We start from the raw sequence: 113835 nt of genomic DNA on the forward strand, positions 1-113835 counted from the left end.
ATCGACCCGCGCAAAGCGGCCGTTGAAGCGGCTATCGCCCGCGCGAAGGCCCGCAAGGCCGGGCAGCAAGAGATGACCCAGTCAACCGCCAACGACGATCCGCGCAAAGCCGCGGTCGCCGAAGCAATCGCCCGCGTTCAGGCCAGGAAAGCATCCCGGCAGGCAGTTAACGAGGAATAAATGGTTTTCAGAATCGCAAGCTCTCCTTATACCCACAACCAGCGTCAGACCTCACGGATTATGCTGCTGGTTCTGCTCGCAGCCGTACCCGGCATCGCGGTTCAGACCTGGTTTTTTGGCTGGGGAACCGTGGTGCAGCTCGTCCTCGCCTCCCTCACGGCCTGGGCGACAGAAGCCGCCATCCTCAGGTTGCGGAAACAGAATATTGCCGCCACGCTTGCCGATAACTCCGCGCTGCTGACCGGTCTGCTGCTGGCCATTAGTATTCCGCCGCTGGCTCCCTGGTGGCTGGTCGTTTTGGGTACCGCCTTTGCCGTTATTATTGCCAAGCAGCTGTACGGGGGGCTGGGCCACAACCCGTTTAACCCGGCGATGATTGGCTATGTTGTGCTGCTGATCTCATTCCCGGTGCAGATGACTTCCTGGCTGCCGCCGCATGAAATTGCGGCCACCGTTCCGGGCTTCACCGACGCCCTGCAGGTTATTTTTAGCGGCCACACCGCCAGCGGCAACGATATGAACGCCCTGCGGCTGGGGATCGATGGCATCAGCCAGGCTACGCCGCTGGATACGTTTAAAACGTCACTGCATGCCGGTCATGCGGTGAAGGAGATCCTGCAGTACCCGATCTACGGCGGCACGCTGGCCGGTCTTGGCTGGCAGTGGGTCAATATCGCCTATCTGGTCGGCGGTCTGTTTTTACTCTGGCAGAAGACTATTCGCTGGCATATCCCGCTGAGCTTCCTGCTTAGCCTGACCCTCTGCGCCACCCTGGGCTGGCTGTTTTCACCGCAGAGCTTCGCGGCCCCGCAGATTCATCTGCTTTCCGGCGCGACCATGCTCGGCGCATTCTTTATTTTAACGGATCCGGTTACCGCCTCCACCACCAACCGCGGCCGCCTGATATTCGGCGCCCTCGCGGGTCTGCTGGTGTGGCTCATCCGCAGCTTTGGCGGTTATCCTGACGGAGTGGCTTTTGCCGTGCTGCTGGCGAACATTACCGTTCCGTTAATCGACTACTACACGCGCCCGCGCGTCTATGGCCACCGCTGAGGACCGATGATGTTAAAAAGCATGCGCAAACACGGCATTACGCTGGCGCTCTTTGCCGCCGGCTCTACCGGGTTAACCGCGGCCATCAATGAGCTGACAAAATCGACGATTGCTGAGCAGGCGGCGACCCAGCAAAAAGCGCTGTTCAATCAGGTTTTGCCTGCGGACCGCTATAATAACGATTTGCTGCAGAGCTGCTATCTGGTCACCGCGCCACCGCTCGGTAAAGGTCAGCATAAGATCTGGATTGCCAAAAATAACGATGCTCCGGTCGGAGTGGTGATGGAAGCGACCGCCCCCGATGGTTACTCCGGTGCGATTCAGCTGCTGGTTGCCGCCGACTTCAAAGGCACCGTTCTTGGCACCCGCGTAACGGAGCATCATGAGACGCCCGGCCTTGGCGACAAAATTGAACTCCGTCTGTCGGACTGGATAACCCACTTTGCGGGCAAAGTCATTCACGGTTCCGGCGACAGCCACTTTGCCGTGAAAAAAGACGGCGGTGATTTCGATCAGTTCACCGGCGCCACTATTACCCCACGCGCGGTAGTCAACGCCGTTAAGCGTGCCGGCCTGTACGCGCAAACGCTGCCCGCACAGATTCCCGAACTCACGTCCTGTGGAGAGTAAGCCATGAGCGAAGTCAAAGACGTTATTGTTCAGGGGTTGTGGAAAAACAACTCCGCGCTGGTCCAACTGTTAGGCATGTGCCCCCTGCTCGCCGTGACCTCTACCGCCACCAATGCGTTAGGGCTGGGACTGGCGACAACCCTGGTGCTGACGCTGACCAACCTGACAATCTCCAGCCTGCGCCGCTGGACACCGGCTGAAATTCGTATACCGATTTATGTCATGATCATCGCTTCGGTCGTGAGCGTCGTACAGATGCTGATTAACGCCTATGCATTTGGTCTGTATCAGTCTCTGGGAATTTTTATTCCGCTGATTGTAACCAACTGCATCGTGGTCGGTCGTGCCGAAGCGTTCGCTGCCAAAAAAGGGCCGGCACTGTCGGCGCTGGATGGTTTCTCCATTGGTATGGGGGCGACCTGCGCGATGTTTGTGCTCGGTTCGCTGCGGGAAATCCTCGGCAACGGGACGCTGTTTGATGGGGCCGATAGCCTGCTGGGTAGCTGGGCGAAAGTGCTGCGTATCGAAGTATTCCACACCGATACGCCGTTCCTGCTGGCGATGCTGCCGCCGGGCGCCTTTATCGGTTTAGGGATTATGCTGGCGGTGAAATACCTGATTGACGAACGAACTAAGCAACGTAAAGCGAAAGCAGCTGAAGCGAGTCAAGCCACGCCAGTTGATGCGCACAGGGAAAGTCTGGGATGAATAAGAGCAAACGTCTGGAAATACTGACCCGACTGCGGGATAACGACCCGCACCCCACAACGGAACTGAATTTCAGCTCCCCGTTCGAATTACTGATAGCCGTACTACTCTCGGCGCAGGCGACCGACGTCAGCGTGAATAAAGCCACGGCAAAGCTCTATCCGGTGGCGAATACGCCGGCAGCCATGCTGGCGCTGGGTGTTGATGGCGTCAAAGCGTATATCAAAACTATCGGGTTATTTAACAGCAAAGCTGAAAATGTGATTAAAACCTGCCGGATTCTGCTTGAGCAGCACAATGGCGAGGTTCCCGAGGACAGGGCGGCGCTGGAAGCCCTTCCCGGCGTAGGACGCAAAACCGCCAACGTGGTACTGAATACCGCGTTCGGCTGGCCGACGATTGCCGTGGATACGCATATTTTTCGCGTTTGCAATCGGACACAATTTGCCCCTGGGAAGAACGTTGAACAGGTGGAGGAAAAGCTGCTAAAGGTCGTTCCCGCCGAATTTAAAGTCGACTGCCACCACTGGCTTATTCTCCACGGCCGCTATACCTGTATTGCGCGCAAACCTCGCTGCGGCTCCTGCCTGATTGAAGATCTGTGCGAGTTTAAAGAAAAAGTCTACGCATAACATTCTGGCAGAACCATTACCCTTCTTGTGGTAATGGTTCTGTTCTTCCCGCCATTCCCTTAGCTTTAACGCCACTATTTCTGCGCTCTACAGGACAATTAACCGTCTATATAACGTTCATCCAGGTTAATCATTTTTTGTGGTGAAAAAATTTCTATACATTTGTGATCCAGATCATCCACGCAACTTAATGTTAAATTATTGTTGCCACAATGATAAAGAAAGCCAGTGTTTCCAATACCAGAGCACCACTCACCAGGACAATACCCCATCATTTTTTAGGATTATGGGCTATATCACTATGTTCAAGGCTTATCAGCAGAATATATCGCCATTATCCGATTCCATTCCGGTCTCGACAGATAAAAATATCACCAATGTGTAAAAGGTGAAATTTAACTCTGCATAACATTTGAATGACTGGCGTATTATAACGCCTAAGATATATGTAACAGAGTATTACAAAACGCTTGCCTGAACGGCCAGGATAGTGAACATTACTTCCCGTTTTCCCTCCAGAATAACTATAAAGGCGGCGGTCTTATCAGATTGCGCCCCGAACACCCCCCGTTAATATGGGATGTAAAAAAAGAGGTATATGTGTCAACTGCAAACAATAAACCAGCAGAAAGCGTGAGTCTGAACGCTTTCAAACAACCGAAATCGTTCTATCTGATCTTCTCGATCGAATTATGGGAGCGTTTTGGTTATTACGGCCTGCAAGGGATCATGGCCGTTTACCTGGTCAAACAGCTGGGTATGTCAGAAGCGGATTCTATTACTCTCTTCTCCTCCTTCAGCGCGCTGGTTTATGGCCTCGTGGCTATCGGCGGCTGGCTGGGCGATAAAGTGCTCGGTACTAAGCGCGTGATTATGCTGGGGACTATCGTCCTCGCTATCGGCTACGCCCTGGTGGCGTATTCCGGACATGACGCGGCTATCGTTTATATGGGTATGGCGACCATCGCCGTCGGTAACGGCCTGTTTAAGGCTAACCCGTCTTCCCTGCTCTCGACCTGCTATGAGAAAGATGACCCGCGTCTTGATGGCGCATTTACGATGTACTACATGTCCATCAACATCGGTTCTTTCTTCTCGATGCTGGCTACCCCGTGGCTGGCGGCGAAATTCGGCTGGAGCATCGCCTTCTCTCTGAGCTTCGTCGGGATGCTGATTACCCTGGTGAACTTCATGTTCTGCAAAAAATGGGTAAAAAACTACGGTTCGAAGCCTGACTTTGCCCCGGTACACTTCGGTAAACTGCTGGCGACCATCGTCGGCGTGGTCGTGCTGGTGGTGATTGCGACCTGGCTGCTGCACAACCAGGGCATTGCCCGCATGGTGCTAGGCGTGGTGGCTCTGGGCATCGTGATTATTTTTGCTAAAGAAGCGATTGCGATGAAAGGTGCTGCGCGTCGTAAGATGATTGTGGCCTTCATTCTGATGGTTCAGGCGATCGTCTTCTTCGTCCTCTACAGCCAGATGCCGACGTCACTGAACTTCTTTGCTATCCGCAACGTTGAGCACGCCATTCTGGGCATTAGCTTCCAGCCTGAACAGTTCCAGGCGCTGAACCCGTTCTGGATTATGATCGGCAGCCCGATTCTGGCCGCTATCTATAACAAGATGGGCGACCGTCTGCCGATGCCGCACAAATTTGCGATTGGCATGGTGCTCTGCTCGCTGGCCTTCCTCGTCCTGCCGCTGGGCGCCAAATTTGCAACCGACGCCGGTATCGTCTCCGTTAACTGGCTGATTCTGAGCTACGCGCTGCAGAGTATCGGTGAGCTGATGATTTCCGGTCTGGGTCTGGCGATGGTGGCACAGCTGGTACCACAGCGCCTGATGGGCTTTATCATGGGCAGCTGGTTCCTGACTACCGCAGGTGCCGCTATCATCGCCGGTAAAGTCGCCAACCTGATGGCGGTACCGGAGAACGTGACCGACCCGCTGCAGTCTCTTGCCGTCTATGGCCATGTCTTCCTGCAGATTGGTATTGCTACCGCAGTTATCGCCGTGCTGATGTTTGCTATCGCGCCGAAACTGAACCGCATGACCCAGGATGACGACTCACTGAGCAAAGCTCGCGATACGGCAACCGCTTAAGCGCTTCGGGAAAACCAATAAATTTAGGCCGCTAACGTTTTGTTAGCGGCTTTTTTTTTACCCCTGGGCTAACATACAGAAAACTGCAGCCACGAGGAGTTACTGATGAAACTGTTCTACAAACCCGGCGCCTGTTCCCTTGCATCACATATCGCCCTGCGCGAAAGCGGACTGGACTTCACCTTACAAGGCGTCGACCTGCAGAAGAAGCGCCTGGAAAACGGGGAGGATTATCTGCGGATCAACCCGAAGGGACAGGTTCCGGCGCTGCTACTTGACGACGAGATCCTGCTTACAGAAGGCGTCGCCATCATGCAATACATTGCCGATCGGGTGCCGGATCGCCAGCTGCTGGCGCCGGTGGGCACCATTGCGCGCTATCAGACACTGGAGTGGCTAAACTACGTCGCGACGGAGCTGCATAAAGGCTTTACGCCGCTATTCCGCCCGGACACGCCGGAAGATTACAAACCGATCGCGCGCGCTCAGCTGGAGAAGAAGCTGCATTACATTGATGAGTCGCTGAAGGAGAAGCAGTGGCTGAGCGGGCATCGTTTCACCATCGCTGATGGCTACCTGTTTACCGTACTGCGCTGGGCGTGGGCCGTGAAGCTGGATATGACCGGTTACAGCAATATCGAGGCCTGGATGAAACACGTGGCCGCTCGTCCATCGGTAGCCGCGGCGCTGGCGGCGGAAGGAGTTTAATCCCCTGACATCCTCTGCCCGGCTGCGAGGCCGGGCAGTTCTTCGGTTACAGCTGCGTGGCGCTGAAGTAGTGCTCCGGCTGGGCAATACGATCCTGGGCGGCCACCACCTGCAGCTCGTACTCCTGCATATTTTTCGTGGCCAGCATAATTTCATACACCGCGGCGGTCACATGTTCCAGCGCATCGCGAAGCCGGGCCCCCTGCAGCAGTTTAACCAGCAGCAGTCCGCTGGTAACATCGCCGACGCCAACCGGCTGACGCAGACCAAAGTCCACCAGCGGGCGACTGATATGCCAGGCTTCATCAGCCGTCACCAGCAGCATTTCGAACCGGTCCATACTCAGCCCGGCGCGGGCAAGATGCTTAACCAGCACAATCTGCGGGCCCTGCGCAATCAGCTCGCGCGCGGCTAAGACGGCTTGCGCAACGTTCGCCACCGGATGACCGCAGAGGATTTCCAGCTCAATCAGGTTGGGGGCAATGATGTCGCTCGCCGGCAGCGCATGGCGGACGTGAAACTCCGCCACGCCGGGTGCGACGATGCAGCCTTTTTCAGGGTGTCCCATCACCGGGTCGCAGAAATATTTCGCCGCCGGATTGGCCGCCTTGACCTGACGCACGATACCGAGAATATGCTCTCCCTGTTCGGCGGAGCCCAGATAGCCACTCAGTACCGCATCACAGCGCTGCAGCTGATTAATATCAGCAATCCCCTGAACGATCTCGGTCAGATGCGCAGGCGGCATCACGCAACCGGTCCATTTCCCGTACTGCGTATGGTTGGAGAACTGAACGGTGTTAAGGGGCCAGACGTTTGCGCCAAGGCGGCGCATCGGAAACTCTGCGGCACTGTTGCCGGCGTGACCAAATACAACGTGGGACTGGATGGCGAGGATGTTCTTCATCTTGGATACCTGACAGCAAAAAATAAGGGGCGTGGTTTCCCACGCCCCTGCCTTTACGCAATTACTTCCAGCAGACCAGACAGTAATTTTTCTTACCGCGACGCAGTAAGGTGTAGCGACCAAACAGACGATCGCCGTCATTAAATACATATTCCGGGTCAGACTGTTTTTCACCGTTGATGGTGACGGCGTTGGAGGCGATTGTCTTACGCGCCTGGCCACGCGATGGCTGCAGCTCAGAATCCACCAGCGCCTGCATCAGGTCGGCGTCTTTTTCCAGTTCAATCATCGGCACGCCATCCTGCGCCAGCTGTTCGAAGTCGGCTTCGCTCAGGTCGCTCAGATTGCCGTTAAACAGGCTTTCGGTAATGCGTTTTGCTGCCACCAGCCCTTCTTCACCATGTACCAGACGAGTGACCTGTTCGGCCAGCACGTACTGCGCGCGCGGGGCTTTACCGCTGTTTTTATCTTCCTCTTCCAGCGCATTGATCTCGGCAATGTCCATAAAGGTGAAGAACTTCAGGAAGCGATAAACATCAGCATCCGCGGTGTTGATCCAGAACTGGTAGAATTTGTACGGGCTGGTCTTTTTCGGATCCAGCCATACCGCGCCGCCTTCGGTCTTACCAAATTTGGTGCCATCGGCTTTGGTGATCAGCGGAACGGTCAGACCAAACACCTGGTTCTGGTGCAGACGACGGGTCAGGTCGATGCCGGAGGTGATATTGCCCCACTGATCGGAACCGCCAATCTGCAGCGCCACGCCATGCAGCTTGTTCAGACACGCGAAGTCGTAACCCTGCAGCAGGTTATAGGAGAACTCGGTAAATGAGATGCCCTGATCGTCGCGGTTCAGACGCTGCTTAACCGCTTCTTTGTTGATCATCTGGTTTACGGAGAAGTGCTTGCCGATATCACGCAGGAAGGTCAGCACGTTCATGCTGCCAAACCAGTCGTAGTTATTCGCGGCAATGGCCGAGTTGTCACCGCAATCAAAGTCGAGGAACGGCGCGACCTGTTTGCGAATTTTATCGACCCACTCCTGCACGGTATCTTCGGTGTTCAGTTTACGCTCGGCGGCTTTAAAGCTCGGGTCACCAATCAGACCGGTTGCTCCCCCCACCAGCGCCACAGGCTTATGGCCTGCCTGCTGAAAGCGTTTCAGGCATAACAATGGAACAAGATGCCCCAAATGCAAGCTGTCAGCGGTTGGATCGAAGCCGCAATAGAGCGCGATCGGGCCTTGCGCCAGTCGCTCTGCTAACGCTTCCTCGTCCGTCACCTGGGCTACCAGCCCCCGCTCTTGCAATTGTTTAATCAAGTTACTGCTTGCCATCAAATTCTCCATGTATAAACGACTGCACCTTTGCCGGTACACGACTTTTCGCCAGACGCGAAAAAAAACATCTATGCAAAATCATTCAAGTTGCCTCAAGGCGGCAAGTACGGAGACTTACGCAAGCAAACGACCGGAATAAGCCGGCACAGCCAACAAAGACGCAGCTTGAAAAATGAAGTCTATAGAATAAAGCGCCAGCCCATCCAGCACCAGCGCTTAACACAACAAATTTCAGGGATTACGGGGCCAGACGATCGATTTTCCATGCGCTGTTGTCGCGCTGGTATAAAAAACGATCGTGCAGACGGTGTTCACCGCCCTGCCAGAACTCCATCTGCTCAATATTCACGCGGAATCCGCCCCAGAAGCTCGGCAGCGGTACTTCGCCTTGCTGGAATTTCTGTTTCAGCTCCAGGAACTTACTTTCCAGGATGCCGCGGGCTGAGATGCGGGTTGACTGTTGCGAGACCCACGCGCCGATCTGGCTGTCGCGCGGGCGGCTGTGGAAATACTTCACCACTTCCAGCGTTGACAGGCGCTCCGCCTTGCCAGTCACCATCACCTGACGCTCCAGCATGTGCCACGGAAAAAGCAGACTCACGCGAGGATTGTTTTCGATCTGGTGGGCTTTGCGGCTTCCGAGGTTGGTATAAAACACCAGCCCTTTTTCGTCATAGTGCTTGAGCAGAACAATTCGCTGGTAAGGCTGACCGTTTTCGTCAACGGTCGCGACGACCATTGCCGTCGGGTCGGCCAGCCGGGCGTCGCAGGCTTGTCTGAGCCAACGCTCAAATAAAGTCAGCGGTTCAGCGGGAAGATCGCGGCGGCGAAGGCCGCCACGGGTATACTCTCGGCGCAGATGCGCGATTTGCTGCAATTCGTCGTTATCAGACATGGCAATGGAGAAAATAGTCATCGGGTGGCGTCATTGTGCGCCCCCGGGGCGGAAATCTCAACGTTTGGGCGTCTGCAGCTGACAGTTTTCCAGCACAACGCGATCGCGCTTGTAAACGGTGGCGCTGTCGCCTTTCGACCAGAAGACATACACGCCGTCGGTGTAACGCGCCCCTGATGCCGAAAGCCCCTGCGCCAGATTCAACTGCTGGTTGTCATAGATAAAGCTGGCAATCTGACGGGTATTGTTGATGTGCACGGTCAGCGGTTTCTGATCGCACTGATACTCCAGGGTATCCGTCTGCATCCGCTCCACAAACTGGTTATAGTAGCTACAGCCTGCGAGCATAAAGGGTACTACCGCGATAAGGATTTTTTTCATTCGTTTGCCTTCGACTTTCCCGGTCCAGGAGGGCAAATCGCCCCCCGTTAACTTCATCCAGTTTACCGGTTAATAAAAAATAGGTGTTTCAGTTAACTCTGATTCTGCGGTCGGTTTGCGGGGAAGATGGCCCCGAGCACAGTGGCTTCACAAGCGCCGGTGACCGACGGGAGATTACCGGGGAGGCCGGACATCGTCCGCCATGCCAGCCAGGCAAACGCCAGCGCTTCCATATCATCGCCGCTGATGCCAGCCGCATCGGTTGTGGAGACCTCCGTTCCCGGCAGCAGCGCTGCCAGCCGCGCCATCAGCAGCGGATTACGCGCGCCGCCGCCGCACACCAGCAGACGTTCACAGCCGCCGCTCAGCAGCACCTGTTCCGCGATGGTCACCGCCGTCAGTTCTGCCAGCGTCGCCTGCACATCCTGCGGACGCAGCCCCTGGAAACGAGCCAGATGGCGCTCCAGCCAGCCGTAGTTGAAATATTCACGTCCGGTGCTTTTCGGCGCCGGGAGCGCAAACCACGGGTCGCTGAGCATATTTTGTAGCAGCGGTAGCAGCACCTTGCCCTCGCTGGCCCACTGCGCGTCTTTATCGTAGGGTTTACCACACTGACGCCAGATCCACGCATCCATCAGCATATTACCCGGCCCGGTGTCATAGCCGCGGACCGGCACGCCCGGTGCCAACAGCGACAGGTTGGCAATCCCGCCGATATTGAGCACCATCCGCCGTTCTACGGGATGCGCCAACAGCGCATGGTGGAAAGCAGGAACCAGCGGTGCTCCCTGACCGCCTAGCGCCATATCACGACGCCGAAAATCCCCTACCACCGTCACGCCGGTATGGGCCGCTATCTGGTTGTTATCCCCGATTTGCAGCGTATTCGGCGCTTCGCCAGTGGGTTCATGCCATACCGTTTGCCCATGACAACCGATAGCGACAATATCCGTCGGCTGCACATTCTCCTGGCGCATAAGGGCCAGCACGGCATCGGCAAATAAGCGCCCCAGACGCGTATCCAGCTGACCGAGCTGGGATAACGTCAGCGTTTGTCCCTGGCAGATAGCCAGAATATCCTCTTTTATTGCCACCGGAATGGGGTACGACAGACTGGCCTGCTGCGCCACTACGCTTTCGTTGATTGCCGCCAGAACCACATCAATGCCATCAAGGCTGGTTCCGGACATTACGCCGATAAAGTGACCTGATTTCATACGTCTTCCTTCATTCCATGACTCTCGTATACCTCACACTCCATCATAAAGAAGAGGGCAATGCTACGGCGCACTAACGTTTATTAACACTAAAGCGCGAAAGATTGCGCATTACGTAAAGAACTTATGTTTATGTTAAGTTGAAGAGGAACGGATTATTATTTTTTGTATAGTCCATGCCGGAGGTATGCCAGCCGACGATGAAATGCCATATAATTGAACGCATGGACGTTCAACAGAACACTATTCGGTGAAGGAGATTCATAAATGATTTTACGTGTTTTGGCTGTCTCGATGATTGGTTTATCGCTTGCAGGTTGCGTGAGCAGCAGCGGCCTCTCCGGAGACGTTTACTCCGCATCGGAAGCCAAACAGGTGCAAAGCGTCACCTACGGGACCATTGTTCATACCCGTGCAGTTCAGATCCAGAGCGGTGATGACAGCAATGCTATCGGTGCTATCGGTGGTGCGGTACTGGGGGGGTTCCTCGGTAATACCATCGGCGGCGGTACTGGCCGCTCTCTGGCAACCGCAGCAGGCGCAGTCGCCGGCGGCGTAGCCGGCCAGGGCGTACAGGGCGCAATGAACAAAACTCAGGGCGTTGAGCTGGAAATCCGTAAGGATGACGGCAATACCATCCTGGTCGTGCAGAAACAGGGTACCACGCCGTTCTCTGTCGGTCAGCGCGTGGCGATTGCCGGCAGCGGCAGCCAGGTTACCGTTTCCCCACGTTAAGTTTGAACCTCTCAGTGCGGTCTTTATGGCCGCCCTGCTTTTCCCTGTTGTTAATATAGCTACTCTCACCTGATAGTATGGTGCCCGGCATCGTTTTTAGAATCATCCAGTCATTTTCTAATAACCATTCAACATTTGCTTTCGCTCAACATTTATTATTTACCATATCGTATTATCGGTATGTCGCCCTGCCACAGTACCGCAGAATGGAAAAATATTTTTTGCAAGGATGTAATGCATGCTTATTAATAGAAAACGCTTAGTACTGCGAGTTTTTATCTATCTGAGTATCTGCGCTCTTATGATGGGGGCCATACATTTATTCTCCGCCTCAGCAATTAATCGTATACCTGCGTTTAATCCCTTACTCTTCCCCGTATTAACTATTTTATTATTAATACTCCACATCACAATTGCATGTTTTATGGTAATGAAATACTGGTGTGACAGAAAACGCTTGTACCTGATCGCTATCGCCTGCGCCTTCGCCGGTTCCTCTTCGTTGATGTTTGGGACACTCAGTAGCTATCCGGGCTGGTTCCTTTGTGACTCGGGACTTTATGCCAATGCAAACGATGCGCTGATCTTCTATACTTTCCGCAATATGATGATGATGGTACTGTTTATCACCGCGACCATTTTGTACGCCTTTCGTCATAGCGAGAAGCTCACCCGAAAAGCACATGTGCTTATTCTGACATTTTGCATTGGTTTCACCATAATTGTTATTACTCTGTCATGGTTGTATTCAAGTCATCATTCATTACTGACGGCAGCTTTAATTGACAATGACACGCTTATTCATTCCGAACTATGGCGAAATATCGTCGGCTGCCTGTTAGCCATTGGATGGTTAATAACACTGGTATTACTAATTTTCATCACTCAGCTGCGCAATATATTTTGGTTCAGCGGTTCCTTTTTTTGCAGTGCATATATCTTTACATTGCTTTTTCTGCTGCTTGCAAACGGCAGTTCAGAAAATGCGTGGTATCACGCTCGTTTCTTTGAAGTACTCAGTACGTTATTCATGTTCTTTATATTGTTGTACGATGTGTTTAGCCTTTATCGGGAATCCGAGGATAAATACGTGAACTCTTATCAAAATTCGATCCGTGATTCGCTGACCCGGTTGTACAATCGCAGCCACTTTTACGATACCCTCACCGCCCTGCTGCCGACGGTATCAGTCAGACAGCCGCTTTCCGTGGTCGTCTGCGACCTCGACTTTTTTAAACGCATTAACGATAACTACGGGCATATACAGGGTGATAGAGTCATCCAGTTTGCGGCGAATGCTTTACAGCAAAATATTCGTACGCAGGATACGGCTGCCCGAATCGGCGGCGAAGAGTTCGCTCTGCTGTTGGTCAATACGGGGCAGCAAGAGGCCCTGACAATAGCAGAACGTATCCGTCTTGCGATAAATGAACAGCAAGATGATCTTCCGGAAAGAATGACCATCAGCGCCGGGGTATTCACCACCACCGACGGGACGCTCAGTGCCGAGGAGTATGTGAAGCGAGCCGATGCCGCCATGTATCATGCCAAGAACAGTGGGCGCAATCAGGTGGTTGTCTGGCAGGAGTGAATAAATGGACAATCAAAAGCAATAAAAAAGGGCCTTGAATGCTCAGGGCCCTGAATAAATTAATCTTTTGCCTGAAGATCGAGGATATTTTGTTCCAGTTTACGGATTAAATTGAGCAGCGTAGCGACCTCTTCTGCCGACACACCAGACAGAATCTCATCTCGCGTCTTGCCGATCACTTCTTCCATTTCGTTGATCAGCGGCTCGGCTTTTTCCGTTAACCTGATTCGTTTCGCGCGCCGGTCGTTTGCACAAGTCTGGCGAGAAATAAGCCCTTTCTCTTCCAGCTGATCCAGCGTACGCACCAGTGAGGGTTGCTCGATACCAATAGCTTTCGCCAGTTGAATCTGCGACTGCTCAGGAGGCAGCTGATGAATATTGTGCAACGTGACCCAATGGGTCTGCGTTAACTCCAGAGGTTTCAGGCGATGGTCGATCAGCGCGCGCCAGACGCGCACTAAACGTGCCAGATCAGAACCCAGTGGCGATTCCAATTTCATCTCCTTATAATTAGCTTGCTAAGTTATTATACTGATTTTAGAATAGTGTGCAGCATTTGAATAATCAAAACAAATGAATTACCTGATACACCAAATTCAAAACAATGATTTACAATGTGTAATAGTAGCATGCTCTGAACATTCTCCCTGCAATGGCAAAGGATTTTTGCTTGTGAAACTGAGTCTTAACACTTCCGGATTGGCGCTCCAGGACCTGGTATTCGGTGCGTCAATTTACTTTCCCCCCTTGTTTAAAGCCGTATTGCTGGGATTTTTTATCTGGCTGGTTATTCACCGCCAGCTGCGAGACTGGATGTATGCCGGCGATATCTGGCATCCCTTGCTGATGGATCTGTCCCTGTTTGCACTCTCTGTGTGTCTGGCTCTGGTTTTACTGACTGCCTGGTAATGTTCACGACATGAAAAAACTCAAATACCTCTCGACCTTGTTGGTCGCCGCACTCGCTATCATTGCCGCCTGGCTGGTCTGGAACTATTACACGCAATCGCCGTGGACCCGGGATGGCAAAGTCCGCGCCGAACAGGTCAGCATTACGCCGCAGGTCTCTGGCAGCATCCTCCAGCTGAACGTGCGCGATAACCAGCTGGTCAAAGCCGGCGACGTTCTGTTCAGGATCGATGACACCCCCTATCGTATTGCCGCTCTCAACGCCGAAGCGCAGCTCGCGAAAGCGCAAGCGGAAATGGCTAAAGCCAAAGCGGAGCAAACGAAAGCGGCCAGTGATGCCCGTCGTCGTCGTCATCTTTCGCAAGAGGCCATCTCCGCCGAAGATCTGGAAAGCGCCAATACCGCGCTGGACACCGCCACCACCAACCTTGAGGCCGCCAAAGCGGTGGTCGGCGTGGCGCAGGCCAGTCTGGAGCACGCGCAATGGCAGCTTGGCCAGACGGCCGTGAAATCGCCGGTAGATGGCTGGGTGACAAACTTAACGACCCGCGTGGGCGACTACGCCTCGGCAGGCCACCCGGTTTTCGCCCTTGTCGATAGCAATTCGTTTTATGTCATTGGTTATTTTGAAGAAACTAAGCTGCGCCATATTCGCTCTGGCGATAATGCGCAGATAGTGTTGTACAGCAGTAAACAAACGTTACAGGGTCACGTATCCAGTATCGGTCGCGCCATCGTCGACCAAAGCGTCGAAGGCGGGAACAGCCTGGTTGCCAATATTAAACCGAATATCCCGTGGGTTCGTCTGGCCCAGCGCGTACCGGTGCGCATCGAACTCAACAGTTTGCCTGCGGATACGACGCTGGTTTCCGGGACCACCTGCACCGTCTCAATTGGCGAACCCTGATGAAACTGCAGGTCTCGTCATGGCGTGCTCTTCCCTGGGTTAAAGCCAGCCGTCCGCAATGGCGCTATGCCCTGCGTAACGGCATTGCGATGTGTCTCGCGCTGAGTATTGCCTACTGGCTGGATCTTGATGAGCCTTACTGGGCGATGACCTCTGCCGCCGTCGTCAGCTTCCCGACGGTGGGTGGCGTGATCAGTAAGTGCTTCGGGCGTATTGCCGGAAGCCTGCTCGGCGCCTGCGCCGCGCTACTGCTCGCCGGACATACGCTAAACGACCCCTGGCTATTTTTATTCAGCATTTCGGCGTGGATTGCGCTCTGCACCTGGGCCTGCGCGATGTATACCAACAACGTAGCCTACGCCTTCCAGCTCGCCGGCTATACCTGCGCCATTATCGCCTTTCCGGTTATCAACATTACCGACGCCAACGAGCTGTGGACTATCGCGCAGTCGCGAGTGTGCGAGGTTATCGTCGGTATCCTGTGCGGCGGGCTGATGATGATGATCATGCCCAGTACCTCGGATGGCACTGCGCTGCTGACGGCATTGAAAAATATGCATGCTCGTCTGCTTGAGCACGCCAGTCTGCTGTGGGTGCCGGAAACCACCGATGCCATTCGTACCGCCCACGAAAGCGTGATCGGGCAAATCCTGACCATGAACCTGCTGCGAATTCAGGCCTTCTGGAGTCATTACCGTTTTCGCCGTCAGAATCCGCTGCTGAACTATTTACTCCACCAGCAGCTGCGGCTGACCAGCGTAATCTCCAGCCTGCGCCGGATGTTAGTGAACTGGCCGGCCGCGCCGGCGCAGACCCGCGAAGTGCTGGAAACGCTGCTTACCGCGCTGGCTAATCCACGGGCCGATTTTTACGCTGTCGCACGGATAATCGCCCCGCTGGCGCCTCCCGCCGATGCCGACTATCGCCATCTCGCGTTCTGGAAGCGCCTGCGCTATTTCTGCCGCCTGTATCTGGACAGCAGTCGCTGGCTCCGCCGCGTGGAAAACGCCTCGGTAATCGCCGAATTTAATGTTCCTTCCGCCCCGGCGTTAGCGCGTCATACCGATCAGGCCGAAGCGTTGTGGAACGGTATCAGAACCTTCTGTGCGCTGGTTGCGGTGGGTGCCTGGGGTATCAGCACCCAATGGCAGTCCTGCGCCGCCGCGCTCACCCTGGCGGCGATTTGCTGCGTGCTTTATTCAGTCTCACCTTCGCCGTTCAAATCGCTGAGCCTGCTGATGCGTACGCTGATATTGCTGTCGCTATTCAGCTTCGGGGTGAAGTTCGGTCTGATGGTGCAGATAACCGACCTGTGGCAGTTCCTGCTGTTCCTTTTCCCGCTGCTCACCACCATGCAATTGCTCAAACTGCAGATGCCAAAGCTGGCGGGTCTCTGGGGACAATTGATTGTGTTCATGGGGTCGTTTATTTCGGTGACCAACCCGCCGGTCTACGACTTTGCCTCGTTTCTCAACGACAATCTTGGAAAAATCATTGGCGTTGGCTTTGCCTGGCTTGCTTTTGCGGTGATCAGTCCCGGTTCCGATGCGCGCAAGAGCCGCCGGCACATAAAGGCGTTACGCCGTCACTTTGTCGACCAGCTGAGCCGCCGCCCTCAGCATAGCGAGCACGAGTTTGAATCGCTGGTCTACCATCACATCAGTCAGTTAAGTAACAGCCAGGATGCTCTCGCGCGCCGCTGGCTGCTGCGCTGGGGCGTGGTGCTGCTTAACTGTTCGCACGTGGTCTGGCAGCTTCGCGAGTGGGAAACCCGCTCTGACCCGCTCTCGCAGGTGCGGGATTTATGCATCAGTCTGCTCCGGGATGTCATGAGCGAGCGCGGCGTCCAGCAGCGTCCTCTGGCCTCAACCTTGCAGGAGCTACAGCGAATTTGCGATACCCTGAACCACCATCACCAGCCGGCAGCAAAAGAGCTGGCCGCCGTGATCTGGCGGCTGTATTGCGCCCTGTCTCAACTTGAGCAGGCACCTGAGGTCGGGACGATAACCGAAAGAGCTACTTAATCACCCCGCAGGCAAAACGTTCGCCGCCTCCGCCAAGGGGCTGCGGACTGTCGGACATATTGTCGCCACCAATGTGGACCATCAGGGCTTTTCCCCGTACCTCATCCAGCGTTTTAAGCCGCGGCGCCACCATCGGCCGGGTGGCTTTCCCGTCGCTGTTGACTACCAGTACCGGCAGGTCGCCCAGATGCCCGCGCCCCTCGGGCCCTTCATGTTTCCCGGTCTGTTGCGGGTCGTAATGTCCGCCGGCGGCACCGGCAGCGACGGCTTTACCCTCTTTTATCGCCGGCTGGCAGCTACCGTTAGCATGAATGTGAAAACCATGTCGACCCGGCGGTAGCGCTTTGAGATCTGGGGTAAATTCCAGCCCCTTTGCGGTCTCGCTGATTTTAACGCTGCCAATGGCCTGGCCCACGCTTTGGCGGGTAACAAGATTGAGATCCACGTTTTCGCTGGCCGCCTGCGCGCCCGCTGAGATCGCTAAAGTCAATATGGCGAGGATACATCGTTGCATAACACCTCCAGAATGGCTCTGTCCCTGATAAGGGTAAACCAGAGACGGCCATTGCGGAGGCGGTGGGAGGATTATGGTACGTCGTAGCCCAACGCGGCTTTGCGGATGCGGAACCACTGCTGACGAGACATATTCAGTTTTTCGGCCACCACGGCAGAGCGCACACGCTCAATTTTACCGGAGCCGATAATCGGCAACGGCTGCGACGGCAGACGCAGGATCCACGCATAAACCACCTGCTCAATGCTCTCAGCATTCAGCTCCTGAGCCACTTGCGCCAGCTCATCACGCAGCGGCTGGAAGCTTTCATCATTAAACAAGCGCCCGCCGCCGAGACAAGACCAGGCCATTGGCCGGATACGCAGCTGCTGCAGCTGATCCAGCGTACCATCCAGCAGCAGCGGCTGGTGTACCGGGGAGATTTCAACCTGGTTGGTGGCCAGCGTAAACGGCAGACGCGATTGCAGCAGCGTAAACTGCGCCGGCGTAAAGTTGGAGACGCCAAAGTGGCGAACTTTGCCGCTGTGATGCAGTGCGAGAAAGGCCTCCGCCACCTCATCCGCATTCATTAACGGATCCGGGCGGTGAATCAGCAGCAAATCAAGATGGTCGGTCGCCAGATTGCGCAAGGACTGCTCGGCACTTAAAACGATATGATCGCGGTCGGTGATATAGTGGCCGATGGTGTTTTCGGCGCGGGCTTTAGTGGCAATCCCACACTTGCTGACGATTTCCATGCGGCTACGCAGATGCGGAGCCTGCTTCAGCGCCTCGCCAAAGGCCGCTTCGCACTGATAATCACCGTAAATATCTGCGTGATCAACCGTAGTCACGCCCAGATCCAGGTGCTGCTCAATAAAGCTGACCCGCTCGTTCACGGACATATTCCAGTCCATCAAACGCCAGTAGCCCATCACAAAACGCGAGAATTCCGGCCCCTGTGGGGCCATAGCAATACGCTGAACCATAACAACGTCCTCAACAAAAAAGTGTGTTGAGTATACGCAATTTTGCCATTAAAACAGTGAAGGCTGCTGTGGTTCTTCCTCGGCCTGCGGTTTATTCGCGCGTAATTTGCGCAACAGACGCTGCCGGCACAGGCGCAGCACGTCTTGCTTCTGGACATCACTCATTGTTTGCCAGTGAAAACGCTCTTCGCGACTACGAAAGCAACCGCGACAAAATCCACGTTCGTCCGACTGACAAATTCCCCGGCATGGACTCTGTACCGGGAAAAACTCCAGCTGCTCTGCCACTCCACGCCTCCGGCGACTTCTCTGTGTCTTTTATTGAAGACGTTTCAACTCTGCTTCGCAACTTTTGTTGTTCAGCCTCTGCCCCAGGCGACATTTTTTTGCTTGCATTAGACCAATCGGTCTATTACAGTGAGCGCCATGAACAAACATTGTGAATACGATACCCGCGAACATATTCTGCTGACCGGTGAACAGCTGTGCATGCACCGCGGTTTTACCGGAATGGGCCTGAGCGAGCTGCTGAAAATAGCGGAAGTGCCGAAAGGCTCTTTCTACCACTATTTTCGCTCTAAAGAAGCTTACGGCGTCGCGCTGCTTGAATATCACTATGCTGGCTATATCCGCCGCCTGGTTGACCATTTTGCTCACGGCGAAGGAACCTATCGCGACCGCCTGCTGGCTTACTACCAGCACACCCTGACGCAGTTTTGCCAGCAGGGTATTATCAGCGGTTGCCTGACGGTCAAGCTCTCCGCTGAAGTGTGCGATTTGTCTGAATCCATGCGTGAAGAGATGAACAAAGGCGCCAGCCAGATTATTACTTTACTGGGCGAAGCGCTGGAAAAGGGTCGCCAGGAAGGGAGTCTGACATTTGACGGCGATGCCTTTACCCTCTCCCAGGTGCTTTACTCCCTGTGGCTGGGAGCCAATTTGCAGGCCAAGATTACCCGCAGCGCAATGCCGCTGGAAAGCGCCCTTGCCCATGCCAAACAGATTATTGCAGCGCCTGGCGTTTAACAGGCGTTTTTATTTAACGAATTACAAGACGACCGGTCTACTCAGGAGTCATTATGTCCGAATCAAAACTGTTTTCTCCACTGAAAGTCGGTGCAATAACTGTACCTAACCGTGTATTTATGGCTCCGCTGACGCGTCTGCGCAGTATCGAACCCGGCGATATCCCGACGCCGTTAATGGCAGAGTACTATCGTCAACGTGCCAGCTCCGGACTGATCATCTCCGAAGCCACGCAGATTTCCGCCCAGGCGAAAGGCTACGCCGGCGCGCCTGGTCTGCACAGCCCGGAACAGATCGCGGCATGGCAGAAAATTACCGCCGGGGTTCACGCTGAACATGGCCGTATCGCCGTGCAGCTGTGGCATACCGGTCGTATTTCCCACAACTCCCTGCAGCCCGGCGGCGAAGCGCCGGTTGCGCCTTCTGCTATCAGCGCGGGCACCCGAACCTCCCTGCGCGATGAGCATGGCCACGCTATTCGCGTCGACACCTCCATGCCGCGTGCGCTGGAGCTCGATGAAATCCCGGGGATCGTCGATGATTTCCGCCAGGCGGTCGGCAATGCCCGCGATGCCGGCTTTGACCTTGTAGAGCTGCACTCTGCGCATGGCTACCTGCTGCATCAGTTCCTGTCTCCTTCTTCCAACCACCGTACCGATCAATACGGCGGCAGCGTTGAAAACCGCGCGCGTCTGGTACTGGAAGTTGTCGATGCCGTCAGCAAAGAGTGGAGCGCCGATCGTATCGGGATCCGCGTGTCGCCAATCGGCAGTTTCCAGAATGTCGATAATGGCCCGAACGAAGAAGCCGATGCGCTGTATCTGATTGAAGAACTCGCCAAACGCGGCATTGCCTATCTGCACATGTCCGAGCCGGACTGGGCCGGCGGCCAGCCGTACAGCGACGCATTCCGCCAAAAAGTGCGCGATCGCTTCCCGGGGGCGATTATCGGCGCCGGCGCCTATACGGTAGAAAAAGCCAACGATCTGATCGGCAAAGGCTTAATTGATGCGGTCGCCTTCGGTCGTGACTATATTGCCAACCCCGATCTGGTCGCACGTCTGCAGCACAAGGCCGCGCTGAACCCGCAGCGCCCTGAAAGCTTCTACGGCGGCGGTGCGGAAGGCTATACCGACTACCCGACGTTATAATCCGGCCGGGTATGGCGACGTTTAGCCGCTATACTCGTATTCTGTCGCATCTGACTGCACGTCCTGGACGCACTCACGCCGTCCGCGGATGCGATAAGAAAGATCGGCGTAAGGGCCGCCTGAAATGGCGGCCTTTTTACGATATAGTGCTCAGGGGTATGAAACGCCTTGTCCGTTTTGTTACGCTATTCAGACAATTGCACATACGGTCTCTGCTAAGGGGCTGTAAACAAGGAGTATAAAAACTATGCGCTTACTTCACACCATGCTGCGCGTTGGCGACCTGCAACGTTCTATCGAGTTTTACACCAACGTGCTGGGCATGAAGCTGCTGCGCACCAGCGAAAATACCGAGTACAAATACTCGCTGGCCTTCGTCGGCTACGGCGAGGAGAGCGATACGGCGGTTATCGAGCTGACTTACAACTGGGGCGTTGACAAATACGACCTCGGCAGCGCTTACGGTCATATCGCGCTGAGCGTGGATAACGCCGCCGAAGCCTGCGAGCGTATTCGCCAGAACGGCGGCAACGTCACCCGCGAAGCCGGTCCGGTGAAAGGCGGCACCACGGTGATCGCTTTCGTTGAAGATCCGGACGGTTACAAAATCGAGCTGATTGAAGAGAAAGATGCCGGCAAAGGTCTTGGCAACTAACCTGCTCCGGGCGCTTATCGGCGCCCGCTGTTTTTCCCCTTCCTGCTGCAAGGCGCGGCAAAATTTGCCATAATGCGCGCTACTTTTTTCCAGTTAAGAGAATCAGATGTCCGAGAACGTTCAACTTAATGGTCTGTGCGACCGTTTTCGTGGTTTCTACCCCGTGGTAATTGATGTAGAAACCGCCGGGTTTAATGCTAAAACCGACGCCCTGCTTGAGATCGCCGCCATTACGTTGAAAATGGATGAGCAAGGCTGGTTAATGCCGGACGAGACATTGCATTTTCATGTTGAACCTTTCGAAGGCGCCAATCTGCAGCCTGAAGCGCTGGCCTTTAACGGCATCAATCCGAACGACCCCGAGCGCGGCGCGGTGCGCGAATACGACGCCCTGCACGCCATTTTTAAAATGGTCCGCAAGGGCATTAAGGAGCACGATTGTAATCGTGCCATCATGGTGGCGCACAACGCGACCTTCGATCTCACCTTTACGATGGCCGCCGCCGAACGCGCCGGACTCAAGCGTAATCCGTTTCACCCGTTCGTGACGTTTGATACCGCGGCGCTGAGTGGACTGGCCCTCGGTCAGACGGTGCTGTCCAAAGCCTGCCTGGCCGCCGGTATGGCGTTTGATGGCACCAAGGCGCACTCTGCGCTGTACGACACCGAGCAGACGGCGCAGCTGTTTTGCGAAATCGTCAACCGCTGGAAACGTCTTGGCGGCTGGCCGTTACCGCTTGCCGGACAAGAGTAAGAGACAAAAAAAAGCGACTTCACAGGAAGTCGCTTTTTTACTGGCAGCAGACTTATTCAGCTTTCGGCTCGTCGGTCTTGTACTTTGCCGCCGTTTCTTTGATCAGCTGCTGCAGTTCGCCGCGCTGATACATTTCAATCACGATGTCGCAACCGCCAACCAGCTCGCCATCAACCCACAGCTGCGGGAAGGTCGGCCAGTTCGCATATTTCGGCAGTTCCGCGCGGATATCCGGGTTCTGCAGGATGTCAACGTAGGCAAAACGCTCGCCGCATGCAGACAGCGCCTGCACAGCCTGAGCGGAAAAACCGCAGCTTGGCAGTTTCGGAGACCCTTTCATGTACAGCAGGATCGGGTTTTCAGCGATTTGACGTTGGATTTTTTCTACAGTCGTGCTCATTGTCATGCTTCCTTAACTTCTATACGGCAGTAATTTGTCATTGTAGCGTCCTGAACGCAGGACAGATAATAACATTTTTTTCACTCATTATATTTTATCTTCTGTGGTCAGAAGTTGCCTTAAAAATATCATTTTGGCCACCTAAAAGCGGTATCGCTGTACATTTCGCGTACAAGGTGGTTAATGTCTGAGATAATTTTTTGCAATTGTTAATCAAACGACACTTTAGATACAAAAGAGTATTAACTTTCCGGGTTTTTATGCTTTAGAATCGTTGGGTTTTGTCATTCACCGTCAGGTATGGGTACATATCTGTCATTAATCAGGGGATTGCTCAGTGGCGCGGCTAAACAAAATCGCGATTTCGCTCTGTGCATTACTGTTTACATCTATCTCATTTACACCACTGGCGCATGCTTCAGGGCATACGCACACCTCCGCCACGCCAAAAGCGCACGCGGCGAAAGGCACAACAGAACGTAAGAAAAAAGCCACCGCTCAGAAAACGAAGTCCACAACCAAAACCGCCAGCAAGAAAGCCTCAACGGCCACCCGCACCAGACACCCCACTCGCACCACCGCATCCAGCCAGACGGCGCTGAACCGTCAGGCCGCCGGCAGCAAAAAATGCGTTTTGCGTAAAGGGTATAAAAAGCAGTGTGCGAAAACGATCGCGCCGGCCGCCGAACCGGCTCCGGTCATGGCCAGCATGCAGAGCAAATGCGTCGTCCGTAAAGGCTATAAAAAACGTTGTAAAACAATCGCGGAAGAACCGCCGCTGACGCTGGCGGATGCACACAAAGCCCGCGTGCAGAGAGCGCAAAGCACCGCGATGTCGAAGTTAATGGATCAGATTGGCAAACCGTATCGCTGGGGCGGAACCTCGCCGCGTACTGGTTTTGACTGCAGTGGGCTGGTCTACTACGCCTATAAGGATCTGGTAAAAATCCGCATTCCGCGCACCGCCAATGAGATGTATCACCTGCGCGATGCCCGTCCGGTCGATCGCGGCGAGCTGCAGAGCGGCGATCTGGTCTTCTTCCGCACCCGTGGGCGCGGCACCGCCGATCACGTCGGCGTTTACGTTGGCAACGGCAAGTTTATTCAGTCGCCGCGTACCGGCCGCGATATTCAGATCACCTCATTAAGCGAAGATTACTGGATTCGCCACTATGTCGGCGCACGCCGGGTGATGACCCCCAAAACCATTCGCTGAACCTGACCTGCCGCACCTGCGGCAGGTCAATTCCCCGGCTATAACGCCATGCTCATCTCATGCCAGGACATCCCGCCATGATCCGAGGCCGAAGGCCGCTCGTAGCGAAAGCCAAACCGCTCATACAGGGCCACGTGTCGGTCTTTGCACATCAGGTGAATGGCGCTCTTCTGCGCCTGTGCCATCTGCCGGATAAATCGCTCCATCAGGGCGGTCGAATACCCTTTTCCCTGGTGTTCAGGCGCAATGACTACAGACATAATCACTACATTCGGCGCGCGGGGATCGTGCCCGACCAGCTCCTTGAAGGCTTCATCCGACATAACGACTTCCCACGCGCACCCTGAGTTAATAAAGCCAATAACCTCTCCTTGCCGTTCCATGCAAAGAAATCCTTCCGGGTACTGCTGGATTCGGGTGGCAATCTTTTCACGGGTAGCCGCCTCATCCCCTTCATACGCGCTCGTTTCAATTTCAAAACAGCGTTCGACGTCGGCCAGGGTCGCCTGGCGATAGACTATGTTAGACAAAACAGACCTCTGCAAAATGGATTTTTCAGTAATCACTTTATATTTCAACAGCAACAGCGATCAACCGGCTCTGCTGAAATGCGCTGCCTTGCGCTCCGGCGAAGGCTTAACCAGGTACATTTGTTAAATATACCCTTTATCATTGCAAGGCTTTTAACTCCCTTCTGCAAGTGTTAGCATTCCGATCACAATAAAAACCTGTTGCACTCGCCCCGGCGAGGGACAGTACATGCTGTTGTGGATGGTCAAACATCCTTTGAATGTGAGCTAGAAAACAAGAAGTTATAAGGAGAGTAACAATGTCGTTTGAATTACCTGCATTACCGTATGCAAAAGACGCCCTGGCGCCGCACATTTCCGCAGAAACCCTGGAATACCACTACGGCAAACATCACCAGGCCTATGTCACCAACCTCAACAACCTGATCAAAGGCACCGCGTTTGAAGGTCAATCTTTAGAAGCGATCGTCCGCTCTTCTGAAGGCGGCATCTTTAACAATGCGGCCCAGGTCTGGAACCATACTTTCTACTGGAACTGCCTCGCGCCGAATGCGGGCGGCGAGCCGGAAGGTGAGCTGGCAGCCGCCATCAATCAATCCTTCGGCAGCTTCGCAGAGTTCAAAGCGAAGTTTACCGACGCGGCAGCGAAGAACTTTGGTGCAGGCTGGACATGGCTGGTTAAAAATAGCGATGGCAGCCTGAGCATTGTCTCCACCAGCAACGCTGGCACGCCGCTGACCGGCGACGCCAAACCGCTGCTGACCGTGGATGTCTGGGAACATGCCTATTACATCGACTACCGCAACGCCCGTCCTGACTATCTGGCGCACTTCTGGGCGCTGGTAAACTGGAAGTTTGTGGCGGCCAACCTGGCGGCCTAAAACGCTAACGCAGAAGGGGAAACCCTTCTGCGAATACACCGACTACTGTCCGACCAACGCCTCTTCCGGCTGCGAACGCCCGCCGAACAGCACCAGCAGCAGCGCCACACCGGCAATTATCGCCCCCATCACCGGCACAAAGGCATAGCCCAGTCCGCCGGAAATCACCGCGCCACCGGCTGCCGCCCCCAGCGCATTGCCGAGGTTAAAGGCCCCGATATTGACCGACGAAGAGAGCCCCGGCGCTTCATGAGCCACCCGCATCACCCGCATTTGCAGCGGTGGAACCACGGCGAAGGTCGCCGCCCCCCAGACCACCATACTGATTGCAGCCCCCAGCTGCGTCTGCGCCAGCAGCGGAATCGCCAGCATGATGACCATCAGCAGCAGCAGAAACCCTTTCAGCGTCCCGGAGACGGAACGGTCGGCGAATTTACCGCCGAGGTAGTTACCCAGCGAAAAGCCGACGCCAATCAACACCAGCATGGCGGTGACGAACAGCGGCGAGGCGTGCGTAATGGTGTGCAGCACCGGTGAAATATAGGTATAGAGGGTAAACATCGCGCCGGCCCCCAGCACGGTGGTCAGCAATGCGGAGAGCACCTGCGGACGAACCAGCACGGAGAGCTCCTGCTTTACGTTCGGACGCTCGCCAGCGCTGCCTTTGGGCAACGAAAACCACAGGCTGACCATCGCCACCAGCCCCAGACCTGCCGTCGCGAGGAACGACATCCGCCAGCCGATGGTCTCGCCAAGCCATGTCGCCGCCGGAACGCCGCCAATGTTAGCGATGGTTAACCCCATGAACATGGTCGCCACCGCACTGGCCTGTTTGTGTTTTTGCACCACGCTCGCCGCCACCACCGAACCGAGGCCGAAGAAAGCGCCGTGGTTAAGGCTGGTGATAATGCGCGAAATCAGCAGCGTGGTGTAATCCGGCGCCATTGAGGAGAGGACGTTACCCAGCGTAAAGATCGCCATCAGAAAAATCAGCGCATTTCTGCGCGCGCGATGAGAGAGCAGCAAAGTCATCAGCGGCGCCCCGACCATCACGCCGATCGCATAAGCGCTGATCAGCATTCCCGCCGCCGGAATTGACACGTCGACGCCTTTGGCAATTACCGGCAGCAGCCCCATCGGGGAAAACTCCGTGGTGCCAATACCAAACGCGCCTATCGCCAGCGCTAACAAGGGAAAGTTGATTTTCATTCAATGACTCCAGCAGACCGCCATCGGCGACGGTATCTCATCAGAAGTCAAAAGCATGACATCAATCACAAAAAAACAAAAGTAAACGAAATGGCAAAAGATTTTTGCGAAATTGATAATAATGGCGGGATGTCGGGGGAAAGAGGCCTCTCCCCCGGATAAATCAGTGCAGCACCGCTGTCAGGCCGGCGGCCACGATGAGACCCAGGACAATAATCGTTGTCGTCAGCGAAAACTTTAAATCTGTATCCATCAATTTTTCCCCCCAGTTATCCCCACATGAAAAGTGAGCTTGCTCATTTTTGCACAATATAGCGCAAAAATCTTCCATGTTTTAGGGTGATGCACATTTTTGCTCTTCCCCTTTGCCGCAAGATCGGACAAAATCCCACGCTAATTTGAAAGCGTATCGGCCATTGACCCCTTCCTGTCGTTCTGTGTCGTTTTCCCGACGTGATGCAATGTTGAAAATTGTATTCAGGGTGTGTATAGGCAAACGTTTACGTATCGATAATCAGACGATCAGGTCAAGGTCTGGAGTGAGAAGTAATGGCAACAATTAAAGATGTAGCGAAGCGCGCAAACGTTTCCACTACAACAGTGTCACATGTAATTAACAAAACCCGTTTCGTGGCGGAAGAAACCCGCAACGCCGTGTGGGCGGCGATCAAAGAGCTGCACTACTCCCCCAGTGCCGTTGCTCGCAGCCTGAAGGTTAATCACACCAAATCGATTGGCCTGCTGGCCACCAGCAGCGAAGCGGCCTATTTCGCTGAGATTATTGAAGCCGTAGAAAAGAGCTGTTTCCAGAAAGGCTATACCCTGATTCTGGGCAATGCGTGGAACGATCTCGAAAAACAGCAGGCCTACCTGTCGATGATGGCGCAAAAGCGCGTCGACGGCCTGCTGGTTATGTGTTCTGAATATCCGGAATCGGTGCTCAGCATGCTGGAAGAGTACCGCCATATTCCGATGGTGGTAATGGACTGGGGTGAATCCAAAGCCGACTTCACCGATTCGGTCATCGATAACGCCTTCGAAGGCGGCTATATGGCCGGTCGCTATCTGGTGGAACGCGGCCACCGTGAAATCGGCGTGATCCCGGGTCCGCTGGAGCGTAATACCGGCGCCGGCCGCCTGGCGGGCTTTATGAAAGCCATGGAAGAAGCGCAGATCGCCGTTCCGGAAAGCTGGATTGTTCAGGGCGACTTCGAGCCTGAATCCGGCTACCGCGCCATGCAGCAGATCCTCAGCCAGCAGCATCGCCCGACGGCGGTCTTCTGCGGCGGCGACATCATGGCGATGGGCGCAATCTGTGCTGCGGATGAGATGGGACTGCGCGTGCCGCAGGACATTTCGCTGATCGGGTATGATAACGTGCGTAACGCCCGCTATTTCAGCCCGGCGCTGACCACCATCCACCAGCCGAAAGATTCGCTGGGGGAAGCGGCCTTCAATATGCTGATGGATCGTATCGTCAACAAGCGTGAAGAGTCGCAATCTATTGAGGTTCACCCGCGGCTGGTAGAGCGTCGCTCCGTCGTAGACGGCCCGTTCGTCGATTATCGTCGCTAATCGCCCGTGCGGCGCCGGTTACTCCGGCGCCCGCAGCCACTCCCGGTTCAACGTTTCGCTGTCCCCCAGATAATCCAACAGCCACGACAGCGCCGGTGACGTGTCGCTCTGCTGCCAGGTCAGGCAGCACGCGGCGTCCGGGAACGGGTTTTCCAGCGCCAGCGCGGTCCATTCACCGCGGTCAATCCAGGGGCGGGCAAAATGGCTCGGCACCATTCCTACGCACAATCCCGCCGAGAGGCAGGTAGCTGATGACTCCCAGTCCGGCACCACTACCCTTTTCTGGTTGTCCAGTAGCCAGGTCGTGCGTTTCGGTAACGAACGGGAAGTGTCCTCCCGGACCAGCGACGGCCAGTTGCGCAACACATCATCGCTCAGTGGCCCGTTCATCTGCGCCAGCGGGTGATGGCTGGCCACTACGCAATGCCAGCTCAGCATCCCCATATCGCGAAAGGCGTAGCGCCCCCCGACCGGAATCGAACGCGTTGCCCCGATAGCCAGTTCCACGCGCCCGTCGGCCAGCGCGTCCCAGACGCCGTTGAAGACCTCCTGAAAAACAATCAGCTCGACATCGGGAAAGTGACGATAAAAATCGACAATCATCTGACGCATACGGGCCGGTTTAACAATGTCGTCTACGGCTATCGACAGCTGGCCGCGCCAGCCGTTGGCTATCTGCTGACACTGCTGGCGAGTGATCTGCATTTTTTTGATAACAGATCGTCCTTCCTGTAAAAACCAGAGCCCGGCGGGGGTCAATTCGACATCGCGATGGCGGCGTTCAAAAAGCGGTACTGCCAGCCACTCCTCCAGCTGACGTACGGTATAACTGACCGCCGAAGGTACGCGGTGCAGCTCCTGAGCCGCTGCGCTAAAGCTGCCGTTGCGGGCGACAGCATCAACAACTTCGAGTGAGTATTCGGACCACATATTCTGCCTGCAAAAATTTTGAATGCATGTAGCAAATATTAGCGTTTCACAAGCCAGAATGCACTCCCTACACTCTGCGGCATCATACCTGCACCTATAAGAGAATGTTATGCAACAACCCGGGAAAGGATTTTTAGTGTGGCTGGCGGGACTCAGCGTGCTGGGTTTCCTCGCCACCGACATGTATCTGCCGGCCTTTTCGGCCATCCAGCAAGATCTCAATACGTCTGCGGCGTCGGTCAGCGCCAGTCTGAGCCTGTTCCTCGCCGGCTTCGCCATCGGACAGCTGTTCTGGGGCCCGCTCTCGGACCGCTACGGACGTAAACCGATTCTGCTGACCGGGCTGGCGATCTTCGCTATCAGCTGTCTGGGAATGCTGTGGGTGCGGGATGCCACCCTGATGCTGGTGCTGCGCTTTATTCAGGCGATCGGCGTCTGCGCGGCGGCGGTGACCTGGCAGGCGATGGTCACGGATTATTATCCAGCCCAGCGCACTAACCGTATTTTCGCCACCATCATGCCGCTGGTGGGTCTATCGCCGGCTCTGGCGCCGTTGCTCGGCAGCTGGCTGCTTGCCCATCTGGAATGGCAGGCCATTTTTGCCACCCTGTTTGCCATCGCCCTGCTGCTGATGGTACCCGCCCTACGCCTGAAGCCGGTCGTCAGGCCGCAGGGTGATGTCCGCGAGAAGTTGACCTTTATGACGCTGCTGCGTTCGCGCGAATACAGCGGCAACGTGCTGATTTACGCCGCCTGCTCCGCCAGCTTTTTTGCCTGGTTGACCGGGTCGCCGTTTATTCTCCATGAGATGGGCTACAGCCCGACCGCTATCGGTCTTAGCTATGTTCCGCAGACAATCGCCTTTTTAGTCGGTGGCTATGGATGCCGCGCGGCGCTGCAGAAATGGCAGGGCCAACAGCTGCTGCCCTGGCTGCTGGTGATTTTCGCCGTCAGCGTGGCTGCAACCTGGATGGTTGGTCGGGTTGAAGATGTCTCAATCATTGCGGTGATGATTCCCTTCTGCGTGATGGCCGTTGTCAATGGCGGGATTTACCCGATTGTTGTCGCCCAGGCGCTGAAGCCGTTCCCGCAGGCGACCGGCCGTGCCGCCGCGCTGCAGAATACGCTGCAGCTTGGTCTGTGCTTCCTGACCAGTCTGCTGGTCTCCGCGCTGATTGCCACACCGCTGCTCGCCACCACCAGCGTGATGCTGGTCTCGATCGTGCTGGCCGGGCTGGGTTATTTTATGCAGCGTCACAGCGCCTGCCTGACTACCGAATCGTCGCATGCATAAACGCGTTTCGGCGATGTTAAGGCTCAGTAATTAGCCTGCTAATATATTTTTATTGAAAGCCGGATTTCAGCGGCCTATACTGAACCGGCTTCACATAAATAAAATATTTTTTACGATTAACGGCAGCAGGATGCGTCCCGTTTCACCATGGAAGGCCTTTCGGCAAGGGTTATCGCCCTTCCTCTGTTCTACGTCGGATAGCAGCTTCACGGATATTCCGTGAGATTTCTCACAAAGCCAAAAAAGCGTCTACGCTGTTTTAAGGTTCTGATCACTTGGGCGTGATGGAGAAGCTATGAGTTCATCGTGTATAGAAGAAGTAAGCGTACCAAACGACGACTGGTACCGAATTGCAACCGAATTGCTCGGTCGCGCGGGCATTGAGGTCAATGGCCCCGCCCCCTCCGATCTGCGGATTAACAATCCGCTCTTTTTTAAACGCGTTCTACAGGAAGGCTCGCTGGGGTTAGGCGAAAGCTATATGGACGGCTGGTGGGATTGTGAACGGCTGGATATATTCTTCCATAAAGTACTGCGCGCCGGGCTGGAAAATCAGCTCCCGCATCATCTCAAAGATACGTTGCGCATCGCAGGTGCTCGCCTGTTTAATCTACAAAGTAAAAAGCGCTCCTGGATTGTCGGAAAAGAACATTACGACCTCGGCAACGATCTTTTCAGCCGTATGCTCGACCCCTATATGCAATATTCCTGCGCCTACTGGAAAGAGGCGCAATCGCTGGAAGAGGCGCAGGTGGCAAAATTAGATCTTATTTGTCGCAAGCTGCAGCTGGAACCGGGGATGCGGGTGCTGGACATTGGCTGCGGCTGGGGTGGTCTGGCTTACTATATGGCCAAAAATTATCACGTTAGCGTAGTCGGCGTGACCATTTCTGCCGAGCAGCAAAAAATGGCCCAGCAAAGATGCGAGGGGTTAGACGTCACCATTTTGCTGCAGGACTATCGCGATCTGCATGACCACTTTGATCGCATTGTTTCCGTCGGGATGTTTGAACACGTGGGACCTAAAAATTACGCCACCTATTTTGAAGTGGTGGATCGTAATTTGAAACCTGACGGCCGTTTTTTATTGCACACCATTGGCTCCAAAAAAACGGACCACAGCGTCGATCCGTGGATCAATAAATATATTTTCCCCAACGGTTGTCTGCCTTCGGTTCGTCATATCGCGCAAGCCAGCGAATCCCATTTTGTGATGGAAGACTGGCACAATATCGGCGCCGATTACGATACTACGCTGATGGCCTGGTACGAACGTTTCCTGGCCAGCTGGCCCGATATCGCCGATAACTATTCGGAACGGTTTAAACGTATGTTTAGTTATTATCTGAACGCCTGCGCGGGGGCTTTTCGCGCGCGCGATATTCAGCTCTGGCAGGTGGTCTTTTCTCGCGGTGTTGAAAACGGCCTTCGCGTCGCCCGCTAAAAATATCCCCCGCTAAAACGGGGGATATTCTTTTCTTTTATGCTTCATCCGGCGGCGGCGCCCGATCATTCATCGCTCAGGTGTTGTGCCGCTTCTTTGGCCGCCAGCACACGTTCCACGGTATCCACTACCGCCTGCGTTTGCGGGTCGATCTCAATATTCACCCGATCGCCGAGTTTTTTAATGCCAAGCGTGGTGCGCTGCAGCGTTTCCGGGATCAAATGCACGCAAAAACGCGTCGGGGTCACTTCTCCGACCGTCAGGCTGATCCCGTCAACGCCGATGAATCCTTTATAGAGGATATATTTCATCAGCGTCGGGTCCTGAACCTTAAACCAGATCTGGCGGTTATTTTCCGAGGTCAGGATCTTGACGATTTCCGCCGTGGTCATAATATGACCGGACATCAGATGACCGCCGATCTCATCGCTGAATTTTGCCGCTCGTTCCACGTTCACCACGTCCCCCACCTCTACCGCGCCGAGGTTGGTAATACGCAGCGTCTCTTTCATCAGGTCAAAACTGATACGCGGACCGTCAATTTCGGTGACTGTCAGGCAGCAACCATTGTGCGCCACCGATGCCCCGGTCTCGATGCCGGCAAGCATATGCTCAGGCAGCTCCACCACATGGGTGCGAAAATTGGGTTTTTCATCGATGGACACCACTTTAGCGGTCCCCTGCACAATGCCAGTAAACATGCTTTACTCCTGTAGACTTTCGTGACGGTATCATTACCGTTATACCTGTCGGGAACAATACCAGTTGGCAAAACAGGTTGCCAGCGCGCATCGTGCCCTACCATTTTTTCACTGGCTTAATGGCGCATCATCGCTACAATAGACTGGAAAACCCCTCAGCTCTTTCTTCTTGCTGCCAATTACGGCGGCTTTTTTAGTCTCAAAATAACAACAATATAAAGGTGTTCACGTGCAGAAGTATTTTATTGAAGCGCGTCAGTTATTAGCCCTGGCCATTCCTGTGATCCTGGCACAGGTCGCCCAGACCTCTATGGGCTTTGTCGATACCGTGATGGCGGGTGGCTATAGCGCCACCGATATGGCTGCCGTCGCGATTGGGACCTCTATCTGGCTCCCCGCAATTCTCTTTGGCCACGGTCTGCTGCTGGCGCTGACGCCGGTTATCGCACAGCTAAACGGCTCCGGCCGCCGCGACCGCATTGCCCATCAGGTTCGTCAGGGGTTCTGGCTGGCGGGATTCGTTTCGCTGCTGGTTATGGTCGTGCTGTGGAACGCCGGGTACATCATAAGCTCGATGCACAATATCGACCCGGCCCTCGCTGAAAAAGCGGTAGGCTACCTGCGCGCGCTGCTGTGGGGCGCCCCCGGCTACCTCTTCTTCCAGGTCGCTCGTAACCAGTGCGAAGGCCTGGCGAAAACCAAACCGGGGATGGTGATGGGATTTATCGGCCTGCTGGTCAATATTCCCGTTAACTATATCTTTATCTACGGCCACTTTGGCATGCCTGAGCTGGGCGGCATCGGCTGCGGCGTGGCGACGGCATCCGTTTACTGGGTGATGTTCTTCTGCATGATCTCCTGGGTACGTCGCGCCCGTTCTATGCGCGATATCCGTAGCGATGAAGGCTTCAGCGGACCGGACTTGAACGTGCTTAAACGCCTGGTGCAGCTGGGACTGCCGATTGCGCTGGCGCTGTTTTTCGAAGTCACTCTGTTTGCGGTCGTTGCGCTGCTGGTTTCTCCATTGGGCATTGTGGACGTCGCGGGCCATCAGATAGCCCTGAACTTCAGTTCGCTGATGTTCGTTTTACCCCTTTCGCTGGCGGCAGCGGTCACCATCCGCGTCGGCTTCCGTCTTGGGCAGGGTTCCACCCTCGATGCGCAGGTTTCTGCCAGAACCGGGGTTGGCGTTGGCGTCTGCATGGCCGTGATCACGGCGATTTTCACCATCCTGATGCGTAAGCAGATTGCGCTGCTGTATAACGACAATCCGGAGGTGGTCCTGCTGGCTTCCCAGCTGATGCTGCTGGCCGCGATATATCAGATCTCCGACTCCGTCCAGGTGATTGGTAGCGGGATTCTACGCGGCTATAAAGATACGCGTTCGATCTTCTTTATTACGTTTACCGCGTACTGGGTGCTGGGACTGCCGAGCGGCTACCTGCTGGCCTTAACAGATACGCTGGTTCCGCGTATGGGTCCCGCGGGTTTCTGGTGCGGATTTATTATCGGGCTCACCTCGGCAGCGGTGATGATGATGCTGCGCATGCGTTTCCTGCAGCGTCAGCCGTCCAGCGTGATTTTGCAACGCGCGGCGCGCTAACGCCCAGCGGCATCCTGTTCCCGGGGTGCCGCTTCTCACCGTCGTACGGATTCAGCGCGGGCCCAGCGCAGCTCTTAATGCGTCAACAAAGCATTTAATTTTCGTCGTCCGCCGACGTCCGGCCGGTACCAGAATATGCATGGGCCGCGCCGGTCCTGAGAATCCGGCTAAAACCTGTACCAGGCTCCCCCGCTCCACTTCGGTTTTCAACACATCTTCCGGCCCGAGGGTAATACCGTGCCCGGCGATAGCCGCATTCATCAGCGCCTTCCAGTCATTCGCGCGAAACCGCCCGGAGGGTTTGACCTCGAACATCTCCCCCTGTTTCTCAAATCGCCACCGGCAGGCGCTGCCCGCCGACCAATGTCCATAAACCAGACACGCATGATGTTGAAGATCGGTCGGCGTCTGCGGTTCGCCGTGACGCAAAATATAGTCCGGTGACGCGCAGGCAATCAGCCGGTATGGCAGCAGAGGCCACGCCACCATCGAGCTGTCGGCCAGCTCACCGATGCGCACGATCACCTCAAACTCCTCTTCAATCGGGTCGACAATGCGGTCGCTCAACGTCAGTTCAACCTGAACGTCAGGATAGCGGGCAAGATAGTCGGTAATAAAGGCCGCGAGCGCATGCGATCCAAATGTGACCGGCGCATTCACCCGGATGATGCCTGAAGGTGTCGCTTTCATCTCCTGTGCCACCGCGTCCGCCTCAGCGATCTCCGCCAGTACCACGCGGCAGCGTTCATAATAGCTACGCCCGATATCGGTGAGCGTCTGTCGCCGCGTGGTGCGGGCGATTAATGAAGTGCCGAGGTGTGCTTCAAGCGCCGCCACGTGTCGGGCGACCATCTGCGGCGAAAGTCGCAGCTGTCCGGCAGCGGCGGCAAACGACCCCGTTTCAGCCGCCTTCACGAAAACCCTGATACTGGTGAGCTGGTCCATGATTCACTCATTTGAGTTGTTTATCATTCCACTATCTTACGATTTATCTTCTACGGAGATGGAATTAAATTTATCAACACTCTCAGATCATTCGTAAGGAGTTGAAAATGAAGATTGGCATTATCGGCGCCGGATTCGTTGGCCGGTCTGTCGCGAAGCTGGCCCTTGCCGCTGGTCACGACGTTATGTTGAGTAACTCACGAGGGCCCCAGACGCTTTTCAGCCTGGGGCCGATGATTGGCTGTCAGGTCGGCAGCGCAGAGGAAGCTGCCGAATTTGGCGAGGCGGTGGTCATTGCCGTGCCGCTCAGCGCCATCCATTCGCTGCCGGTCAGCGGAATTCAGGATAAACATGTCATTGATGCAGTGAATTACTATCCCGAGCGTGACGGCCCGATCGAGGCGCTGGAGTCAGGAGAAACCACCACCAGCGAATTGCTCGCCCAAATCCTGCCTGCCGCTACCGTCACCAAAGCGTTTAACGCGATTCCCATGACCCAGCTGGAAAGCGATGGACTGCCCGCGGGCGCGGAAAATCGTCGGGCGCTGCCGTTGGCAGGCGATAGTGAAAAAGGAAAAGCGATCGCCGCCGCGCTGTACGAGGCATTTGGCTTTGACACCGTAGACGCCGGACCACTGTCCGAAGGATGGCGTTTTGAACGCGGCCAGCCTGCCTATTGCGTACGAATGACCCGCCCGACGCTGCTCACGACGCTGCTCACGACGCTGTCCGATACACCGCGTCGCTAACCCCCCCTCCGCTGACGCTGAATCCGTTAGCGGAGCATCCTGCTTTTCGCCCGCTCTATGCGTTGTACATTCCGTTACTCGCCGATACCAAACACTCACTGAAGCCTGAAAAAGAAAAACTTATAGTGATTTCAACAGCCCCGCAGTGGGGTTCACTGAAGAAATAATTTCGAGGATATCAGAATGAAAAAAGTATTAGCTCTGGTCGTTGCCGCTGCTATGGGTCTGTCTTCTGCTGCTTTCGCTGCTGACGCAGTAAGCACCACTCAGGCTCCGGCGGCTGCAACTCACAGCACCACAGCCAAAACCACTCATCATAAAAAACATCACAAAGCCGCTGCCAAACCGGCCGCTGAGCAGAAAGCCCAGGCCGCGAAAAAACACCACAAAGCCGCCGCCAAACCGGCCGCTGAACAGAAAGCTCAGGCCGCGAAAAAACATCACAAAGCCGCCGCCAAACCGGCCGCTGAACAGAAAGCCCAGGCCGCTAAAAAACACCACAAAGCGGCGGCTAAACCGGTAGCCCAGAAAGCTCAGGCGGCAAAAAAACATCACAAAACCACTAAGCATCAGGCCGCTAAACCGGCTGCCCAACCGGCTGCTTAATTTTTCCGCTAAGTTGAGTTAATCATAAACCGGCGCTGTTTCAGCGCCGGTTTTATTTCAGGAGGCCACTATGCTGCAGCGCTATCGTTTTGAGCTTATTCTGATCCTGTTAGTCCTCTGCGCACTTTTTACCCTTCGCCTTATTTTCAGGTAACCTCTCTTTTCCGGCCCCCGCGTCTGCGACGCCTCTTGCACCATTCGCCTGACGAATCACTCATTCTCTCCCGACAGCGTCGCCAGGCCTTACTTCGCGCCGCGTCAGGCACGACGCCGCAGCGAGACCAGGGCAACTGGATAAGAAATATCCTTTAGCATCAGTAAAATATGAGCAATATGCGTAAAACTTCCGCAATCGCGTGAGATCTGAAAGAAAAGTGACGTTTGCCTCTTGCCACAACCCCATCCGATCGCTAATATGCGTCCCCGTTGTCACCACAACATTGCGTTCATAGCTCAGTTGGTTAGAGCACCACCTTGACATGGTGGGGGTCGTTGGTTCGAGTCCAATTGAACGCACCATAATGCGTTTATAGCTCAGTTGGTTAGAGCACCACCTTGACATGGTGGGGGTCGTTGGTTCGAGTCCAATTAAACGCACCATAATGCGTCCGTAGCTCAGTTGGTTAGAGCACCACCTTGACATGGTGGGGGTCGGTGGTTCGAGTCCACTCGGACGCACCATTCTTTATTCCGCAGACATCAGCAACCGTCTGTAGGTTATCGAACGGTGCGAATTTCGCACATTTCTCGCTGTAACACGCTCATCTTTCCTTTGCAGTTATCCAGGCCATTCCTGAAACAGGACTGGGGCCAGTTTATCCTCTCAGCAGCCCCCCTTGACGAATATTCCCGCACGCATGCCGTCTCTGCGGCGTTATTGCACAGAGAAGCGATGAAGAGCCGGCTTTTACCGGGTCTCTTGCGTTGACTTATGCGGCAACCCAGGGCGCAAACGGGTCGGAGTAGTGACGCCATTCGCCCGGCCCCTCCGCCATTTCTTCGTCCGTAAGCAGAGCCGAACCCAACCTGGCGCGTAGTGCTGATTCATCCATATTCATTCCGATAAACACCAGTTCCTGCCGGGCATCGCCCACACCATCCATCCAGTTTGCCCGGATAAATTTCAGCGACTCATCATCCTGAGGCCAGCGTTCTCTGGGGACACTTGCCCACCACATTCCCCCCAGTTCCTGACGCGCCACGCCACCGGCCTGGGACCAGGCGCCGGCAAATTCCGGACGACTGGCCAACCAAAAATATCCTTTCGATCTGACCACTCCAGCCAGCTCATGTGCCATCACCTGGCAGAAACGGGCCGGATGGAAAGGCCGGCGGGCGCGAAAAACAAAGCTGCTAATCCCATACTCTTCTGTTTCCGGGGTATGTTCGCCGCGCAGTTCCTTCAGCCAGCCTGGCGCCTGTGCGGCATTATCAAAATCAAACAGCCCGGTATTCAGGACCTTATCCAGTGCTACCTGACCAAACTGCGAAACAACTATTTTTGCCCGTGGATTCAGAGAGCGCAAAATAGCCGTTAGCTTTTCTTGTTGCCCGTCATCGATCAGATCGACTTTGTTCAGGACCAGCACATCGCAGAATTCAATCTGCTCAATGAGCAGGTCGACCACGCTGCGCTCATCGCCTTCGCCCAGTGATTCTCCGCGTGAGCGGAGGCTATCTGCAGAGTCATAATCACGCAAAAAATTGAAGGCATCCACGACGGTCACCATGGTATCAAGACGCGCCACGGTTGAAAGACTTTGCCCGTCATCGCCGGCAAAGGTAAAAGTTTCAGCAACCGGAAGCGGTTCAGAAATACCGGTAGACTCGATAACCAGCTGATCAAAGCGCCCTTCTTTCGCCAGGCGATTCACTTCCAGCAGGAGATCTTCCCGCAGCGTGCAGCAGATACAGCCGTTACTCATTTCAACCAGTTTTTCATCGGTACGTGAAAGTTCGGCGCCCCCTTCCCTGACCAGAGCGGCATCAATATTGACCTCCGACATATCATTGACGATAACCGCAACACGCCTGCCCTCTCTGTTGTTCAGAATATGGTTGAGCAGGGTCGTTTTCCCGGCGCCCAGAAAACCGGACAGAACGGTCACCGGCAGACGCATGTCGCCCTGTCTTTCTACGCTGATGTCAGACATTGCCTTTTATCTCCTCGTACTTCATTTGTCATTGGTCCGCTGATTTCGGGCCACTCAGCGTGACCACAACATTTTAATTGTTATGTTATAACATAACAATTAAAATGCCAACATCGACCTTTATAGCCACGTAGAGGAGAAATGTGCAGCAGCGATACGCAATGTTGGCTTAGCTGCAGGTGGGGAGCGTCGCCATTTATCGGGAGTGTTCCGCAGCGTTATTGGACAAATTGTCATGGCCCAGTCCGCCAATAAATGGCAGACGGATACGTAGCGGCGTGAAATCCAGGCCGACGTTCAGCCCCAGCAGATTGAGTTCAAATCCCTCTTCAGCTCCCAGCGTTACGCCGGCGATACCCAGCACCGACACCTGCAGCCCGCGCCCGGATGGCGGTAGGCCAATGGGATTCAGCAGCGAGCGAAAATCTTTCCCCACCGCGTTGGCCGGCATATCCAGTTTGAGCGCGGGCACCTCGCGGCCAATATGGGCCAGAAAGGTGTTACTGTTAGGACCCGGCCAGGCGTGGTAGGTATCCGGCCAGGGGTAAGAGGCAATTGCCGCGACAATCTGCGGGATCATGGCCTCGGCCTCTGCTCCCCGATGCTCCACCAGTAAACGAGGTTTCGCGCCGAACCAGTAGCCATCCGGCGGGTTGCTATTACGGCGCACCTTCTCCCCGCCTCCCCAGCTAATCACTTCATAGCGGTTATATTCCGTTTCCCCGGCGCGTTTATAGATAATCCAGGGATGCACCGCCACCACGCCTTTCCAGCCCCAGGTGGGCGCGGCGTAGACCTGCACAATGGCCAGGCGGGCGTTTTGCTGGGGATCAGGCGCCAGGCCTGCTGAGTCACGACGGGCGGACCACCAGCCCTCCTGCGGACGTAGTTCCCGCTGATACATCGTCTGGGCCAGGCTGGCGCCAAGGGAGAGCAGGATGATGCAAAGCAGACTCAGACAAACGATTTTTATGATCATGGCGGCCTGTATTCAGTGAGGAGACATCTCTATGGGCGATTATTGTCCTGACGGGACCGGGCAGCAATATAAAACGCGCAGATCATCGTCAATCTGCACACACCGATGAGAAATTACATTAATGCATTACAGGCACGCGATATGGCGTACGATTTCACGCCCCTACAGTTTCGGGATTGGCCAGACGTTTCAGTAGTTCCTTGCCCGGCTCCCTGCCGCAGGTCGGCAATCATTTATCGTCTACCAAAGTCACTCAGACCGAGAGCTGCGCGCGCTCCAAAAGCAGAGCACAGGCGAAACACCGCGGTATCAGTACACACAACGCCACTTGCGGTTCGCATTCCCTTCGCCCCTGGACTATACCTTAGGCATCTTTATTCCCTGAGGAACAACCCTTATGAGCAAAAAAATTCTGATGCTGGTTGGTGATTATGCCGAAGATTACGAAACCATGGTGCCGTTTCAGGCATTGCAGATGATTGGCCATCAGGTTGACGCGGTTTGCCCGGATAAGAGCAAAGGCGACTATATCATGACGGCGATCCATGATTTTGACGGTGCCCAGACCTATAGCGAGAAACCCGGGCACCGCTTTGTCCTCAACGCCGACTTTGCTGCCGTAAAAGAACAGGATTATGACGCCCTGCTGATCCCCGGTGGACGAGCGCCGGAGTATCTGCGCTTGAATGACGAGGTGCTCAAACTGGTTCAGGCGTTTGACGCGGCGCACAAACCCATTGCCGCCGTTTGCCACGGCCCGCAGCTTCTGGCCGCCGCCGGAATACTGAAAGGCCGCACCTGTAGCGCCTACCCGGCCTGCGCGCCAGAAGTACGGCTCAGCGGCGGGCATTATGCTGAGATCGGTATCGATCAGGCGCATGTTGACGGCAACCTGGTCACCGCCCCTGCCTGGCCCGCCCATCCGCAATGGCTGGCGAAATTTGCTGAAGTGTTGCAGCAGTAAACGTTGAATCCGCGACGAATAAAACGCCCCCGGAGGACCGTCCAGCTGACGGTCCTTACTGAGGACTGTTTTCGGGGCCGCCAGCCACAAAACCGCAACCAACTCATGACCCGCCCGGCGATTATATTTTCAACAACCCGACAAATGACTATAATAAAGCATGACAAATGTCCTTATTCAGGAGGGAAGATGAAAACCTGGGTTCCTGCAGAGCAACCTGCCGATAATGCGCTGTGGCGCTATGCCGGGCTACCGGCGAATCGGGGTATGCAGTTGATTGAGCTGCTGAGTATGGGATTACCGGTCAGCATTCTGGATAATATTCATGAGTGGACGGAAATGTCGAAAACCGACATTCTGCGCATCACCGGGATTAATGAGCGCAACGTTGCCCGGCGCAAGAGCGCGGGCGGCACGTTGACGCCAGGCGAAAGCGAACGTGTGGCGCGTTTTGTCAGGGTCCTGGATACCGCCGTCGACTATTTTGGCAGCAAGCAGGATGCCTACGACTGGCTGCAGTCGCCGGTCAGAGGACTGGGCAATGTCGCCCCCATCGATTTGATTGCTACCGAGAGCGGCGCGCTGGAAGTAACAGACCTGATCGGTCGCCTGGAACACGGCGTCTTTGCATGATTTTCTATCGTCTGGTTACCGGCCGTTACGCCAGCGAAGCCTGGACGGGAAGCGGGGCCAACCAGTACGGCGGGCGCTGGAATCACCAGGGACACCCGGCGGTCTATGTGTCCACTTCCATTGCCCTGGCGTCACTGGAGATCCTGGTTCACGTCAAAAATGAGGCAATCCTCAACCAGTATCAGCTGTATAGTATCGAGATACCGGACAGTGAAGTGGAATCCCTCGATAAACAGTGGTTACCGGATAACTGGCAAGAAAATCCGATGCCCGTTTCCACAATGGATCTGGGCACCGGCTGGCTACAGGCGGGCAGCGGTCTGGCGCTGATGCTTCCCTCCTGCATTATTCCCTATGAAAACAACGCCATTTTAAACCCGCTGCATCCCGCGTTCAGCGAGGCCCTGGCCTCCGTGCGTCAGTATCCCTTTACCTTTGATCCCCGCCTCGCACGCTCCACGCCCCTTTGAGGCCCTGGCAGCAATACCTTGCCATCAAGACTGAGTGAGGAGAAAACCTTTCGCCGCGCCTTGCCAGTCCGTGGTGATGGTTAAACCGTCGGCACGGTTCCACCATCAATGAGGTATTCTGCCCCGGTTATCGATGCCGCCCGGTCGGAGACTAAAAACGCAATCAGATTGGCCACCTCTTCGGGTTGCGCCGGACGACCGAGTGGGATTCCGCCTAATGAGTCCATGATGATTTGTTTCCCTTGCGCATACTCAACCCCCTGCTGCTGCGCGAGCCGCTGCGCAAATCTGACCGCCGCCTCGGTTTCAATCCAGCCGGGGGCCACGCTCAGAACACGAACGCCCCTGGGGGAAACCTCTTTCGACAGGCTTTTACTGTAGGTGGAGAGCGCGGCTTTTGCCGCGGCGTAGGCCGTGGTTGACTCCGGCAGCGGCATCCTTCTTTGGATTGAAGAGACGTGGATAATCACCCCCTTCCCGCTGTTGAGCATGAGGGGAAGCAGTAGACGATCCAGCCTGAGGGCAGGGAAAAGGTTGAGATCCAGCTCCTGCTGCCACAGCTCATCGCTCAGCGCGGCAAACCCGCCTGCCGGGGAGGAAGAACCGCCCAGCATATGAACGATAATATCAACGCCGCCCAGCTGCTCCTGTACCTCCGCGGCCAGCAGAGCGCACCCGCTCGCCGTGGCGAGATCCGCCGTCACAAAGAGCGCATCAACAGGAGCGTCCGGCGGATGGCGAGCGCAGGTTAACACTCGCGCCCCCAGCTGGCGAAACAGCGCCACGGTTGCCGCCCCGGCCCCTTTGGTACCCGAGGTAATCAGAACGCGCTTTCCTTCCAGCGCCAGAAAATCACTCATCACCGATCTCCAGCTCATCGATCTGCCCTGCCGTCAGGCGAAATACATAGCTAAGGATGACCGGGCTGCCGGGAAAATTTCCGCTGACGTTGGCGCGCACCTTTACCCTGGCGCCCTGCGTTATCGTCTCAATAGGTTCGGCGACATACCGGTATTTTTGTCTGGCGGCAACCCGCCACTCGCGGATGGCCTGCCGTCCGCGATAGGTATTCCCTTCATCTTTCACCACCGCATCCGGGGTGAAGGCGCTGACAACGCGCTCCAGATCTTCAGCGGCAAAAAAGGCCTGTACTGCTGATGGCGTATCCATAGTGAATCTCCCGTGATTAAACGCTACGGCTTAACTTTAAGAATCCTTTATAATTTAAACAATCAGGACAAACCGGGATGCCATGATGAAGGAAATGGGATAATGTCGCGAATCACGCTAACGGATTTAGATGCCGTTATGGCCATCGCCCGACGAGGGACCTTTCGCGCGGCGGCGATCGAGCTGGGGGTATCAACCACCGCATTGAGCCATATCATCGCCAGATTTGAAGCCGAAATGGGCGTACGTCTATTTAACCGGACTACCCGCAGCGTGGGGCTCACCGACGCCGGTCGCCTGTTTATCGATAACATCGGTCCGTCGCTGCAGGGCGTTCATCAGGCCCTTGAGGTTGTCCGCTCCCGCAGCGAAACCCCTTCTGGCGTCCTGCGCATCAATACGCCTCCGTTTGCCGCCCGGACGCTTCTCTCCCGGGTCGTGCTGGAGTTTTTGCACCGCTATCCGCAAATGCAGGTGGATATCGTCACCGATGGCCGGCTGATCGACATCGTTGCGGAAGGCTTCGATATGGGAGTACGGGTCGCCAGCCTGATACCGGAGGATATGATCGCACTTTCCCTCGGCAAACCTCAGCGCTATGCCGTGGTGGCTTCTGCGCAGTATCTTTCGCACCATAAGCGGCCTGAAACCCCCGCAGATCTGCTCAATCATCCCTGCATCCGGGTGCGTCTGCCCGATGGTTCCCTCTATCGCTGGCATCTTGAGAAGCAAGGAGAAACGGTACAGGTCGATGTCCGCGGGCAGCTGACGCTGGATGAGGCGTCGCTGGCGCGGATTGCGGTGCTGGAAGATGCGGGAATAGGTTTCTTTCTTGAACAGGATGTCATCGAGGATATTGAGGCCGGCCGGCTCATTCGTTTACTGGACGACTGGACGCCCCCTTTTCCCGGCCTGTGTCTGTATTATCCCGGCAGACGTCACCCCTCCGCCGGGCTGGCCGCCTTTCTGGCGCTGGTGCGGGAATTTGCCCGATCCGCCGGCCGTTGAGGCCCGCTGGCAAGCGCCGGAACCATGCTATCGCGGCGCCGGCAAATCTTCCCGCTGGCGCCACGCCGCAAGTTCTTCATTCAGCCAGGCGATGAACAACGAGACCTCCGTTTTCTTTTCACTTTGCTGCGGGGTGACCAGCCAGTACGGCCAGGGATAAGGCGCAGAACAGGCGGTGACCTGGACCAGCTCTCCTCGATCGATCGCGCCCTGCACCAGGGAGCGCCGCTCCAGCGCAATGCCATTGCCGAGTCGCACGGCTTCCAGAACCAGATTCGAGTCGTTGATACAGAGTCCGCCGGCGACGATCTCACGCTCCAGCCCGGCCTTCAGGCACCAGGTTTTCCAGGATTCCATCGAAAATAGAATCTTACTCGCCGCCACCTCTTGCGGCGTTGCCGGCAGCGCGCCGCCGTTGTAATGCGGCGCGGCCACCACAATCAGCTCATCGGCAAACATATAGCGGCTTTCCAGCCCTTCCCAGTCGCCTTTCCCCATGCGAATGGCAATATCCACCGCCTCCTGCTGCATGTTGGTGACCGTCAGACTGGCCAGCAGCCGCAACGTGATATGGGGATAGCTGGTGCGAAAGCGATCCAGGCGCGGCAATAGCCAGTGGCAGGCAAAAGACGGTACCGTGGCCAGGGTTAACGTCGTCGTCCGCGGCTTAACGTGGACCAGACGAGTGGCATCCGCGATATGTTCCAGCGCCTCGCGGACATGCATCGCATACAGTCGCCCCTCTTCGTTAATCTGCACTCCGCGTCCGTGACGCGTAAACAATCTCACGCCGAGCATCTCTTCCAGCACTTTAATTTGCTGACTGATTGCCGAATGGGTGACATGCAGCTCTTTCGCCGCCTGCGTCACGCTCCCAAGTCGGGCAACGGCCTCAAAGCTCCGTAAACTGGCGATCGGTGGGTAATCCGACATGAAGCAGCTCCTTATATTCCGGCTCCTGGAGGTCAACGTTACCCTAGTCCAGGAGGGTAAACCTCGGGCGACAGTACCGGTCAGTCATTCTGACATCTCAGGTAAGAAATGCGTAATATTCGTTATCGCCAATCTGGCGTAATGTCTCTCTGCAGCCAGGGGCAATGCGCACGGTGATATCCTTCCTGGCGCACCTTGATTGACCCGGCATTCTCCTTTCAGAGACAGGAAAACAGGAATCATGATGAAACTCATTGGCATGTTGGACTCCCCTTACGTGAGGCGCGTCGCGGTATCTCTGGCGCTGTACGGTGTCGAATTTGAACACCTGCCGCTGTCGGTGTTTAGTGCCGTTGAACCCTTCGCAAAATTCAATCCGGTGGTCAAGGCGCCTACGCTGATTCTGGATAACGCCGTTCGGCTGATGGACTCCACGCTGATCCTTCATTACTTCGAATCTCAGGCAGATTTGCAGCGTAAATTGCTCCCCGCCGCCGGCCCTGCGCTGGCCGAAGATCTTCAGACGCTGGGATGGATTCTGGCTGCCAGCGAAAAAGCCGTACAACAGGTTTACGAACACCGCTTACGGCCGCCAGAGAAACAGTATCAACCGTGGATTGAACGCATCACCTGGCAGTTACTGTCTGCCTGCCGGGAATGGAACGCCGCGCTGGAACGCCGGGCGCTCAACACGCCGCTCGATCAGGTCTCGGTAACCAGCGCCGTGGTATGGACCTTTATTCAGGCGATGATCCCCGAGGTGGTGAAGGCCGATGACTTCCACTCAATTCGTGCCCACAGCGAAATAGCAGAAGCCCATCCGGCCTTGAAACAGTTTCCTTTTCCCTGAGCGATATAACAGCGGAAAACTTTTGCGGGGCACAGAGGCCCCTTTTTTATTGCCCGCCAGGCGCCAGCCGGGAGCGACGTACAGACCGCATGCATCCCGCTGGCTGGCGCCGGGGTTTTCGACCACACTTAAACCCGACTCCCGCTGCTGAACCTAAGGCGCCGATCGCTTTTCCCGGTTGACCGTCCGGCAGGCGGGAAACGGCAATGGAAGAACGTTTATCACGGGTGATGATGCATGAAGAAAATTGCGATTATCGGCGCAGGCCCCACCGGGATTTATACTCTTTTTTCCCTGTTAAAATATCCGGAGCCGCTGGCGGTGACGGTCTATGAGCAGGCGAGTCAGGCCGGCGTCGGCATGCCATACAGCGACGAAGAAAACTCGCGCATGATGCTGGCCAATATCGCCAGTATTGAAATCCCACCGATCCTCTGTCCCTATATCGACTGGCTGAAACAGCAAAGCGAGGAGCACCTTGCCCGCTATGGCGTCAGCTATGATTCGCTGCATGTTCGCCAGTTTCTTCCGCGTATCCTGCTTGGCGAATATTTTCGCGACCAGTTTATCGGCCTGACAGCCAGAGCCAGACAACAGGGTTTCTCGCTGACGGTGCATGAATCCTGTGAGGTCACCGACCTGCAGGCCACGGCAGAAGGCGTCAGATTATGGGCACAAGGTGAGTCGGCGGCGGAACGTTTCGATCTTGCGGTCATCGCCACGGGCCACGTCTGGCCCGCTGACGAGGAGTCCACCCGTACCTTTTTCCCCAGTCCGTGGTCCGGCCTGATGGATGCCGAGATCCCGGCATGCAGGGTCGGTATCATGGGTACCTCGTTGAGCGGTATTGATGCCGCGATGGCCGTGGTGGTTCAGCACGGCGAGTTTGTCGAATCCGCCGCGCGCTCGCTGCAGTTCAGGCTCAATCCGGCCAGCAAAGCGCTGAATATTGTCCTGATGTCGCGCTCCGGCATATTGCCGGAAGCGGATTTTTACTGCCCGATTCCCTATGAACCGCTTTCGGTGGTGACGCCTGACGCGCTGGAAAAGGCGATTGCCGCCGGTTCAGAGGGTTTACTTGACCGCGTTTTCCGGTTGATGGCAGAGGAGATCGACCGCGCCGATCCGCAATGGAGTGCCGGTATCGCCCTCCCGACGCTGAACGCCGATAGCTTCAGCGACGCGTGGTTTCGTGAACGACACCAACATGACCCGTTTCACTGGGCGCAGGCCAATCTTATGGAAGTCGAGCGCAACAAGCGCGAGAAATACACCGTTCCGTGGCGCTATGTCATCCTCCGGCTGCATGAGGCCGTGCAGGAAATGGTCCCGCATCTGGATGCGCGGGATAGTCAGCGCTTTAGCGACGGGCTCGCCCGGGTGTTCATCGATAATTACGCCGCTATTCCGTCAGAGTCGATCCGCCGCCTGCTGGCGCTTCGCGAAGCCGGAGCGCTCCGCATTCTCGCCCTCGGCGAGGATTACCAGATGGCGATCGAAGAGGACAAAACGGTGATTACCACGCGGGAAAGCCGGGCCACCTATGATGTCTTTATTGATGCACGCGGGCAAAGAGCGCTAAAAACAAAAGATCTGCCCTTCCCGACGTTACGGGAGCAGCTGCAGGCCACCGGCGATGAGATCCCGGACGTGGGGGACGACTACACGTTACAGGAGCCTGCGGAGGTACGAGGCCGCGTGGCGTTCGCGGCGCTGCCGTGGTTAATGCATGATCGGCCTTTTGTGCAGGGTATTACCGCCTGTGCCGAGATGGCTGAAGCCATGGCAGGCGCCATTTCCCGTCCGGCGTCCCGTCGCCGCAGGCGTTTGCCGCAGACCGATCTGTGACGATCAATCTTAGCGCTGCCCGGGATCCGGGTGAAAAGGATCTTTCTTATGGTCCTCGCTATCATCGCGTTTACGCGGTATTTCCCCCTGTTCGCGCGGGTCGTCTTTTGCCGGGCGACTCCCGCGCTTTGCGGCGTCATTTGCCATCAATCGTCTCATGTATACCTCCGGTCGCGACGTGGATGATTGCGGTGGCTGATAAGCCGGCGCAGGAAAAAGTCCTGTGCAGGTTCCTCAACCGGCCTTATAAAGCCTGGTTGCCAGGACAAGTTTTCACCAGCGAAAAGATTTGCGCCTGCTCCTTCGCCTCAGGCCAGGTCTGGTGTTCGGATGGCGGCGACGGGGTGTGGTAGCGGCCCTTTTCGGCAATGGGCGGCGATGAGCGGCCTGTGCAAAAGGGCTTCTCATCGCGATTAACAGGCGTCATCCACGCAGGCAGGCGAGATATTTTTGTGCGGAACGCTGTACCCTTTCATGCGCGTTGTTCAGCATATTTTGCCCGGCGAAGGCTCCGTACAGTCTGGCAAACCGCACGCCGGCCAGGCGCTGCATGATGTTTTCAATGACCGACGCGGGCAGCGGCAGCATATTCGGGTAGCTCCACATAAAAGAGACCGCATCCGCACCGGGAGTCACCTGCAGGATGTCGCCCACCAGCAGCGTGCCATCGCCCTCGCGCCAGTGTAGAACGGTTCCCCCGGCGAAGTGGCCGCCCAGTCGCAACAGCTGCACCGAGGGCCATAGCTCAAACGCATCGCCTTGCCACAGACGAATCGCCGGGCTATCGCGCACGATCCACTCACTGTCGCTGGCATGCAGATAGACTGGCGCGTCAAAGGCGGCCGCCCAATCCTGCATGGTGGTGTAGTAATGAGGATGGGAAATCGCGATGGCATCAATACCGCCTAGCGCAGCTATCAACGCCATCGTGGCGGCATCGAGATTGGCAATGCAATCCCACAGAATATTGCCCTGCGGCGTTCTGAGCAGAAACGCGCGTTGGTTGATAGCGAACCGGGGAACGGTTTTAAGGCTAAACAAGGTGTTGTCATGCTGTTGCCAGGCGTTGGTATGATGGCTGATGAGATCCTCGAAGGCTACCCACGCCTGTCCGCTGACCGGGACATACTGGCGTTCATCGTCACAAATCTTGCAGCGTAAGATGGGTGTACTTCTTTCGTCATACGACGTGCCGCACGTTTTACACAGCTTAATCATTATTCCCCTCCTGCACGATGGTAAAGCAGTCATGAGTATGGCAGATGCGCGGCGACGGCCGGTGATTCCGAAGATGACAGGAAAGCCACAGAGAGGAGAACAGGAATAAGAACGGGAGGACGAGTCAAAAACGGTACGCTGAGATACAGGGCTTCCCTGCCCTGAAGAGAGAAATTACTCGAAGTAGACGGCCGGGTTCTCCGACAGCGATACAAAGGTTTTGGTGTTCTTATCCAGCGCGCCAATCGCCCCGCTTTCGATATCGTAAACCCAGCCGTGCAGGCGCAGCGCCTTATCACGCAGACCGACGGCAACCGACGGGTGAGTTTTGATGTTGTTCAGCTGTGCGATAACGTTTTCCCGCACCATCGCATTCACTTTATCGATTTCACTGTTCCAGGTGCCTTTTTCGACCACCGCTTTTGCGGCATCGGCATAGCGCAGCCAATGCGCCACTGCCGGCATCGGATCCAGACACTGGCAGGTCGCAACCGCAGTCATCGCGCCGCAGTTGGAATGGCCACAGATGACAATATCGGTGACGCCCAGGGCAACAACGGCATATTCGATAGTCGCGGACACGCCGCCCGGCTCTGGTCCGAATGAGGGCACGATATTCCCCGCGTTACGAATGACAAAGAGCTGTCCAGGTTCCTGCTGGGTCACCAGTTCCGGTACCAGGCGGCTGTCAGAACAGGAGATAAACAGCGCTTTGGGATTCTGGCTGGAGGCCAGGCTACGGAAGAGCTCTTTACGCTGCGGGAAGATCTCTTTCTGGAAGTTGAGGAAACCCTCAATGATATGTTGCATAGCAGTGTCTCTTTTCTCGGTATGAATTACGGTATGACAAAGATCACAGTTTGTCAGTGTATCACCGCAGCAGAGAATAGGAATCGTTATTCAAATGGAATCTATATGTTGCAGCCCCGATCGTTTCTGCGGGGCTGTGACAAAATACAAGGGATCTCACGCCTCAGACAGCGCAACGGTTGCGTTCAGTCGGTACGTGCACTACCTCCTCGCTAGATGAAGAATTTTATTGCCTGTTGCATCGTCGTGCCTATTCCCCACAGCAGCGGTAGCCCCACAGCAAACCAGCTTAACGTTAGCAGCACAACGGAGGGACGGGCCTCCCATGTCAATTGCGCGTTGGCATTAATGGTATACATGCCCTTAGCCTGCTGCTGCTGTTCGGCGGTCATGGCATATTTTTCCGCAATCGGGCGCACAAGCTGGTTGCAGATGAAACCCATAACCAGTAATACCGTCAAGACCAGCAGCGTAATATCATAGATCCGTGCCGGGGCGATGCCCTGCGCCAGCTGATATTCTCGCAGGTAATTCACCAGCACCGGGCCGCTAATGCCGGCAGCGGACCAGGCGGTCAACAGACGACCGTGAATCGCTCCGACCATCTGAGAACCAAATACATCGGCCAGATAAGCCGGAATGGTGGCAAAGCCGCCGCCATACATCGAAATAATGACGCACAGCGCGCAGACGAAAAGCGCCACATAGCCACCGTGATTGGTCAGCGGCAACGTCCCGTATAACAACGCCCCCAGCAAAAAAATTAAGGCAAAGGTGTTCTTTCTGCCGCACAGATCCGACACCGAAGCCCAGAAGAAACGCCCCAGAATATTAAACAAACTGAGCAGGCCGGTGAATCCGGCGGCCATCGTCGCAATCCGCTTCAGCTGTTCGCCACTTAATTCATTCCAGCTCAGGTCCTGCGAGAGTAGCTTTCCGGCAAAAATCTCCTGCAGCATGGGCGATGCCATACCCAAAATGCCGATACCGGCGGTGACATTCAACCACAACACCAGCCACAGCAGCCAGAACTGGGGCGTTCGCCACGCCACGCTGACATGCACCTGTATGGTGGAATGATTACGCATCACCTTTTGCGCTTTCTCCCCCGAGGGATGCCAGCCCATCGGCGGCAAACGGTAGCCAAACGTACCGCACAACATAAACAGCGAGTAGATCCCCGCCAGCGCCAGGATACTCTGCCAGACGCCGTTTCCTTGCGGGCCGGCAAAAAAGTTCATCAGCCAGTTTGCTAACGGCGCGCCGACCAGTGCCCCGCCGCCGAAGCCCATGATCGCCATGCCAGCAGCCATCCCGCGCTTGTCCGGGAACCAGCGCAGTAACGTAGAAACCGGCGATATGTAGCCCAGTCCCAGGCCAATACCACCAATCACTCCGGCTCCCAGCCAGAGTAGCCACAGTTGATGACTGTAAATGGCGAGAGCGGAGAGCAGCAACCCGCCGCACCAGCACAGCGTCGCGACGAGACTCACCAGTCGCGGACCGACTTTTTCCAGCCAGCTTCCCCAGAGTGCCGCGGCGCAGCCAAGGAAAACAAAAAACAAGGTATAGGTCCAACCCAGCAGCGAAATTTTCCAGTCACATTCTCGGGTAAATAGCTGCTGCCAGAATGACATCTCAGCCGGACACTGCAGGGGGTGTGTACCGCCAATTAACTGCGACATTGGCAACCAGAAGACGGAAAAACCGTAAGCCATGCCGATGCATAAATGCACGGCTAACGCCGCCGGTGGCACCAGCCAACGGTTAAATCCGGGGCGAGCAATGATGCGAGACTTAGCAAAAAATGGTGTTATCGGTGATACGGCTAAGGGAGGTGTATTCTCATTTAGTTGCGCCATAATCCTGTCCTTATCATGTTTGCTAACCGGCTACCTCAGCAGCCGAAGACAGGGTTACAAAGCAATAATGACGCCACCTGGTTAAAAAATAGACAAAAATGCAGACTGAAGCGAGCAAGCACTGCCTGCTGTTGGTCTCATAGACAGAAGCGATAGCTTTACCGGCAGCAGTGAATGCGTCAAACCTCAAGCCTGAGTCAGGAAGAGATGATTTTGATAATTACCGCTCTCAGAGTGATAACCCGCCGCCGCTCCGCCATACGTTTAGCATAAGGGCTATCCTTGTCCGTTCAAGAATCAGATGCCAATCAGCTCGTACTTTTTAATTTTGCGATACAGCGTGGCAATGCCAATTCCCAGCTCATCCGCCGCCTGTTTCTTATTGCTGTAGCGAGTCAAAGCGTCGCGAATCATCTGTTTTTCCATCGCTTCCAGCGCCGTGCTCCCTTCTTCCTCTTTAACCTCCGCCATCTCGCCAGGCAGGCTGGCATCCCGCCCGGTGGTTTTACCGCTGCAGATTAAGTTTGGCGGAAGCAATGACGCATCAATCACCTCACCCGATGGCACAACGTTGACCAGGTACTCCATCAAATTGCTCAGCTCGCGGATATTGCCAGGCCAATGATAGCGCTTAAGCAAACCGATGACCTCGGGAGAGACGCCGGGATAGACCAGCTCAAGACGGCGGGTATGCAGCTGCAGGAAATGGTGAATGAGCAGCTCGATGTCATCCTGCCGCTCGCGTAGCGGCGGTAACCTTAACGGAATCACGTTAAGCCGGTAATAGAGGTCCTCACGAAATTTACCCTCGGCGATAAACTGCGCCAGGTTTTGGTTGGTGGCGGAAATAATGCGGATATCGACCGGAACCGGGTGACTGGCCCCTACCGGCTGGATCTCACGCGACTCAATTGCTCTCAGCAGCTTTGCCTGCAGCGTAAGGGGCATATCGCCAATCTCATCGAGAAACAGCGTACCGTGATTCGCCGCCTGTATCAGCCCGGGTTTACCGTTGGCCGACGCGCCGGTAAATGCCCCTTTTACGTAACCGAACAGCTCGCTCTCCAGCAGCTGTTCGGGGATAGCCGCACAGTTGATGGCAATAAACGGCTTTGCCTGTCGGTCGCTCAGCTTATGAATGGCGCGGGCGACAACCTCTTTTCCGGTCCCGCTTTCGCCAGCGACCATCACGCTGGACGGACCACGCGCTATGCGGCTTATCAGTTTTTTCAACTGACGCATCGGGCGACATTCGCCAATCAGCTGCTCAATCTGCGGCTCGTCCTGCGCCGCACTGAAATCCGTCGTGGCGTGCGATTGATGAAAAGCCATTAAGAATAGCCACTGATCCTGAACAGCATGCAGCTGCCCGATAATAAGTTCTTTCTTGTCATCAAAGGAGATCACATGCTGCATATGGCCGCGCACAAAATTATGCTCAAAGGTTAACGGACGAAAATTAATCGTTTTGCCGACCATATTTCCCTGATTTACACCAAGAATCTTTAATGCCGTCTGGTTGGCAAATTTTATCTTTTGATCGAGGCTGACCACCAGCACCCCCTGATCCATATTCTCAATCATGGTCAAAAATATTTTTTGAATATTATCGCTACTGCCCTGCCCCTCCAGCAGCCGCGAAACGAATATTGATGAGACATGGCGAACGTAATCGGAGAATTCGTGAAGATTATCTTTAATTCGCTCCTGCTGCTCGCGGGTTAACGCAATAAGGCTAATAACGCCCACACACTGTCCCTGATAAATAACAGGAGTGCCAAGAAACGCTTTTTCTTTGCAACTTTCCTTACTGGCACATCCTTTACAAAGAGGATCAAAACGAGAATGGGTAACAACTTTGTCTTTTTTTGTTTCTATTATGTAACGCAAAAGTCGCGAATCTTCATTCAACTTTTTTCCCAGCAATCTCCCGTACGCGCCTGTTCCGGCGACGCGACAGAGTGTGTTATCGACAATCTCGACCTCAAGCTGAAGCACGCTGGAGAGCATACGAGCAAACCGTTGAATTGTAGGTTGAATTTGCATCAATACGGATAAGGTGTTAGAGGAAATCATAATGAACCCTTACTCTCACTAACCGAAAACTATTTTTATTCTTTCCCGATGATACTACTCCAGGGTTGAACGGAATTGATGCAGATAAAATCCCCTTTTCACTCTTTGACGGAAATATGGAGGCGATATCACATTTTCATATCAATATGAGAATTCGCAGCGGTTTTTTATCAATTTGACGATGAAGCTGTCTCTTCTTCCCCGCTCTGCGGCCGCTGAATAAAAGAAACCGAATTGCAGCCGGCATAACGAAAATGAATCTTATTTACCTCACCCCCTCAAGCACCGATGTTTACGTGATCGTCATCGCATAATCACAGCCATTTATCTCTACGTCAGACTCTTTATCAGGAACTGGCACAGTTATTGTTAGTGAATATACAGCGCTGGCCGTCGCCACTTCACGCTCGCCGCTCCCGACCGCACAGCAATCATTAAGCTCGTCATTCACTACCAGGACCTAAAAATGAAAACTGTTAACGAACTGATTAAGGATATCAACCACCTCAACTCCAACCTTCACGATAAAGACTTCCTGCTGACGTGGGAACAGTCTCCGGATGAGCTGAAACAGGTGCTGGATGTTGCCGAAGCCTTAAAGACGCTGCGTGCAGAGAATATTGCCACCCAGGCCTTTAATAGCGGGCTGGGAATTTCCGTTTTTCGCGATAACTCAACCCGCACTCGTTTCTCCTATGCCTCAGCGCTGAATTTGTTAGGTCTCGCGCAGCAGGACCTTGATGAAGGCAAATCACAAATTGCCCACGGCGAAACCGTTCGCGAAACCGCCAACATGATCTCATTTTGTGCCGACGTTATCGGTATTCGCGACGACATGTATCTTGGCGCCGGCAATGCCTACATGCGCGAAGTCGGCGACGCGCTGGACGACGGATTCCAACAGGGCGTACTGCCGCAGCGCCCGGCCCTCATTAACCTGCAGTGCGATATCGACCACCCGACGCAGGCAATGGCCGATCTTGCCTGGCTGCGCGAACATTTTGGATCGCTGGAAAACCTGAAAGGTAAAAAAATCGCCATGACCTGGGCCTACTCGCCAAGTTACGGCAAACCTCTCTCGGTGCCTCAGGGAATTATCGGTCTGATGACCCGCTTTGGTATGGACGTCACTCTGGCACACCCGGAAGGCTACGATCTGATTCCGGACGTCATCGACGTGGCGAAAAACAACGCCGAAGCTTCTGGCGGCCGCTTCCGTCAGGTCACCGATATGGCAGAAGCGTTTAAGGATGCGGACATTGTATATCCGAAGTCCTGGGCACCTTATAAGGTGATGGAAAAACGCACCGAACTGCTGCGCGCTAACGATCATGATGGGTTAAAAGCGCTGGAGCAGGCCTGCCTGGCGCAAAACGCCAACCATAAAGACTGGCACTGTACTGAAGAGATGATGGCGCAGACTAAAAACGGCGAGGCGCTATATATGCACTGTCTGCCTGCCGACATCACCGGCGTCTCCTGCGACGAGGGGGAAGTCACCGAAGCGGTCTTCGAAAAATACCGTATCGCCACCTACAAAGAAGCCAGCTGGAAGCCATACATCATCGCCGCCATGATTTTGTGCCGCAAATACGCCAGACCTGGCCAGCTGCTGGAGCAATTGCTCAACGAAGCACAAAAACGCGTCAAGTAACCTATCAGGCTGGCCTGCAGGCCAGCATCACACTCTCCGCATGATGGATAAGGACAGAGTATGTCTGCTTTCTCACTGAAAATGGATATTGCCGAAAACCGTTTTTTTACCGGCGAAACATCCCCGCTGTTTTCGCGCCAGCAGGCGCAACAGGCACGACATTTTCATCAAAAAATCGTCGGATATAAACCGACGCCGCTGTATGCCCTCAAATCGCTGGCTGCTCTGTTCGGCGTAAGTACGATTCTGGTCAAAGACGAGTCGCAGCGTTTCGGTCTGAACGCATTCAAAATGCTGGGCGGCGCCTACGCTATCGCACAGCTGCTGTGCGAAAAATATCACCTGGATATCAACGCATTTTCCTTCGCAACCTTCAAATCCAGCATCAAAGAAAAGATGACCTTTGCCACCACCACCGACGGTAACCACGGACGCGGCGTGGCGTGGGCGGCACAGCAGCTGGGACAGAATGCCGTCATCTATATGCCCAAAGGTTCTGCCCAGGAGCGCGTTGATGCCATCCTGCGGCTTGGCGCCAGGTGTATCGTCACCGAGATGAACTATGACGATACCGTACGCTTCACGATGCAAACCGCCCGGCAAAACGGCTGGGAAGTGGTACAAGACACCGCCTGGGAAGGTTATACCAAAATCCCGACCTGGATTATGCAAGGTTACGCCACCCTCGCCGATGAAGCGGTAGAGCAGATGGCGGCAATGGGCATTGCTCGTCCGACCCACGTTTTCCTGCAGGCTGGCGTCGGCGCGATGGCCGGCGGCGTGCTCGGTTATCTGGTGGACGTCTTCGGCGCACGCGATCTGCATTCGGTTATCGTTGAGCCAGAGCTGGCGGATTGTCTCTACCGTTCAGGCGTCAAAGGTCAAATCGTCAACGTTGGCGGCAGCATGGCCACGATTATGGCTGGCCTGGCCTGCGGCGAACCCAATCCGCTGGGCTGGGACATTCTGCGCAACTGCGCCACCCAGTTTATCTCCTGTCAGGATGCCGTAGCCGCGCTCGGGATGCGCGTACTGGGTAATCCTCTCGGTACCGATCCGCGGGTGATTTCCGGAGAGTCTGGCGCTGTCGGTCTGGGCATTCTCTCCGCCGTACATTTCCATCCACAGCGCGAAGCGCTGATGAATAAGCTCGGACTGGATAGCCGCTCCGTGGTGCTGGTTATCAGTACTGAAGGCGATACCGATGTGGAGCACTACCGGGAAGTCGTCTGGGAAGGTAAATATCCGGCAGCCCAATAATTCCTCAGAACACTGACAAATTCATCCCGCTGAGCGGGAAACAAAAACTGGAGAACTGATTCATGGCCAAGCACATTCCCTTCAAACTTATTCTTGAAAAAGCAAACCACTACCAGCAGGACATGACCCGTTTTCTACGGGACATGGTGGCAATACCTAGCGAAAGCTGTGATGAAAAACGCGTTGTCCATCGCATTAAAGAAGAGATGGAAAAGGTCGGCTTCGACAAAGTGGTCATCGACCCGATGGGCAACGTTCTTGGTTATATCGGCCATGGCCCGCGTCTCGTCGCGATGGACGCACATATCGATACCGTCGGCATCGGCAACATCAAGAACTGGAATTTCGATCCCTATGAAGGCATGGAGACCGATGAGTTAATCGGCGGTCGTGGAACGTCTGACCAGGAGGGGGGAATGGCCTCCATGGTCTACGCCGGTAAAATTATCAAAGACCTCGGACTGGAAGATGAGTACACCCTGCTGCTCACCGGCACCGTTCAGGAAGAAGATTGCGATGGGCTGTGCTGGCAGTACATCATCGAGCAGTCAGGTATTCGCCCGGAGTTTGTTGTCAGCACCGAACCAACGGATTGTCAGATCTACCGCGGTCAGCGCGGGCGTATGGAAATTCGCGTTGATGTCCAGGGCATCAGTTGCCACGGTTCCGCGCCGGAACGCGGCGATAACGCGATTTTCAAAATGGGACCAATCCTCAATGAACTGCAGGAGCTCTCGCACAAACTGGGCAATGATGAGTTCCTGGGCAAAGGCACCCTGACCGTTTCCGAAATTTTCTTCACCTCGCCAAGCCGCTGCGCCGTTGCCGACAGCTGCGCCGTCTCCATCGACCGGCGCCTGACCTGGGGGGAGACCTGGGAAGGCGCTCTGGCTGAAATTCGCGCCCTGCCCGCCGTACAAAATGCCGGCGCGGTGGTGTCGATGTATAACTATGACCGTCCGTCCTGGACCGGGCTGGTCTACCCGACCGAGTGCTATTTCCCGACCTGGAAAGTGGAAGAAAACCACTTCACCGTCCGTGCGCTAAGCAATGCCTATGAAGGGCTGTTTGGTAAAGCGCCGGTCGTTGATAAATGGACCTTCTCGACCAACGGCGTCTCCATCATGGGCCGTCACGGCATTCCGGTCATCGGTTTTGGGCCAGGTAAAGAACCGGAAGCCCATGCGCCTAATGAGAAGACCTGGAAATCCCATCTGGTGACCTGTGCCGCGATGTATGCCGCCATTCCGCTTAGCTGGCTGGCCACTGAATAATCATTGACTGCAACCCCTCCCGTCGCTTCGCGACGGGAGTCTGGAGTGTTTATGCGCGTACTGATTAAAAATGGCATCGTCGTCAATGCCGACGGCCGGGCTAAACAGGATCTGCTCATTGAAAACGGTCTGGTCAGCCGCCTGGCCCCCCAGATAACGCCTGACCAACCTTGCGACACTATTGATGCCGAAGGTTGCTACGTGATGCCCGGCGGCATCGATGTTCATACCCACTTTAATATTGATACCGGACTCGCCCGCAGCTGTGATGATTTTTTTACCGGTACCCGCGCCGCCGCGTGTGGCGGTACAACAACCATCATCGATCATATGGGCTTTGGCCCTGCCGGCTGTCGGTTACGCCACCAGCTGGAGGCCTACCACGGATATGCCGCTTATAAAGCGGTGATTGACTACAGTTTTCATGGCGTTATCCAGCATATAAATCACGCGATTCTTGATGAGATCCCGATGATGGTCGAGGCGGGGATCAGCAGCTTTAAGCTCTACCTGACCTACCAGTACAAACTCAATGATGACGAGGTGCTGCAGGCGATGCGTCATCTACAGCGTGCCGGGGCATTAACGACCGTCCATCCGGAAAATGATGCCGCTATCGCGCAAAAGCGCGCTGAGTTTCTTGCCGCCGGTAAGACCGCCCCGCGCTATCACGCTTTAAGTCGCCCGTTTGAGTGCGAAGCCGAAGCCATCGCGCGGATGATCAATCTGGCACAGCTTGCCGGCAACGCACCGCTATACATTGTGCATCTCTCCAATAGTCTGGGTCTGGACTATCTACGTCTCGCCCAGGCCCGCCATCAGCCGGTATGGGTAGAAACCTGTCCACAGTATCTGCTGCTCGACGAACGCTGCTATGAGCGTGAAGATGCCCTGCAGTTTCTGCTCAGTCCACCTCTGCGTAATGCCCGGCATAACGATGCCCTGTGGTGCGGCATCAGCGATGGCGCGATTGATGTTGTCGCCACCGATCACTGTGCTTTCTCCATGGCCCAACGCCAGCAGCTTTCCGGTGGCGATTTCAGCCGCTGTCCAAACGGTCTGCCGGGAGTCGAAAATCGTTTGCTGCTCCTGTTCTCCCACGGGGTGATGACCGGACGCATTTCGGCGGAACGTTTCGTGGCTCTCACCAGCGCGACGCCGGCAAAACTGTTCGGTCTGTGGCCGAAAAAAGGGCTGCTGGCACCCGGCGCCGATGGCGATGTGGCGATCATCGATCCGCGTCGGACTACCACCATTCGTCATGAAATGCTGCATGACAACGCTGACTATTCCCCGTGGGAGGGGTTTATCTGTCAGGGCGCTATTCGCCAGACCTTGTCTCACGGCAGAGTGATCTTCGATAACGGTCACTTTACCGGCACCGCAGGCCAGGGGCGTTTCCTGCGCCGCCATCCCTTTTCAATCGCTAACGCTCCCGTAAGCGGAAATGCACCCTAAAGTGAGGAATGAATGAGTAAGAAAATTGTTCTCGCCCTTGGCGGAAATGCCTTAGGGGACGACCTGGCCGGGCAAATGCAGGCCGTTAAACAAACCGCGCAGGCCATCGTTGACCTGATTGCGCAGGGACACCAGGTGGTGGTGACTCACGGAAATGGTCCGCAGGTGGGGATGATTAACCTCGCTTTTGAAGCCGCCGCTAAAACGGAAGCGCACACGCCCATGCTGCCAATGTCGGTCTGCGTCGCCCTGAGCCAGGGCTACATTGGCTACGACTTACAAAACGCACTCCGTGAAGCACTCCTTTCCCGAGGAATGACCGTGCCCGTGGCAACGCTGATTACCCAGGTCGAAGTGGACGCCAACGACCCCGCATTTAAACATCCAACCAAACCTATCGGCTCCTTTTTTAGCGAAGAAGACGCCAGGCAGCTGACCCGCCAGGGGTACACCATGAAAGAGGATGCCGGCCGCGGCTACCGCCGCGTTGTCGCATCGCCACAACCGGTGGATATCATCGAAAAAGAGACGGTGAAAGCGATGATGGAAGCGGGTCATGTGGTGATTACCGTAGGCGGCGGCGGTATCCCCGTCATTCGTGAAGGCCATCACCTGCGGGGTGCCAGCGCGGTGATTGATAAAGACTGGGCCAGCGCGAAACTGGCAGCGATGATTGACGCCGATATGCTGATTATCCTGACGGCGGTGGAGAAAGTCGCCATCAACTTCGGCAAAGCGGATGAGCAGTGGCTGGACAGGCTCACGCTCAGCGATGCCGAACGCTATATTCGCGAAGGCCATTTCGCGAAAGGTTCGATGTTACCGAAAGTCGAGGCTGCCGCCTCGTTCGCGCGTTCCCGTCCCGGACGTCAAGCACTGATTACGGTTCTGAGCAAGGCTCAAGAAGGAATTGAAGGCAAAACCGGAACCGTGATAGCGGGTTAAACAAGGTCTGAGAAAACCAGTAACCCTCGATACGCCCGGTGATGTTCCGGGCGATTTTTACAGGACCAGCCCACGGGATATCAGGCTCAGGCGACCGTTAACACCGCTTCTTTCGCCTTAACGCCTCGATGCATTAGCGTCATTAGCGCTTCAAGCACGCCACCGCCAATCGCCCTGGCCTTATCCGATACGCTGGTATAATCGGCGTCTGCGCCGCGCGGATCGATATCACCGATTTTGAAACCGCTGTTAACCACCAGGCCATCGTTTAATAACCCACGCACCATCCCGCCCAGCGGGGCCAGAATCTCCCGGTCACCGATGGTGGCGATCGTCTCCCCTTCGTTGACAATATCTCCCAGCCGCACCCGCCCCTGTAGCACGCCGGCCACCGGAGCGCGGATTACCCTCAGCGACGTGTGGCCCTGAATATTGCCCGGGATCCCGGTATTTGCCTGAGCGCAGCCGTGGTAAATCACCTGACCTAACCAGTGGCCCCGATGGGTTTCAATTACCGCGTGGCAATCTTTTCCGGCACAGAAACCGGGGCCAAGCGCGATCACCGCCGGTGCCAGCCCGCAATGAGTACCGAAGTTTTCCTTCGCCAGAATCGCATCCACCACGCAGGCGGGCCTCAGGTCGTGTAGGGAGTGGCACACTGGATCGACCAGAAGCGGGATGGCCCCATTTTCGACGATACGAATAGCCTCATGTACCGACGCTGCGCGCCGGGCGACAACGCCCTCTACCGTCACCTCACCGTCGAATATCGCCTGGGCAAAGGCCACGCTGCGGCGGATCGCCGTCGGTTTTTCAACCTCGAGCATGATCACCTTAAATCCGGCATGCCAGAGCCGCAGCGCCACCCCGGTAGCAATATCTCCGGCACCGCGAATCACGACCCGCAGATGCTGTGAGGGATGATCCACCGCCATCATCAGGCCACCAGCGGCCTGATTTTTCACCTGCAGGATCTCCGCCAGGACGCTGATAGCAATCTCGTTTGGCGTCTCTGCGCCAATGTTATAGCCCACCGGCGCATGCAGACGCGCAATGTGTTCTTCCGCAACCCCGTTTTCACGCAGTTGACGTAAAAAAAACTGAACCTTACGGCGGCTGGCCAACAGACCAAGCCAGGCCACTGGCTGGGTAATCAGCCGATCCAGCGCTTCGCGATCTTTATTGTTGGTGGCGATGAGAACAAAGTTGTCCGGGCGAATGTCCAGCTTTTCTAACGCGGAACCAAAGGTTTCGGCATGCAGCAGCTGGGTCGACGGAGGGAAAAAATCAGGATTGAGGCTCTCCCGATAGATATCGGCAACGGCGATTTCGAACCCTACCAGCGCCGCAATTTGCGCAATTGCGCGGTTGACGTGTCCGCCGCCAATCAGCACCAGGCGCGGCCGCAGGCCATGCACGCTGATATAAACCGACATCGCGCCTCCGCAGTCAGAGCCAACGGCATCGGCCCCGTTGCGCGCCATCCTGCCGTGAAACATTCGCGACGCCTTCTCACCCAGCGCCACCAGTGCCTCATCAATCACTTTTCGCTCCACCATCCCGCCGCCTATAGTTCCCGCAATGGTCCCGTCAGCGCGGATCAACATCTGCGCCGAGTGCCTGGGCGTTGAGCCTCTGCTGTCAACAATCTGCGCCAGCGCAAACGGGCGATTCTGTTCTTCGAGTCTTGCAGCTTCTGAGAAAATATTCATAACAACCTCGATGGCTATCCCTTTTCACCCCAGAGTGGATCTCACTCTCTCACTCGTCTGCGCGTGATTGCCGGACGCGCCTGAACGGATCCCGCCCAGATGGCATCAACATCGCCATCGGTCAGCAGGTCGGCTGTCAGCAAATTATCATTTTGAGAAAGCTGATTAAGTAACCAGATGCGCCGGACACCCGTCGGCGTATCTTTAAAGGCCCCTTCAGGATGCTGAATGAAACGATGCAGCATCGGCCAGCTCAGCCTGTCACCCGGTACGGCGGCGGTTATTCGGGAAAAAAAGGGCCAGCGATGAACCGTCCCAGGACCAATACATTGCCCAATCAACCCGCCTCCCGTCACGGCAATGACGCAGCGACTTGAATCAGGGATGCAAGGTTCATGCTCGTTTGGCGCTTTGAGTGCAAAACCGTGAGCACCGTCGGCTTCTACCAGCACCACGTCGACGTCAGCCTGCGCCACCAGTCCATCGAGTTGCTCGCCGGTAAAACCCTTTACTTTTCCAGCCTGCGGCAGCCATGCGGAAAAACAGGCCAGCATCGGCTGTTGCCAGACGACTGGCGACAGCCGCCGCGGATCGCGACAGATAACAACCGGCATCTGCGCCGGTAGATACATATGCGTGGTGGTGGTCAACAGGACCCGTCGTCCGGCCCGGACAAATAATTCAGCCAGCCACAACAACGTACTGGTTTTGCCGCCAGCGCCGACGGTGGAAATAAGTAACGGGCTGGCAGACGCACCCAAATCACAAAACAAGGCGTCATCTTGCGGTATATTTTCCATTAATCAGGTTCATTTCCATTATTTAAAGAGAGCTATGAAGCCGATCGACTGCATTATTACCGCCGCCGGGTTGTCCTCCCGAATGGGGCAATGGAAAATGATGTTACCCTGGCAAGAGGGAACAATACTTGATGCAAGTATTAAAAATGCCCTGCAATTTTGCTCACGTATTATTCTGGTGACGGGTTTTCACGCGCAGGAACTGCAGACACGGTATAGCAACAATCCCAGGATAACGCTGGCCCATAATGCGGATTATCAACATGGGTTGTTCTCATCCGTGATTTGCGGGGCCCGTGCCGTGACAAGCGAATACTGCTTTATCACCCACGGCGATCTGCCTTGTATCACGGCTGATGTGTTCCGCACCATGTGGCCGTTGCGCTATAACGGTTCGCTCCTTCCGCATTATCAAGGAATACCGGGCCATCCCATCCTCGTTGCCAGCCGCTATTTGCAACAGCGGCTGAACCGATCTGACGGTTCATCTGTCCGCAAAGCTCTGCTCAGCGGTCGGCATCAACGACTGGAACTGGAATATCCGGAAATTATTTTTGATATTGATACCCCTGCCGATTTTATTCGCCTGCAGAATAGCCCGCGTTTCTCGTCGCGATGCCATCGCACCTCATGAGGCGCGCATAGCGCGATAACGTAAATTATCATTGTGATAGATAAGCGTTGATTTTGAGAAATAAACACAGTTCATTTTGGTGAGTGATTTTAATTCGCATTAGCATAACGTGATGTATTTCATAAAGCGTCGTTAACTTTAGATCTCTCTCACAGATTCGCACCCGCTTAGCTTAATGGCTAAATAACTGGTGTGATTGTTGCTCCACCTCTCCCAATTCGTCGGAAAGATCGCTTTCCCGATAATATTCGTTCACCGATTAATCTAAGGAGAGGGTTATGGGAGATATCATGCGTCCCGTCCCGTTTGAGGCATTATTGACGCGTATCTTTGATGAATACCAAAACCATCGCTCGATATTTGGTATTCCTGAACAGCAATTTTACTCGCCGACAAACCCAAATCGACTCACCGTGTTCGGCGAGAGTTGTGCAACCCCGGTTGGACCTGCCGCCGGACCGCATACCCAGCTGGCGCAAAATATTATCACCTCCTGGTTAACCGGCGGTCGGTTTATCGAACTGAAAACCGTGCAGATCCTCGATCGGCTTGAGCTGGAAAAACCGTGTATCGACGCCGAAGATGAATGTTTTAATACTGAATGGTCGACCGAATTTACCTTGAAAAAGGCTGCTGATGAGTACCTGAAAGCCTGGTTTATTCTGCACCTGCTGGAAGAGATTTTCCCGCTCACGCCGATGAAGGGCGGCAAATCATTTATTTTCAATATGAGCGTGGGTTATAACCTGGACGGTATCAAGCAGCCGCCGATGCAGCAGTTCATCAACTGCATGATGAACGCCAGCAAGCAACCCGAATTTTCCCGCTATCGCGATATTCTCGACCGCTGGCTGCATGACGACAAGTTCCTTCTCCGCTTCCGGTTCGATGATATCCGTCCACGGCTCGACACGCTGGCACACCGGATCCCCGCCACCCTGGTACACGGCGTGACGCTGTCGACGATGCATGGCTGTCCGCCGGACGAAATTGAAGCCATTTGTCGCTATATGCTGGAAGAGAAAAACCTCAATACCTTCGTCAAACTCAACCCGACGCTTCTCGGCTATTCGCGGGTACGCGAAATTCTTGATACCTGCGGCTTCGGCTATATCGCCCTCAATGAAGAGTCCTTTGACCACGATCTGAAAATCGATCGGGCATTAGAAATGCTGGAACGCCTGATGCAACTGGCAAAAGAGAGACATCTCGGCTTCGGTGTGAAGCTCACCAATACCCTCGGCACCGTCAACAACAAAGGTGCGCTGCCGGGAGATGAGATGTATATGTCCGGTCGCGCGCTGTTCCCGCTGTCCATCAATGTTGCCGCTCTTCTTTCCCGCGCTTTTGACGGCAAGCTGCCAATCTCCTATTCCGGAGGCGCCAGCCAGCTCAATATTCGCGAAATTTTTGCAACAGGAATACATCCAATCACCATGGCGACGGACCTGCTGAAACCGGGAGGCTACCTGCGGCTTAGCGAATGTATGCGCGAACTTGAGCAGTCTGACGGCTGGAAGATGACCCGGGTGGACGTCGCAAGATTGAATGCGCTGGCAGAAAAAGCCGTCAGCATGGCGTACACCCAGAAACACTGGAAACCCGATGACCGTATTGATGTCGGCGAGAAACTGCCCCTCACCGACTGCTACGTCGCCCCCTGCGTTACCGCCTGCGCCATTAAGCAGGATATCCCGGAATATATTCGTCTGATGGGCGAACAGCGTTATGCCGACGCGCTGGAGCTGATTTACCAGCGCAATGCCCTACCGGCCATTACCGGTCATATCTGCGATCATCAGTGTCAGTACAACTGTACTCGCCTGGACTACGACAGCGCACTTAACATTCGTGAATTGAAAAAAATCGCCCTTGAGAAAGGCTGGGATGAATACCAGCAGCGCTGGCATAAACCCGCAGGTTCCGGCACCAGACATCCGGTAGCCGTGATTGGCGCAGGTCCGGCAGGACTGGCCGCCGGATATTTTCTCGCCCGCGCCGGGCATCCGGTGACGCTTTTTGAGCGCGAAGCCAACGCCGGTGGCGTGGTACGCAATATCATCCCACAATTCCGTATTCCCGCAGAGCTGATCGAACATGATATTGATTTCGTGACCCGGCATGGGGTGAATCTGGTTTACGGCTGCGATCCGCATCTGAGCGTTGAAAAGCTGCAGCAGGAAGGATTCCACTACGTTCTGGTGGGAACCGGTACCGATAAGAACAGCGGCGTCCCGCTACGCGGTGATAACCTTAACGTACTAAAATCACTCCAGTTTTTGCGGGAGTATAACCGCGGCGACAACCTGAAGCTGGGGAAACATGTGGCCATTATTGGTGCAGGCAATACCGCAATGGACTGCGCCCGCGCGGCCCTGCGCGTCCCCGGCGTGGAGAAGGCCACCATCGTTTATCGCCGTTCACAACAGGAGATGCCGGCGTGGCGTGAGGAGTATGAAGAAGCCGTTGCTGATGGCGTTCAGTTCCGTTTTCTGAACAACCCGGAAGAGTTTAACGCCGATGGCACCTTGACGCTGCGCGTTATGACTCTCGGCGAAGCCGATGAAAAGGGCCGCCGCCGCCCGGTACAAACCGCCGAGACCTGCACGCTGCAGGTCGATACCCTGATAACCGCCATCGGCGAGCAGCAGGATCACGATGCCCTCGCGGCGATGGGTATTCCGCTCAATGAACATGGCTGGCCGGTTGTCGATCTCAATGGGGAAACCGGTAAGGCCAACGTCTTCCTGATCGGCGATGTGCAGCGCGGCCCCTCTTCCATTGTTTCCGCAATCGGCAATGCCCGCCGGGCCACGGATACGATTCTGGCCCGCGAGAATATCCTCAGTCACCATGGTGATAAACGCTGGAATAACGTCAATCCGGCGGAAGTCTACCGCCGTAAAGGAACCATTGCCGTGGCAAGGGTAAACAAAGACGATCGCGATGCATTCGTGGCCCAGGAGGCCTCCCGTTGCCTTGAGTGCAACTACATCTGCAGCAAGTGCGTGGATGTCTGTCCAAACCGCGCCAACGTCTCAATCGCCGTACCTGGGTTCCAGAATCGCTACCAGACCTTGCACCTTGACGCCTTCTGCAACGAATGCGGTAACTGCGCCCAGTTCTGCCCGTGGCAGGGCAAACCATACAAAGACAAAATCACCATCTTTAGCCTGGCCGAGGATTTCGGCAACAGCACCAACCCGGGTTTTCTTGTCGAAGCGAACCAGGTTCACGTACGACAAAACGATCGGATCTGGCTGCTGAATATCGACGAACGCGGTCAGCTTAACGACGTACCGCCACCGCTTACCGACATGTGCCGCATTATCAGCCATGTTCATCTCCACCATCGCTATCTGCTGGGAGGCGTCGAAGTATGAGTATTCTGATTCTAAAAAATGCGACTGTCGTGCAACTTTACCCGGCAAAAGTCGTGGAAAATGTCGATATCGTTATCGAAAATGAGACGATTATCGATGTTGGTGCGGACCAGTGTCGGCGCTATCCGCAGGCCAGCATCAAAGAGATGCAGGGCCGCCTGGTCATGCCTGGCAACGTATGTTCCCACAACCATTTCTATTCCGGCTTATCACGCGGTATCCAGGCCAACATCGCCCCCTGTCCGGACTTTATCTCGACGCTGAAAAACCTGTGGTGGCGGCTCGACCGGGCGCTGGATGAAGAGTCGCTGTACTACAGCGGACTCATCTGCTCGCTGGAGGCCATTCGCTGCGGCTGTACCGCGGTTATCGACCACCACGCCTCTCCGGATTATATTGCCGGGTCGCTTAGTCAACTCCGTCAGGCCTTTCTGAAGGTGGGGCTACGCGGAATGACCTGCTTCGAAACCACGGATCGCAACGGTGGCGTCAAAGAGTTACGGGCTGGCGTTGAGGAAAACATTCGCTTTGCTCGCGAAATAGATAGCGCAAAGGAAAAAGGCGATACCCCGTATCTGGTGGAGGCCCATATCGGCGCTCACGCGCCGTTCACTGTCCCGGATGAGGGCCTGAGTATGCTCTCCGAGGCCCTGAAGACAACCGGCCGCGGGCTGCATATTCACGCCGCGGAAGACCGCTACGATGTCTCCCATAGCCACCATCATTATGCAAAAGACCTGCTGGTCAGGCTGGCTGATTTCGATCTGCTCGACAGCAAAACGCTGATCGCCCACGGGCTGTATCTTTCGGTCAGGGATATTGAGCTGCTGAATGCGCATGACGGGTTCCTGGTACATAATGCCCGTTCTAACATGAACAATCATGTGGGCTATAACCAGCGTCTGGCGACGTTCCGTAACCTGGCGCTCGGGACCGACGGTATAGGTTCTGATATGTTTGAGGAGCTTAAGTTTGCCTTCTTCAAGCACCGTGATGCCGGCGGGCCGCTGTGGCCGGATAGCTTTGCCCGTGCATTGAGCAATGGTAACGAACTGCTCAGTCGTAACTTTAATGCACAGTTTGGTCGTGTTGAAGCCGGTTACAAGGCCGACCTGACCATCAGCGATTACGCCTCGCCCACGCCGTTTATCGCTGAAAATATTGCCGGCCACATTGCCTTCGGGATGGGGAGCAGCAACGTGCATAGCGTCATGGTCAACGGGGTCATGGTTTACGAGGACCGTCAGTTTACCTTTAACTGCGAACCGGTGTTTGCCGAAGCCAGAAAGGTTGCGGCGAAGATGTGGAAGCGAATGGATGCCCTGGCCTGACGCCTCTGGCAGGAAAAAGAACCCGGTCTCTGCACCGGGTTCTTTTTTTGCAGCAAATCTACAGCGTCAGCAGACTGGCGGTGGCGACGTTACGCTGTTTTTGCAACGCCGCCAGCGCCTCAGCGCTCATCACCCTGAGCGCAGCCGTCGGGCAAACATCAACGCAGGCGGGCCCCTGTTCACGCGCCACGCACAGATCGCACTTCACCACCACCGGCGGATGTGCCGCCGTGGCCACAATCGTTATTGCCCCAAAAGGACAGGCTACCACGCACCCCTGGCAGCCGATACAACGTGCGGCATCGGCTTCAACCCGCTCGGTTCCCATCGTTAACGCGCCAACCGGACAGGCAGACACGCAGGGCGCGTTTTCACATTGATGACACATCACCGGTACGCTGAGATTAGCGAGACGCATCACCTTCAGGCGCGGATGAAACTCCGCCCCTTCAGCTATATGCGACAGGGCGCAGGCGACTTCACAGGTCCGGCAGCCAATGCAGGCCTGTGGACTGGCGACGATAAAGCTGGTCATATCCCCTCCTTGTTCCTGAACAGATCCAGCATCTCGTGAGCCGCCTGGCGCCCGGCCACCATCGCTGTAACCACCAAATCGGCGCCATGCACCGCATCCCCGCCGGCAAAAATTTTGTCATTGTCGGTTTGCGTCGTGCCGCGACCTTTACCACCGGTACGAATCTGCCCCCAGCGATCGAGTTGGATCCCGTGCCCACGTAGCCAGGGCATATCATGTGCCTGGAAGCCAAACGCCATGATCAGCACATCGGCCGGGAGCTCAAACTCTGAGCCGACAATCGGCTGCGGACGACGACGCCCGTCCGCGCCGGGTTCACCCATTTCGGTGCGGATCATCCCAACCGCGCTGACCTGGCCTTTGCGGTTACGCAGAATATACTGCGGCTGAACGTTGAACTGAAACTCCACCCCTTCTTCACGAGCGTTCACCACCTCTTTTTTCGAACCCGGCATGCTCAGTTCATCCCGCCGGTAGGCGCAGGTTACGCTGGCTGCGCCGCGACGGACCGCCGTACGCAGGCAGTCCATCGCCGTATCGCCGCCCCCGAGCACCACTACGCGTTTACCTTTAATCTCGGTCAGCGGATATTCCGGACTCTCCTCAAGCCCCATCACTTCACGCGTGCTGGCAATCAAAAACGGCAGCGCCTGAATCACGCCCGCTGCGTCTTCCCCTTCCAGTCCCGCCGCCATCAGGCCGTAGGTACCCACGCCAAGAAAAACGGCGTCATAACCGGCAACCAGGTCGTTGAACGCCACATCGCGCCCCACTTCATGATTAAGGTGAAAAGTAATCCCCATCTCACTGAAGATCTCCCTTCTGACCCGCAGGATGCTTTTATCGAGCTTGAAGGGCGGTATACCAAAGGTGAGTAGGCCGCCGATTTCAGGATGCCTGTCGAACACCGCCACCTGTACCCCCGCGCGTGCCAGAATATCAGCGCAGCCCAGGCCTGCCGGACCGGCGCCAATGACCGCCACCCGCTCCTTACGCGGCACGACATGCCCCACGCTCGGTCGCCAGCCCATCGCCAGCGCGCTGTCGGTGATATAACGCTCAAGGTTGCCAATGGTGACCGAGCCGCCTTCATTTTTCAGTGTGCAGGCCCCCTCGCATAGACGATCCTGCGGACAAACCCGGCCGCAAATTTCCGGCAAAGAGCTGCTTTGATGACACAGCTCCGCCGCTTCGATGACATTGCCCTTATTGACAAGGCGAATAAAATCCGGAATGTGGTTATGCAGCGGACAGGTCCAGTTGCACCAGGCTTTCTGGGCGCAATAGAGGCAGCGTTCACTTTCGTATTCCGCATCGCAGGCCGCAAGCCCGTGGTAGATTTCGGCAAAATGGGTCTTTCGCGTTTCGGCAGCGATCTTCTTCGCCCCGACGCGCGGTAATTTATCGAGGAACGCTTCGCGTCGCGTCCTCTGACGAGGCTGCACCGCCAGCCCCTGGGCCGCACGAATCTGTCGTTCGCGGCGCAGCCGGTTGATACCGGCCTCATCCATCAGCTTCAACGCCTGGGTCGGGCAGGCTGCCACGCAGGCCTGCTGACCCGAGGCATGTTCGCTGCACAAATCGCACTTCTGCGCCAGCTGCGGCGCATCCGCTGCCACCGAGGTCATTTCGATGGCGCCAAACGGGCAGGCTATCACACAGTTTTTACAGCCGATGCACTGTGCCTGTTGGAGCTGAATACTGTCATTAGCCAAATAGAGCGCCTGCGTCGGGCATGAGGTTACGCAGGGCGCATCGTTACAGTGATGACAGGTAGCGGCACGACTCTCATTACGGTGGAAGACAATGTGGATGCGTGGAAGAAAATGACGACGCTGCTGCGGCCAGACATCCTGATGATGCGCAGTCACACAGGCTATCTCACAGGCATGGCAGCCAATGCAGCTGGCGGCATCGGCAACGATAAATCTATTCATTTGCGTCCCTTTTATTATTATGAAAATGACAAGGGTCACGATGCAATAATCAGGCGCTTTTTATGTTCTGCCGCGTAGCAGGTTCATTTTTGAGAAGCGCCTCAAAGAAACACCCTTCCCAGCGCCGACCGGGGACCTCCAGCGAAATGCCGCGCAGAATCATGTGGCGATTCATAATGATTTCATTCCTATCATTATGAGAACCTTCTCTTCCTCATCCGTTGTTTAATCCTGACCTGTCGCGGCGTAAAAGGCGCGTTCTGTGACAGTCGACTCATTTCGACAACTTTCTGCCTCAAATTCAAAAAACTGGCACTCCCTAAGCATATTCCCCTCAGGTGTATTCAATCGTTACTCATCCTTCTCCCCAGTCGCGCCTTTCAGGAAGCACTGGCGGAAAATGTCGGATAATAAGGAGAACAAAGTTATGAGCGCCATTGATTCTCAGCCACCATCGGTCTCTGGCAGCCCCCATACAACAGATGAGGTGGATCGCGTCTTGTCGCCGGGGAAGCTGGTCGTTTTGGGTTTGCAACACGTTCTGGTTATGTATGCAGGTGCCGTCGCCGTGCCTTTAATGATAGGGGACCGGCTAGGATTAAGTAAGGATACGGTGGCGCTACTGATCAGCTCCGATCTGTTTTGCTGCGGCGTCGTGACGCTACTGCAATGTATCGGTATCGGTCGTTTTATGGGGATTCGTCTCCCGGTCATTATGTCAGTGACCTTTGCCGCCGTCACGCCGATGCTGGCCATTGGTATACACCCTGACATCGGACTGCTGGGGATTTTCGGTGCGACGATCGGCGCCGGAATCATCACCACCCTGCTCGCCCCTCTCATCGGACGGCTGATGCCACTATTTCCACCGCTGGTCACCGGCGTGGTGATCACCTCTATCGGTTTGAGCATTATGCAGGTCGGGATCGACTGGGCGGCCGGCGGGAAAGGCAATCCTGACTATGGTAATCCGGTTTATCTGTGCATCTCCTTCGCCGTACTTCTGTTTATCCTGCTGGTCACACGCTTCGCCAAAGGTTTTATGTCTAATGTCGCCGTCCTGTTAGGCATCGTCTTTGGCTTTGGCCTTTCCATGATGATGAATGAAGTCAACCTCAACGGCCTGTACGACGCCAAATGGTTCGCAATTGTCACTCCGATGGCGTTAGGGACGCCGGTCTTCGATCCGGTGTCGATTATCACGATGACCGCCGTGGTCATCATCGTTTTTATTGAGTCGATGGGGATGTTCCTGGCGCTGGGTGAAATTGTGGGCCGCAAGCTGACGCCGCAGGATATCGTTCGTGGTTTGCGCGTTGACGGTATCGGCACGGTGTTTGGCGGCGTTTTCAACAGCTTCCCCCACACTTCTTTTTCGCAAAACGTCGGGCTGGTCAGCGTCACAGGCGTTCACAGCCGCTGGGTCTGCGTGGCTTCCGGCGCTATTCTGATCATATTCGGGATGGTGCCGAAAATGGCGGTGCTGGTCGCCTCAATCCCGCAGTTTGTGCTGGGCGGCGCAGGGCTGGTCATGTTCGGCATGGTACTGGCGACGGGAATTCGCATTCTGGCGCGTATTAACTACTCCTCTAATCGTTACAACCTTTATATCGTCGCCATCAGCCTTGGCGTGGGTCTGACGCCAACGCTGTCGCATGATTTTTTCTCAAAATTCCCGACAGTACTGCAGCCGCTACTGCATAGCGGGATCATGCTGGCCACGTTCAGCGCCGTCACCCTCAATCTGTTCTTTAACGGTTACAACAAACACACGGGGCTGATTCCCGAGAACCCGGCGGTTAAGCGCCAGCCACGTACGATGCGCATGTGGTTACTGATGCGCAAAGTTAAACAGCAGCAACACGATGAATAACGAGAAAGACTACGGCGTCAATGCATAACTCTGACGCCGTCATCCCGCTACCGGGAGCATTCATTCCGCGAACTCAGGAGCACTTATCATGTTATTACGCCTGGTTTTCGCCACCGCGGTTCTCTGTTTGCTGAGCCTGCCAGCGGTGCAATATGCCATTAATTTGAGTTTCCATAGCCGCTTCGACTTTTGGTTATTCTTTTAATCGCGCTGTCTCCGCTTCGTTCTGACGAGGAAAATTATCATAATGAAAAAGGTGATTACCGTATGCCCGTATTGCGCAGCTGGCTGTAAGATCAGGCTGGTCGTTGAGGAGGAAAAAATCCTTCGTGCCGAAGCGGCAATGGGAAAAAACAACCAGGGAACCCTGTGCCTGAAAGGTTATTATGGCTGGGATTTCATTAACGATACCCAGATCCTCACCCCGCGCCTGAAAACCCCTATGATCCGCCGTCAGCGTGGCGGAAAACTGGAATCCGTCTCCTGGGAGGAGGCGCTCGACTACGTCGCGACCCGTCTCAGCGCCATTAAGGCGAAGTACGGTCCGGACGCCATTCAGACCACCGGTTCGTCCCGCGGGACGGGGAACGAAACTAACTATGTGATGCAAAAGTTCGCGCGCGCCGTTATTGGTACCAATAACGTCGACTGCTGCGCTCGCGTCTGACACGGCCCTTCGGTTGCAGGTCTGCACCAGTCGGTCGGTAATGGCGCCATGAGTAATGCCATCACGGAGATTGATAACACCGATCTCATCTTTATCTTCGGCTACAATCCGGCCGACTCACACCCTATTGTGGCGAATCACGTCATCAACGCCAAACGCAACGGGGCGAAGATTATCGTCTGCGATCCGCGCAAGATTGAAACCGCGCGCATTGCCGATATGCATATTGCCTTGAAAAACGGCTCCAACATCGCGCTGCTCAACGCCATCGGCCACGTCATTATCGAAGAGGATCTCTACGATAAATCCTTCGTCGCCAGCCGTTCTGAGGGCTTCGAGGAGTATCGTAAAATCGTCGAAGGCTATACGCCGGAGTCGGTGGAAGCCATCACCGGCGTCAGCGCGCAGGAGATCCGCGCCTGTGCCCGGATGTATGCCGGCGCGAAATCCGCCGCCATCCTGTGGGGCATGGGCGTGACCCAGTTCTATCAGGGCGTGGAGACCGTGCGCTCGCTGACCAGCCTGGCGATCCTCACCGGCAACCTCGGCAAGCCGAGCGCCGGCGTCAACCCGGTGCGCGGTCAGAACAACGTGCAGGGCGCCTGCGATATGGGGGCGCTGCCGGACACCTATCCGGGCTATCAATACGTGAAATTCCCGGAGAACCGCGAGAAGTTCGCCAGAGCCTGGGGCGTCGGGAGCCTGCCGGCGCATACCGGCTATCGCATCAGCGAGCTGCCGCACCGCGCGGCGCACGGTGAAGTACGGGCAGCGTACATTATGGGCGAAGATCCGCTGCAGACCGACGCCGAGCTCTCTGCCGTGCGTAAAGCGTTTGAAGAGCTGGAGCTGGTGATTGTCCAGGATATTTTCATGACCAAAACCGCCGCGGCGGCCGACGTTATCCTGCCGTCCACCTCGTGGGGCGAGCACGAAGGCGTCTATACCGCAGCGGACCGCGGCTTCCAGCGCTTCTTTAAGGCGGTAGAGCCGAAGTGGGACCTGAAAACCGACTGGCAGATCATCAGCGAAATCGCCACCCGAATGGGCTATCCGATGCACTATAACAACACCCAGGAGATCTGGGACGAGTTGCGGCATCTGTGCCCGAACTTTTACGGCGCCACCTACGAGAAAATGGGCGAGCTGGGCTACGTGATGTGGCCGTGCCGCGATGAGTCCGACGCCGACCAGGGGACCTCTTATCTGTTTAAAGAGAAGTTTGCTACCCCGAACGGGCTGGCGCAGTTCTTCACCTGCGACTGGGTTGCGCCGATCGATAAGCTCACCGACGAGTATCCGATGGTGCTCTCCACCGTGCGGGAAGTAGGCCACTATTCGTGCCGCTCCATGACCGGCAACTGCGCGGCGCTGGTCACGCTGGCGGATGAGCCGGGCTATGCGCAAATCAATACCGCCGATGCCGCGCGACTGGGTATTGAGGATGAGGCGCTGGTGTGGGTGAACTCACGTAAAGGCCGCATTATCACCCGCGCGCAGGTCAGCGACCGTCCGAATAAAGGGGCGGTCTATATGACCTATCAGTGGTGGATTGGCGCCTGTAATGAGCTGGTAGCGGAGAACTTAAGCCCGATAACCAAAACGCCGGAGTACAAGTACTGTGCCGTGAACGTTGAGCGCATCGCCGACCAGCGCGCCGCCGAGCAGTATGTGATTGATGAGTACACCAGGCTGAAAGCCCGCCTGCGCGAAAGCGCAATGGGTTAACACTGTTCCCCGCTTGCGCTACGTTTATCGGGGAAAAGATCCGGCCGCTCTCGGGAGTCGTCAGGAGCGATTAAATCAGCGGGTCAGGTTATCAGACAGAAAAGAGAGCAACCCGGGCCAGGTGTCTACACCTTAGCCCGGGTTGTACGATCTATGACTTTAAAGCATGGTGAATAGAATCAAGAATCGGTTGATAGCCGGTACAGCGACAGATATTCCCCTCCAGCACATCTTTCAACTGTTCATCCGTCGGCTGCGGCACTTTAGTCAGCAGCGCCGTGGTACTCACCAGTACGCCAGGAGTACAAAAACCGCACTGCACGCCGCCTTTCTCGACAAATGCCTGCTGCAGTTTTTGCGTCAGCGGGTTATCGTTCAATCCTTCAAGCGTGGTGATTTCCGCCTCATCGCACTGCCCGGCCAGAACCAGACATGAACAGACGGCATGACCATCCATTAATACCGTACAGGCGCCGCACTCCCCGATGGAACAGCCCTCTTTAGTGGCACTCAGGTGCAAAGTGTCGCGCACCAGATCCAACAACCGCATATGACCTTCCACTTTCGCTTCCACCAGCTTGCCATTGACCTTCACTTTGATTGTGCTCATTGCGCTATCCTGTGCGGGGCGATATCACGCCCCGTTAATTAATGGTTATTTATCAAATTCTTGCTTCGCCTGCGCCATCATGTCGCGGAACATACTGATAAACACAGGCTGCTTATAGGCCGCGGACCAGCGTTTGCCGATGGCGGCATCGATCAGCTTTTCCAGAACCGCACAAGCGCTGTCAATCGATGCATGCTCTAACCGCTGGCCAATCAGGCAACGCTCGACATCAGGCAGGCGCTGCGGTTTGCTAAACAGCGCGCCATCCACCAGCCGGCAGTAGTCGACGCAGCCGTTGGTATCCAGCGCCAGCAGCGCGCTCAGACTTTGCCGGGTAATATTCAGCGCATTACGTCGCCCCAGCTGATGATAGAAACCTCTGGCCTCCGGTCTGGCCGGCGGCGGCAGGATCACCTGAGTCAGCAGCTCATCCGGCTGACGCTGGGTTTTATAGCCAGATAGCAGAAACTCACCCAGCGACATCCGCCGCGTGCCGCGCAGAGAATGCAGCACAATACTCGCATCGTAGAGGATCGCCGGTGGAATGGAGTCGCCACAGGGTGCGGCGTTAACGATATTGCCGCCAATGGTGGCGCGGTTACGAATCTGATGTGAGCCTACGGTGTGACAGGCCTGAACCAGTAGCGGATAACGCTCGCACAGCAGCGGATGCTCGCTGATACGGTTAAAGGTCATCGCCGCGCCAATGACCATCTCATGACTATGGGGATCTTCTGTAATCCCGGTCAGTTCCTGAAGACGGGAAATATCCACCAGCTTCATTGCCCGGGTTTGCATGCGCCCTTGTACAATGACGTCCGTCCCTCCCGCTATTGCGCTCACGCCTTCCTGAGCCAGCAGCGTCAGCGCCTGTTCCAGATTCTGTGGACGGGTTACCGTCACGTCGGTCAGCCGCAGCACCTGCTTTTTATTTTCAGGCTCAATCATCAACTCGCTCTGCCGGGCGGGCTTTTTCAGATTGAAACCGAGGATCACCTGCTCAAGGGTCAGCGGCAACTTATTAAAGCGTTTCCCCAGCGCGAAGCTGACCGCATTATTGATAGCTGCCGCCGCCAGTTCAGTCGCCGGCTCGCCGATTCCTTTCGCACCGTACGGTCCGGCAAGATCGGGATTCTCTACGCCGATAACCGTCATTCGTGGAATATCTTTAATGGTCGGCAGGAGGTAGCTGTCAAAGTTTTCTGACTTCACCTGGCCGTGCTCAATATTGAAATCCTCCAGCAGCGCATAGCCAAACCCCTGGGCGACGCCGCCGCAGACCTGGCCTTCAAACCCCACCGGATTGAGTATCCGCCCAACATCGTGCGCAGCGGTCACATGCAGGAGTTCAGTTTTCCCTGTACTGGTGTTCACCCGAACTTCAGCCACCTGGCAGCCATACACCCAGGTAAAGTACGGACTGCCGCAGCCTTTTTCCTCATCCCAGTGAATCGGCGGTGGGACGAACCAGCCATACTCGGTGAGACTGACGCTGGCCCATTTGGTTTTATTGACGGCGCTTTTAAAATCAATACGTCGGCTTTCGTCATGGCGATTGATTATCAACCCACCTGACCAGAGGGTATCGGCAAGCTCGCAGGTGCCAAGCGTGTCGCCGACGACGCTGAGAATGCGTCGTTTAATCTTCTCTGCCGCATCGAGAATCGCCCCGCCGCCCACCATCGTTCCGCGCGTGGCCGCCGTGGATCCGCCATCGCCAATTACCGAGGTTGGCGGTTCGCTAAAATGAATGTCTTCAAGCCCAATACCAAACGCTTCGGCGGCAATGAGCGACATGGTGGTCTGTAACCCCTGACCATTTTCTGATACTGATGTCGAAAGGTTAACGCTGCCGTCTTCGTTGACCTGAATCAGCGCCGTTGAGGTATCAACCCCTTCCGCACCGATAGAACAGCCGCGATAGCTCAGCGCCAGGCCAATACCGTAGCGCCAGACGCCTCCCTGTTGATTCAACACACGATAATGCTGGCGTTTCGCCATGAATTCTGCCGACGTGCTGGCCTTATTCAACACTTCAATTGCCGAAACGGTGTGGTTATCAAACACCTGGCCGGTAATCGAAGTATCGCCTTGTCGTAGCGCGTTTTTTTCACGCAGCTTCAGCGGTGGAATATCCAGGTATTCCGCAATCTCATCCATCAATGATTCATGGGCGTAGACGACCTGCGGCGAGCCAAAGCCACGCATCGCCGAGGTATAGCTGTTGTTGGTGTAGACCGCTTTCACATCAATATGGACATTAGGAATACGATAAGGACCCGCGGCCTGTACCGAAGACCGCCAGGTCACGAAGGGCGAAGAAGCGGCATAGCCGCCGCTGTCCGCGAGAATATCGACCTTCATCGCGACAATATGCCCGACCTCATCGAGCCCCACTTTATACTTCATTTTATAGGGGTGACGTTTGCAGCTCTCGATAATCGACTGTTCGCGGGTATAGGCGAATTTCACCGGGCGACCGGTTAAGTGGGTCAGTAAGGCCGAACGGCAGGCCAGATGGTCGATCACATCATCTTTACCGCCAAACGATCCCCCCATCACCGCCCGCTTAATATTAATTAAGCTCTGCGGACAGCCCATAAATTTGGCCACGAATCCGCGAACACGATGCGGATTCTGAATCGAACCGGAAATGATCAGGCTGCCGTCGGTGGGATCCAGCCAACTGAGCACCACTTCCGGCTCGATATACGCATGCTCCTGAAAGCCCACTTCATACTCGCGCTCCAGCACATGGCGAGCCTCGGCGAACCCCTTATTAACATCGCCTTTAATCGTATGATGATGCGCGGCAATGTTGTCGCTGCGTTGCGGATGGATCAGCCGGGCACCGGGTGCCAGCGCCTGCTCAACATCGGTGAGCGGCGCATAGGGCGTATAGCGGACGTGTATTTTGTCAGCGGCCTCGCAGGCGGCCTCATAGGTGGTCGCCGCGATCACGGCAATCACGTCGCCGTGAAAGACCACCTCATCTTTGACGATCGGCAGGTAATCTTTCACGATAACCCCCACCGCTGGCGTACCAGGAATATCCTGCCAGGTGGCAATTTTCACCACGCCGTCGACCGCCAGCGCATCGCTCAAATCAAGGTGTTCAATTTTGCCCGCCGGGATATCCGCATAGCGGCAGACACCAAATAGCATACCTGGCAGGGTGATATCATCACCATAAATGGCCGTTCCTTTGACTTTCGCCAGGCCATCCACTCGTCCCGGCGACGCTGAACGTAAAGCGCACATAATATTCCCCTTATTATTGTCCGTTGATGGCAAACCAGACTTAGCCATTGCATGCAGTATCCGTTCACCCACGGGAAAAACCCGTCCGGGACAACAAATCCAATATCTGTGCCATAAGTCCGCCGGGATGTGGTGCAGGTTATTATTTGTGACTGGAAACGCAAAAAGAGGCACCGACGGGGAAAAATCAGCGCAGCAGAGGATGCGGAGAGCGTATCACCACCCGAACGACGGTGATTTTATCAAAGTGAGAAGACGTAATTTATCAAATTAATAATTGCCAGCCGTCGCCCGGATGGCGCGGCTCAGCAGGAGGTCTGTCGCCGATGCGGCGGCGTTTAGCGGGGGTCAGACGGTATAAATGCGGATATCGTGCTCGCGGAACGTGTCGCGATACTCGCGACTGATGTTCTCCTCCACCACCAGCACATCGATATCGCCGCTTTGGGCGACGACAAAACGGGCCACCGCCGGAATTTTATCCGAAGTCAGGCCGACGATAATTTCACTGCACTGTTTAATCACCGCTTTTTTAAATTCGCAATCGGCATAGTCGAATCCGGTCAGACCGGATTCCGGCGCCATCGCGCAGCCGCCGATAAACCCCTGATCAAACAGCACGCCCTGCAGCTGAGCCACCGCCGAAGCGCCAACGCAGCCGCCCGACGCTCGCTGAACCTGCCCGCCAAGCATCACCACGTCATACAGCGGCTTTTTGAGTAGTTCTGCGGCTATCTCCGGCGAATTGGTCACCACCGTTAACGCCAGTTCGGCTGGTAGCGCCTCCGCCATCGCCAGATTGGTGGTACCGGTATCGATAAAGATGCAGCCGCCGGGCTTCACCAGCCTTGCGCATTTCTGCGCGATTCTGAGTTTTGTTGCTGCATTTTTGTCTTTCCGCTCGCTGTAATCCCCGGCTTCCGGCAGGTTCATTACCGCGCCGCCGTAGACCTTTTTACAGAACCCGTCTTTGCTAAGTTCATGCAGATCGCGGCGAATTGTATGCTCGGAGACGTTTAAGCGGCTGGCCAGCTCGCTACAGACCACCCGACCGTTTTCCTGGAGGATCTGACAAATCAGCGCTTGTCGTTGCTGAGGGAAAGCTGCATAATCGAGCACATTAACTCCTGAAGTTATCTTAACCGAGCATTAAGGAGCATGATCATGCATCCGCCCGGCTCTGTCAACCTACCCTGTAAAGAGGTAAAAATGAAAATTGCCCATATCGCGCTCTGGACCCGGCAGCTTGAACAACAGGCCCGTTTCTGGACCAGCTTCTTTAACGGCCAGATTAACGAAAAATATTGCAGCCGGACCAATCCCGGCTTTGAGTCTTATTTTGTGAAAATTGGCGAAGACATTGCCATTGAGCTGATGTGCAAACCGGGGCTGCAGGCGGTCACGCCGGACAATAACCACACTGGATGGGTTCATCTGGCTATCTCCGTCGGCGGTGCGCAGCAGGTCGATGCGCTGGCGAAGCGGGCAGAAACACAGGGGATTTTAGTCTCCCCGCCGCGCACGACCGGCGACGGCTATTATGAAGCGGTGATCAAAGACCCGGATGGCAATCTGATTGAAATCGTTGCATAGTCATCTCTGCAACCCATTCTGAGCAGGAACGCGCCGTGTCTACCTACCATGTCATCGATAAAGAGAGCTGGCATCGTCGAGATCATTTCGAGTTTTATCGCACTTTTGCCAACCCCAGCTTTAACCTCTGCGTGCCGGTAGAAGCACAGCGCTTGTATGAGTGCGCGAAGGATCGCCAGGTCTCCTTTTTCCAGCTGGCGCTCTACGCGCTGCTGCGGGCAGCCAACGCGGTACCTCAGCTCAAGCAGCGGATGCGAGGCGACGATATTATTGAATATGATGATATTGCGGTGATGACGCCCGTCATGACCGCCCAGGAAGGGTTTCGTCAGGTGTGGTGCAACAATGCCGCCGACTTCGCCGCCTTTAGCCGCGCGGCGACGCCGAATATTGAGGCGGCAAAAACCACCGATCCGGCGCCGCTGATTGTCGAGGGCGAGCACTTTTTCTGCGCCAGCTGTCTACCGTGGCTCCATTTTAGCGCCATCACCCAGGCCGAGTATTATACGGGCGCGGCGGTTCCGGCGCTCACCTGGGGCAAACTGAAAAACGGCGTCATTCCGGTCGCGGGTAAATTCAACCACGCTTTTGTGGATGGGCTGCACGCCAGCCGTTTTTTCGCCCAGGTTGAAGCGGGGTTTGCCGAGCCGGATACCTTATGGCTGCCGCTGGTCTGAAGCCGCCACGACCCATTCCCCGTCCTCCTTACGAAACGGCTGTTTCTGCGCCTGGGTAAGGATCTCCAGCACCACTTCCGACGGACGACAAAGGCGTGTGCCCAACGGGGTGACCACGATGGGCCGGTTAATCAGGATCGGCTGCTGCAACATGCTCTCGATCAGTCGTTCGTCGCTAAGGGTTTCATCATCGAGCCCCAGCTGCGCGTAGGGTTCGACGTTTTTACGCAGCAGCGCGCGCACCGTTATCCCCATCGCCGCAATCAGACCCACTAACTCTTCCCGCGACGGCGGTGTGTCGAGATAGTAGATAATCGTCGGCTCAATACCGCTGTTGCGGATCATGGCCAGCGTATTGCGCGACGTGCCGCAATCCGGGTTGTGATAAATGATGGTGTTGCTCATATCAGGTTCTCACGACAGAGAAAAAGAGAGACGCAAAGCGAGTGCGGCCAGCGTCACCAGCAGTACCGGTAGGGTCATGATGATCCCGGTACGGAAATAGTAGCCCCAGGAGATGGCTCTGTTCTTTTGCGCCAGAACATGCAGCCAGAGCAGCGTCGCAAGGCTGCCGATGGGGGTGATTTTTGGCCCCAGATCGCAGCCAATGACGTTGGCGTAGATCATCGCCTCTTTAATCACCCCTGTTGCCGTGCTGCCATCAATGGATAGCGCTCCGACCAGCACCGTCGGCATATTATTCATGAGCGACGAGAGCACCGCCGTCAGCACCCCGGTGCCGAGCGTGGCCACCCACAGCCCGTTTTCCGCCAGCACATTCAGCACGCCGGAGAGCGCGTCGGTTAACCCGGCATTGCGCAGACCGTAAACAACCAGATACATCCCCAGCGAAAAGATGACGATTTGCCACGGCGCGCCGCGCAGCACGTTGCCCGTATGAATGACTCGCCCCTTTTTCGCCACCGCCAGCAGCACCGCCGCGCCGGCAGCGGCAATAGCGCTGACCGGGATCCCCAGCGGTTCCAGGATGAAAAAGCCGACCAGCAGCGCCACCAGCACCACCCAACCGGTCAGGAACGTCGGGCGATCTTTAATCGCGCTGGCCGGTTCAGGCAACAGGGCCAGATCGTAGACCGCTGGAATATCGCGACGAAAGACCAGATGCAGCATCGCCAGGGTCGCGAGGATCGCCGCGATATCGACCGGCACCATAACAGCCGCATAACTGCTGAAGCCAAGATGGAAAAAGTCGGCCGAAACAATATTGACCAGATTCGACACCACCAGCGGCAGGCTGGCGGTATCGGCAACAAAACCGGCAGCCATCACAAAAGCCAGCGTCGCGCGCTGGCTGAAACCCAGCGCCGACAGCATCGCAATAACAATGGGGGTCAGAATCAGCGCCGCGCCATCGTTAGCAAACAGCGCAGCCACGACGGCGCCCAGCAGAATTATCCAGCTAAACAGTCTCCGCCCGCGCCCGTTCCCCCAGCGGGCAACGTGCAGTGCCGCCCAGGAGAAAAAGCCCGACTCGTCCAGCAGCAGACTGATAACAATCACCGCAATAAACGCCGCCGTGGCATTCCAGACAATATTCCAGACCAGCGGAATATCGCTCAGATGAATAACGCCGAACGCCAGCGCCAGCGCCGCCCCCAGGCTCGCACTCCAGCCGATACTGAGTCCCTTCGGCTGCCAGATAACCAGCAGCAGCGTCAATAAAAAAATGGTCCCTGCGAGCAGCATCCCTCACCCCATCAAATATGTAATAACAGATATATTAAGCCGCCATCAGCAGGAAGACGGCGAAGCGTCAGCGACCCGGGCACGCACCTCATCACGCAGGCATCGCCATGCGCTGTCGATGATCTCTGCCGCCCAGGCCGGCATATGCGGCGACAAACGGTAGTGCACCCATTTCCCTTCCCGGCGGTCAAGAACCAGCCCTCCCTCGCGAAGAATCGCCATATGACGGGAGATTTTGGGTTGTGATTCCGCTGTCAGCGCGCAAATATCGCAGACGCACAGTTCACCTTGCTCCCTGAGCAACATCACGATCGTCAGGCGCGTGGCGTCAGACAATATTTTAAAAACCTCTAGCGGATGCGGCATTTTCGATTCCTTAGCGTGACATTTACATATATGCTAAATCATATGTATTCATTTTGAAACAACCGCTCTCAAAAAAAAGGTGTTCCCCCATGGCTGATTTTCCTGCCCTGCAACATGAATTTTTTGATTTTGAACTTGCCAACAAGCTCCCGGATCGGGCGCCACCGCGCATCCTCATTCTCTACGGCTCGCTTCGCGAGCGCTCTTTCAGCCGCTTCGCCGCGGAAGAGGCCGGGCGACTGCTGACGGCCATGGGCGCCAGCGTCCAGACCTTCAATCCTTCCGGACTGCCGCTGCCCGATGATGCGCCGGAATCGCACCCTAAAGTGGTTGAGCTGCGTGAACGGGTGCGCTGGTGCGACGGGATGATCTGGAGTTCACCGGAGCGACATGGCGCGATGAGCGCGGTGATGAAAGCCCAGATTGACTGGATCCCCCTGAGCGAAGGTGCTGTCCGCCCTTCTCAGGGCAAAACGCTGGCGGTGATGCAGGTGTGCGGCGGTTCCCAGTCGTTCAACGCCGTCAATCAGATGCGGATCCTCGGGCGCTGGATGCGGATGTTTACTATCCCGAATCAATCGTCTGTCCCCAAAGCCTGGCAGGAGTTTGATGAACAGGGTCGCATGAAACCCTCGCCGTGGTACGACAGAATCGTCGACGTCAGCGAAGAGCTGTTCAAGATAACCCAGTTGCTGAAAGGCCATACCCCGCTGCTCGCCGGGCGATACAGCGAACGTAAAGAGAGCCATCAGGCCCTCTCAGCGCGAGTCAATCAGGCCAAAATCTGACGGGCAATGAGCGAGGATGCCTCCCGGCGCTGACAGGATTTCAAATCCCAATCGGTTGATAGCCTTGCCACTCGGGTTTTGCCGCCTCGCCCGCAGCGTTGGGCGTCAGGTGTAGATACCAGTCGCCCACCTTGTCCAGCAGCAGACAATCATCGACGGCCTGCAGATTGTCCTTATGCTGCTGCCAGGCGCCGCGTAGCAGTGTCTGCAGCGCTTTCGCCTTCGCCTCCCGCGCATCACTCGCCGCAAACAGTCCGAATTCATGTAGCTCCGCGAGGGTGTCGGACCGATAGCCGCCGGCGTTAACAAAGAACAGCTTCACCCCGTCGTGAGCAGGCGTTCTGGCCAGAGTCACCTCATAACCATCGGCCCAGCGGATCCTGCTATAGCCGTCAATATGGATTTTATCCGCATCGCCAAACCAGGCCTCACGCAGCGCAGGCCACGCCTCTTCCGGGGTTCGCGCCACCACAAACTGAATGTCATGGACTTCAATATTCGATTTACCCGCATTGCCACCGACGTAGAACATAAACAGATGCATTGCCGATCCTCTGATGATCATTTTTCGATATATATCAAACTACATAACGCTTGTTGCAGCAAGTTTCCCCGACGCAGGCTGTCGGAAATGCAACAGCCTGCTATCACCGCAGCTGCATTTGCAGCAGCCCCTCCGGCAAATAGAAACGTAATTAATTGATTTTATTCATCTAAAAATTCTCCGCGAACTGGCACAGCCTTTGCTATTCACATATAACACATTGGAATTATAGGTTATTTAGTTATCCATTTTTTGCATATAGCCATTTAGTTAACCACGAGAAATCCGTATGTCAGAAAGTAAATCGCCTGTCAGCTACACCCGCCATTCGCCGAATGCCCATGTCATCGGCAGCGATGAAGAAGCCATCGCCATCGCCCACGAGATTGCCCAGCGGCTACAACCCGGGGCCGCAGAACGCGACCGTCACGGGACGGTGGCGCCCGAGATTGTCGATACCTTCTCCAACAGCGGCCTGTGGGGCATCACGGTGCCGCGCCAATGGGGCGGTGCCGAGGTCTCCGCCGCCACCCTGGCCCAGGTGATTGCCATCATCTCCGCCGCCGATCCGTCGCTCGGACAAATTCCGCAAAACCACTACTGCCTGCTCGAGGACATTCGTTTGCAGGGCAGCGCAGAGCAGCAGGCCTTCTTTTTTGGTCTGGTGTTACAGGGGTATCGTTTTGCCAACGCGCTCTCCGAGACCGGCGGCAAAACGGTGCTCGATATCCGCACCCGCCTGGAAACCCGCGGTGAAACGCTGTACATCAACGGACGTAAGGGCTATTGCACCGGATCGCTCTACGCCCACTGGATAGGCATTCTGGCGCTGGACGCCGACGATCGCGCGCAGCTGGCCTTCGTACCGCGCGACAGCGCTGGCTTGACGGTGCTCGATGACTGGGACTGCCTTGGACAGCGGAATACCGCCAGCGGCACGGTGCTGGCGGAGAATCTGGCGGTCGCGCCGTTCCATCTTTTCCCGACGTGGAAATCTTATGCCACGCCGACGCTCGCCGGCCCCTTCGCGCAGCTCACCACCGCCGCGATTGATGCCGGGATCGCCCGCGCGGCCCTCAACGACACGGTCACCTTTGTTCGCCAGTTCGCCCGACCGTGGATTGATGCCGGCGTCGAACGGGCCAGCGACGATCCGCTCACCATCTACCATATCGGACAGATTGATAGCCGACTGGCCGCCGCTGAGGCGCTGCTGGAGCAGGCAGGCAAGGTTCTCGACCGGTTTAAACATGATCTCAGCGAAGAGCATGTGGCGCAGGCTTCCATCGCCGTTGCCCGCGCCAAAGTGTTCACCACCGAGGTCGCCCTTGACGCCGCCAGCCGCCTGTTTGAACTCAGCGGTACCCGGGCGACCGGCAACTTTCACAACTTCGATCGCCACTGGCGCAATGCGCGCGTTCACACCCTGCACGACCCGGTACGCTGGAAATATCAGCTGCTCGGCAACTGGGTATTAAACGGCATTCGCCCACAGCGTCACGACTGGAACTAAGGTGGCCCCCGTGCTGGAGTTTTTTGCCGATATCGACTGGAGCGATGTGACCCAGGCGGGCATCGACACGTTAATCATGCTGGGCTGGTCGCTGGGCTTTACCGTACTGTTCGGCCTGCCGTTGGGGATTGTCCTCTACCTCACCGGCCAGCCGCAGCTGCTGCACGCCCCGCGGCTGTATCGCCTGCTGTCGCTTTGCGTCAACGTCCTGCGTTCGCTGCCGTTCATTATTTTGCTGATCGTCATGATCCCGGTCACCACCTTAATTACCGGCACCTCCCTGGGCGTACAGGGCACCATTCCGCCGCTGGTGGCGGGCTGCGCGCCTTTCTTCGCCCGGCTGGTGGAAAGCGCTTTGCGCGAGGTGGATCACGGTCTGGTGGAGGCCAGCTGGTCAATGGGCGGCAATACCGCGCAGCTGATCTGGCACACCCTGCTGCCCGAATCACGCGGCGGACTGCTTGCCGCCGTCACCGTTACCGCGATTTTGCTGGTGGATTACACCTCTATGGCCGGGGTTATCGGCGGCGGCGGGCTCGGCGATCTGGCGATTCGTTTTGGCTACCAGCGCTTTCAGACCGACGTGATGGTGGTCACCGTCCTGCTGCTGATTGCCCTGGTGCAGATTTTACAGATGAGCGGCGACCGCCTCGTGCGGTACATGAGCCGTAAATAACACATTCACGCTACTTTTCCAGGAAAAAACCATGAACAACATCGTGAAAAAAAACCTTATCGCTGCCGGGCTGCTGACCCTCTTCTCCGCCTCTGTCGCCGCCAACGAGACGCTGACCGTCGGCGCCACGCCGGTACCGCACGCGGAAATCCTTGAGTTTGTAAAGCCGGAGCTGGCCAAACAGGGCGTTGATTTGAAAATCAAAGTCTTTAACGACTTTATTCAGCCCAACCAACAGCTGGCGGAGAAAAACCTCGACGCCAACTACTATCAGTACCGTCCGTTCCTCGAGAACTACAACCAGACGCGACATACCCATCTGGTGCCGGTGGTAGGCGTCCATATTGAACCGTTTGGCGCCTACTCCAGCAAATACCACGACATCAAAGCGCTCCCGGATGGCGCAACCATCGCGGTGCCGAATGATCCGGTCAACACCGGGCGGGCGCTGGTCATGTTAAGCGATGCCGGCCTGCTGACCCTGAAAAATCCGAAGGATCCGCAATCGGCGACCCGGGATATTGTCGCCAACCCGCACCATTTTAAAATTCGCGAGCTGGAAGGCGCCATGCTGGCACGGGCGGTGAATCAGGTCGATCTGGCGTTTATTTTCGCCAACTATGCGCTGGAAGCAGGGATCGACACCGATAAAGCCCTGCTGGTGGAAAAAGGCAGCGATCTGTACGTCGAGTATCTGGTGGCCCGTCCCGATAACCTCAACGATCCGGGGATCCAGAAGCTGGCGAAAGCGCTGCACTCCGACGCGGTGCGCAATTTTATCCTGACCCGCTACAAAGGCAAAATCGTCCCGGGCTTCTGATCGCCGGAGCGTATCCGGCAGCGCTGATGCTGCCGGTTTTTCAAGGTTGATGGAGCAAACTACCGTGACTCACGATCCTCATGCCGTACCGCATATCCAGTTAAGCGGAATAAGCAAAGCCTACCCTAACGGCGTTCAGGCGCTGCAGAATATTGACCTGACGCTCTATCAGGGCGAGATTTTTGGCATTATCGGCCGCAGCGGCGCCGGGAAATCGACGCTGCTGCGCCTGTTTAATCGCCTGGAAAACGCCGACAGCGGCGAAATCACCATTCACGGTGAACAGACATTGCGTTATTCACGCAGTCAGATGCGCGACCTGCGCCGCCGGGTGGCGATGATCTTTCAACACTTCAACCTGATGTCGACCAAAACGGTGGCGCAAAACGTCGAGCTGCCGCTCAAGATGGCCGGCGTCCCGCGGGCCGAAAGACAGCGTCGGGTCGATGAGATGCTGGAACTGGTCGGCCTCGGCGCCCTGCGCGATAGCTGGCCGGCAAAGCTCTCCGGCGGGCAAAAGCAGCGCACCGGGATCGCTCGTGCGCTGGTGACCCAGCCGGAAATTCTGCTTTGCGACGAGGCAACCTCGGCGCTCGATCCGGAAAACACCCTCTCTGTGCTTAAGCTGTTGAAAGAGATTAACCAGCGCCTGGGTCTGACGATTATCCTCATTACCCATGAAATGGAGGTTATCCGCACGCTCTGCGATCGGGTGGCGGTGCTGGAGCGCGGGCACATTATCGAACAGGGCGAGGTGTGGCGAGTGTTTGGCAACCCGCAACACGAGGTGACGCGCAGCATGACCAGTACGCTGCATCACGGTCGTCCCGGCGAGAACCTGTCGTCGGTGGACGGCTCGCAGCTGGTGACCCTGCACTTCGACGGCAGCAGCGGCGGTGAACCGGATTTACACCATATCGCTGCTTTGCTCGGCGACGGGGCACGCCTGCTGTACGGCAACTGCGAGCAGATTCAGGGGCGGGTCATCGGGCAACTGCGCATCCGGCTGCCCCGGCCGCTGGATGAGCGCGCGCTGGGTCAGCACGGCTGGGTCGCGGACCGTCTGACTCTCGCTACGGACCTGTCGGTGGAAAATTCTACGTCTTAATCAAAATCTGGCATTTTATTGCCAGATTATTGCTAATGCTGATTCGCTATAAATCATATTTTTTCGTTGTTAGACAGGCCGTGGTGCGCCTCTTATCTTTCGTCATGAATTGTAAATTTCAGCGCAATCATTTGATGAGGGAGCACTTTTGTCCAGATTACTGCACGGATTAAAAACTAAACGGACGCGATTTTCACACGCTCTTGGAATCGCGTTAATCGGCGGCACGCTGGCATTTTCTTCTGTGGCCAGCGCGGACGATATTTTGCAGGAAGGCATCACGCCGGCCACCGATGCCAGCCAGATCCCGGCGGCAGCCAAACTGCGTAAAGACACCGTCGTCGCCGGGATTTCCGAGCCGCAGGGGATCTTTAACCCCTACTTCTTCGTTAACGGCTGGGACGAAAACGTCACCAACGTCATCTTTTCACGCCTGATTGACTGGGACAGCCACGGCAACCTGGTCCCTGGCCTGGCCGAAAGCTGGCAAGTGAGCGCCGACAACAAAGTGTATACCATCAAGCTGCGGCCGAATCTGACCTTCAGCGACGGCTCGCCGCTCACCGCGGAAGATGTCGCCTTTACTCTGACCGTGCTGCTGGATCCAAAGTATGACGGCGATACCGATATTACCCTCGCCAACATTGCCGGCGGCGCCGAGTATAAAGCCGGGAAAGCCGACAGCGTCAGCGGCCTGAAGGTCATCGACCCGCTGACCCTGCAGGTCACGACGACGCAGCCCGGGGCCACCACCCTTTCGCGGATCGGAGGGCCGGTGCTGTCGAAAGCCTGGTACGGCAAAGAGTATCAGCGCGGCAACCTCGACTATCTCCGCACCCTGCACGGAAAACCGCTGGGCAACGGTCCTTACGTCTATGACAAATATATTCCGGGCCAGGAGATTCGTTTCCACGCTAACAGCCACTTCTACCGCGGCACACCGCCGACGCCGCGCTTTATCTACCGCGTCACCAACCCGTCGACCAACTTCCAGCTGTTCCAGACCGGCGAAACCGACTACGACGCCTTTACCTCGCGCCCGGACGATATCGAACAGCTGAGAATGCTCGGCTTCGCCAATATCAACCTCTACGGCTCCAGCGATTACAGCCAGGTGGAGTTTAACGTCCGTCGTCCGGCGCTGAAGGAGGTCAAAGTTCGTCAGGCGCTGATTTACGGCCTCGACCGCCAGAAGCTGATCGATGTGGTGTACCAGGGCTATGGCAAGGTGGCCGTTGAACCGATCGCCCCTATCTCCTGGGCCTACAATCCGCAGGGGGTTAACCCGTATCACTACGATCCGGCGCAGGCGAAAAAACTGCTCGATGAAGCGGGCTGGAAACCGGGTCCGGACGGCATCCGCGTGAAAGACGGCCAGCGTCTGGAGCTGACGCTGCTGGTCAGTAAGAAGGTGCTCAACGATGCGCTGATCCCGATTGCCAAAGAGAACTGGCAGCAGATCGGCGTCGTGCTCAAGCCGCAGGTGGTCGACTTCAACGCCCTGATGGCCCAGCGTAAAGCGGGCAACTATGACCTGGCCTCCTTTAGCACCAGCACGCTCAACGACCCGCACGATGGTGTATGGGATTTCTACAGCACTGAAGCCAAAGAGTCAGGCTATAACAATCCACAGGTCGATAAGCTGATTAACGCGGGCAACGCCGTGCTCGACGTCGAAAAACGTAAGCCGATTTACCACCAGCTGTATCAGGTGCTGGCGGAAGACCCGCCGGTCATTCTTCTCGGCTACCGCCAGATTCTCTCGGCCAGCAGCGCCAGGGTATCCGGTTTTAAACCGGATATTTATAACGGCCTGACCGGCAGCCTGCCGGATGTGAAAATCGCCAGGTAACCATCACAGCCGCCGGAATAACCCGGCGGCTGATGTGAGAATGTTATGAGAAATTTTATCCTGAGACGGCTGCTGCAAACGCTGCCGATGCTGCTACTGGCCTCATTGATTATTTTTATGCTGTTTGCCAAAACGCCCGGCGACTTTATCGACGGTAATATTACCCTCACTGCCGCTCGCGCCGCCGAACTCAAAGCCATCTATGGCCTCGACCAACCGCTGTTGACCCGCTATCTGCACTGGCTCGGCCAGCTGCTGCGAGGCGATCTCGGTTTCTCGTTGCAGTACCAGATTCCGGTCAGCCAGCTGCTAAACCAGTACATCTGGAACTCGTTCCTGCTGGCAAGCATTGCGCTGGTTTTTTACTGGGGCATCGGCCTGACGGTGGGTATCGTCTCCGCCATGAAGCCAAACTCGCTGTTTGACCACCTGGTGAGCGTGGCGGTCTTTGCCGCGATGTCCTTTCCAACCTTTTTCCTCTGTCTGCTGCTGATTAAGTGGTTCGCCGTGGATCTGCACTGGCTGCCGGTTGGCGGAATGACCAACACCGGCAGCGATGACCGCGGCTGGGGCTATATCCTGCAGGTGGCCGCGCACCTGGTGCTGCCGGTTCTGGCGCTGGTGATGCTGCAGGCCGGCAGCCTGACGCGCTACTTCCGCGCCAGTATGCTTGACGTGGTCAGAATGGATTTTATTCGTACCGCCCGCGCCAAAGGGCTGCATGAACGGACGGTGATCTTCAAACACGCGCTGCGCAATGCGCTGCTGCCCATTATCACGCTGCTCGGCTTCGAGTTACCGGGACTGTTTTCCGGCGCCATCATCACGGAAAAGGTCTTTAACTGGCCCGGGGCCGGGCATATTCATATCGACTCGCTGGCCGCCCGCGATTATCCGGTACTGATGGGATTTACCCTGTTTCTGGCGGTGCTCACCATTCTGGGCAACCTGATAGCCGATGTTCTCTACGCGTGGGCCGACCCGCGGATTCGGCTGAGGTCATAATCATGTTTAACACTCTGTTTTCAACGCCACGTCGCCTGCGCAAGGCGGAGATTCCGGCGCTCGCTATGATCACCCCGTCACCGTGGCGCCAGGCCTGGCGGTCGCTTAAACGCAACCGGCTGGCCATGTTTTGCCTGCTGCTGCTGGCGGTAATGGCCGCCTGGTGCGTGCTGGGGCCGCTGTGGTCGCCGTGGAAAGATGATGCCACCGATGTCCTGATGATTAACAAGCCGCCCGGCGCTGAGCACTGGCTGGGCACCGACTTTCTCGGCCGCGATGTCTACACCCGCCTGCTGATGGCCGGACGTATTTCGTTGATTATTGGCCTGCTCACCATGCTGCTGTCGGTGGCGCTGGGCTACCTGCTCGGCGCCGTCTCCGGCTATGCCGGCGGCCTGACCGATAAGCTGATCATGCGCCTGGCGGACCTGGTCATGACGATTCCCGGCCTGCCGCTGCTGATCGTCGCTGGCGCGATGTTATCCGAGCTCGATTTTTCCCCGGATGCCCGGATCTATATGGTCGTGGTGATGCTCAGCCTGCTGGAGTGGCCAAAGCTGGCGCGGCTGGTGCGGGGTCAATGCCTGTCGCTGCGCGAACGTGATTTCATGCTGGCAACCCGGGTGCTGGGCCTCTCCGCGCGCCGTCGCCTGTTTGGCCATCTGCTGCCCAATACCATTCCGATTCTGGTGGTTATGGCCACCATGGCGGTGGCAAATGCCATTCTGAGCGAATCGGCGCTCAGCTACCTTGGACTGGGGGTGGTTCCCCCCACGCCCTCCTGGGGCAATATGATGGACGCCGCCAACAGCCTGATCGATTTCCAGCGTCGTCCGTGGCTATGGATGCCGCCGGGTATCGCCATTTTTATCACCGTGATTGCCATTAACGTGCTGGGCGACGGCCTGCGCGATGCGATGGATCCGAAAATGAAACAGAGGCTGAAATGAGCGCCCCGTTAATCACTTTCCGACAACTCTCGGTCTCCTTCGCCGCTGAAAAACAGCGTGTGCGGGCGGTACAGGAGGTGTCGTTCGCTATTCATGCCGGCCAGACCGTTGGGATCGTCGGCGAATCCGGCTGTGGAAAAAGCGTCACCGCCATGGCCTTAATGGGCCTGCTGCCGCCCCAGGCCGCGCGTATTGATAGCGGCGAAATCCTCTTTGACGGGCAGGACCTGCTGCGTCTGAAAGCCAACCCTATGGCCGACCTGCGCGGCAACCAGCTGGCGATGATCTTTCAGGAACCGATGACCGCGCTGAACCCGGTGCTGACCATCGGCGAGCAGCTGTGCGAGCCGCTCATTCGCCACCGTGGCGAAACGCCCAAAGCCGCCTGGCTCCACGCCACCCGTTTGATAAGCGAAGTGGGGCTGGCGCGCGCGGATAGCCTGATGAACAGCTACCCGCACCAGCTCTCCGGCGGGATGCTACAGCGCGTGATGATTGCCATGGCGCTGAGCTGCCAACCGAAGCTGCTGATCGCCGATGAACCCACCACCGCGCTGGATGTCACCGTTCAGGCGCAAATCCTGCGCCTGCTGCGCGATCGGGCGCAGTCCAGGCGGATGGCGATGCTGCTGATCGCCCACGATTTGGGCGTGATTGCGCAAATGGCGGAACAGGTGGTGGTGATGTACGCCGGCCGGGTGGTCGAGTCTGGCCCGACGGCCGAGATCTTACGCCACCCGCAGCATCCCTATACTCAGGGGCTGATCGCCTCGCGTCCGGTGCCCGGCGAACGACGCCGTCGCCTGTACTCAATTCCCGGCCAGGTGCCGGATCTGGCCGCCCTGCCGGCCGGCTGCGCCTTTGCCGACCGCTGCCAGCGGGCCAGCGCAGTCTGCCGCCAGAGTCTCCCTCCGTTATTGGGAACAACGCGGCAGGCCTCCTGCTTTCACACCCTATCCGCGGGGCCGGTTGCATGAACACTGAAAGCCATGAATATGTCATTGAAGTCGAAGGATTAAAAAAGCACTTTCCGCTGCGCGAGGGGCTGTTTGGCCAGCAAACCGGGCAGCTACGGGCGGTGGACGGCGTCAGCTTTCGCATCCGCCAGGGGACCATTTTCGGCCTGGTGGGCGAATCCGGCAGCGGGAAAACGACCGTGGGGCGCACGCTACTGGGGCTATACGAGAAGAGCGCCGGTAGCGTGAAATACCGGGGCCGGGAGCTCTCCGCCCTCTCCTCGCAGGAGATGCAGGCGCTACGCCCTAAAATCCAGCTGGTGTTTCAGGATCCCTACAGTTCACTGAACCCGCGGATTCGCGTTGGCGAGGCGATTGGCGAAGCCATGCTGCAGCATAAACTGTGCAGCCGGGCGGAACTCTATGACAAGGTGATTGCGGTCATGCAGATCTGCGGCCTCGCGCCCCACCACTACAATCGCTTTCCACATGAGTTCTCGGGCGGTCAGCGCCAGCGTATCGGGATTGCCCGGGCGCTGATTCTCAACCCGGACTTTATCATTGCCGACGAGCCGATCTCGGCGCTGGATGTCTCTATCCAGGCGCAGATCATCAACCTGTTTTCCGATCTGCGCGACGATTTCGGCGTTACCTTTCTGTTTATCTCCCATGACCTTGGCGTGGTGGAGCATCTCTGCGATGACGTGGCGGTGATGTATCTCGGACAATTGGTGGAGACCGCCAGTCGCGATGCGCTGTTTGCCCAACCGCGCCACCCTTACACCCAGGCGCTGCTGGCGGCGGTACCGACGCTCGAGCCGCACGCCGAACCCGTCGCGGTTGTACAAGGCGAGATCCCCGATCCCGCGAATCCGCCGCCCGGCTGTCGTTTTTCTTCACGCTGCCCGAGCGCTAACGACCGCTGTCGCCGCGAAATCCCCACGCTGCGTGAGATAGCCGCCGGCCACTTTGTGGCCTGCCATGAGGTGGTCGCCTCCTGCTAAAGCGCGAGGCCCTGCGACTGTCGGTCAACGTGGCCGACACCTGAGCTGAGGCAAAAAAAAACCAGTCAGCAATGACGCTGGCTGGTTTTAACCTGGCGGAGCGGCGAACTCAATACGCCGCCTTCAGGGCGCTACTCTTCCAGCGCATAGGCAATAATATCATCGCCCACATCCGGGGAGTGGCTGGCGCCGCCGGCGGAGATCACCACATACTCCTTGCCCGTTTTCGGCGATTTGTAGATCAGCGGCGCGGCCACTGCGCCTACCGGCAGACGCGCGCGCCACAGCTCTTTACCGGTTGCGGAATCCAGCGCCCGCAGGTAGTTATCCTGGGTCCCGGCAAAGAAGATCAGCCCGGAAGCGGTCGAGGTCGGGCCGCCCAGCGTCGGCATACCCAGCGGGATATGCATGTGGGTTTTCAGACCCAGCGGACCGGTATCCTCGACGGAGCCCATCGGAACCTGCCACATCAGCTGACGAGTATTGAGATCGATGGCGCTCATCGTGCCGAACGGCGGCGTATTACACGGAATCCCCAGCGCGGATTGCAGAATATCGATCCGCACGCCGCCATATGGCCCGGCGATCTGCGGACGGACGGTGCCCATAAAGCCCGGGACTTCGTCGGTGGAGACCTTGTATTTCGCCATATCTTCCTGACGCACCAGAGACATTCTCAGCGGCATACGCATGTCGTTAACAAACAGCGTCCCGGTGCGTTCATCGATGGTGATGCCGCCCCAGTTCATGCCGCCCAGCAGGCTCGGCCATTCGATATACGGCTTCTCTGACGGCGGCGTATACATTCCAAGGTAGGTGGACTCTTTGAAGTCAATGCGGCACATCAGCTGGTCAAACGGCGTCACGCCCCACATGGATTTCTCGGTTAACGGCTCAACGCCGAGCTGCGGCATCCCGGTCGAGAACGGCTGCGTGGTAGAAAGACGTTCGCCTTCTGCGCCTGCGTGCGCTACCGGCCGTTCCTCAACGCGCGTCACCGGTTTGCCCGTGCGACGATCGAGAACATAGATCTGACCGGTTTTGGTGGTCTGAATCAGGACCGGAACCTCTTCGCCCTGGTCATTTTTCATATGGAACAGCACCGGCTGAGACGGCAAATCATAGTCCCAGACATCATGGTGAACGGTCTGGAAGACCCATTTTGTTTCACCGGTGCTGGCATCCACCGCCACCACCGAAGAGCCGTACTTCTCTTTGGCCTCATTACGATCGCCGCCCCAGTAATCCGGCGGACCGTTGCCGGTCGGCAGATAAACCAGGTTCAGCTCTTTATCAAAGCCCGGAACCGTCCACACGTTCGGCGTTTCGAGTGTGTACACCCGCCCTTTTTGCGGATCGGTCACATTTTCCGGTTGCCCCACATCCCAGGCCCAAACCACGTTGCCGCTGCGCACATCGAAGGCGCGGACCACGCCGGAAGGTTCGCCGTGAATAATATCGCGAACCCAGCCGCCCAGTATCGCAATATGCCCCATGATCACCGGCGTCGAAGTCGGATGGTAGCGCTTGCTGTTTTCGGTGTTGTCCATCCCCTGCTTGAGATCGACGCTACCGTGGCGGCCGAAGTTATCGCACAGCTCGCCGGTTTTGGCGTTCAGCGCCAGCAGGCGCGCATCGACGGTAGAGACCAGAATCCGCTGCGGACACTGCTGCAGGTCCGGGCTGGCTTTCTCCTGCGCCGTCAGCGTCGTATCGTTTTGCACATCATAGTAGCCGACGCCGCGGCAGGTAACGTGCTCTGCGGTCTGCGCGTGTGGGTCAAAGCGCCAGCGCGCTTTCCCGGTATCCGCATCCAGGGCGGTGACCACGTTCAGCGGCGTACAGGAGTAGAGCGTATCGCCAATTTGCAGCGGCGTATTCTCATCCACCCCGATCCCCGGGCCGCTTACCCGGCGGCCGGTGTGGTAGGTCCACGCCACCTTCAGGTTTTTCACGTTCTCCGGGGTAATGTCATCGTATGGAGCAAAACGGGTACCTGAGGCATCGCGGGCGAAAAACTCCCAGTTGTCGCTTTGGGAAGCGAGGGTTGGCTTACTATCGGCGGCGGCTTTCACCACGCCATGATGAATGCCACCGTGGGGAGAAAACGCCGAGACCAGCGTCGCCAGCAGCGCGATGAAAATCGCCGAGGCGCTCCAGTTCGCATAGCGGACCGCGGTGCGTTTGACCGGCAGCGTTGTGGCCAGCCACAGGCCCAGCATCAGCAGCAGAGCCGGAACCACCAGACGAGGAATCAGTCCCCAGTAGCTGAGCTGCACTTCATAAAGCGCCCAGACAAGGGTCAGTAAGAAGGTCACGATGGTGAAAGGGAGGACGTATTGACTGCGGATAAGGTATCCGATGGCGATAAGCAGATAGGCCACTCCAGCCAACAGGTACCAGGCGCTACCGCCCAGAGTCAGGAGCTTACCGCCCCAGAAAGTGAAAAAGAGTCCAGTACAAAAACTGAGTAATACAAATATAACCCGGTAGACGGTGAAGAAGATCCTCCTGCCGCTACCTCGCTGTTCGTCCATATCTCATCCCATACGACTTTAGTCGTTATAACCAATATATTTATTTTTAACAGCATCCGATCCAAACAAATCGGATACAGACCGCATAACATCCTGGTTGGACGCTCATGAGCCGAGCGAAGAACGTAATAAAGTATATGGATTTGTAAAAGTTATGTAAAACAAACCAGCATTAAATGTTTAAAATTTTTTAATATATAAACGGAAGTTGCATCAGAAACGGTGATAAAGCGCGTGATAAATCACCAGAGGAGGATAAACGGGCGGGAGATGGCTGGCCAACAGCCCCCTGTGGGCCAGCACACCGGTAGGTGCAAATTAGTTTACGGGCCGGGACCCACTGATTTGCCGCAGAGCAGCCTTCATTTCCAGCTGCGCCAGCTCCTTCAAACCTTCGCGTTTGATAAACTGACTGCGATGTTTGCTTTTGACCTCTTCTATACTTTTTTTGATCTCCTGCGGCGGTAATTTATACCAGCCGCGACGATGTTTTTCGCCCCCGACTTCCAGCCACAGCGCAGCATAACTGGTTTGTACTTTCTCGCTTTTGACGTGAAAATCGGAGTCGATGGCATAGATCTCTTTAATATCGCTATGCTGTAAAAAACCATATAGCAGAGAGATAATTAAATTTTTCGGTCGGGTGCCGTGCAGCTCTTTAGTCAGCACTTTAATTTCATCATTGGCAATATCCTTCCCTCCCTGAATGCCGCCGATATAAGCCCGGCCATCCTCGGTGCAGGAAAAACAGATGCTGTAAATGCGTTTTCCATCCTGAAGCATTAATAGCATCAGTTCGCCCTCTTCCTGAAAAGGCGAAGCCAGCAATTTCACCGCAATGTGGCTACCGTTTTTCAGCGGAATTTCCGCCACGGTCAGCCCATACTCCACCACGTTATACAGCTGTGGAAGCGCGGCTGCGCTAAAGGTTTTCTCGATAAAAATCAAGGAGCCATAGGCAATATCCAGCTTGGCTCTTCTTGACATTTTTTTATTTAAATAGGCTTTGAACGGCTTATCCTGAAAACTGACCAGCCCCTGCGTTGCACCGGTTAATCTGGCGCAAACATATTTATCACAAAGCGCTTGATATTCCTTATACTTTCCCCCTGCGAGAGGTATTTCTCTGCATTTTCGTAAGACCTTTTTATATTTGAGTTTAATTTGACAAATCAATTTATTATTTTTTCGCCATTCTTTGATGGCAACTGTTGCTGTTTGAGCCATTGATCAAGATCCATAGAATCAACCATAATCGCGGCCATAATATCATAAATAGTTCAAGTCAACGCTTGATTAGTGAGTCGTTGTCTTTTCATTTAATAAATAGGTAGATAATCATTCTCACACCTATAATTAAAGGCGGGGGGATGTCAACTCTTATTATTGGCAGTCTCTTCTGGCGTCAGATGAAAATATCACGCGGCGCCACGCTATTACCGCTCTGTGCGGTAACGGGGCGCCGAGGGTTCATCCTGGCATGGTTTTGCTCTATAATCTGACCCCAGTCAAAAGTGAACTAAAGTGGGTAACTCATGGAAATTGATCTCGACAATCTGGTCTTCAGCGGTCTGGAAGAAGCGCAAGAGCGCAATGCCGAACGCCTTGAAGACGCTGACAAAAAAGCCGAAGCGATCGTTGCCGATGATGATTGTGGCGACGCCTGCAAAATCTGATTCCTGAACCGGCTAACCACGCCGGTTTTTTTTATCCTCGCCCGTCAGTCAAGCCGTAAATGCCCCCTTCAGCGTGCCCAGCAACGCCTGCGCCGCCTTCGACAGCTGCAGATGACCGGCATGGATCACCCCGACACACTTCTCAATCGGCGGGTTATCCAGCGGCAGACATACGGCGCCCAGCGCCTGCATCTGCGACTGGCAGAGCGCCGGGACGGCGCTGCCGCCGAGGCCGCTGGCCACCATTCTGCCGACCGTCACCAGCTGGTGACTCTCCAGCGCAACATCCAGTTGACGACCGCTGCGCGCCAGCTCCTCTTCAAGCATCAGGCGGACCGCCGAAGGCCGCTGCAGCGTAATAAAATCCAGCGTCAACAGCTCGCGCCAGGAGAGACGATGTTTACCGGCCAGGGGCGATGATTTCGGCACAATCGCGATAAAACGGTCAACGCCCAGCGGCGTAAACAGCAGATTATTGGTTGGCGCCGGCTCAAAGGCGATCCCCATCTCCACCCGCCCTTCACGAACCATTTCTATCACCTGCTCGTTAATCACATCGTGAACGGTCACGTTAATTCCGGCATAGCGATCGCGAAAGGCTTTCAACACCTCGGGCAGGACGTTTGCCGCAAACGAGGGCATGGCCGCGATCGAGATTTTGCCACGCTGCAGGGTAAAGCTCTGGCGCATCGCCTCTTCGGCGTTATCCCAGTCGGCCAGCAGCTGACGAGCCATCGGTAAAAAGATCTCCCCCTCCTGAGTCAGCGTCACCCGGCGGGTGCTGCGTTGCAGCAATGCGCCGCCGAGCCCCTCCTCCAGTCCTTTGATGGTCAGACTGAGGGCCGGCTGCGAAATATTCAGCCGTTCGCTGGCGTGGGCAAAATTCAGAGTGTGAGCTACCGCTAAAAACGCGCGTAACTGTTTGACACTCATTCTCATTTTTCATCCCGTTAACTAATTGAAAAAATTTAGTTAACAACAAATTAATAAGAAAACCCAATGAGTAGGTCACAAATTCAAAATTAACAAATCAGTCTGCGCCGCCAATGATAGCCCCATCGCAAGCCAGCAGAGGTGAAACATGGCAGGACTGGATAAGCGCGTCGCCAGCTACGAAGCGGCGCTGGAAGGGTTAACGGATGGTATGACCGTGCTGGCCGGCGGTTTTGGCCTGTGCGGCATTCCCGAAAATTTGATTGCCGAAGTCAAACGCCGGAACGTACAGGGGCTGACGGTGGTATCAAATAACTGCGGCGTCGACGGTTTCGGTCTTGGCATCCTGCTGGAGACGCGCCAGGTACGCAAAGTGGTGGCCTCATATGTCGGCGAAAACGCCCTCTTTGCGCAGCAGGCGCTCAGCGGCGAACTGCAGGTGGAGCTGACCCCACAAGGCACGCTGGCGGAAAAAGTTCGCGCCGGCGGCGCAGGCATCCCCGGTTTTTACACCGCCACCGGCTACGGTACGCCGGTGGCGGAAGGAAAAGAGGTGCGCCAGTTTGCCGGTAAGCACTACATCCTCGAAGAGGCCATCACCGGCGACTTCGCTCTCATCAAAGGCTGGAAGGCGGACTGGTACGGCAACGTGATCTATCGCCATACGGCGCAAAACTTTAATCCGCTGATGGCCGCCGCCGGGCGCATTACGGTGGTCGAGGTTGAAGAGATCGTCCCGCCGGGGGAACTTCCGCCCTCTTCAATCCACACCCCCGGCATCTACGTCGACCGGCTGATCGTCGGCCAGTTCGAGAAACGCATTGAACAGCGCACGCTGCGCGCAGGGAGCCTCTGATTATGCTGACTCGCGAACAAATGGCTGCCCGCGTCGCCCGGGAGCTGCGCGATGGCGACTACGTCAATCTCGGGATCGGCATCCCGACGCTGGTGGCCAACTACATCCCGGCAGGCGTTGACGTCATGCTGCAATCCGAAAACGGCCTGCTCGGTATGGGCGGTTTTCCGCACGAGGCGGAGCTCGACGCCGACATGATCAACGCCGGGAAACAGACGGTCACCGCCCGGACCGGCGCGGCGATCTTCGACTCCGCGCAGTCCTTCGCCATGATCCGCGGCGGTCATGTCGATCTGACCGTTCTCGGCGCCTTTGAAGTTGACGTTGAGGGCAATATCGCCTCGTGGATGATCCCGGGAAAAATGGTGAAAGGCATGGGCGGCGCAATGGATCTGGTGGCCGGGGCACAAAACATCATCGTGGTGATGACCCACGCCTCGAAAAGCGGCGAATCCAAACTCCTGCCGCGCTGTACCTTGCCGCTGACCGGCGTCGGCTGTATTCGGCGGGTACTGACCGACCTCGCCCTGCTGGAGATACGCGACGGGGCCTTCGTCCTGCGCGAACACGCGCCGGGCGTCACCCTCGACGACATCAGGCGCAAAACCGCCGGACGCCTGATTGTCCCGGACGACGTCTGTGAAATGCGTTTCAACTGAGGAGGCAACATGAAAGAAGTGGTGATTGTCAGTGCGGTCAGAACGCCCATCGGCAGCTTTCGCGGCGTATTCTCAGCGCTTTCCGCCGTTGACCTCGGCGCCGAAGTCGTGCGCAGCCTGCTGGCCCGCTGCTCGCTGTCGGTAACGGAAGTCGACGAGCTTATTTTCGGCCAGGTTTTAACCGCCGGCTGCGGGCAGAATCCGGCGCGCCAGACGGCCTTACGCGCCGGTCTGCCGATCGACTGTCCGGCAGTGACGGTGAATCTGGTTTGCGGTTCCGGGCTGAAAGCCGTGCAGCAAGCGGTGCAGGCGATCCGCAGCGACGACGCCCAGGTGGTCATCGCCGGGGGGCAGGAGAGCATGAGCAATGCCCCCTATCTGATTGACGGCGCCCGTGCCGGGCTACGCATCGGCCATAGCAGCATGCGGGACAGCATGATTCAGGACGGCCTGTGGGATGCTTTCAACGACTATCACATGGGCGTAACGGCAGAAAATCTCGCCGACCGCTATGCCATCGATCGCCAACAGCAGGACGCCTTTGCCGCCGGTTCACAGCAGAAAGCGGCGGCGGCGATCGACGCGGGCCGCTTTGAACAAGAGATCGTGCCGGTCGTCGTCAGACAGGGGAAGCAACCGCCGCAGACCATTACCCGCGACGAGCAGCCCCGCCCGGCCACCACTCCAGAGCAGCTGGCGCAGCTGCGCCCTGCGTTCCGCGTGGAAAACGGCACCGTCACCGCCGGGAACGCCTCTTCGCTTAACGACGGCGCGGCGGCGGTACTCCTGATGAGCGCTGACAAAGCCCGGGAGCGGGGACTGCCGGTACTGGGACGCATTGTCAGCAGCGCCGTGGCAGGCGTCGATCCGGCGATCATGGGCATTGGTCCCGTCAGCGCCTGCGAGATGGCGCTGGCCCGGGCCGGATGGCAGCTGGATGAGGTGGATTTAATTGAGGCTAACGAGGCGTTTGCCGTTCAGGCGCTGGCGGTTGGCCAGTCCCTGGGCTGGGAGAGCAGCAAGGTCAACGTCAACGGCGGCGCCATTGCCCTCGGCCACCCTATCGGCGCCTCCGGCTGCCGGATCCTCGTCACCCTGCTGCATGAAATGCAGCGCCGGAGCGTCAGTAAAGGGCTTGCCACCCTCTGCGTGGGCGGCGGACAGGGTATCGCCATGACGATCGCACGTTAACAGGAGTCACTATGTATAAACCAACGCTGGCGGTGCTCGGCGCCGGACTGATGGGTATCGGTATCGCCTGCCACTTTGCTCGCCACGGCCACCGGGTACGGCTTTACGACACCGACCCGACGCGTCTGGCGGAAGTCCCTGCCGTTGCCGCCGCTATTTTGCATGAACTGCAGGAGAGCGGACAATTTGACGCCGCCCACCAGCAGGCGGTTCTGGCGCGCTTAACCGGGACCACCAGCCTCAGCGATCTGGCGGAATCGACGCTGCTGATTGAGGCGATTCCCGAACGTTTGCCGCTCAAACATGCGCTGTACGCTCAGCTGGAAACGCTGATTGCCGACGATGCGATCATTGCCAGCAACACCAGCGGCCTGCCGCCGGATAGCCTCGCGGCGGGTATGCTCCACCCGCAGCGGCTGTTAATCGCCCACTTCTGGCACCCGCCGCACTTTATTCCGCTTGTGGAAGTGGTGCCCGGCAGCGCCACGCGCCCGGACCTCCCCGCGCTGGTGAGCGACTTTTTCGCCACCGCGGCGCTGGAAGCGGTGGTGCTTCAGCGTGCGGCGCCGGGGTTCGTCGGCAATCGCCTGCAGTTCGCTTTGCTGCGCGAGGCGCTGCATATCGTCCACAGCGGTATCGCCTCACCGGAAGTGGTAGATCGGGTCATGCGCGCCTCCCTCGGCCGCCGCTACGCGATGGTCGGTCCGCTGGAGGCGGCCGATATGACCGGGCTGGCGACGGTGCAGGATATTTGTCAGCACCTGCTGCCGGAGCTGGCCGGCGGCGCACAAATGATGGAACTGGTGGCGGAAAAGGTCGCCAGGGGCGAGACCGGTGCGCGCAGCGGGCAAGGATTTTATCGCTGGGATAATGCCCGAATGGCGCGTATCCAGTCGCGTCGGGAGCACCTCCTGCGCTATGCCCTGAAACCGTAGCGTCTCGAACTGTAGCCCACAATAACAATGAGAGTGAGGTGTCGTGATGAGTGTTTTGATTGCCCTGGCCGCGCTGGCATTACTGATGCTGGCGGCCTATCGAGGATATAGCGTTATCCTCTTTGCCCCTATCGCCGCCCTCGGCGCAGTACTGCTCACCGACCCTGGCGCAGTAGGACCGACCTTTACCGGTCTGTTTATGGAAAAAATGGTCGGGTTTGTAAAACTCTACTTCCCGGTGTTTCTGCTGGGCGCGGTGTTCGGCAAGCTTATTGAGCTGTCGGGCTTCTCGCGCGCCATCGTCGCCGCCGCCATTCAGATCCTCGGCCGACGTCACGCCATCCCGGTCATCGTCCTGGTTTGCGCCCTGCTAACCTATGGCGGCGTCTCGCTGTTTGTGGTGGCCTTCGCGGTCTACCCGTTTGCCGCCGAGCTGTTCCACCAGAGCGCTATCCCCAAACGGCTGATTCCGGCCACCGTTGCGCTGGGGGCGTTTTCATTCACCATGGATGCCCTGCCCGGGACGCCGCAGATCCAGAACATTATTCCCACCAGTTTCTTTGGCACCAACGCCTGGGCAGCCCCCTGGCTTGGAACGATAGGATCGCTGTTTATCATCACCTTCGGTCTGCTCTGGCTGGAACGTCAACGCCGTAAAGCCCAGCACGCGGGAGAAGGTTACGGCACGGATTTACAAAACGAGCCGGACACGCCGGACAACATCAACCTTCCCCATCCGCTGATAGCCATTGCCCCGCTGCTGCTGGTTGGGATCCTGAACCTGCTGTTTACCCGCTGGATCCCGCGGTGGTACGGTACCACTCACGAGCTGGTTTTACCGGGACTGGCGAAGCCGATCGTCACCGAAGTGGGCAAAATCACCGCGATCTGGGCCGTTGAAGCAGCGCTGCTGGCTGGCATTGTCGTGGTGCTGGTGTTCGGCTTTCGCAATATCCGCGGGCGTCTGGCGGAAGGCAGCCGCACCGCCGTTAGCGGCGCTATTCTCGCGGCGATGAATACGGCTTCGGAATATGGCTTTGGCGCCGTCATTGCCGCGCTGCCCGGTTTCCTGGTTTTGTCAAAAGCGCTGACGGCCATTCCCAACCCGCTGCTGAATGAAGCCATCAGCGTGACGGTGCTGGCGGGGATTACCGGTTCCGCATCGGGCGGGATGAGTATCGCCCTCGCGGCGATGTCGGAGACCTTTATCGCTGCCGCCCACGCCGCCGATATTCCGCTGGAGGTGCTGCATCGCGTGGCCTCGATGGCCAGCGGCGGTATGGATACGCTGCCGCATAATGGCGCGGTAATCACCCTGCTGGCGATTACCGGCCTCAGCCATCGTCAGGCCTACGGCGGCATTTTTGCCATTACCCTGATTAAAAGTCTGGCGGTTCTGTTTGTCATTGCCGTCTTCTATTTAACCGGCATTGTCTGATGCGACAATATTTCACCGGCATCATGAAGGAAAATAGCATGAATCTGAACGGAAAGGTGGCGCTGGTCACCGGCTCAACAAGCGGTATCGGTTTAGGGATCGCGAAGGTACTGGCAAAATCCGGCGCGCAGCTGATCCTCAACGGCTTTGGCGATAGCGCATCCGCGCGCGCGGAAGTGGCGCAAATCGGCAAAACCCCGGGCTATCACGATGCCGACCTGCGCGATGTGCAGCAAATTGAGGCGATGATGGCCTACGCCGAGGCACAATTTGGCGGCGTGGATATTGTGATTAATAACGCCGGGATCCAGCACGTGGCGCCGGTGGAGCATTTTGCCGTAGAGAAGTGGAACGATATTATAGCTATCAACCTCTCCAGCGTTTTTCACACCAGTCGTCTGGCGCTCCCCGGGATGCGGGCGCGTAACTGGGGGCGCATTATCAATATTGCCTCGGTTCACGGCCTGGTGGCCTCGAAGGATAAGTCGGCCTACGTCGCGGCCAAACACGGCGTGATCGGCCTGAGCAAAACGCTGGCGCTGGAGACAGCCAGAACCGGCGTGACCTGCAATGCGATTTGTCCCGGCTGGGTGCTAACCCCGCTGGTACAGCAGCAGATCGATAAACGCATCGCTGAAGGTAGCGACCCTGAGCAGGCCCGCGAACAGCTGCTGGCGGAAAAGCAGCCCTCCGGCGAGTTTGTCACCCCGGAACAGCTGGGTGAACTGGCGCTGTTTCTCTGTAGCGAAGGCGCCGCCCAGGTGCGTGGCGCGGCATGGAACATGGACGGCGGCTGGGTCGCGCAATAACCGACAACCTGCTCAGGAGGCGCCCGTTCCTGCTGAGCAGGCGCCTCATTTTTCCGGCGGGATATTTTCCTGCCGTCGGTTTATTTTCGGCAAAAGACAATGAGTTCGGGCTATTTATTTAATAATGATGTATGGTTTCAGGCCATTAAATCAGGAAGGAAATCATATGTCAGATCGAAAAGATGCCAAAAGCCGCCGTAATTATCTTGTAAAATGCACCTGCCCTAATTGCTCCCAGGATTCAGAACACAGCTTCAGCCGAGTACAAAAAGGCGCCCAGCTCATTTGCCCTTACTGCCACAAACTCTTCCAGACAACAGCAAAAAATGCTGCTTAATCTCTAGATGCCAGACGCTGATTGTTCCACGAAATCCAACACTGATTAGATTATTCTTATCACCTTGAATGAATGGCACAATCGGTTGTTATTTTTTTGGCAAATAGAAAACCCGCACTCTGGCGGGTTTTAAATAAATCTATTCTGTCTGTTCCACGGGTAAATCTGTCTACTCAGGCTGCTGCCGTCTTCGTTATCGCAGACCCGCCCATGTTCAGCATACTTAGCCTACGATGGAAACGTTTGTCGCCGCCGGGCCTTTCGCGCCGCTGCCGACCACAAACTCAACCTTCTGCCCTTCAAACAGGGTGCGGAAGTCTTCGCTTTGAATCGCAGAAAAGTGGACGAAGATGTCCTTGCTGCCGTCGGCCGGCGTAATGAAGCCGAAGCCTTTATCTGCGTTAAACCATTTGACTAAACCAGTCATTTTATTCGACATTCGATATTCCTTTTTATGAGCCCTTAATCGGCAAACTGGTTTGCGCTACAGAATCAACTTAACACTTAATGGAGGGACTCAAGGAAGGAGGTATCAGCGATAACGCCTGGAAATGAGGACTGCTTTAGTGAACTGCTTTCTGTCTTACAAACCGACCTGGCTATTAAGGCACAGGGTATATTTATTAGCAAGATTTATTTTAGCCATCCGGAAGCCTGCTCCGGTAAAAAATTAAATCGATAGCTTTATTGTTCGATTAATGTATAGTTCGCCGGTACTTATTTTTACAAGGATTTTATTTGTTCCAAAAAATGACAGGCATTGTCAAAGCGTTTGATAATAAAACCGGCAAAGGCCTTATAATTCCCTCCGATGGTCGTAAAGACGTTCAGGTCCATATTTCTGCATTATCCCCTGGTGAATCAGAAACCATAATTCCAGGTATTCGCGTTGAATTTCGCCGGGTCAACGGCCTGCGCGGTCCGACGGCGGCTAACGTCTACCTCTCATAGCCACAACCCGACCGCTGATACGGCTCCGATAGCCCACCGGAGCGGCTAAAACATCTCCAGAAAACGTTTTACCGTTCGCGATCGTTCGAATCGCCGCCACGCAATCGCAACATCGGTCGTCACCGGCGTCCCCGATAACGGGCGATAGATGACGTCGGGATGGTGGATACAGGTCATCGACTGTGGCACCAGCGCGAAACCAAATCCGGCAGCCACCATGCTTAAGGAGGAGGAGAGTTGCGAAGATTGACTCGCCTGCTGCATATCGATACCGGCGCGCAAACAGCTATTAAAGACCTGCTCATACAGTCCCGGGGCCACCTCACGCGGAAACAGAATCGGCGCGGTCTCCTGCAGTTGTACCAGCGATAGCGCGTTCTCACCGGCAAGCGGGTGGTCACGGTGCAGGGCGATAACCATCGGCTCCACATCGATAATGCGCAGGTTAAACGCTTTGCTGCTTTCGCACGGCAGGCGCACAAAGGCGATATCCAGCTCCCCTTCCCCCAGCGCGCTCATCAGCGCCGCCATATTGCCTTCGACCTGGCGCAGGGCGACCGCCGGATAGCGGCGCTGAAACTGGCGCAGCAGCGCGAAAATCTGCGGATGAAAAGCATTAGAACTGGTGATACCTAACGCCAGCCTGCCGTTCATCCCGCGGGCGATACCTTTGGTCTTTTCCAGCGCCGCGTCGCTCAGAGCAAGGATCTGGCAGGCATCTTCATAAAACGATTCTCCCGCTTCCGTCAGCTCAATTCCCCGCGTCAGACGGCGCAGCAATGGCGTACCAATCTCCCTCTCAAGCCTCTGAATTTGCTGACTTAATGGCGGTTGAGAGATGCCAAGCTCCCTGGCGGCGCGGGTGAAATTTCGCGCCTCGGCCACGGCGACAAAATAGCGTAGATAACGAAGTTCCATATCAAAAACGTCTCAAACCAGCATGCTTTGTATATTGGAACTGAGAGCTGAATCGGGTCAACAATTATTTAATCTTTCTTATATTTGTTGAACGAGGAAGTCTCTGATGACCCATTCTTCTGCATGCACCTGCCAGCAAAGCCTGTGCGAAACCGTACGCGGTTTTTCTGCCCAGCAGCCTGATAACGTGCTCTATCAGACCTCTTTGATGAGCGCGCTCCTGAGCGGCGTCTATGAGGGCAATACCACCATCGCCGACCTGCTCACCCACGGCGATTTCGGTCTCGGAACCTTTAACGAACTCGATGGCGAACTGATCGCCTTCAGCAGCGAGGTCTACCAGCTGCGCGCCGACGGCAGCGCGCGCAAAGCCCGCGGGGACCAAAAAACACCGTTCGCGGTGATGACCTGGTTTCGACCGCAGCACCGCGTCAGCTTCGACCACCCGGTAAACCGCCAGCAGTTGCATGAGATCATCGACCGACAGATCCCCTCCGACAATCTGTTCTGCGCCCTGCATATCGACGGCCATTTTCGCCACGCCCATACCCGGACCGTACCCCGCCAGACTCCCCCCTACCGGGCGATGACCGATGTTCTGGACGACCAGCCGGTGTTCCGCTTCAACCAGCGCAAAGGGATACTGGTCGGTTTTCGCACCCCGCAGCATATGCAGGGGATTAACGTCGCCGGGTATCACGAACACTTCATCACCGACGATCGTCAGGGCGGCGGCCATCTGCTGGATTACCAGCTCGATAGCGGCGTGCTGACTTTCGGCGAGATCCACAAACTGCTGATTGACCTCCCGGCCGACAGCGCTTTTCTCCAGGCCGATTTGCATCCTGACAATCTCGACGCCGCCATTCGCGCGGTAGAAAATTAAGGAGCTTCATATGGACAATCAACGTCACGAACGCCAGTGGGCGCACGGCGCGGATATGATAGTCAGTCAGCTTGAGGCCCAGGGCGTCCGCCAGGTCTTCGGCATCCCCGGCGCGAAAATAGATAAAGTCTTCGATTCGCTGCTGGACTCCACCATCCGGATTATTCCCGTGCGCCACGAAGCTAATGCCGCCTTTATGGCCGCGGCAGTCGGTCGCCTGACCGGTAAAGCGGGCGTCGCGCTGGTCACCTCCGGCCCAGGCTGTTCGAATCTGATTACCGGGATGGCTACCGCGAACAGCGAGGGCGATCCGGTGGTGGCGCTGGGTGGCGCGGTTAAGCGGGCGGATAAGGCAAAACTGGTCCATCAAAGCATGGATACCGTGGCGATGTTCAGTCCGGTGACCAAATATGCCGTTGAAGTGACCGCCGCCGACGCGCTGGCGGAAGTTGTCTCCAACGCTTTCCGCGCCGCTGAGCAGGGGCGCCCCGGCAGCGCCTTTATCAGCCTGCCGCAGGATGTTGTCGATCAACCCACCCACGGCGCGATTCTCCCGGTCGGCAACGCCCCGCAAATGGGCGCGGCCCCTGACGAGGCGATCGAGAAGGTCGCGCAGATGATCGCCGCCGCCAGGAACCCGGTTTTCCTGCTCGGGCTGATGGCCAGCCAGCCGGAAAACAGCCGCGCCCTGCACCAGCTGCTGGAACAGAGTCATATTCCGGTCACCAGCACCTACCAGGCCGCCGGGGCGGTCAATCAGCAGCACTTTGCGCGCTTCGCCGGCCGGGTCGGACTGTTTAACAACCAGGCCGGCGACCGCCTGCTCCACCTCGCCGACCTGATCATCTGCATCGGCTACAGCCCGGTCGAGTATGAACCGGCGATGTGGAACCGCGGTAACGCGACGCTGGTACATATCGACGTGCTGCCGGCTTATGAAGAGCGTAACTACACCCCCGATATGGAGCTGGTGGGTGATATCGCCGCGACGCTGAACAAACTAACCCGACGCATCAGCCATAAGCTGGTGTTAACCCCGCAGGCGGCGGAGATCCTCACCGATCGCCAGCATCAGCGCGAGCTGCTCGACCGCCGCGGCGCGCAGCTGAATCAATTTGCCCTTCATCCGCTGCGCATCGTGCGGGCGATGCAGGATATCGTCAACAGCGATGTCACCCTCACCGTCGACATGGGCAGCTTCCATATCTGGATCGCTCGCTATCTGTACAGCTTCCGCGCCCGCCAGGTGATGATTTCCAACGGTCAGCAGACGATGGGCGTCGCGCTGCCGTGGGCAATCGGCGCCTGGCTGGTCAATCCGCAGCGCAAAGTGGTCTCGGTCTCCGGCGACGGCGGGTTCCTGCAATCCAGCATGGAGCTTGAGACCGCCGTCCGGCTGCAGGCCAATATCCTGCATATCATCTGGGTCGACAACGGTTACAACATGGTGGCGATTCAGGAACAGAAAAAATACCAGCGCCTCTCCGGCGTAGAGTTCGGTCCGGTTGATTTCAAAGCCTACGCCGAATCTTTCGGGGCCAAAGGCTTTTCGGTGGAGAGCGCCGACGCGCTGGAGCCGACATTACGTGCCGCCATGGACGTCGATGGCCCGGCGGTGGTCGCTATTCCGGTCGACTACCGCGATAACCCTCTGCTGATGGGGCAACTCCATCTCAGCCAAATACTGTGAGTCACTACAAAAAGGAAAGAAATATGCAAAAAGTCGCCCTTGTCACCGGCGCCGCTCAGGGCATCGGTAAAGCTATCGCGCTGCGCCTGGTTAAAGACGGATTTGCCGTGGCCATTGCCGATTACAACGATACCGCGGCGAAAGCCGTGGCCGCCGAGATCAACCAGCACGGCGGCCGGGCGCTGGCGCTTAAGGTAGACGTCGCGCGCCGTGAACAGGTTTTCGCCGCCGTCGAACAGGCGCGTACAGCGCTGGGCGGTTTCGACGTTATCGTCAACAATGCCGGCATCGCCCCGTCGACGCCGATCGAAGCGATCGTCGAGGAGACCGTCGATAAGGTCTATAACATCAACGTCAAAGGCGTCATCTGGGGCATTCAGGCGGCCGTCGACGCCTTTAAAAAAGAGGGCCACGGCGGGAAAATCATCAACGCCTGTTCCCAGGCCGGGCACGTCGGCAATCCGGAGCTGGCGGTCTACAGTTCGAGTAAATTCGCCGTGCGCGGCCTGACCCAGACCGCCGCCCGCGACCTGGCGCCGCTGGGGATCACCGTTAACGGCTACTGTCCGGGGATCGTCAAAACCCCAATGTGGGCAGAGATCGATCGTCAGGTTTCGGAAGCGGCGGGTAAACCGCTGGGCTACGGTACGGCCGAGTTCGCGAAACGCATCACCCTGGGACGTTTATCCGAACCGGAAGACGTCGCGGCCTGCGTGTCGTATCTGGCGAGCCCGGACTCCGACTATATGACCGGCCAGTCGCTACTGATCGACGGCGGTATGGTTTTTAACTAATTCCATGATGCTCTGACATGGTTTGCCCCTGCCGCGAAACAGGGGCTTTTTTTATGTGCTGGTCGCTCGGGCGATGATTATCCCGGCCGATTAACGCGCGCTCGCCTGCGCCTGCGCCAGCTGGCGTTCAATGGCCTGACGTCGCGCATCGTTCGCCGGCAATATATCCAGCAGTTGTTGCAATGCCGCAACCGCCTGCGGGTAATCTTCGCTACGCAGCGCGCTCAGCGCCAGCAGTTCCAGCACCGGCAGATTGTGCGGCTGCCGCTGATGCAGTTCGCGCAGCAGCAGTTCTGCCATCCGCAGCTGGCCGCTATCGCCGGCCCGCACCAGTACGCTGGCGTAATCGAATGCGGCCAGCGGATCGCCCGCCGCCAGCTGATGGGCGCGGGCAAAGGCGCCGATCGCCGTCTCGCCATCGTTGAGCAACAGGGCAATACGTCCCAGCAGCTGCCAGCCAGCAAGATCGTCAGGCCGATCCTGTAACTGGCTGCGCAGCCCGAGCCTGAGCTGAGCCAGCTGATCCATCCGCAGCGGCGCCGCCGTTGGGTCTTGCACCTGCCGGAGCAGCGCAGGAGTCTGACGTTCCGCCTGCTGCCAGAGCAACACCTGGCCAATATCGCTGGTTTTAAGGAAGATCCCGCTACTCAACAGTACCAGCGCCGCCGCGCCGGGCAGCAGCACCCAACGGCTGAGCGGGCGGACTTTAGCCGGCGTGACGTCAGGAATATCGGCCAGCAGCGTACGCTGCAGTTCAACCACCATCGCTTCCCGGTCGGCAACGTTGTCCTCCTGCGCCAGCTCGTCGAGCCGCGTCTGGTACAGCGTCCGGTTCAGACTATCGCGATCCGCCGCCGCCTTCCCCTGCCACGGAAAATAGAGCAGCGCCAGCGCCCCGGCCAACATCAGGAGCGCCGGCAATAAAAACAGGGTCATCAATCCTCTCCTTTGTTCAGTAACGCCGCCAGCCGCTGACGCTCTTGTTCACTCAGCGCAGCGCTTGCGCCACCGCGACGTCGGGTTCGCGCCACCAGCAGCGCGACACCGGCGATAACAAACAGCCCCGGAACCAGCCACAACAGTAAGGTCCCGGCGGTCAACGGCGGTTCATAGCTGACGAAATGGCCGTAGCGCGCCACCATATAGGCGATGATTTGATCTTTGCTTTGTCCCTGCTGCATCAGCTCATAAACCTTCAGCCGCATATCGGCGGCGATCATCGCATTCGAGTCCGCAATACTGTTGTTCTGGCACTTCGGGCAGCGCAGCTGCGAAGTGATCTCGCGAAACGCCTGCTCCTGCGCTTCGTTTTTGAACTGCCAGGTATCGATGGCGGCCAGCGCCTGGCCGGCGAGCAGCAGCGCCATCAGCGCCAGTATCCAGCGCCTCATGCTGACGGCTCCTGGGTATATTTCAGCCATAGCGGCTGGAGCTGTTCGCGCCACACCCGGGCGTTCAGATCGCCGGCGTGACGCCAGCGAATTATGCCCTGCCCATCAATCAGAAAGGTTTCCGGCGCGCCATATACGCCCAGATCAAGCCCCAGCATGCCGCTGCCGTCGAACAGACTCAGCGCATAGGGGTTGCCGAGACTGTCGAGCCAGTTCACCGCCTTCTGCCGGTCATCTTTGTAGTTCAGCCCGACGACGCGAACCCCCTGGCCGGACAGCGCATTCAGGAACTGATGTTCGGCGCGACAGGTCGGGCACCAGGTGGCCCAGACATTCAGCAGCAGCGGTTTCCCGTCGATCAGCGCCGCACGGCTGTAGGTTTTTCCCGGCGCCGTCAACGCCTCAAGGCGAAACTCAGGCAGCGGTTTGCCGATCAGCGCAGATTCGAGCATCGTCGGATCGTCGCCCTCGGCGTTACGCATCAATTGCCAGAACAGCGCCATCGCCAGCAGCAGAAACAGCGCCAGCGGAATAAAAAGCAGCCTGCGCTTCATTGTGCCTCCTGCCGTTGTTTACGCATCCGGTAGCGCGGGTCGAGCATGCAGCACAGGCCGCCAAGGGCCATCAGGCCGCCGCCGAACCAAATCCAGCGCACGAACGGTTTGTAGTACAGACGCACCGCCCAGCTGCCATCGTCCAGCTCTTCCCCCAACGCGGCATACAGATCGCGCGTCAAACCGCCGCCGATCGCCGCTTCGGTCATCATCATACGGCTGGCGCTGTAGTAACGTTTTTCCGCGTACAGCGTTGCCTCCGGGCGACCGTTGCGCGTCACCGTAATCACTCCTTCACCGCCGGTCCAGTTCGGGCCGACGATGTTGCGCACCCCGTCGAACACGAAATGGTAGCGATGAATATCGATGCTATCGCCGGTTTTCATCCGTACGTCGCGCTCAATACTGTAGTTCTGGCTGAAGGTAATCCCGATAACGGTGACCGCCACGCCAACGTGACCCAGCACCATTCCCCACTGGCTGCGCGAAATCACCCGCAGGCCGCGCCAGAAACCGTGCCGGTGGGTCGCCCGTTCATGGATTTCAATCAGGGCAAAGAGCAGTACCCAAATCGCCATCATCAGACCCAGAACCGCCATGGCGACAATCCGGTCCTGCAACAGCCACGGCAGCAGCAGAGAAAGTGACAATGTCACCAGCAGCGCAATCGCCAGCCGCTTAAGCTGCTTGCCCGGCTGGTCGCGTCGCCAGCGGATCAACGGTCCCAGACCCAGCAGCAGCGCAAACGGCGCCATCAGCGCGGTGAACAGCAGATTAAAAAAGGGTTCGCCGATTGAGATACTGCCAAGCCCCAGCTCTTTGTGCACCAGCGGTAGCAGCGTGCCGAGCAGAACCACCAGCATGGCGGCGATCAGCAAAATATTGTTCCCCAGCAGAAACGACTCTCGCGACCACAGCGCATGTTCGACTCGCGCCCGTACCTGCCCCCCCTTCAGGGCATAGAGCAGCAGCGAACCGCCGATAGCCACCACCAGCAGCGCCAGAATAAACAGCCCGCGCGTCGGATCCGAGGCGAACGAATGGACCGACACCAGCACCCCGGAGCGCACCAGGAAGGTTCCCAGCAGGCACAGTGAAAAGGCGGCAATCGCCAGCAGCACGGTCCAGGCCCGGAAGCTCCCGCGTTGCTCGGTGACCGCCAGGGAGTGCAGCAGCGCCGTCCCCACCAGCCATGGCATAAACGAGGCGTTCTCCACCGGATCCCAGAACCACCAGCCACCCCATCCCAGCTCGTAGTAGGCCCAGGCAGAGCCCAGCACGATACCCAGAGTCAGGAATACCCATGCCGCCTGGGTCCACGGACGCGACCAGCGCGCCCAGGCGGTATCCAGCCGTCCGGCGAGCAGCGACGCAATCGCAAAGGCGAACGCCACCGAGAAGCCCACGTAGCCCATATACAGGATCGGCGGATGGAAAATCATGCCGATATCCTGCAGCAGCGGATTAAGGTCGCGACCATCAACCGGATAGAGCGGCAGCGTGCGGGCAAACGGATTCGAGGTGAACAGAATAAACAGCAGAAAGCCGAAGGCGATGGTCCCCATCACTGCCAGCACCCGCGCCACGGCGTCCTGCGGCATCCGCCGACTGA

At 56.4% G+C, this 113835-nt stretch carries 111 protein-coding genes and 3 tRNA genes (1 of these 114 only partly in view); 68 read left to right on the forward strand and 46 right to left on the reverse strand.

Annotated elements, in window-relative coordinates; genetic code table 11:
- From ROR01S_RS27260 to gstA, 7 genes are all read left to right on the forward strand, one after another.
- A partial coding sequence (locus tag ROR01S_RS27260) for a hypothetical protein (RefSeq protein ID WP_162268843.1) occupies positions 1 to 180 on the forward strand: 180 nt, incomplete at its 5' end.
- Positions 181 to 1233: an electron transport complex subunit RsxD gene (gene rsxD, locus ROR01S_RS18495; protein ID WP_004862657.1), complete on the forward strand. Its 1053-nt coding sequence runs from the start codon at positions 181 to 183 to the stop codon at positions 1231 to 1233.
- Positions 1234 to 1242: 9 nt separating this feature from the next.
- Positions 1243 to 1863: an electron transport complex subunit RsxG gene (gene rsxG / locus ROR01S_RS18500; RefSeq protein WP_015584205.1), complete on the forward strand. Its 621-nt coding sequence runs from the start codon at positions 1243 to 1245 to the stop codon at positions 1861 to 1863.
- Positions 1864 to 1866: 3 nt separating this feature from the next.
- Positions 1867 to 2571 (forward strand): electron transport complex subunit E, encoded by a 705-nt coding sequence (locus ROR01S_RS18505; RefSeq protein WP_064359764.1) that lies wholly within the window; start codon positions 1867 to 1869, stop codon positions 2569 to 2571.
- Positions 2568 to 3203 (forward strand): endonuclease III, encoded by a 636-nt coding sequence (gene nth, locus ROR01S_RS18510; RefSeq protein ID WP_004862665.1) that lies wholly within the window; start codon positions 2568 to 2570, stop codon positions 3201 to 3203. The genes ROR01S_RS18505 and nth overlap by 4 nt, the downstream gene beginning before the upstream one ends.
- Before the next feature lie 600 nt (positions 3204 to 3803).
- Complete coding sequence (dtpA, locus tag ROR01S_RS18515; RefSeq protein WP_015584203.1) at positions 3804 to 5309, forward strand: dipeptide/tripeptide permease DtpA; 1506 nt, start codon at positions 3804 to 3806, stop codon at positions 5307 to 5309.
- 105 nt (positions 5310 to 5414) lie between these two features.
- Positions 5415 to 6017, forward strand: coding sequence for a glutathione transferase GstA (gene gstA, locus ROR01S_RS18520; protein ID WP_015584202.1), 603 nt, complete (start codon positions 5415 to 5417; stop codon positions 6015 to 6017).
- Positions 6018 to 6063: 46 nt separating this feature from the next.
- Here the strand turns inward: gstA and pdxY are convergent, their stop codons facing one another.
- From pdxY to anmK, 5 genes are all read right to left on the reverse strand, one after another.
- On the reverse strand, positions 6064 to 6924 hold the full coding sequence (pdxY, locus tag ROR01S_RS18525; protein WP_044349041.1) for a pyridoxal kinase PdxY: 861 nt from the start codon (positions 6922 to 6924) through the stop codon (positions 6064 to 6066).
- A 61-nt stretch (positions 6925 to 6985) separates the two neighbouring features.
- The gene (gene tyrS / locus ROR01S_RS18530) at positions 6986 to 8260 is read right to left on the reverse strand and encodes a tyrosine--tRNA ligase (protein WP_004862674.1); all 1275 of its coding nucleotides are present in this window, start codon (positions 8258 to 8260) and stop codon (positions 6986 to 6988) included.
- A 241-nt stretch (positions 8261 to 8501) separates the two neighbouring features.
- Entirely contained in the window at positions 8502 to 9158 is a 657-nt protein-coding gene (gene pdxH, locus ROR01S_RS18535) for a pyridoxamine 5'-phosphate oxidase (RefSeq protein ID WP_015584201.1), read from the reverse strand.
- 57 nt (positions 9159 to 9215) lie between these two features.
- Positions 9216 to 9539: a C-type lysozyme inhibitor gene (gene mliC, locus ROR01S_RS18540; protein WP_015584200.1), complete on the reverse strand. Its 324-nt coding sequence runs from the start codon at positions 9537 to 9539 to the stop codon at positions 9216 to 9218.
- A 92-nt stretch (positions 9540 to 9631) separates the two neighbouring features.
- Positions 9632 to 10756, reverse strand: coding sequence for an anhydro-N-acetylmuramic acid kinase (gene anmK / locus ROR01S_RS18545; RefSeq protein ID WP_032687401.1), 1125 nt, complete (start codon positions 10754 to 10756; stop codon positions 9632 to 9634).
- A gap of 267 nt (positions 10757 to 11023) precedes the next feature.
- Between anmK and slyB the strand changes: the two genes are divergently transcribed.
- Complete coding sequence (gene slyB / locus ROR01S_RS18550) at positions 11024 to 11491, forward strand: outer membrane lipoprotein SlyB (protein WP_004862684.1); 468 nt, start codon at positions 11024 to 11026, stop codon at positions 11489 to 11491.
- Between the two features lie 238 nt (positions 11492 to 11729).
- Positions 11730 to 13082, forward strand: coding sequence for a sensor domain-containing diguanylate cyclase (locus tag ROR01S_RS18555; protein WP_064359765.1), 1353 nt, complete (start codon positions 11730 to 11732; stop codon positions 13080 to 13082).
- A 59-nt stretch (positions 13083 to 13141) separates the two neighbouring features.
- On the opposite strand, the gene slyA is transcribed toward ROR01S_RS18555, so the two are convergent.
- A complete protein-coding gene (gene slyA / locus ROR01S_RS18560) occupies positions 13142 to 13582 on the reverse strand; it encodes a transcriptional regulator SlyA (RefSeq protein ID WP_032687399.1) in 441 nt (146 codons plus the stop codon).
- A 172-nt stretch (positions 13583 to 13754) separates the two neighbouring features.
- Between slyA and ROR01S_RS18565 the strand changes: the two genes are divergently transcribed.
- From ROR01S_RS18565 to ROR01S_RS18575, 3 genes are read left to right on the forward strand one after another with little or no spacing between them, the layout of a single operon-like run.
- Complete coding sequence (locus ROR01S_RS18565) at positions 13755 to 13991, forward strand: DUF1656 domain-containing protein (protein ID WP_004862692.1); 237 nt, start codon at positions 13755 to 13757, stop codon at positions 13989 to 13991.
- 10 nt (positions 13992 to 14001) lie between these two features.
- Entirely contained in the window at positions 14002 to 14898 is an 897-nt protein-coding gene (locus ROR01S_RS18570; RefSeq protein ID WP_004862695.1) for an efflux RND transporter periplasmic adaptor subunit, read from the forward strand.
- Positions 14898 to 16922, forward strand: a complete 2025-nt coding sequence (locus ROR01S_RS18575) for an FUSC family protein (protein WP_064359766.1) — start codon at positions 14898 to 14900, stop codon at positions 16920 to 16922. The genes ROR01S_RS18570 and ROR01S_RS18575 overlap by 1 nt, the downstream gene beginning before the upstream one ends.
- On the opposite strand, the gene sodC is transcribed toward ROR01S_RS18575, so the two are convergent.
- The 3 genes from sodC to ROR01S_RS18590 all read right to left on the reverse strand — a co-directional run bounded on the left by sodC (position 16915) and on the right by ROR01S_RS18590 (position 18692).
- On the reverse strand, positions 16915 to 17436 hold the full coding sequence (sodC, locus tag ROR01S_RS18580) for a superoxide dismutase [Cu-Zn] SodC (protein WP_004862700.1): 522 nt from the start codon (positions 17434 to 17436) through the stop codon (positions 16915 to 16917). The genes ROR01S_RS18575 and sodC overlap by 8 nt on opposite strands.
- 71 nt (positions 17437 to 17507) lie before the next feature.
- Entirely contained in the window at positions 17508 to 18404 is an 897-nt protein-coding gene (locus ROR01S_RS18585; protein ID WP_004862703.1) for an aldo/keto reductase, read from the reverse strand.
- Between the two features lie 48 nt (positions 18405 to 18452).
- Complete coding sequence (locus ROR01S_RS18590) at positions 18453 to 18692, reverse strand: DUF1289 domain-containing protein (RefSeq protein WP_004862706.1); 240 nt, start codon at positions 18690 to 18692, stop codon at positions 18453 to 18455.
- Between the two features lie 138 nt (positions 18693 to 18830).
- Between ROR01S_RS18590 and ROR01S_RS18595 the strand changes: the two genes are divergently transcribed.
- The 4 genes from ROR01S_RS18595 (at position 18831) to rnt (ending at position 21990) form a co-directional block, all read left to right on the forward strand.
- Entirely contained in the window at positions 18831 to 19430 is a 600-nt protein-coding gene (locus tag ROR01S_RS18595) for a TetR/AcrR family transcriptional regulator (protein ID WP_004862709.1), read from the forward strand.
- Between the two features lie 53 nt (positions 19431 to 19483).
- Positions 19484 to 20581 carry an alkene reductase gene (locus ROR01S_RS18600; RefSeq protein ID WP_004862710.1) on the forward strand — a complete coding sequence of 366 codons (1098 nt, stop codon included), beginning with the start codon at positions 19484 to 19486 and terminating at the stop codon, positions 20579 to 20581.
- 247 nt (positions 20582 to 20828) lie between these two features.
- Positions 20829 to 21236 (forward strand): lactoylglutathione lyase, encoded by a 408-nt coding sequence (gene gloA / locus ROR01S_RS18605; RefSeq protein WP_004862713.1) that lies wholly within the window; start codon positions 20829 to 20831, stop codon positions 21234 to 21236.
- Between the two features lie 106 nt (positions 21237 to 21342).
- Positions 21343 to 21990, forward strand: coding sequence for a ribonuclease T (rnt, locus tag ROR01S_RS18610; protein ID WP_004862716.1), 648 nt, complete (start codon positions 21343 to 21345; stop codon positions 21988 to 21990).
- A gap of 52 nt (positions 21991 to 22042) precedes the next feature.
- On the opposite strand, the gene grxD is transcribed toward rnt, so the two are convergent.
- On the reverse strand, positions 22043 to 22390 hold the full coding sequence (grxD, locus tag ROR01S_RS18615; protein ID WP_004862717.1) for a monothiol glutaredoxin 4: 348 nt from the start codon (positions 22388 to 22390) through the stop codon (positions 22043 to 22045).
- 337 nt (positions 22391 to 22727) lie between these two features.
- Between grxD and ROR01S_RS18620 the strand changes: the two genes are divergently transcribed.
- Positions 22728 to 23606: a C40 family peptidase gene (locus tag ROR01S_RS18620; protein WP_048025241.1), complete on the forward strand. Its 879-nt coding sequence runs from the start codon at positions 22728 to 22730 to the stop codon at positions 23604 to 23606.
- A 38-nt stretch (positions 23607 to 23644) separates the two neighbouring features.
- Here the strand turns inward: ROR01S_RS18620 and ROR01S_RS18625 are convergent, their stop codons facing one another.
- Positions 23645 to 24136 carry a GNAT family N-acetyltransferase gene (locus tag ROR01S_RS18625; protein ID WP_004862725.1) on the reverse strand — a complete coding sequence of 164 codons (492 nt, stop codon included), beginning with the start codon at positions 24134 to 24136 and terminating at the stop codon, positions 23645 to 23647.
- A 299-nt stretch (positions 24137 to 24435) separates the two neighbouring features.
- Here ROR01S_RS18625 and sodB point away from each other — a divergent pair, with 299 nt between their 5' ends.
- A complete protein-coding gene (gene sodB / locus ROR01S_RS18630) occupies positions 24436 to 25017 on the forward strand; it encodes a superoxide dismutase [Fe] (protein ID WP_004862730.1) in 582 nt (193 codons plus the stop codon).
- Positions 25018 to 25059: 42 nt separating this feature from the next.
- On the opposite strand, the gene ROR01S_RS18635 is transcribed toward sodB, so the two are convergent.
- Positions 25060 to 26226, reverse strand: a complete 1167-nt coding sequence (locus ROR01S_RS18635) for an MFS transporter (protein ID WP_064359767.1) — start codon at positions 26224 to 26226, stop codon at positions 25060 to 25062.
- A gap of 163 nt (positions 26227 to 26389) precedes the next feature.
- Positions 26390 to 26479: a cytochrome bd-I oxidase subunit CydH gene (gene cydH / locus ROR01S_RS27130; RefSeq protein ID WP_004862736.1), complete on the reverse strand. Its 90-nt coding sequence runs from the start codon at positions 26477 to 26479 to the stop codon at positions 26390 to 26392.
- Between the two features lie 296 nt (positions 26480 to 26775).
- On the opposite strand from cydH, the gene purR reads away from it, so the two are divergent.
- Positions 26776 to 27801 (forward strand): HTH-type transcriptional repressor PurR, encoded by a 1026-nt coding sequence (gene purR, locus ROR01S_RS18640; RefSeq protein ID WP_004862740.1) that lies wholly within the window; start codon positions 26776 to 26778, stop codon positions 27799 to 27801.
- Between the two features lie 18 nt (positions 27802 to 27819).
- On the opposite strand, the gene punR is transcribed toward purR, so the two are convergent.
- Entirely contained in the window at positions 27820 to 28731 is a 912-nt protein-coding gene (gene punR, locus ROR01S_RS18645; RefSeq protein ID WP_004862743.1) for a DNA-binding transcriptional activator PunR, read from the reverse strand.
- A 109-nt stretch (positions 28732 to 28840) separates the two neighbouring features.
- On the opposite strand from punR, the gene punC reads away from it, so the two are divergent.
- Both punC and cfa read left to right on the forward strand, forming a co-directional pair.
- Positions 28841 to 30025 (forward strand): purine nucleoside transporter PunC, encoded by a 1185-nt coding sequence (gene punC, locus ROR01S_RS18650; RefSeq protein WP_064359768.1) that lies wholly within the window; start codon positions 28841 to 28843, stop codon positions 30023 to 30025.
- Positions 30026 to 30320: 295 nt separating this feature from the next.
- Complete coding sequence (gene cfa, locus ROR01S_RS18655) at positions 30321 to 31469, forward strand: cyclopropane fatty acyl phospholipid synthase (RefSeq protein ID WP_004862748.1); 1149 nt, start codon at positions 30321 to 30323, stop codon at positions 31467 to 31469.
- Positions 31470 to 31534: 65 nt separating this feature from the next.
- On the opposite strand, the gene ROR01S_RS18660 is transcribed toward cfa, so the two are convergent.
- Positions 31535 to 32170: a riboflavin synthase gene (locus ROR01S_RS18660; RefSeq protein WP_004862750.1), complete on the reverse strand. Its 636-nt coding sequence runs from the start codon at positions 32168 to 32170 to the stop codon at positions 31535 to 31537.
- 229 nt (positions 32171 to 32399) lie between these two features.
- On the opposite strand from ROR01S_RS18660, the gene mdtK reads away from it, so the two are divergent.
- Positions 32400 to 33773 (forward strand): MdtK family multidrug efflux MATE transporter, encoded by a 1374-nt coding sequence (gene mdtK / locus ROR01S_RS18665; protein WP_004862752.1) that lies wholly within the window; start codon positions 32400 to 32402, stop codon positions 33771 to 33773.
- Between the two features lie 51 nt (positions 33774 to 33824).
- Here mdtK and ROR01S_RS18670 read toward each other — a convergent pair whose 3' ends face one another.
- Complete coding sequence (locus tag ROR01S_RS18670) at positions 33825 to 34718, reverse strand: LysR family transcriptional regulator (protein WP_015584194.1); 894 nt, start codon at positions 34716 to 34718, stop codon at positions 33825 to 33827.
- Between the two features lie 107 nt (positions 34719 to 34825).
- Here ROR01S_RS18670 and ROR01S_RS18675 point away from each other — a divergent pair, with 107 nt between their 5' ends.
- The 6 genes from ROR01S_RS18675 (at position 34826) to ROR01S_RS18695 (ending at position 36754) form a co-directional block, all read left to right on the forward strand.
- Entirely contained in the window at positions 34826 to 35467 is a 642-nt protein-coding gene (locus ROR01S_RS18675; RefSeq protein ID WP_015584193.1) for an NADPH-dependent F420 reductase, read from the forward strand.
- A gap of 183 nt (positions 35468 to 35650) precedes the next feature.
- A complete protein-coding gene (gene asr / locus ROR01S_RS18680; protein ID WP_064359769.1) occupies positions 35651 to 36073 on the forward strand; it encodes an acid resistance repetitive basic protein Asr in 423 nt (140 codons plus the stop codon).
- A 70-nt stretch (positions 36074 to 36143) separates the two neighbouring features.
- The gene (gene ydgU / locus ROR01S_RS27830; RefSeq protein ID WP_099130681.1) at positions 36144 to 36227 is read left to right on the forward strand and encodes a small membrane protein YdgU; all 84 of its coding nucleotides are present in this window, start codon (positions 36144 to 36146) and stop codon (positions 36225 to 36227) included.
- Between the two features lie 288 nt (positions 36228 to 36515).
- Positions 36516 to 36592: transfer RNA gene (locus ROR01S_RS18685), tRNA-Val, on the forward strand.
- 4 nt (positions 36593 to 36596) lie between these two features.
- Positions 36597 to 36673: transfer RNA gene (locus tag ROR01S_RS18690), tRNA-Val, on the forward strand.
- 4 nt (positions 36674 to 36677) lie between these two features.
- Positions 36678 to 36754, forward strand: a tRNA-Val gene (locus ROR01S_RS18695).
- 248 nt (positions 36755 to 37002) lie between these two features.
- On the opposite strand, the gene zigA is transcribed toward ROR01S_RS18695, so the two are convergent.
- Both zigA and ROR01S_RS18705 read right to left on the reverse strand, forming a co-directional pair.
- Positions 37003 to 38226 (reverse strand): zinc metallochaperone GTPase ZigA, encoded by a 1224-nt coding sequence (zigA, locus tag ROR01S_RS18700; protein WP_004862767.1) that lies wholly within the window; start codon positions 38224 to 38226, stop codon positions 37003 to 37005.
- 196 nt (positions 38227 to 38422) lie between these two features.
- Positions 38423 to 39205 (reverse strand): DUF3750 domain-containing protein, encoded by a 783-nt coding sequence (locus ROR01S_RS18705; RefSeq protein WP_032717546.1) that lies wholly within the window; start codon positions 39203 to 39205, stop codon positions 38423 to 38425.
- A 397-nt stretch (positions 39206 to 39602) separates the two neighbouring features.
- Here ROR01S_RS18705 and ROR01S_RS18710 point away from each other — a divergent pair, with 397 nt between their 5' ends.
- From ROR01S_RS18710 to ROR01S_RS18720, 3 genes are all read left to right on the forward strand, one after another.
- Complete coding sequence (locus ROR01S_RS18710) at positions 39603 to 40169, forward strand: DJ-1/PfpI family protein (RefSeq protein WP_015584190.1); 567 nt, start codon at positions 39603 to 39605, stop codon at positions 40167 to 40169.
- Positions 40170 to 40358: 189 nt separating this feature from the next.
- The gene (locus tag ROR01S_RS18715) at positions 40359 to 40802 is read left to right on the forward strand and encodes an Xre family toxin-antitoxin system antitoxin (RefSeq protein WP_004862777.1); all 444 of its coding nucleotides are present in this window, start codon (positions 40359 to 40361) and stop codon (positions 40800 to 40802) included.
- Positions 40799 to 41272: an RES family NAD+ phosphorylase gene (locus ROR01S_RS18720; protein ID WP_064359770.1), complete on the forward strand. Its 474-nt coding sequence runs from the start codon at positions 40799 to 40801 to the stop codon at positions 41270 to 41272. The genes ROR01S_RS18715 and ROR01S_RS18720 overlap by 4 nt, the downstream gene beginning before the upstream one ends.
- A gap of 80 nt (positions 41273 to 41352) precedes the next feature.
- On the opposite strand, the gene ROR01S_RS18725 is transcribed toward ROR01S_RS18720, so the two are convergent.
- Both ROR01S_RS18725 and ROR01S_RS18730 read right to left on the reverse strand, forming a co-directional pair.
- Positions 41353 to 42132 (reverse strand): SDR family oxidoreductase, encoded by a 780-nt coding sequence (locus ROR01S_RS18725; RefSeq protein WP_044349850.1) that lies wholly within the window; start codon positions 42130 to 42132, stop codon positions 41353 to 41355.
- Positions 42125 to 42442 carry a nuclear transport factor 2 family protein gene (locus tag ROR01S_RS18730; RefSeq protein ID WP_004862785.1) on the reverse strand — a complete coding sequence of 106 codons (318 nt, stop codon included), beginning with the start codon at positions 42440 to 42442 and terminating at the stop codon, positions 42125 to 42127. Before ROR01S_RS18730 ends, ROR01S_RS18725 begins: the two co-directional genes overlap by 8 nt.
- Positions 42443 to 42544: 102 nt before the next feature.
- Here ROR01S_RS18730 and ROR01S_RS18735 point away from each other — a divergent pair, with 102 nt between their 5' ends.
- Positions 42545 to 43450: a LysR family transcriptional regulator gene (locus tag ROR01S_RS18735; protein ID WP_032716407.1), complete on the forward strand. Its 906-nt coding sequence runs from the start codon at positions 42545 to 42547 to the stop codon at positions 43448 to 43450.
- A gap of 27 nt (positions 43451 to 43477) precedes the next feature.
- Here ROR01S_RS18735 and gcvA read toward each other — a convergent pair whose 3' ends face one another.
- On the reverse strand, positions 43478 to 44383 hold the full coding sequence (gcvA, locus tag ROR01S_RS18740) for a transcriptional regulator GcvA (RefSeq protein ID WP_032716408.1): 906 nt from the start codon (positions 44381 to 44383) through the stop codon (positions 43478 to 43480).
- Between the two features lie 241 nt (positions 44384 to 44624).
- On the opposite strand from gcvA, the gene ROR01S_RS18745 reads away from it, so the two are divergent.
- Both ROR01S_RS18745 and ROR01S_RS18750 read left to right on the forward strand, forming a co-directional pair.
- Entirely contained in the window at positions 44625 to 45233 is a 609-nt protein-coding gene (locus ROR01S_RS18745; RefSeq protein ID WP_032724246.1) for a glutathione S-transferase family protein, read from the forward strand.
- 237 nt (positions 45234 to 45470) lie between these two features.
- Complete coding sequence (locus ROR01S_RS18750; protein ID WP_004862799.1) at positions 45471 to 47081, forward strand: FAD-NAD(P)-binding protein; 1611 nt, start codon at positions 45471 to 45473, stop codon at positions 47079 to 47081.
- Between the two features lie 9 nt (positions 47082 to 47090).
- Here ROR01S_RS18750 and ROR01S_RS27350 read toward each other — a convergent pair whose 3' ends face one another.
- The 5 genes from ROR01S_RS27350 to ROR01S_RS18770 form a co-directional block, all read right to left on the reverse strand.
- Positions 47091 to 47240 carry a hypothetical protein gene (locus ROR01S_RS27350; protein ID WP_004862804.1) on the reverse strand — a complete coding sequence of 50 codons (150 nt, stop codon included), beginning with the start codon at positions 47238 to 47240 and terminating at the stop codon, positions 47091 to 47093.
- A gap of 264 nt (positions 47241 to 47504) precedes the next feature.
- Positions 47505 to 48299: an MBL fold metallo-hydrolase gene (locus ROR01S_RS18755; RefSeq protein WP_004862807.1), complete on the reverse strand. Its 795-nt coding sequence runs from the start codon at positions 48297 to 48299 to the stop codon at positions 47505 to 47507.
- Positions 48300 to 48473: 174 nt separating this feature from the next.
- On the reverse strand, positions 48474 to 49109 hold the full coding sequence (locus tag ROR01S_RS18760) for a carbonic anhydrase (RefSeq protein WP_004862810.1): 636 nt from the start codon (positions 49107 to 49109) through the stop codon (positions 48474 to 48476).
- 212 nt (positions 49110 to 49321) lie between these two features.
- Positions 49322 to 50971: an OFA family MFS transporter gene (locus tag ROR01S_RS18765; protein WP_064359771.1), complete on the reverse strand. Its 1650-nt coding sequence runs from the start codon at positions 50969 to 50971 to the stop codon at positions 49322 to 49324.
- Positions 50972 to 51268: 297 nt separating this feature from the next.
- Entirely contained in the window at positions 51269 to 53047 is a 1779-nt protein-coding gene (locus ROR01S_RS18770; RefSeq protein ID WP_015584180.1) for a sigma-54 interaction domain-containing protein, read from the reverse strand.
- Positions 53048 to 53513: 466 nt separating this feature from the next.
- On the opposite strand from ROR01S_RS18770, the gene ygeW reads away from it, so the two are divergent.
- From ygeW to arcC, 5 genes are all read left to right on the forward strand, one after another.
- A complete protein-coding gene (ygeW, locus tag ROR01S_RS18775) occupies positions 53514 to 54701 on the forward strand; it encodes a knotted carbamoyltransferase YgeW (RefSeq protein WP_004862818.1) in 1188 nt (395 codons plus the stop codon).
- 60 nt (positions 54702 to 54761) lie between these two features.
- A complete protein-coding gene (gene dpaL / locus ROR01S_RS18780; RefSeq protein ID WP_004862823.1) occupies positions 54762 to 55961 on the forward strand; it encodes a diaminopropionate ammonia-lyase in 1200 nt (399 codons plus the stop codon).
- A gap of 62 nt (positions 55962 to 56023) precedes the next feature.
- Positions 56024 to 57235 (forward strand): YgeY family selenium metabolism-linked hydrolase, encoded by a 1212-nt coding sequence (locus ROR01S_RS18785; RefSeq protein ID WP_064359772.1) that lies wholly within the window; start codon positions 56024 to 56026, stop codon positions 57233 to 57235.
- A gap of 51 nt (positions 57236 to 57286) precedes the next feature.
- On the forward strand, positions 57287 to 58693 hold the full coding sequence (gene hydA, locus ROR01S_RS18790) for a dihydropyrimidinase (RefSeq protein ID WP_004862828.1): 1407 nt from the start codon (positions 57287 to 57289) through the stop codon (positions 58691 to 58693).
- Positions 58694 to 58705: 12 nt separating this feature from the next.
- Positions 58706 to 59638 carry a carbamate kinase gene (gene arcC, locus ROR01S_RS18795; protein WP_004862832.1) on the forward strand — a complete coding sequence of 311 codons (933 nt, stop codon included), beginning with the start codon at positions 58706 to 58708 and terminating at the stop codon, positions 59636 to 59638.
- 86 nt (positions 59639 to 59724) lie between these two features.
- On the opposite strand, the gene yqeB is transcribed toward arcC, so the two are convergent.
- Complete coding sequence (yqeB, locus tag ROR01S_RS18800) at positions 59725 to 61350, reverse strand: selenium-dependent molybdenum cofactor biosynthesis protein YqeB (protein WP_064359773.1); 1626 nt, start codon at positions 61348 to 61350, stop codon at positions 59725 to 59727.
- 41 nt (positions 61351 to 61391) lie between these two features.
- Positions 61392 to 62150 carry a selenium cofactor biosynthesis protein YqeC gene (yqeC, locus tag ROR01S_RS18805; RefSeq protein WP_064359774.1) on the reverse strand — a complete coding sequence of 253 codons (759 nt, stop codon included), beginning with the start codon at positions 62148 to 62150 and terminating at the stop codon, positions 61392 to 61394.
- A 34-nt stretch (positions 62151 to 62184) separates the two neighbouring features.
- Here yqeC and ROR01S_RS18810 point away from each other — a divergent pair, with 34 nt between their 5' ends.
- The 3 genes from ROR01S_RS18810 (at position 62185) to ssnA (ending at position 67498) form a co-directional block, all read left to right on the forward strand.
- Positions 62185 to 62784, forward strand: a complete 600-nt coding sequence (locus ROR01S_RS18810) for an NTP transferase domain-containing protein (RefSeq protein ID WP_004862839.1) — start codon at positions 62185 to 62187, stop codon at positions 62782 to 62784.
- A gap of 278 nt (positions 62785 to 63062) precedes the next feature.
- On the forward strand, positions 63063 to 66167 hold the full coding sequence (gene ygfK / locus ROR01S_RS18815; protein ID WP_015584177.1) for a putative selenate reductase subunit YgfK: 3105 nt from the start codon (positions 63063 to 63065) through the stop codon (positions 66165 to 66167).
- Positions 66164 to 67498: a putative aminohydrolase SsnA gene (gene ssnA / locus ROR01S_RS18820; RefSeq protein ID WP_064359775.1), complete on the forward strand. Its 1335-nt coding sequence runs from the start codon at positions 66164 to 66166 to the stop codon at positions 67496 to 67498. The genes ygfK and ssnA overlap by 4 nt, the downstream gene beginning before the upstream one ends.
- A 58-nt stretch (positions 67499 to 67556) precedes the next feature.
- Here ssnA and ROR01S_RS18825 read toward each other — a convergent pair whose 3' ends face one another.
- Together ROR01S_RS18825 and ygfT are read right to left on the reverse strand one after the other, a co-directional pair.
- Complete coding sequence (locus ROR01S_RS18825) at positions 67557 to 68033, reverse strand: 4Fe-4S dicluster domain-containing protein (RefSeq protein WP_048025211.1); 477 nt, start codon at positions 68031 to 68033, stop codon at positions 67557 to 67559.
- Positions 68030 to 69970 carry a formate-dependent uric acid utilization protein YgfT gene (gene ygfT / locus ROR01S_RS18830; protein WP_064359776.1) on the reverse strand — a complete coding sequence of 647 codons (1941 nt, stop codon included), beginning with the start codon at positions 69968 to 69970 and terminating at the stop codon, positions 68030 to 68032. Before ygfT ends, ROR01S_RS18825 begins: the two co-directional genes overlap by 4 nt.
- A gap of 427 nt (positions 69971 to 70397) precedes the next feature.
- Here ygfT and ROR01S_RS18835 point away from each other — a divergent pair, with 427 nt between their 5' ends.
- On the forward strand, positions 70398 to 71843 hold the full coding sequence (locus ROR01S_RS18835) for a nucleobase:cation symporter-2 family protein (RefSeq protein ID WP_004862857.1): 1446 nt from the start codon (positions 70398 to 70400) through the stop codon (positions 71841 to 71843).
- A 247-nt stretch (positions 71844 to 72090) separates the two neighbouring features.
- Positions 72091 to 74238 (forward strand): formate dehydrogenase subunit alpha, encoded by a 2148-nt coding sequence (gene fdhF / locus ROR01S_RS18845; RefSeq protein WP_081213145.1) that lies wholly within the window; start codon positions 72091 to 72093, stop codon positions 74236 to 74238.
- 151 nt (positions 74239 to 74389) lie between these two features.
- Here fdhF and ROR01S_RS18850 read toward each other — a convergent pair whose 3' ends face one another.
- The 3 genes from ROR01S_RS18850 to ROR01S_RS18860 all read right to left on the reverse strand — a co-directional run bounded on the left by ROR01S_RS18850 (position 74390) and on the right by ROR01S_RS18860 (position 79228).
- Positions 74390 to 74848 (reverse strand): (2Fe-2S)-binding protein, encoded by a 459-nt coding sequence (locus tag ROR01S_RS18850; RefSeq protein ID WP_004862868.1) that lies wholly within the window; start codon positions 74846 to 74848, stop codon positions 74390 to 74392.
- A gap of 45 nt (positions 74849 to 74893) precedes the next feature.
- Positions 74894 to 78109, reverse strand: a complete 3216-nt coding sequence (locus ROR01S_RS18855; protein ID WP_064359778.1) for a molybdopterin cofactor-binding domain-containing protein — start codon at positions 78107 to 78109, stop codon at positions 74894 to 74896.
- 348 nt (positions 78110 to 78457) lie between these two features.
- The gene (locus ROR01S_RS18860) at positions 78458 to 79228 is read right to left on the reverse strand and encodes a DeoR/GlpR family DNA-binding transcription regulator (protein ID WP_004862872.1); all 771 of its coding nucleotides are present in this window, start codon (positions 79226 to 79228) and stop codon (positions 78458 to 78460) included.
- A 90-nt stretch (positions 79229 to 79318) separates the two neighbouring features.
- Here ROR01S_RS18860 and ROR01S_RS18865 point away from each other — a divergent pair, with 90 nt between their 5' ends.
- A complete protein-coding gene (locus ROR01S_RS18865; RefSeq protein ID WP_015584171.1) occupies positions 79319 to 79702 on the forward strand; it encodes a VOC family protein in 384 nt (127 codons plus the stop codon).
- A 35-nt stretch (positions 79703 to 79737) separates the two neighbouring features.
- Positions 79738 to 80379 (forward strand): CatA-like O-acetyltransferase, family 1, encoded by a 642-nt coding sequence (locus tag ROR01S_RS18870; protein WP_048024870.1) that lies wholly within the window; start codon positions 79738 to 79740, stop codon positions 80377 to 80379.
- Here ROR01S_RS18870 and arsC read toward each other — a convergent pair.
- The 3 genes from arsC to ROR01S_RS18885 are packed head-to-tail and all read right to left on the reverse strand — an operon-like array spanning position 80359 to position 82452.
- Positions 80359 to 80784, reverse strand: coding sequence for a glutaredoxin-dependent arsenate reductase (arsC, locus tag ROR01S_RS18875; RefSeq protein ID WP_015584169.1), 426 nt, complete (start codon positions 80782 to 80784; stop codon positions 80359 to 80361). The two genes, ROR01S_RS18870 and arsC, sit on opposite strands and share 21 nt — an antisense overlap.
- A gap of 9 nt (positions 80785 to 80793) precedes the next feature.
- Positions 80794 to 82086 (reverse strand): arsenic transporter, encoded by a 1293-nt coding sequence (locus tag ROR01S_RS18880; RefSeq protein WP_064359779.1) that lies wholly within the window; start codon positions 82084 to 82086, stop codon positions 80794 to 80796.
- A gap of 45 nt (positions 82087 to 82131) precedes the next feature.
- Positions 82132 to 82452, reverse strand: a complete 321-nt coding sequence (locus ROR01S_RS18885) for a metalloregulator ArsR/SmtB family transcription factor (protein ID WP_004862888.1) — start codon at positions 82450 to 82452, stop codon at positions 82132 to 82134.
- Positions 82453 to 82541: 89 nt separating this feature from the next.
- On the opposite strand from ROR01S_RS18885, the gene arsH reads away from it, so the two are divergent.
- Positions 82542 to 83240, forward strand: coding sequence for an arsenical resistance protein ArsH (arsH, locus tag ROR01S_RS18890; RefSeq protein ID WP_032717686.1), 699 nt, complete (start codon positions 82542 to 82544; stop codon positions 83238 to 83240).
- Between the two features lie 40 nt (positions 83241 to 83280).
- Here arsH and ROR01S_RS18895 read toward each other — a convergent pair whose 3' ends face one another.
- On the reverse strand, positions 83281 to 83784 hold the full coding sequence (locus ROR01S_RS18895) for a DUF1543 domain-containing protein (RefSeq protein ID WP_015584166.1): 504 nt from the start codon (positions 83782 to 83784) through the stop codon (positions 83281 to 83283).
- A 289-nt stretch (positions 83785 to 84073) separates the two neighbouring features.
- Between ROR01S_RS18895 and ROR01S_RS18900 the strand changes: the two genes are divergently transcribed.
- From ROR01S_RS18900 to ROR01S_RS18940, 9 genes are all read left to right on the forward strand, one after another.
- The gene (locus ROR01S_RS18900; protein WP_064359780.1) at positions 84074 to 85297 is read left to right on the forward strand and encodes an SfnB family sulfur acquisition oxidoreductase; all 1224 of its coding nucleotides are present in this window, start codon (positions 84074 to 84076) and stop codon (positions 85295 to 85297) included.
- 10 nt (positions 85298 to 85307) lie between these two features.
- Entirely contained in the window at positions 85308 to 85973 is a 666-nt protein-coding gene (locus tag ROR01S_RS18905; protein ID WP_015584164.1) for a methionine ABC transporter permease, read from the forward strand.
- Positions 85974 to 86016: 43 nt separating this feature from the next.
- Positions 86017 to 86793, forward strand: a complete 777-nt coding sequence (locus ROR01S_RS18910) for a MetQ/NlpA family ABC transporter substrate-binding protein (protein WP_064359814.1) — start codon at positions 86017 to 86019, stop codon at positions 86791 to 86793.
- Positions 86794 to 86842: 49 nt separating this feature from the next.
- The gene (locus tag ROR01S_RS18915) at positions 86843 to 87901 is read left to right on the forward strand and encodes a methionine ABC transporter ATP-binding protein (RefSeq protein ID WP_015584162.1); all 1059 of its coding nucleotides are present in this window, start codon (positions 86843 to 86845) and stop codon (positions 87899 to 87901) included.
- Between the two features lie 148 nt (positions 87902 to 88049).
- On the forward strand, positions 88050 to 89753 hold the full coding sequence (locus tag ROR01S_RS18920; protein WP_064359781.1) for an ABC transporter substrate-binding protein: 1704 nt from the start codon (positions 88050 to 88052) through the stop codon (positions 89751 to 89753).
- A gap of 45 nt (positions 89754 to 89798) precedes the next feature.
- Positions 89799 to 90758 (forward strand): ABC transporter permease, encoded by a 960-nt coding sequence (locus ROR01S_RS18925; protein ID WP_015584160.1) that lies wholly within the window; start codon positions 89799 to 89801, stop codon positions 90756 to 90758.
- Between the two features lie 2 nt (positions 90759 to 90760).
- A complete protein-coding gene (gene opp4C / locus ROR01S_RS18930) occupies positions 90761 to 91708 on the forward strand; it encodes an oligopeptide ABC transporter permease (protein ID WP_004862917.1) in 948 nt (315 codons plus the stop codon).
- Positions 91705 to 92685: an ABC transporter ATP-binding protein gene (locus ROR01S_RS18935; protein ID WP_064359782.1), complete on the forward strand. Its 981-nt coding sequence runs from the start codon at positions 91705 to 91707 to the stop codon at positions 92683 to 92685. The genes opp4C and ROR01S_RS18935 overlap by 4 nt, the downstream gene beginning before the upstream one ends.
- Entirely contained in the window at positions 92682 to 93668 is a 987-nt protein-coding gene (locus ROR01S_RS18940) for an ABC transporter ATP-binding protein (RefSeq protein WP_064359783.1), read from the forward strand. The genes ROR01S_RS18935 and ROR01S_RS18940 overlap by 4 nt, the downstream gene beginning before the upstream one ends.
- Before the next feature lie 131 nt (positions 93669 to 93799).
- Here the strand turns inward: ROR01S_RS18940 and ROR01S_RS18945 are convergent, their stop codons facing one another.
- Both ROR01S_RS18945 and ROR01S_RS18950 read right to left on the reverse strand, forming a co-directional pair.
- A complete protein-coding gene (locus ROR01S_RS18945) occupies positions 93800 to 96205 on the reverse strand; it encodes a membrane-bound PQQ-dependent dehydrogenase, glucose/quinate/shikimate family (RefSeq protein WP_044023519.1) in 2406 nt (801 codons plus the stop codon).
- Positions 96206 to 96523: 318 nt separating this feature from the next.
- Positions 96524 to 97432, reverse strand: a complete 909-nt coding sequence (locus tag ROR01S_RS18950; protein WP_004862932.1) for a DUF535 family protein — start codon at positions 97430 to 97432, stop codon at positions 96524 to 96526.
- A gap of 308 nt (positions 97433 to 97740) precedes the next feature.
- On the opposite strand from ROR01S_RS18950, the gene ROR01S_RS27135 reads away from it, so the two are divergent.
- Complete coding sequence (locus tag ROR01S_RS27135; RefSeq protein ID WP_004862935.1) at positions 97741 to 97881, forward strand: hypothetical protein; 141 nt, start codon at positions 97741 to 97743, stop codon at positions 97879 to 97881.
- A gap of 48 nt (positions 97882 to 97929) precedes the next feature.
- On the opposite strand, the gene ROR01S_RS18955 is transcribed toward ROR01S_RS27135, so the two are convergent.
- Positions 97930 to 98820: a LysR family transcriptional regulator gene (locus ROR01S_RS18955; RefSeq protein WP_004862938.1), complete on the reverse strand. Its 891-nt coding sequence runs from the start codon at positions 98818 to 98820 to the stop codon at positions 97930 to 97932.
- Between the two features lie 142 nt (positions 98821 to 98962).
- Between ROR01S_RS18955 and ROR01S_RS18960 the strand changes: the two genes are divergently transcribed.
- From ROR01S_RS18960 to ROR01S_RS27400, 7 genes are all read left to right on the forward strand, one after another.
- The gene (locus ROR01S_RS18960) at positions 98963 to 99670 is read left to right on the forward strand and encodes a CoA transferase subunit A (RefSeq protein WP_004862943.1); all 708 of its coding nucleotides are present in this window, start codon (positions 98963 to 98965) and stop codon (positions 99668 to 99670) included.
- Positions 99671 to 99672: 2 nt separating this feature from the next.
- A complete protein-coding gene (locus ROR01S_RS18965) occupies positions 99673 to 100329 on the forward strand; it encodes a CoA transferase subunit B (RefSeq protein WP_032717695.1) in 657 nt (218 codons plus the stop codon).
- A 9-nt stretch (positions 100330 to 100338) separates the two neighbouring features.
- Positions 100339 to 101520: an acetyl-CoA C-acetyltransferase gene (locus tag ROR01S_RS18970; protein WP_064359784.1), complete on the forward strand. Its 1182-nt coding sequence runs from the start codon at positions 100339 to 100341 to the stop codon at positions 101518 to 101520.
- Positions 101521 to 101531: 11 nt separating this feature from the next.
- The gene (locus tag ROR01S_RS18975; protein WP_004862955.1) at positions 101532 to 102455 is read left to right on the forward strand and encodes a 3-hydroxyacyl-CoA dehydrogenase family protein; all 924 of its coding nucleotides are present in this window, start codon (positions 101532 to 101534) and stop codon (positions 102453 to 102455) included.
- Between the two features lie 43 nt (positions 102456 to 102498).
- Complete coding sequence (locus ROR01S_RS18980; RefSeq protein ID WP_218016574.1) at positions 102499 to 103893, forward strand: GntP family permease; 1395 nt, start codon at positions 102499 to 102501, stop codon at positions 103891 to 103893.
- 38 nt (positions 103894 to 103931) lie between these two features.
- Positions 103932 to 104702: a 3-hydroxybutyrate dehydrogenase gene (locus ROR01S_RS18985; protein ID WP_015584153.1), complete on the forward strand. Its 771-nt coding sequence runs from the start codon at positions 103932 to 103934 to the stop codon at positions 104700 to 104702.
- 166 nt (positions 104703 to 104868) lie between these two features.
- Positions 104869 to 105039 (forward strand): YnfU family zinc-binding protein, encoded by a 171-nt coding sequence (locus ROR01S_RS27400; protein WP_213084092.1) that lies wholly within the window; start codon positions 104869 to 104871, stop codon positions 105037 to 105039.
- A 223-nt stretch (positions 105040 to 105262) separates the two neighbouring features.
- On the opposite strand, the gene cspE is transcribed toward ROR01S_RS27400, so the two are convergent.
- Positions 105263 to 105478, reverse strand: a complete 216-nt coding sequence (gene cspE / locus ROR01S_RS18990) for a transcription antiterminator/RNA stability regulator CspE (RefSeq protein ID WP_004862963.1) — start codon at positions 105476 to 105478, stop codon at positions 105263 to 105265.
- A 299-nt stretch (positions 105479 to 105777) separates the two neighbouring features.
- Between cspE and cspF the strand changes: the two genes are divergently transcribed.
- Positions 105778 to 105990 (forward strand): cold shock-like protein CspF, encoded by a 213-nt coding sequence (gene cspF / locus ROR01S_RS18995; RefSeq protein ID WP_004862967.1) that lies wholly within the window; start codon positions 105778 to 105780, stop codon positions 105988 to 105990.
- Positions 105991 to 106035: 45 nt separating this feature from the next.
- On the opposite strand, the gene ROR01S_RS19000 is transcribed toward cspF, so the two are convergent.
- Complete coding sequence (locus tag ROR01S_RS19000) at positions 106036 to 106908, reverse strand: LysR family transcriptional regulator (protein WP_015584152.1); 873 nt, start codon at positions 106906 to 106908, stop codon at positions 106036 to 106038.
- Between the two features lie 106 nt (positions 106909 to 107014).
- Here ROR01S_RS19000 and budA point away from each other — a divergent pair, with 106 nt between their 5' ends.
- Genes budA through ROR01S_RS19015 form a run of 3 tightly spaced genes read left to right on the forward strand, consistent with a single transcriptional unit; the run spans position 107015 to position 110278 of the window.
- Positions 107015 to 107794, forward strand: coding sequence for an acetolactate decarboxylase (budA, locus tag ROR01S_RS19005; protein ID WP_004862971.1), 780 nt, complete (start codon positions 107015 to 107017; stop codon positions 107792 to 107794).
- 10 nt (positions 107795 to 107804) lie between these two features.
- Positions 107805 to 109484 (forward strand): acetolactate synthase AlsS, encoded by a 1680-nt coding sequence (gene alsS / locus ROR01S_RS19010; RefSeq protein ID WP_015584151.1) that lies wholly within the window; start codon positions 107805 to 107807, stop codon positions 109482 to 109484.
- Between the two features lie 23 nt (positions 109485 to 109507).
- A complete protein-coding gene (locus ROR01S_RS19015; RefSeq protein ID WP_004862981.1) occupies positions 109508 to 110278 on the forward strand; it encodes a (S)-acetoin forming diacetyl reductase in 771 nt (256 codons plus the stop codon).
- Between the two features lie 90 nt (positions 110279 to 110368).
- Here the strand turns inward: ROR01S_RS19015 and ccmI are convergent, their stop codons facing one another.
- The 4 genes in view from ccmI to ROR01S_RS19035 are tightly spaced (at most 8 nt apart) and all read right to left on the reverse strand, a layout consistent with a single transcriptional unit that may run on beyond the window.
- On the reverse strand, positions 110369 to 111214 hold the full coding sequence (gene ccmI / locus ROR01S_RS19020; protein ID WP_015584150.1) for a c-type cytochrome biogenesis protein CcmI: 846 nt from the start codon (positions 111212 to 111214) through the stop codon (positions 110369 to 110371).
- A complete protein-coding gene (locus ROR01S_RS19025; RefSeq protein ID WP_160873517.1) occupies positions 111214 to 111657 on the reverse strand; it encodes a cytochrome c-type biogenesis protein in 444 nt (147 codons plus the stop codon). Before ROR01S_RS19025 ends, ccmI begins: the two co-directional genes overlap by 1 nt.
- 8 nt (positions 111658 to 111665) lie before the next feature.
- Positions 111666 to 112223: a DsbE family thiol:disulfide interchange protein gene (locus ROR01S_RS19030; RefSeq protein WP_015584149.1), complete on the reverse strand. Its 558-nt coding sequence runs from the start codon at positions 112221 to 112223 to the stop codon at positions 111666 to 111668.
- Positions 112220 to 113835: the 3' portion of a heme lyase CcmF/NrfE family subunit gene (locus ROR01S_RS19035; protein ID WP_064359786.1), read on the reverse strand. The gene runs 337 nt beyond the window's last position; only the last 1616 of its 1953 coding nucleotides appear in the window; its start codon lies off the right edge, out of view; it ends in the stop codon at positions 112220 to 112222. The genes ROR01S_RS19030 and ROR01S_RS19035 overlap by 4 nt, the downstream gene beginning before the upstream one ends.

The sequence above is a fragment of the Klebsiella ornithinolytica NBRC 105727 = ATCC 31898 genome, from assembly GCF_001598295.1.
In the GTDB taxonomy this organism is placed as follows: domain Bacteria; phylum Pseudomonadota; class Gammaproteobacteria; order Enterobacterales; family Enterobacteriaceae; genus Klebsiella; species Klebsiella ornithinolytica.

What these genes read in the sequence shown, in the direction of transcription:
- nth (WP_004862665.1), top strand. Translation starts at nt 2,568, where the DNA reads ATGAATAAGAGCAAACGTCTGGAAATACTGACCCGACTGCGGGATAAC.
- pdxH (WP_015584201.1), bottom strand. Translation starts at nt 9,158, where the DNA reads ATGTCTGATAACGACGAATTGCAGCAAATCGCGCATCTGCGCCGAGAG.
- ROR01S_RS18765 (WP_064359771.1), bottom strand. Translation starts at nt 50,971, where the DNA reads ATGGCGCAACTAAATGAGAATACACCTCCCTTAGCCGTATCACCGATA.
- ROR01S_RS18735 (WP_032716407.1), top strand. Translation starts at nt 42,545, where the DNA reads ATGTCGCGAATCACGCTAACGGATTTAGATGCCGTTATGGCCATCGCC.
- ROR01S_RS18935 (WP_064359782.1), top strand. Translation starts at nt 91,705, where the DNA reads ATGAGCGCCCCGTTAATCACTTTCCGACAACTCTCGGTCTCCTTCGCC.
- ROR01S_RS18745 (WP_032724246.1), top strand. Translation starts at nt 44,625, where the DNA reads ATGATGAAACTCATTGGCATGTTGGACTCCCCTTACGTGAGGCGCGTC.
- ROR01S_RS18900 (WP_064359780.1), top strand. Translation starts at nt 84,074, where the DNA reads ATGTCAGAAAGTAAATCGCCTGTCAGCTACACCCGCCATTCGCCGAAT.
- sodB (WP_004862730.1), top strand. Translation starts at nt 24,436, where the DNA reads ATGTCGTTTGAATTACCTGCATTACCGTATGCAAAAGACGCCCTGGCG.
- sodC (WP_004862700.1), bottom strand. Translation starts at nt 17,436, where the DNA reads ATGCAACGATGTATCCTCGCCATATTGACTTTAGCGATCTCAGCGGGC.
- slyB (WP_004862684.1), top strand. Translation starts at nt 11,024, where the DNA reads ATGATTTTACGTGTTTTGGCTGTCTCGATGATTGGTTTATCGCTTGCA.
- ROR01S_RS18675 (WP_015584193.1), top strand. Translation starts at nt 34,826, where the DNA reads ATGAAGATTGGCATTATCGGCGCCGGATTCGTTGGCCGGTCTGTCGCG.
- ROR01S_RS18925 (WP_015584160.1), top strand. Translation starts at nt 89,799, where the DNA reads ATGAGAAATTTTATCCTGAGACGGCTGCTGCAAACGCTGCCGATGCTG.
- yqeC (WP_064359774.1), bottom strand. Translation starts at nt 62,150, where the DNA reads ATGGAAAATATACCGCAAGATGACGCCTTGTTTTGTGATTTGGGTGCG.
- ydgU (WP_099130681.1), top strand. Translation starts at nt 36,144, where the DNA reads ATGCTGCAGCGCTATCGTTTTGAGCTTATTCTGATCCTGTTAGTCCTC.
- anmK (WP_032687401.1), bottom strand. Translation starts at nt 10,756, where the DNA reads ATGAAATCAGGTCACTTTATCGGCGTAATGTCCGGAACCAGCCTTGAT.
- ROR01S_RS19030 (WP_015584149.1), bottom strand. Translation starts at nt 112,223, where the DNA reads ATGAAGCGCAGGCTGCTTTTTATTCCGCTGGCGCTGTTTCTGCTGCTG.
- arsH (WP_032717686.1), top strand. Translation starts at nt 82,542, where the DNA reads ATGGCTGATTTTCCTGCCCTGCAACATGAATTTTTTGATTTTGAACTT.
- budA (WP_004862971.1), top strand. Translation starts at nt 107,015, where the DNA reads ATGACCCATTCTTCTGCATGCACCTGCCAGCAAAGCCTGTGCGAAACC.
- ROR01S_RS18785 (WP_064359772.1), top strand. Translation starts at nt 56,024, where the DNA reads ATGGCCAAGCACATTCCCTTCAAACTTATTCTTGAAAAAGCAAACCAC.
- ROR01S_RS18960 (WP_004862943.1), top strand. Translation starts at nt 98,963, where the DNA reads ATGGCAGGACTGGATAAGCGCGTCGCCAGCTACGAAGCGGCGCTGGAA.
- mliC (WP_015584200.1), bottom strand. Translation starts at nt 9,539, where the DNA reads ATGAAAAAAATCCTTATCGCGGTAGTACCCTTTATGCTCGCAGGCTGT.
- ROR01S_RS18970 (WP_064359784.1), top strand. Translation starts at nt 100,339, where the DNA reads ATGAAAGAAGTGGTGATTGTCAGTGCGGTCAGAACGCCCATCGGCAGC.
- ROR01S_RS18915 (WP_015584162.1), top strand. Translation starts at nt 86,843, where the DNA reads ATGGAGCAAACTACCGTGACTCACGATCCTCATGCCGTACCGCATATC.
- ROR01S_RS19000 (WP_015584152.1), bottom strand. Translation starts at nt 106,908, where the DNA reads ATGGAACTTCGTTATCTACGCTATTTTGTCGCCGTGGCCGAGGCGCGA.
- ROR01S_RS18670 (WP_015584194.1), bottom strand. Translation starts at nt 34,718, where the DNA reads ATGGACCAGCTCACCAGTATCAGGGTTTTCGTGAAGGCGGCTGAAACG.
- ROR01S_RS18705 (WP_032717546.1), bottom strand. Translation starts at nt 39,205, where the DNA reads ATGATCATAAAAATCGTTTGTCTGAGTCTGCTTTGCATCATCCTGCTC.
- gstA (WP_015584202.1), top strand. Translation starts at nt 5,415, where the DNA reads ATGAAACTGTTCTACAAACCCGGCGCCTGTTCCCTTGCATCACATATC.
- ROR01S_RS18855 (WP_064359778.1), bottom strand. Translation starts at nt 78,109, where the DNA reads ATGTGCGCTTTACGTTCAGCGTCGCCGGGACGAGTGGATGGCCTGGCG.
- tyrS (WP_004862674.1), bottom strand. Translation starts at nt 8,260, where the DNA reads ATGGCAAGCAGTAACTTGATTAAACAATTGCAAGAGCGGGGGCTGGTA.
- ROR01S_RS18595 (WP_004862709.1), top strand. Translation starts at nt 18,831, where the DNA reads ATGAACAAACATTGTGAATACGATACCCGCGAACATATTCTGCTGACC.
- punR (WP_004862743.1), bottom strand. Translation starts at nt 28,731, where the DNA reads ATGTGGTCCGAATACTCACTCGAAGTTGTTGATGCTGTCGCCCGCAAC.
- punC (WP_064359768.1), top strand. Translation starts at nt 28,841, where the DNA reads ATGCAACAACCCGGGAAAGGATTTTTAGTGTGGCTGGCGGGACTCAGC.
- ygeW (WP_004862818.1), top strand. Translation starts at nt 53,514, where the DNA reads ATGAAAACTGTTAACGAACTGATTAAGGATATCAACCACCTCAACTCC.
- rsxG (WP_015584205.1), top strand. Translation starts at nt 1,243, where the DNA reads ATGTTAAAAAGCATGCGCAAACACGGCATTACGCTGGCGCTCTTTGCC.
- ROR01S_RS18850 (WP_004862868.1), bottom strand. Translation starts at nt 74,848, where the DNA reads ATGAGCACAATCAAAGTGAAGGTCAATGGCAAGCTGGTGGAAGCGAAA.
- gloA (WP_004862713.1), top strand. Translation starts at nt 20,829, where the DNA reads ATGCGCTTACTTCACACCATGCTGCGCGTTGGCGACCTGCAACGTTCT.
- ROR01S_RS18825 (WP_048025211.1), bottom strand. Translation starts at nt 68,033, where the DNA reads ATGACCAGCTTTATCGTCGCCAGTCCACAGGCCTGCATTGGCTGCCGG.
- ROR01S_RS18555 (WP_064359765.1), top strand. Translation starts at nt 11,730, where the DNA reads ATGCTTATTAATAGAAAACGCTTAGTACTGCGAGTTTTTATCTATCTG.
- ssnA (WP_064359775.1), top strand. Translation starts at nt 66,164, where the DNA reads ATGAGTATTCTGATTCTAAAAAATGCGACTGTCGTGCAACTTTACCCG.
- ROR01S_RS18985 (WP_015584153.1), top strand. Translation starts at nt 103,932, where the DNA reads ATGAATCTGAACGGAAAGGTGGCGCTGGTCACCGGCTCAACAAGCGGT.
- ROR01S_RS18945 (WP_044023519.1), bottom strand. Translation starts at nt 96,205, where the DNA reads ATGGACGAACAGCGAGGTAGCGGCAGGAGGATCTTCTTCACCGTCTAC.
- pdxY (WP_044349041.1), bottom strand. Translation starts at nt 6,924, where the DNA reads ATGAAGAACATCCTCGCCATCCAGTCCCACGTTGTATTTGGTCACGCC.
- ROR01S_RS18720 (WP_064359770.1), top strand. Translation starts at nt 40,799, where the DNA reads ATGATTTTCTATCGTCTGGTTACCGGCCGTTACGCCAGCGAAGCCTGG.
- ROR01S_RS27135 (WP_004862935.1), top strand. Translation starts at nt 97,741, where the DNA reads ATGGAAATTGATCTCGACAATCTGGTCTTCAGCGGTCTGGAAGAAGCG.
- ROR01S_RS18710 (WP_015584190.1), top strand. Translation starts at nt 39,603, where the DNA reads ATGAGCAAAAAAATTCTGATGCTGGTTGGTGATTATGCCGAAGATTAC.
- ccmI (WP_015584150.1), bottom strand. Translation starts at nt 111,214, where the DNA reads ATGACCCTGTTTTTATTGCCGGCGCTCCTGATGTTGGCCGGGGCGCTG.
- ROR01S_RS18770 (WP_015584180.1), bottom strand. Translation starts at nt 53,047, where the DNA reads ATGATTTCCTCTAACACCTTATCCGTATTGATGCAAATTCAACCTACA.
- ROR01S_RS18570 (WP_004862695.1), top strand. Translation starts at nt 14,002, where the DNA reads ATGAAAAAACTCAAATACCTCTCGACCTTGTTGGTCGCCGCACTCGCT.
- opp4C (WP_004862917.1), top strand. Translation starts at nt 90,761, where the DNA reads ATGTTTAACACTCTGTTTTCAACGCCACGTCGCCTGCGCAAGGCGGAG.
- yqeB (WP_064359773.1), bottom strand. Translation starts at nt 61,350, where the DNA reads ATGAATATTTTCTCAGAAGCTGCAAGACTCGAAGAACAGAATCGCCCG.
- ROR01S_RS27400 (WP_213084092.1), top strand. Translation starts at nt 104,869, where the DNA reads ATGTCAGATCGAAAAGATGCCAAAAGCCGCCGTAATTATCTTGTAAAA.
- slyA (WP_032687399.1), bottom strand. Translation starts at nt 13,582, where the DNA reads ATGAAATTGGAATCGCCACTGGGTTCTGATCTGGCACGTTTAGTGCGC.
- ROR01S_RS18635 (WP_064359767.1), bottom strand. Translation starts at nt 26,226, where the DNA reads ATGAAAATCAACTTTCCCTTGTTAGCGCTGGCGATAGGCGCGTTTGGT.
- grxD (WP_004862717.1), bottom strand. Translation starts at nt 22,390, where the DNA reads ATGAGCACGACTGTAGAAAAAATCCAACGTCAAATCGCTGAAAACCCG.
- ROR01S_RS18755 (WP_004862807.1), bottom strand. Translation starts at nt 48,299, where the DNA reads ATGATTAAGCTGTGTAAAACGTGCGGCACGTCGTATGACGAAAGAAGT.
- ROR01S_RS18660 (WP_004862750.1), bottom strand. Translation starts at nt 32,170, where the DNA reads ATGTTTACTGGCATTGTGCAGGGGACCGCTAAAGTGGTGTCCATCGAT.
- ROR01S_RS18950 (WP_004862932.1), bottom strand. Translation starts at nt 97,432, where the DNA reads ATGGCTCAAACAGCAACAGTTGCCATCAAAGAATGGCGAAAAAATAAT.
- rnt (WP_004862716.1), top strand. Translation starts at nt 21,343, where the DNA reads ATGTCCGAGAACGTTCAACTTAATGGTCTGTGCGACCGTTTTCGTGGT.
- ygfK (WP_015584177.1), top strand. Translation starts at nt 63,063, where the DNA reads ATGGGAGATATCATGCGTCCCGTCCCGTTTGAGGCATTATTGACGCGT.
- cfa (WP_004862748.1), top strand. Translation starts at nt 30,321, where the DNA reads ATGAGTTCATCGTGTATAGAAGAAGTAAGCGTACCAAACGACGACTGG.
- dpaL (WP_004862823.1), top strand. Translation starts at nt 54,762, where the DNA reads ATGTCTGCTTTCTCACTGAAAATGGATATTGCCGAAAACCGTTTTTTT.
- ROR01S_RS18810 (WP_004862839.1), top strand. Translation starts at nt 62,185, where the DNA reads ATGAAGCCGATCGACTGCATTATTACCGCCGCCGGGTTGTCCTCCCGA.
- ROR01S_RS18975 (WP_004862955.1), top strand. Translation starts at nt 101,532, where the DNA reads ATGTATAAACCAACGCTGGCGGTGCTCGGCGCCGGACTGATGGGTATC.
- ygfT (WP_064359776.1), bottom strand. Translation starts at nt 69,970, where the DNA reads ATGAATAGATTTATCGTTGCCGATGCCGCCAGCTGCATTGGCTGCCAT.
- hydA (WP_004862828.1), top strand. Translation starts at nt 57,287, where the DNA reads ATGCGCGTACTGATTAAAAATGGCATCGTCGTCAATGCCGACGGCCGG.
- ROR01S_RS18505 (WP_064359764.1), top strand. Translation starts at nt 1,867, where the DNA reads ATGAGCGAAGTCAAAGACGTTATTGTTCAGGGGTTGTGGAAAAACAAC.
- ROR01S_RS18750 (WP_004862799.1), top strand. Translation starts at nt 45,471, where the DNA reads ATGAAGAAAATTGCGATTATCGGCGCAGGCCCCACCGGGATTTATACT.
- purR (WP_004862740.1), top strand. Translation starts at nt 26,776, where the DNA reads ATGGCAACAATTAAAGATGTAGCGAAGCGCGCAAACGTTTCCACTACA.
- ROR01S_RS18715 (WP_004862777.1), top strand. Translation starts at nt 40,359, where the DNA reads ATGAAAACCTGGGTTCCTGCAGAGCAACCTGCCGATAATGCGCTGTGG.
- asr (WP_064359769.1), top strand. Translation starts at nt 35,651, where the DNA reads ATGAAAAAAGTATTAGCTCTGGTCGTTGCCGCTGCTATGGGTCTGTCT.
- ROR01S_RS18585 (WP_004862703.1), bottom strand. Translation starts at nt 18,404, where the DNA reads ATGGTTCAGCGTATTGCTATGGCCCCACAGGGGCCGGAATTCTCGCGT.
- rsxD (WP_004862657.1), top strand. Translation starts at nt 181, where the DNA reads ATGGTTTTCAGAATCGCAAGCTCTCCTTATACCCACAACCAGCGTCAG.
- alsS (WP_015584151.1), top strand. Translation starts at nt 107,805, where the DNA reads ATGGACAATCAACGTCACGAACGCCAGTGGGCGCACGGCGCGGATATG.
- arcC (WP_004862832.1), top strand. Translation starts at nt 58,706, where the DNA reads ATGAGTAAGAAAATTGTTCTCGCCCTTGGCGGAAATGCCTTAGGGGAC.
- zigA (WP_004862767.1), bottom strand. Translation starts at nt 38,226, where the DNA reads ATGTCTGACATCAGCGTAGAAAGACAGGGCGACATGCGTCTGCCGGTG.
- gcvA (WP_032716408.1), bottom strand. Translation starts at nt 44,383, where the DNA reads ATGTCGGATTACCCACCGATCGCCAGTTTACGGAGCTTTGAGGCCGTT.
- ROR01S_RS18865 (WP_015584171.1), top strand. Translation starts at nt 79,319, where the DNA reads ATGAAAATTGCCCATATCGCGCTCTGGACCCGGCAGCTTGAACAACAG.
- ROR01S_RS18885 (WP_004862888.1), bottom strand. Translation starts at nt 82,452, where the DNA reads ATGCCGCATCCGCTAGAGGTTTTTAAAATATTGTCTGACGCCACGCGC.
- ROR01S_RS18725 (WP_044349850.1), bottom strand. Translation starts at nt 42,132, where the DNA reads ATGAGTGATTTTCTGGCGCTGGAAGGAAAGCGCGTTCTGATTACCTCG.
- arsC (WP_015584169.1), bottom strand. Translation starts at nt 80,784, where the DNA reads ATGAGCAACACCATCATTTATCACAACCCGGATTGCGGCACGTCGCGC.
- cydH (WP_004862736.1), bottom strand. Translation starts at nt 26,479, where the DNA reads ATGGATACAGATTTAAAGTTTTCGCTGACGACAACGATTATTGTCCTG.
- ROR01S_RS19015 (WP_004862981.1), top strand. Translation starts at nt 109,508, where the DNA reads ATGCAAAAAGTCGCCCTTGTCACCGGCGCCGCTCAGGGCATCGGTAAA.
- ROR01S_RS18730 (WP_004862785.1), bottom strand. Translation starts at nt 42,442, where the DNA reads ATGGATACGCCATCAGCAGTACAGGCCTTTTTTGCCGCTGAAGATCTG.
- ROR01S_RS18575 (WP_064359766.1), top strand. Translation starts at nt 14,898, where the DNA reads ATGAAACTGCAGGTCTCGTCATGGCGTGCTCTTCCCTGGGTTAAAGCC.
- ROR01S_RS18895 (WP_015584166.1), bottom strand. Translation starts at nt 83,784, where the DNA reads ATGCATCTGTTTATGTTCTACGTCGGTGGCAATGCGGGTAAATCGAAT.
- ROR01S_RS18965 (WP_032717695.1), top strand. Translation starts at nt 99,673, where the DNA reads ATGCTGACTCGCGAACAAATGGCTGCCCGCGTCGCCCGGGAGCTGCGC.
- ROR01S_RS18600 (WP_004862710.1), top strand. Translation starts at nt 19,484, where the DNA reads ATGTCCGAATCAAAACTGTTTTCTCCACTGAAAGTCGGTGCAATAACT.
- ROR01S_RS18760 (WP_004862810.1), bottom strand. Translation starts at nt 49,109, where the DNA reads ATGCAACATATCATTGAGGGTTTCCTCAACTTCCAGAAAGAGATCTTC.
- ROR01S_RS27350 (WP_004862804.1), bottom strand. Translation starts at nt 47,240, where the DNA reads ATGAGACGATTGATGGCAAATGACGCCGCAAAGCGCGGGAGTCGCCCG.
- ROR01S_RS18940 (WP_064359783.1), top strand. Translation starts at nt 92,682, where the DNA reads ATGAACACTGAAAGCCATGAATATGTCATTGAAGTCGAAGGATTAAAA.
- ROR01S_RS18955 (WP_004862938.1), bottom strand. Translation starts at nt 98,820, where the DNA reads ATGAGAATGAGTGTCAAACAGTTACGCGCGTTTTTAGCGGTAGCTCAC.
- ROR01S_RS18880 (WP_064359779.1), bottom strand. Translation starts at nt 82,086, where the DNA reads ATGCTGCTCGCAGGGACCATTTTTTTATTGACGCTGCTGCTGGTTATC.
- cspE (WP_004862963.1), bottom strand. Translation starts at nt 105,478, where the DNA reads ATGTCGAATAAAATGACTGGTTTAGTCAAATGGTTTAACGCAGATAAA.
- ROR01S_RS18835 (WP_004862857.1), top strand. Translation starts at nt 70,398, where the DNA reads ATGAGCGCCATTGATTCTCAGCCACCATCGGTCTCTGGCAGCCCCCAT.